At 54.9% G+C, this 85944-nt stretch carries 64 protein-coding genes and 1 pseudogene (1 of these 65 cut by a window edge); 58 read left to right on the forward strand and 7 right to left on the reverse strand.

Going from position 1 to position 85944, the window contains the following annotated elements; all coding sequences use genetic code 11:
* From JW937_01350 to JW937_01410, 13 genes and pseudogenes are all read left to right on the forward strand, one after another.
* A protein-coding gene (locus tag JW937_01350; protein MBN1586056.1) for an ATP-grasp domain-containing protein crosses the window boundary here: on the forward strand, nt 1-1140 show its 3' portion. It extends 177 nt beyond the left edge of the window; only the last 1140 of its 1317 coding nucleotides appear in the window; its start codon lies beyond the left edge, outside the window; it ends in the stop codon at nt 1138-1140.
* Nucleotides 1127-2491, forward strand: a complete 1365-nt coding sequence (locus tag JW937_01355; protein ID MBN1586057.1) for an ATP-grasp domain-containing protein — start codon at nt 1127-1129, stop codon at nt 2489-2491. Before JW937_01350 ends, JW937_01355 begins: the two co-directional genes overlap by 14 nt.
* Nucleotides 2488-3804 carry an ATP-grasp domain-containing protein gene (locus tag JW937_01360; protein MBN1586058.1) on the forward strand — a complete coding sequence of 439 codons (1317 nt, stop codon included), beginning with the start codon at nt 2488-2490 and terminating at the stop codon, nt 3802-3804. The genes JW937_01355 and JW937_01360 overlap by 4 nt, the downstream gene beginning before the upstream one ends.
* A complete protein-coding gene (locus tag JW937_01365; GenBank protein MBN1586059.1) occupies nt 3801-5186 on the forward strand; it encodes an alanine racemase in 1386 nt (461 codons plus the stop codon). Before JW937_01360 ends, JW937_01365 begins: the two co-directional genes overlap by 4 nt.
* Before the next feature lie 49 nt (nt 5187-5235).
* Nucleotides 5236-5835, forward strand: coding sequence for a LemA family protein (locus JW937_01370; protein ID MBN1586060.1), 600 nt, complete (start codon nt 5236-5238; stop codon nt 5833-5835).
* A 755-nt stretch (nt 5836-6590) separates the two neighbouring features.
* Nucleotides 6591-6674 (forward strand): annotated as a pseudogene (locus JW937_01375) (methanol dehydrogenase).
* A gap of 31 nt (nt 6675-6705) precedes the next feature.
* Complete coding sequence (locus tag JW937_01380) at nt 6706-7143, forward strand: TPM domain-containing protein (GenBank protein ID MBN1586061.1); 438 nt, start codon at nt 6706-6708, stop codon at nt 7141-7143.
* Between the two features lie 17 nt (nt 7144-7160).
* Entirely contained in the window at nt 7161-8519 is a 1359-nt protein-coding gene (gene rsxC / locus JW937_01385) for an electron transport complex subunit RsxC (GenBank protein MBN1586062.1), read from the forward strand.
* A gap of 20 nt (nt 8520-8539) precedes the next feature.
* Nucleotides 8540-9526, forward strand: a complete 987-nt coding sequence (locus JW937_01390) for an RnfABCDGE type electron transport complex subunit D (protein MBN1586063.1) — start codon at nt 8540-8542, stop codon at nt 9524-9526.
* 28 nt (nt 9527-9554) lie between these two features.
* Nucleotides 9555-10187, forward strand: coding sequence for an FMN-binding protein (locus JW937_01395; protein ID MBN1586064.1), 633 nt, complete (start codon nt 9555-9557; stop codon nt 10185-10187).
* A 2-nt stretch (nt 10188-10189) separates the two neighbouring features.
* Complete coding sequence (locus JW937_01400; protein MBN1586065.1) at nt 10190-10828, forward strand: electron transport complex subunit RsxE; 639 nt, start codon at nt 10190-10192, stop codon at nt 10826-10828.
* A 17-nt stretch (nt 10829-10845) separates the two neighbouring features.
* Nucleotides 10846-11592 carry an RnfA-Nqr electron transport subunit gene (locus tag JW937_01405; protein MBN1586066.1) on the forward strand — a complete coding sequence of 249 codons (747 nt, stop codon included), beginning with the start codon at nt 10846-10848 and terminating at the stop codon, nt 11590-11592.
* Nucleotides 11577-12485, forward strand: a complete 909-nt coding sequence (locus JW937_01410; protein MBN1586067.1) for an RnfABCDGE type electron transport complex subunit B — start codon at nt 11577-11579, stop codon at nt 12483-12485. The genes JW937_01405 and JW937_01410 overlap by 16 nt, the downstream gene beginning before the upstream one ends.
* 27 nt (nt 12486-12512) lie before the next feature.
* On the opposite strand, the gene JW937_01415 is transcribed toward JW937_01410, so the two are convergent.
* The gene (locus JW937_01415) at nt 12513-13577 is read right to left on the reverse strand and encodes an FAD:protein FMN transferase (GenBank protein MBN1586068.1); all 1065 of its coding nucleotides are present in this window, start codon (nt 13575-13577) and stop codon (nt 12513-12515) included.
* 88 nt (nt 13578-13665) lie between these two features.
* Between JW937_01415 and JW937_01420 the strand changes: the two genes are divergently transcribed.
* Both JW937_01420 and JW937_01425 read left to right on the forward strand, forming a co-directional pair.
* The gene (locus tag JW937_01420) at nt 13666-14589 is read left to right on the forward strand and encodes an ABC transporter ATP-binding protein (protein MBN1586069.1); all 924 of its coding nucleotides are present in this window, start codon (nt 13666-13668) and stop codon (nt 14587-14589) included.
* On the forward strand, nt 14586-15347 hold the full coding sequence (locus JW937_01425) for an ABC transporter permease (protein ID MBN1586070.1): 762 nt from the start codon (nt 14586-14588) through the stop codon (nt 15345-15347). The genes JW937_01420 and JW937_01425 overlap by 4 nt, the downstream gene beginning before the upstream one ends.
* Here the strand turns inward: JW937_01425 and JW937_01430 are convergent.
* The gene (locus JW937_01430) at nt 15344-16966 is read right to left on the reverse strand and encodes an ATP-binding cassette domain-containing protein (protein MBN1586071.1); all 1623 of its coding nucleotides are present in this window, start codon (nt 16964-16966) and stop codon (nt 15344-15346) included. The genes JW937_01425 and JW937_01430 overlap by 4 nt on opposite strands.
* A gap of 171 nt (nt 16967-17137) precedes the next feature.
* On the opposite strand from JW937_01430, the gene typA reads away from it, so the two are divergent.
* Both typA and JW937_01440 read left to right on the forward strand, forming a co-directional pair.
* Nucleotides 17138-18976: a translational GTPase TypA gene (gene typA / locus JW937_01435; GenBank protein MBN1586072.1), complete on the forward strand. Its 1839-nt coding sequence runs from the start codon at nt 17138-17140 to the stop codon at nt 18974-18976.
* A gap of 164 nt (nt 18977-19140) precedes the next feature.
* Nucleotides 19141-19896, forward strand: coding sequence for a hypothetical protein (locus JW937_01440; protein MBN1586073.1), 756 nt, complete (start codon nt 19141-19143; stop codon nt 19894-19896).
* A gap of 10 nt (nt 19897-19906) precedes the next feature.
* On the opposite strand, the gene JW937_01445 is transcribed toward JW937_01440, so the two are convergent.
* Genes JW937_01445 through JW937_01455 form a run of 3 tightly spaced genes read right to left on the reverse strand, consistent with a single transcriptional unit; the run spans nt 19907 to nt 22499 of the window.
* A complete protein-coding gene (locus JW937_01445; GenBank protein ID MBN1586074.1) occupies nt 19907-20299 on the reverse strand; it encodes a response regulator in 393 nt (130 codons plus the stop codon).
* Between the two features lie 3 nt (nt 20300-20302).
* Complete coding sequence (locus JW937_01450; GenBank protein ID MBN1586075.1) at nt 20303-21919, reverse strand: GHKL domain-containing protein; 1617 nt, start codon at nt 21917-21919, stop codon at nt 20303-20305.
* A gap of 19 nt (nt 21920-21938) precedes the next feature.
* Nucleotides 21939-22499 carry a cupin domain-containing protein gene (locus tag JW937_01455; GenBank protein MBN1586076.1) on the reverse strand — a complete coding sequence of 187 codons (561 nt, stop codon included), beginning with the start codon at nt 22497-22499 and terminating at the stop codon, nt 21939-21941.
* A gap of 239 nt (nt 22500-22738) precedes the next feature.
* Between JW937_01455 and JW937_01460 the strand changes: the two genes are divergently transcribed.
* The 23 genes from JW937_01460 to JW937_01570 all read left to right on the forward strand — a co-directional run bounded on the left by JW937_01460 (nt 22739) and on the right by JW937_01570 (nt 66143).
* Complete coding sequence (locus JW937_01460) at nt 22739-23119, forward strand: hypothetical protein (GenBank protein ID MBN1586077.1); 381 nt, start codon at nt 22739-22741, stop codon at nt 23117-23119.
* 290 nt (nt 23120-23409) lie between these two features.
* Nucleotides 23410-36981, forward strand: a complete 13572-nt coding sequence (locus JW937_01465) for a leukotoxin LktA family filamentous adhesin (protein ID MBN1586078.1) — start codon at nt 23410-23412, stop codon at nt 36979-36981.
* Nucleotides 36971-38512 (forward strand): ShlB/FhaC/HecB family hemolysin secretion/activation protein, encoded by a 1542-nt coding sequence (locus JW937_01470; protein ID MBN1586079.1) that lies wholly within the window; start codon nt 36971-36973, stop codon nt 38510-38512. Before JW937_01465 ends, JW937_01470 begins: the two co-directional genes overlap by 11 nt.
* 190 nt (nt 38513-38702) lie before the next feature.
* On the forward strand, nt 38703-39293 hold the full coding sequence (locus JW937_01475; GenBank protein MBN1586080.1) for a hypothetical protein: 591 nt from the start codon (nt 38703-38705) through the stop codon (nt 39291-39293).
* The gene (locus tag JW937_01480; protein ID MBN1586081.1) at nt 39277-39855 is read left to right on the forward strand and encodes a HAMP domain-containing protein; all 579 of its coding nucleotides are present in this window, start codon (nt 39277-39279) and stop codon (nt 39853-39855) included. The genes JW937_01475 and JW937_01480 overlap by 17 nt, the downstream gene beginning before the upstream one ends.
* Nucleotides 39839-40387: a hypothetical protein gene (locus JW937_01485; GenBank protein MBN1586082.1), complete on the forward strand. Its 549-nt coding sequence runs from the start codon at nt 39839-39841 to the stop codon at nt 40385-40387. The genes JW937_01480 and JW937_01485 overlap by 17 nt, the downstream gene beginning before the upstream one ends.
* Nucleotides 40388-40550: 163 nt before the next feature.
* Nucleotides 40551-40844, forward strand: a complete 294-nt coding sequence (locus JW937_01490) for an RNA-binding protein (GenBank protein MBN1586083.1) — start codon at nt 40551-40553, stop codon at nt 40842-40844.
* Nucleotides 40845-40950: 106 nt separating this feature from the next.
* Entirely contained in the window at nt 40951-42699 is a 1749-nt protein-coding gene (locus JW937_01495) for a DEAD/DEAH box helicase (GenBank protein ID MBN1586084.1), read from the forward strand.
* Between the two features lie 122 nt (nt 42700-42821).
* Nucleotides 42822-43091, forward strand: coding sequence for a hypothetical protein (locus JW937_01500; GenBank protein ID MBN1586085.1), 270 nt, complete (start codon nt 42822-42824; stop codon nt 43089-43091).
* A 267-nt stretch (nt 43092-43358) separates the two neighbouring features.
* Nucleotides 43359-44999: a hypothetical protein gene (locus JW937_01505; protein ID MBN1586086.1), complete on the forward strand. Its 1641-nt coding sequence runs from the start codon at nt 43359-43361 to the stop codon at nt 44997-44999.
* Nucleotides 45000-45089: 90 nt separating this feature from the next.
* Nucleotides 45090-46436, forward strand: a complete 1347-nt coding sequence (locus JW937_01510) for a hypothetical protein (GenBank protein MBN1586087.1) — start codon at nt 45090-45092, stop codon at nt 46434-46436.
* A 15-nt stretch (nt 46437-46451) separates the two neighbouring features.
* Entirely contained in the window at nt 46452-46973 is a 522-nt protein-coding gene (locus tag JW937_01515; protein ID MBN1586088.1) for a hypothetical protein, read from the forward strand.
* On the forward strand, nt 46970-47410 hold the full coding sequence (locus tag JW937_01520; GenBank protein ID MBN1586089.1) for a hypothetical protein: 441 nt from the start codon (nt 46970-46972) through the stop codon (nt 47408-47410). Before JW937_01515 ends, JW937_01520 begins: the two co-directional genes overlap by 4 nt.
* 48 nt (nt 47411-47458) lie before the next feature.
* Entirely contained in the window at nt 47459-48445 is a 987-nt protein-coding gene (locus tag JW937_01525; GenBank protein ID MBN1586090.1) for a class I SAM-dependent methyltransferase, read from the forward strand.
* A gap of 61 nt (nt 48446-48506) precedes the next feature.
* A complete protein-coding gene (locus tag JW937_01530) occupies nt 48507-49148 on the forward strand; it encodes a CerR family C-terminal domain-containing protein (GenBank protein ID MBN1586091.1) in 642 nt (213 codons plus the stop codon).
* Nucleotides 49149-49246: 98 nt separating this feature from the next.
* Nucleotides 49247-50296: an efflux RND transporter periplasmic adaptor subunit gene (locus tag JW937_01535; protein ID MBN1586092.1), complete on the forward strand. Its 1050-nt coding sequence runs from the start codon at nt 49247-49249 to the stop codon at nt 50294-50296.
* 6 nt (nt 50297-50302) lie between these two features.
* A complete protein-coding gene (locus JW937_01540; GenBank protein MBN1586093.1) occupies nt 50303-54898 on the forward strand; it encodes an efflux transporter outer membrane subunit in 4596 nt (1531 codons plus the stop codon).
* A 147-nt stretch (nt 54899-55045) separates the two neighbouring features.
* Nucleotides 55046-55504 (forward strand): thioredoxin family protein, encoded by a 459-nt coding sequence (locus tag JW937_01545; GenBank protein MBN1586094.1) that lies wholly within the window; start codon nt 55046-55048, stop codon nt 55502-55504.
* Nucleotides 55501-56610 carry an SGNH/GDSL hydrolase family protein gene (locus tag JW937_01550; GenBank protein MBN1586095.1) on the forward strand — a complete coding sequence of 370 codons (1110 nt, stop codon included), beginning with the start codon at nt 55501-55503 and terminating at the stop codon, nt 56608-56610. Before JW937_01545 ends, JW937_01550 begins: the two co-directional genes overlap by 4 nt.
* Before the next feature lie 95 nt (nt 56611-56705).
* Nucleotides 56706-56909, forward strand: coding sequence for a hypothetical protein (locus JW937_01555; protein MBN1586096.1), 204 nt, complete (start codon nt 56706-56708; stop codon nt 56907-56909).
* Nucleotides 56910-57023: 114 nt separating this feature from the next.
* Nucleotides 57024-57530, forward strand: a complete 507-nt coding sequence (locus JW937_01560) for a zf-TFIIB domain-containing protein (GenBank protein MBN1586097.1) — start codon at nt 57024-57026, stop codon at nt 57528-57530.
* Nucleotides 57531-57692: 162 nt separating this feature from the next.
* Nucleotides 57693-58619: an aldolase catalytic domain-containing protein gene (locus JW937_01565; GenBank protein MBN1586098.1), complete on the forward strand. Its 927-nt coding sequence runs from the start codon at nt 57693-57695 to the stop codon at nt 58617-58619.
* Nucleotides 58620-58844: 225 nt separating this feature from the next.
* Complete coding sequence (locus JW937_01570) at nt 58845-66143, forward strand: hypothetical protein (GenBank protein ID MBN1586099.1); 7299 nt, start codon at nt 58845-58847, stop codon at nt 66141-66143.
* A 19-nt stretch (nt 66144-66162) separates the two neighbouring features.
* On the opposite strand, the gene JW937_01575 is transcribed toward JW937_01570, so the two are convergent.
* Nucleotides 66163-67830 carry an FMN-binding glutamate synthase family protein gene (locus tag JW937_01575; GenBank protein MBN1586100.1) on the reverse strand — a complete coding sequence of 556 codons (1668 nt, stop codon included), beginning with the start codon at nt 67828-67830 and terminating at the stop codon, nt 66163-66165.
* A gap of 278 nt (nt 67831-68108) precedes the next feature.
* Between JW937_01575 and JW937_01580 the strand changes: the two genes are divergently transcribed.
* The 16 genes from JW937_01580 to JW937_01655 all read left to right on the forward strand — a co-directional run bounded on the left by JW937_01580 (nt 68109) and on the right by JW937_01655 (nt 82491).
* Nucleotides 68109-69134: a DUF128 domain-containing protein gene (locus JW937_01580; protein ID MBN1586101.1), complete on the forward strand. Its 1026-nt coding sequence runs from the start codon at nt 68109-68111 to the stop codon at nt 69132-69134.
* Between the two features lie 81 nt (nt 69135-69215).
* Entirely contained in the window at nt 69216-69770 is a 555-nt protein-coding gene (locus JW937_01585; GenBank protein MBN1586102.1) for a paraquat-inducible protein A, read from the forward strand.
* On the forward strand, nt 69767-71269 hold the full coding sequence (gene glpK, locus JW937_01590) for a glycerol kinase GlpK (GenBank protein MBN1586103.1): 1503 nt from the start codon (nt 69767-69769) through the stop codon (nt 71267-71269). Before JW937_01585 ends, glpK begins: the two co-directional genes overlap by 4 nt.
* Before the next feature lie 86 nt (nt 71270-71355).
* Nucleotides 71356-71994 carry a hypothetical protein gene (locus JW937_01595; GenBank protein MBN1586104.1) on the forward strand — a complete coding sequence of 213 codons (639 nt, stop codon included), beginning with the start codon at nt 71356-71358 and terminating at the stop codon, nt 71992-71994.
* Between the two features lie 64 nt (nt 71995-72058).
* Nucleotides 72059-72553 carry a hypothetical protein gene (locus JW937_01600; GenBank protein MBN1586105.1) on the forward strand — a complete coding sequence of 165 codons (495 nt, stop codon included), beginning with the start codon at nt 72059-72061 and terminating at the stop codon, nt 72551-72553.
* A gap of 23 nt (nt 72554-72576) precedes the next feature.
* A complete protein-coding gene (locus JW937_01605) occupies nt 72577-72915 on the forward strand; it encodes a hypothetical protein (protein ID MBN1586106.1) in 339 nt (112 codons plus the stop codon).
* A complete protein-coding gene (locus JW937_01610) occupies nt 72912-73085 on the forward strand; it encodes a hypothetical protein (GenBank protein ID MBN1586107.1) in 174 nt (57 codons plus the stop codon). The genes JW937_01605 and JW937_01610 overlap by 4 nt, the downstream gene beginning before the upstream one ends.
* A 12-nt stretch (nt 73086-73097) precedes the next feature.
* Nucleotides 73098-73580, forward strand: coding sequence for a hypothetical protein (locus tag JW937_01615; protein ID MBN1586108.1), 483 nt, complete (start codon nt 73098-73100; stop codon nt 73578-73580).
* Between the two features lie 210 nt (nt 73581-73790).
* The gene (fabA, locus tag JW937_01620; protein MBN1586109.1) at nt 73791-74303 is read left to right on the forward strand and encodes a bifunctional 3-hydroxydecanoyl-ACP dehydratase/trans-2-decenoyl-ACP isomerase; all 513 of its coding nucleotides are present in this window, start codon (nt 73791-73793) and stop codon (nt 74301-74303) included.
* Between the two features lie 9 nt (nt 74304-74312).
* Nucleotides 74313-75530 carry a beta-ketoacyl-ACP synthase I gene (gene fabB / locus JW937_01625; GenBank protein MBN1586110.1) on the forward strand — a complete coding sequence of 406 codons (1218 nt, stop codon included), beginning with the start codon at nt 74313-74315 and terminating at the stop codon, nt 75528-75530.
* A gap of 26 nt (nt 75531-75556) precedes the next feature.
* Nucleotides 75557-76102, forward strand: coding sequence for a peptidylprolyl isomerase (locus JW937_01630; GenBank protein ID MBN1586111.1), 546 nt, complete (start codon nt 75557-75559; stop codon nt 76100-76102).
* A 115-nt stretch (nt 76103-76217) separates the two neighbouring features.
* The gene (gene lhgO / locus JW937_01635; protein ID MBN1586112.1) at nt 76218-77405 is read left to right on the forward strand and encodes an L-2-hydroxyglutarate oxidase; all 1188 of its coding nucleotides are present in this window, start codon (nt 76218-76220) and stop codon (nt 77403-77405) included.
* Nucleotides 77406-77450: 45 nt separating this feature from the next.
* Nucleotides 77451-78146: a lipid-binding SYLF domain-containing protein gene (locus JW937_01640; protein ID MBN1586113.1), complete on the forward strand. Its 696-nt coding sequence runs from the start codon at nt 77451-77453 to the stop codon at nt 78144-78146.
* The gene (locus JW937_01645) at nt 78143-79783 is read left to right on the forward strand and encodes an acetolactate synthase large subunit (protein ID MBN1586114.1); all 1641 of its coding nucleotides are present in this window, start codon (nt 78143-78145) and stop codon (nt 79781-79783) included. The genes JW937_01640 and JW937_01645 overlap by 4 nt, the downstream gene beginning before the upstream one ends.
* Before the next feature lie 36 nt (nt 79784-79819).
* The gene (locus tag JW937_01650; protein ID MBN1586115.1) at nt 79820-81190 is read left to right on the forward strand and encodes an NAD-dependent succinate-semialdehyde dehydrogenase; all 1371 of its coding nucleotides are present in this window, start codon (nt 79820-79822) and stop codon (nt 81188-81190) included.
* A 50-nt stretch (nt 81191-81240) separates the two neighbouring features.
* The gene (locus JW937_01655) at nt 81241-82491 is read left to right on the forward strand and encodes an aminotransferase class I/II-fold pyridoxal phosphate-dependent enzyme (GenBank protein ID MBN1586116.1); all 1251 of its coding nucleotides are present in this window, start codon (nt 81241-81243) and stop codon (nt 82489-82491) included.
* Nucleotides 82492-82557: 66 nt separating this feature from the next.
* Here JW937_01655 and JW937_01660 read toward each other — a convergent pair whose 3' ends face one another.
* Nucleotides 82558-83667 carry a hypothetical protein gene (locus JW937_01660; GenBank protein ID MBN1586117.1) on the reverse strand — a complete coding sequence of 370 codons (1110 nt, stop codon included), beginning with the start codon at nt 83665-83667 and terminating at the stop codon, nt 82558-82560.
* Between the two features lie 277 nt (nt 83668-83944).
* On the opposite strand from JW937_01660, the gene JW937_01665 reads away from it, so the two are divergent.
* Both JW937_01665 and JW937_01670 read left to right on the forward strand, forming a co-directional pair.
* Nucleotides 83945-84871 (forward strand): dihydroorotate dehydrogenase, encoded by a 927-nt coding sequence (locus JW937_01665; GenBank protein ID MBN1586118.1) that lies wholly within the window; start codon nt 83945-83947, stop codon nt 84869-84871.
* Complete coding sequence (locus JW937_01670) at nt 84861-85622, forward strand: dihydroorotate dehydrogenase electron transfer subunit (GenBank protein MBN1586119.1); 762 nt, start codon at nt 84861-84863, stop codon at nt 85620-85622. Before JW937_01665 ends, JW937_01670 begins: the two co-directional genes overlap by 11 nt.
* Nucleotides 85623-85944: the final 322 nt, after the last annotated feature.

The raw sequence follows: 85944 nt of genomic DNA on the forward strand, positions 1-85944 counted from the left end.
GACCGTGTCCGCAGCATTCATGCGAAAGACCCGGTGGATGGTGTGCTCACCTTTTGGGAAGAAGACGTCCCCACTGTGGCTCTATGTGCCCAGAGGCTGGGGCTGCGCGGCCTAAGTCCGGATTCGGCTTGGGCCAGCCGGAGCAAATTGGTCATGCGCCGGCGTATGGCCCAGATGGGGCTGCCTGTGCCCGCCTTTCAAGAAGTTGAAACCTGGGAAGACGCGGCCCAATTTGTGCGCGAACACGGCGCTCCGGCCGTTCTCAAGCCCGAGTTCGGCGCGGACAGCGAATGTGTGGTGAAAGTCGAAGACGAGTCCCAAGCACAGTGGGTTTTTGACTCTGTTCTGGGCCGGGCCAGAATCCAGAGTGCGGTATACCCCTACCAAAGACAGAAATTCCTGATCGAATCGTATATTGCCGGTCCTGAAGTCAGCGTAGAGGGAGTTGTGCAAGGCGGGACGCCGGTCTTCTACGCAGTGATCGACAAGTCGCCGATGACGGAGCCGTTTTTCATTGAAAGAGGAGAGGTCACTCCTTCACGTTTGCCAAAGACGGCACAGGCTGGAATTCTCGAGATGGTGGGATCGGCCGTGCGCGCGCTGGGATTGCGGGATTGCGGTCTGCATGCGGAAGTCAAACTGTCGGCCCAGGGTCCGCAAATTGTGGAGATCGGCGCGCGGATGGGCGGAGACTGTATTCACGGGTTGGTTAAAGCAGTTTACGGGGTGGATCTTGTGGAGGAAAACTTCAAGGTCTGTCTAGGGGCAATAGCCACTCCCACCCAGCCGGCCCGTTGTGTCGCGGTTTCCGAGACTCTTGTGCCTGAGCAAAGCGGAAGGGTTGTCTCCGTGCCGGACCTGAACCAGTGGTCCGGACATGACGAACTGATCGAAGTGGTTCTCACCGCAAAGTCCAAGAGTATGGTCAGAATTCCTCCTTTGGGGTACGACAACCTTGCGTGGGTAAGTGTCAAGGGCCGCAGCTACCGCGAAGCCAATCAGGCATTGTCGCGCTGGGTTCAAGTTCTTCAAGAGTCGATTCAAATTGAAACGGTTCACCGGCAGCGGGTTTGCGCCCAGCACAAAGCGAAACACCTGCCGCACTCAACCGTGCCTACGCTGGCTCATGCTGCCTGCTGATCCGGCTTCGGTGCATCTGTTGGTGGTGCACACCCACGCAGATCCGCGCAGCTACCTGCCCGCGCTTCAAGCCCAAGGGTATCGGTTCACCCTGCTCAAGAAAAATCCTTCCAAGGAGGATTGGGAGTGCTTTGACCGGGTTATCCGGATAGACTTCCAGGATTCCTGGGAGGAGGTCTTGAGTCAAGCCGGGAAGCTGCACAGCCAGGATCCGCTTTCCGGGACTCTAAGCTTTTCGGAAAGCGGCGTGCTGGTGGCAAGTCTCCTGGCAGCGGCTCTCGGTCTGGGGGGAAATGACCCTCATGCGGTCTTGTGCACCCGGAACAAGTACTTGATGCGAAAGACTCTTGAGAGCGCCGGACTGCGAATGCCCCCCTACCGATTGGTTTCTTCCGCCAAAGCGATATTCGAGGCCTTGCGCGGGCACGGCCAACCCATGGTGCTTAAGCCCATCAGCGGGTCCTCCAGCTATGGAGTGGTGCGGCTCAATCCGGATATCACGCTTCAAGAGGCCACGGAAGTATGGGAGGAAGTCAGTTCCTATATTCGGACTTATCCTGCTAAGTATGCGGAATACCCGTATGAATTTTGGCTGCCCCCCCGCCTGGAGGGTTTGCTCGAATGGGAGGCCATGGATCCGGCAGAGCATCTCATGCTTGAGGGCTTTGTGGAGGGTGCCCAGGTGAGTGTGGACGGATTTGTGGTGGACCAGGACGTAAAGATTTTCGCAGTGGTGGATGTGGAAAGACAAGCCCACGAGAAATGGTTTTTGGAATACCAGGAGTGGACGCCCAGCCGTCTGCCCCGGCCGGTTCAAGATCAAATTCTCCAATGCGTCGAGAATACAGTGCGCAGCTTGGGTTTGACCCGGTCCATGTTTCATTGCGAGCTCAAGGTGGATTCTCAAGGACCTGTGGTTCTTGAAATTGCGGGCAGGCAAGGGGCCGACAATATTTCGCGGTTCATTTCGCATACGTGCGGCATCAATCCGTACTTAATCGGGGCGGAGCTGGCTCAAGGACTGAAACCCCAAAATCAGATCAGGCCCCGGGGCGCCATGAAAATGCGGTATTTCCTGCCCGAACAGACAGGGGTGCTGCGCGGCATTAGCGGACAGAAAAAAGTCTCGGAACACCCCAATGTGGACGAGTTGTATTTTGAATTCAATACCGGAGAAAAAATCCAAAGTCCTCCGGAGAGCTATGAGTTTTTGGGATATATTTCCGTGAAGGGGGATTCGGCCGAACAGGTGGACCGGGTTTTGGACGAGTTGTACCCCCAAATTCAGTTTCAGGTCGAAGCCGAAGAGCCTGTCGAGGCCCTCAGCAATTCAAGAACAATCAACCCATGAAGCCGTTTTCGTCTGTCCGGGGGCCTGTTCTAGTTGTTCATCCCAGCCGGGACTATTTTGAAAGAGTGCTGCAAGTGGCCCCGAATGCCGTTGCTTTGGCCGGTCCCTCCCGGGCGGAGTCTTTGCCCGCTGCTTCCGTGATCCCCGCGGATCTGGAAGACGCAGACCGCTGCCTGCGTTTGATTCAAGCGTGGGAGGCGCAAAACGGCGTCCGGATCGCGGGCATTGTGACCTTTCTGTGCGATCATCTGGCGCTTACCTCGGAATTGGCCCGGGTTCTCAAGCTTCCTTTCCACGACCAATCGACCATTCATCGATCCCGCTATAAGCACCAGACCAAAACCTGTTGGCAGGAAGCCGGAATTTCCACGCCCCGGGGGGTGGAGGTGCGTTCCTCAAAGGAAATGGAAACCGTATTGAGCTGTCTTCCCGCAGGCCCCTGGCTATTAAAGCCTGTTTCCGCATCGGGAAGCGAATGGGTGCGCCTTGCCTGGGAACCCGCGGAACTGGAAGAGCAAATAGCGGCCGTTGCCGCGGGCCTGGCCCATAAAGCCCGGGATGCCGGTGATCCTGCAGGCCTGATTCTGGTGGAGGAGTATATCCGGGGCGAAGAAGGAAGCATGGACCTCTTCATTCACGGATCCACTGCAAAAATCATGCGGCTTAACCGCAAATGGATGCAGGAGCGCAAGGAGACTGCCGGAACCGTTCTGGGTTATTGCGCTTCGAGATGGACTCCCGCTGAAGAAGAAGAACTCAGGCAGCAGGCCGCAAAGGCGCTGCAGGCCTTGGGAGTCCGAAGAGGTTTGTGCATGCTGGACTTTATTGATTCCGGAGCCAAGGATGGCCGGACTCCGGACCGGTTTTGCTTTCTGGAAGCCGGCTTGCGTCCCGGAGGAGATTGCCTGCCCGAATGGTCCCGGTATGCCGGGGGATATGACCCGGTCCGGGCCGCAGTCCTGGTGAGCCTGGGGTGTCCGGTAGAGCTGGAGCCTGTTTCCACAAGGCACAACCGGGAGATCGTGGCTTTTCATCTGATGGCGCCGCATGCCGGCGAATTAACGCAGGCCCGCTGGGAGAGCCTTCTCGATCATCCGGCGGTTCTTTCGGTGGAACCCTATTTTTCTCAAGGGGATGTGTTGCGGACCGAAAGCGGGGGATATCAGGACTTGCTTTTAGGCGCGGTCGTGGCCCGGCTCGAACCCGGAATGTCTCTTCGGAAGTTTTACAGGCAGCTCTATGAAGCGGGGGAATTTGCCATTGTCTCTTCGCGGACTTTCCCGCTTGCCCATGCCCAAAGGAGCGCGGTATGAGTCGTGTCAAGGACAGTCTTGTCCGGGGGGATTTGGGGGCACAGGTACGAGCGTTGAGTCCGCGGCATCCGGCTTGGCTCGAGATTGCACGGCGTTACGGAACGCCCTTGTACCTTGTGGAGGAAGAAATACTGCGGACGCGGGCCCGGAAATTTGTGGCCGCGTTTTCTACCGCGCTCGAAGGAGCAAAAGTCCATTATGCGCTTAAGGCCAATCCTTTTCCCGCGATTGCCCGGTGTTTTGTGGAAGAAGGCCTGGGATTGGATGCCTCGAGCGGCCTGGAGCTGGAGCTGGCTCTGCGTCTGGGATGCAGCCGTATTTTGCTCAGCGGCCCCGGAAAAACCGATCCGGAACTCGAACTGGCGCTGGCCCATCCCGGGAGAGTGACGGTTTTAGCCGATAGCGTGAGAGAATTGGAGCGCATCCACAGCCTGAGCAAAGCAAAGGGCCGGAGCTCCCGCGTGGGGCTTCGCATTTCCACCACTTCACAGGGACAGTGGAATAAGTTCGGTGTGGCCCTGGAAACGCTGCCCGGAATAATGGCCTTGGCCAGGGACCGTTGGCCGGATGTCCGGATCCGGGGCCTTCAGTTTCATCAGAGCTGGGTCCGGGATGCCCAAGCGCACACGCACACGCTCAAACAGGTGGGGGCGGTTTTGAGAGACCTGCCTGCGCAGGATCGGGAATCGCTGGAATTCTTGGACATGGGGGGAGGGTATTATCCCGCGAATGAAGAGGGGATTTATCCCTGGCTTGCGGATGCGCAGGATCTGGTGTTGCCTTCGGCGTTTCCGGATTTTGACCAATGGTGGGGCCAGGGCCAGCCCTTCTATTTTTTCCGCCCGTGCCTGCCCATTGAGGAAATGGCCTCACGCCTCGGACAGGTATTCAAAGAGGAAATTAGCTCCCAAGTCCCCCTGGAGCCTTGGCTGGAGCCCGGGCGCTGGTTGGTTAACGGTGCGGTACAAATTTTGCTTCAGGTGCGGGACTGCAAGACTGAGCAAGCCGTAATTGCGGATGCCGGAACCCATTTGCTAGGGTGGGAGCGACTTGAAATGGAATACGCGCCCTTGGTGAACCTGAGCCGTCCTGGAGAGGATCAGCAGCGCTGCACTGTGTACGGCTCGCTCTGTACGCCTCATGATGTGTGGGGATACTCCTACTACGGGACCGGAATTCAAGAGGGGGATATTCTTGCATTGCTGTACCAGGGTGCGTATGTGCAGACCTTGCAGCAAAGATTCATCAAACCCGTGGCCGCAGCGGCGATGCTCTGTTCAGACGGTTCTTATGAGTTGCTCAGCAGCCGGGAATCTTTTGAAGACAGATTCGCCGGACTGGGTGCGCCTGCCGCCCTTGACCCTCCGATCTGCCAAGCGTAAAATTCAGCTTTGACACAGGCCGGTAATGTCTACTAGGAAGGGGAGAAATATGAAAAAGACGCTTCTGATCACGCTGGGTGTCATCCTGGCGCTGGTTGTATTATTTTTCATGATTTTTGGCGGGGTTTACAACAAGCTGGTAGCCGCGGAGGAGGGCGTGAGCAGCGCCTGGGCCCAGGTCGAAAACGTGTACCAGCGCCGCGCGGATTTGGTGCCGAACTTGGTCAACACGGTCAAAGGTTTTGCCGCCCAGGAGAAGGATGTGTTGCAGGGGGTGGTGGAGGCCCGCTCCAAGGTCTCCCAAATGAACATCAATGCTTCGGATATCCTCAATGACCCGGCAGCTCTGCAACAATTCCAGGCAGTGCAGGGACAGTTGTCCTCGGCCCTGAGCAGGCTCCTGGTGACAGTGGTGCGCTATCCGGAGCTCAAGTCCAGCCAGAATTTTCTGACCCTGCAAACCCAGCTGGAGGGGACTGAAAACCGCATTACTGTGGAGCGCCGCCGTTTTAATGACGCGGCCAAGGGTTTCAATACCTTCCGGAGACAATTCCCGAATAATCTGATTGCGGGAATGATGGGATTCAAGTCCAAGGAATATTTCCAGGCAGATCAAGGCGCTGACAAAGCGCCGGTTGTCCAGTTTTGATGAAATTCCGTACGTTTGTTTCTGCGGGGCTTCTGCTTTGTCTGATCTTTGGGGGCGGGGCCTTCTCCCATGCCTTGGAGATTCCCGTCCGTCCGGAAGACTATGTCACTGACCGGGCCGCAATGCTTTCCCCCTCTGCCCGGGCTGAACTTAACCGCGCGTTGAAGCAGTTTGAGGCCCAGACCTCCAACCAAGTGGCCGTGGTCACCTTTGCGTCGGCGGAGGAGGAGTCCCTCGAGGATTTTTCCATTCGTCTGGCTGAAAAATGGAAACTGGGTCAAAAAGGCAAAGACAACGGCGTCATACTCCTCATTTTTAAACAAGAGCGCTTGATCCGGATCGAAGTGGGCTATGGCTTGGAAGGCTCCTTACCCGATGCTTTGGCAGGGCTCATTATCAGCCGGGAAATGGCCCCGTTGTTCCGTGAAGGGGACTATGAGACGGGTATTGCAAGGGGTGTGCAAGCCATCCTTCAAGCGGTGCAAGGCGAGTACAAGGTTCAAGCCTCTGGCCTGGACGGGCAAGGCGCGCATCCGGATATGGGGGCGCAATACCGGGCACTTTTCTTGCTAATCATGTTAGTGGTTCTGGTTCTGTTCCTGACGGACCTGTTTCGATACCGCACCTACCTTAATAACCATCGTGTCTACGCGAGTCGCTACAGTTTTTGGGAGTGGTTTTTTCGTTTCGCTTTGCTGTTGGCTGTTCTGTCCATCTTGTTCAGGATTGCTTTTTATACGGCCCTGATGTCCCGGGGCGGCTATAGCGGAGGCCGGGGAGGGGGTTTTTCCGGCGGCGGAGGGTCTTTTGGCGGGGGCGGCGCCAGCGGAGGCTGGTAAGAAAGGTTTGGCTATGAAGATTGAACGCGACATGAATCCTGCGCTTTTTTTCTCCCAAACGGAAAAGCAGGCCATCCGCCGGGCAGTGCGGGGGGCTGAAATGAAAACCTCGGGTGAGATCCGGGTGCATTTGGAACGAAAGGCGAGAGAGCCTTTTTTGGAGAATGCCGAAGAGGTTTTTGAGAAAACCGGAATGACCCGGACGGCCGAGCGCAACGGGGTGCTTATCTTTATTGGTCTGGCCAGCCGGCGCTATGCTATTCTCGGTGACAAAGGCATCCATGAGAAGGTTCCGGAAGGTTTTTGGGATAAAATCGCCCAACAGATGGGGGAGGAGTTCCGTCAAGACCGTTTTGCCGACGGCGTGGTGGCCGCTGTGGAGCAAATCGGAGAACGACTACAGGAATACTTTCCGTACCAGCGCGATGATGTCAACGAATTGCCGGACGAGATTTCGTATTCTTTGTGAGTGAGGTTCGCAATAGTATGAGCGTTGCTTTAAATCCCGTCCGTTCCGGGCGTCTGACATTTCCGTTCGGTGTTTACCCCCCGGAAAACAAAGAACTGTCTGTCAATGCGCCTATTGAAGTGCTTCCCACTCCAAAGCGGGTGGACATCCCGCTGTTGCAGCACACCGGGGCTCCCAATGAGCCTATTCACATCAAACCGAATACTCCTGTGGCCTTAGGGGATCTTGTGGGTCAGTGTGATGCGCATGTCACCGCTCCCATCCACGCCAGCATTGCCGGCACAACCACTCTGGGAGCCGTTACCACCCTTCCCAATGGCCGCCACGTGCGGTGCATCTCTCTCAAGGCGGAGGGCGAACAGCTCGAGGGCCGGGCCTTGTGGGAGGACCAGTTTGGCGGTGACTGGCCTGTGTCCGGGCTGGAGCCTTACGCCCCGGTGGAAATCGTGCAGGCGATACGCAGGGCGGGAATTGTGGGGCAAGGGGGAGCGGCCTTTCCCTCCCATATTAAAATAGCGGCGCCAAAAGAAAAGCCTGTTGAAACCGTTCTCATCAATGGATGCGAATGCGAGCCTTATCTGACTGCGGATGAGCGGCTGATGATCGAGGCGCCGGAGCCGGTGATCAGCGGTGCTTTACTGGTGCAGATCGCGACCGGCGCCAAGAACGTAATCATCGGAATTGAAGACCACATGCCGCAAGCATTCGAGGCCCTAAGGCGGGCGGCCCAAGGCACGGCTGTGGAAGTGCGGACGCTGAAGACCAAATACCCTCAGGGCGGGGAAAAACAGCTGGTTCTCGGCGTTTTAAACCGCGTGGTGCCTACCGGGGGCTTGCCCCTGGATGTGGGGGTGGTGGTGGTGAACGTGGGCACAGCAGCGGCCATTGCGCGCGCAGTGCTTCGACGCAAGCCTTTGACCCACCGGGTGGTCAGCGTGACCGGAAAAGGCATCCGCAACCCTAAGAACCTTTTGGTCCCGGTGGGCGTCAGCTATCGCAATTTGGTGGATTATTGCGGCGGATTGACTGGGGACGCGGCGCGTTTGGTTGCCGGGGGGCCGATGATGGGCTTTACTCTGGGGTCGCTGGACTCTCCGGTGACCAAGGGCACCAGCGGCCTCACTGTGCTGACTCACGGAGACTTGATTAAAAGCCAGGAGACATCCTGCATCCGCTGCGGGCGCTGTGTGGACGTGTGCCCCCTCAACCTGGTGCCGACCAAGATCGCGTTGGCTGTCCGGGCCAAGGACTGGGAATGGGCCGGCCGGTTCCATATCAAAGCCTGTATGGAATGCGGTTGTTGCGCCTATATCTGTCCGGCCCGAATTCCGCTGGTGCAGCTCATACGCACGGGCAAGGCTCTGCTGCCCAAGTGAAACATCGATAGAGACCAAAGATGATGAACGAAAATAATCCGAACCGGCTGCCTTCCATTCACGTGGCTCCGTCCCCTCATGTGGGAGCTGCCGGACTGAGCACCCAGCGTATGATGATCGATGTGCTGGTGGCCCTGATTCCGGTGATAGCGGCTTCGCTGTACGTATTCGGATGGTACGCGGTCCATCAAATCGGAATTTGCGTTTTGAGCTGCCTGATTTTTGAGGTTTTGTTCACCGCAATACGCGGGCGGCGGCCGAGCCTGGAAGATTGCTCTGCAGCCGTGACCGGTTTGATCCTGGCCTTGTCCATGCCTTGGAGCGTTCCTTGGTATGTGGGTGTGGTGGCCTCAGGGGTGGCGGTCGGCTTGGGTAAGGTGGTATTCGGGGGACTGGGCCAAAACATCTTCAACCCCGCGATGGTGGGCCGCGCTTTTGTGATGATCTCGTTCCCGGCCGCAATGGGGGTAGCGGCCTACACGCGCGGCGGGCATGCCTTGCAGATTCTGACTCAAGCCACTCCATTGACCTTGGCGGCGGAAGGCCACTCTGTGGGATTGATGTCTTTGTTTCTGGGGAACGTCAACGGGTCTTTGGGTGAAACCAGCGCGCTGGCCTGTTTGCTGGGGGGGACTTACTTGTGTGTGCGGCGCTCGGCTTCCTGGGAGATACCGGCCGGATGCTTGGGCGCAGTGGCCGTATTCGCGGGAATCGGAGAACTGCTGCACCCGGGCGGAAGCTTTACTTTTCTGCACCACTTGTTGGCGGGATCGCTGCTTTTTGGTGCTTTCTTTATTGCCACTGATCCGGTTACCAGCCCCTTGACTCCCAAAGGCAAGTGGTTGTTCGGCGCAGGGGTAGGGACTTTGGTCTTGATACTACGGGTATTTAGCAGTTACCCCGAGGGGGTGACTTTTGGGGTGTTGCTGATGAATGCAGGGGTTCCTCTGATTAACCGCTGGAGCATTCCGACTCCTTTAGGGGGCCCCGTGCCTCCGGCAAAATGACGGGCTTGTAAGGATGGGCATTCCGGTGATGAAAAAATTGAATACCGGCCTGGGTTACCTGAAGCAGGCGTGGCTGGTCTTGGTACTGGCCTTGGTCTTTGGCATGGCTCTGGCCAATGTGCAGGCGGCCCTGGGACCCCGGATTGAACAAAACAAGCTGGACGAGGCCCTTGAGCAAGTGCCTTTGCTGGTGCGTGGTGCGATTGCCGGGGTGCCGGTTGGACTCGGGGACAGCCGCGTCTACGGGGCCTTGGGAGCGGAGGGGGAGCTCCTTGGCTGGGTTGTGATGGGAAACGGGCAGGGATTTGCCGGCCGCATCGAACTGCTGATCGGCCTGGACAGGAGCTTGGATACGGTTACCGGGGTTTACGTGCTGGACCAGCGCGAAACACCGGGATTGGGAAACCACATCACGGACGAAAAGTGGCGCCTTCAGTTCTTGGGTAAGAAGACACATCTGCCTCTGGAAGTGATCAAGGAAGGGGTGCCGGCTGCTCACCAGATCGTGGCGGTTACAGGGGCGACCATTAGCTCAAAGAGTGTGGCCCAGGCCGTGAACAAGGCAGTGAATCTTGTGAGGAGCCGGAAGGATGTTTTGCAGCAAGAGACCCGGCGCCTCGAGCAGATGCAGCCTGCATCAAAACCAAGAGCAGGGGAATAGACATGGCCAAAGAAATGCCCACGGCTTTGGAACGCTTCCTCAACGGGATTCTGCCGGAAAATCCGGTTTACCGCCAGCTCTTGGGTCTGTGCCCGACCTTGGCCGTGACCAGCGGGGTTGCCAGCGCTATGACCATGGCAGGCGCAACTGCCTTTGTGTTGATTTGCTCCAATGTGATGACCAGCTTGATCCGGGGTTTTCTCAAACCGCATCTGCGTATCCTAATCTATACCCTGACGATTGCGACCTTTGTCACCATTGCCGACCGCTTTTTGGCCGCGTATATGTGGTCTATGAGCAAGCAGCTCGGGCCCTATGTGCCTTTAATTATCGTTAACTGCGTCATTGTTTGCCGCTGCGAAGTGTGCAGCAGCAAACAGCCGGTGTTTGTGGCCGCCTCGGATGCGCTTGGCCAGAGCCTGGGCTTTGGCCTGGCGCTGCTGAGTATTGCGTCGGTGCGCGAGGTCCTCGCAACCGGGGCCTGGGCCGGTCTGAGGGTTCTTCCCGACACCTGGCCCAACTGCGGGGCCATGGGATTACCGCCCGGCGCTTTTATCACCATGGGTTTATTGCTGGGATTAGTGAATTGGGTGTCCGCGCGCCGAAAGACCCTTAAAAGCAGCGCGGGAAGCGCCAAGTAAGCACGGAGTATCAGAGCATGGAATATTTGGGCACCATCGTGATGATTGCGGTAAGCACCGCGCTCATCAACAATTTTGTGCTGCATTATTTTGTCGGCATCTGTCCCTTTATCGGCGTATCGAGGCGGGTCGATATGGCCTTTGGGATGGGCTGCGCAGTGACTTTTGTTATGACCGTGGCCGCGGCCTTGAGTTGGGCCTTTACTTTCTTTCTTCTTCAGCCGGGCGCGCCGGTGACTGCCTGGGTGTGGCACGCAATCAATCCCGGGGCGGCGGAGACCGTGGATTTGAGCGTGCTCAATTATATTGTGTACATTTTTGTGATTGCCTCCTCGGTGCAACTGGTGGAGATGTACGTGCGCAAGTTTTTCCCCAAGCTTTACCGCTCTTTTGGGGTTTTCCTGCCGCTGATCACCACCAACTGCGCCATCCTGTTCGCCTGCCTCGAGATCATGAAGCACATTTCAGGAGTGACAGAGGGAGTCCACGCTTGGGGCCTGGACAAGGCCCTTATTTTTGCGCTTTTCGGAGGGCTTGGATTCACGTTAGCCATTGTGATCATGGCCGGGATTCGTGAGGAACTCGACTACTGCGATGTGCCGGTGTCGCTCAAAGGCCCGGGCATTACCTTGATTATTGCCGGGATTCTGGCTTTAGCCTTCATGGGATTTGCGGGAGTGGACGCGGGCCTCAGGAAAGGCCTGTCCCCGAAGCCTGAGGCAGTATCTCAAGTGGTAAAGGAGACCGCATGGCCACGTGGATAACGGTGGGCCTGGCCGGGGCGATTCTGTTGTTGTTGGCGGTTGCCATGGCCTATGTGCTGGGCTGGGCGAACCAGGCGCTTGCCGTGCAGGTTGATGCCAAAGTCATTGCTGTTGAATCGGCTCTTCCGGGGGCAAACTGCGGCGCCTGCGGTTATGTGGGATGCCGTGAATACGCCCAAGCCGTGCCCAAGGGAGAATCGATCACCAAATGCACGGTGGGCGGAATGGGCTGCGTCGCCGACCTGGCTAAAATCATGGGGGTGGAGGTCGAACAGACTTGGCCTTACCGGCCGGTTGTGCACTGCGGGGCGACCTCAGATCAGCGCTTGCAGAAGACCGAATACCTGGGCGAGCCCACTTGTGCTTCCGCCAATTTGGTGGCGGGGGTGCAAGGTTGCACCTACGGCTGCTTAGGCCTCAGCGACTGCGTGGTGGTCTGTGACTACGATGCGATCCATATTATCGATGGCCTGGCCGTGGTGGATTACGGCAAATGCACGGGGTGCGCCGCCTGTGCCAAGGCGTGCCCGCGGAATATTATCAGCATGGTGCCCTTTAAGTCCGAACGAATCTTTGCAGTCAAATGCTCCAATCAGGATTTTGGAAAGGAAGTCAAAGCGGTTTGCGAAGTGGGCTGTATCGGTTGCAAGGGTTGCGCCAAGACCTGCGATCTGTTCGAAATGGCGGGGAATCTTCCCAAGATCAACTATGAAGCCTACGATCCGGATCAGGTGGATTTCGGACCTGTGCTGGAAAAGTGCCCGATGAACAGCTTGGTGTGGGTGGGCAAGCCCAGCGAAAAGGATTTGGCCGCGGTTAAGGACCAGGAAGTCCCTGACGAGATCAAGGCGGATTTCAAAACCAGCGTCGACGACGCTGAATGGCGGGGTTAGCCTTCTCTTCCTTGCGGAAGATATCCTCTAAAGTTTTGGGCCCTTGATCAGCCGGGCCTTGAATCCCTTTGTCATGCGGATCTCAGGTTCACCCCCTTCGCCGCTGACGACCATGGCTTCAATACCCATATTCCGAGGCAGTGCATCCAGTCCGGGGATTCCGGCCACGCTCAGAGCCGTGGCCCAGGCATCGGCAGCAAGGGCAGTCGGGGCCAGCACAGTGACCGAAACTGCGTTGTGTGCCGGCATGCCGGTGCGCGGATCAATGATGTGGCTGTAACGCCGGCCCTGAATCTCGAAAAATCGGGCGTAGTCCCCGCTGGTGCACACGGCTCCTTCTTGGATGGACAGGCGGGCAAGGACCTTGCCGGGTTCGGCAGGATGCCGGATCCCGATTTGCCAGGCACCTCCATCGGGGCCCTGGCCGAAACACCGTAGATCGCCGCCCACATCGACCATGCCTCCCCGGCATCCGGCGGATTCCAATTCCTCAACGGCGCGGTCGATTCCGTAGCCTTTGGCAATACCGCCCAGATCCAACTGAACGGTGGAAAGGAGCTTGATTGCGGCGTCTTCGGTTAAGCTTATCGCGCTCCACCCGGATTGAACCCGCGCTTCTTGCAACCGGCCGGGGGAGGGCAGGGAGTTTTCGCGATCCGCTTGTCTCCACAATTGAATGAGAGGTCTGCAGGTCACATCAAAGCAACCGCCGGTCAACCGGTAATAGTGCTGAGCGGCATTCAGTACCTGCAGAGTTGAAGAGGAAAGGGGATATTGGCCGGGTCCTGAGGCATTCCAGCGGGCGAGTTCCGAGTAGTCGATGTAGCTGCTCATCCTGACTTCGGTTTCCCTGAGCCGGGCCTCGGCGCGTCCCAGCACGATATCGACCTGTGCCCGGGTGGTGGAGGCCGGCATGATTGCCACCAAGCGGCATTCGGTACTCATCACATCAGCCAGGTCTTGCGTGTAGGGGATTAGATTTTGCGAGGGTCCGGTCTTAAAGAAAGAAATGACTGTTATAACGCACAGGGCGGCCAAAAGGATGGGGCCGAGAAGCCTCCGGGTGTTTGTTTTCGCGATTGGGTAGTTCATTGCTTCGTAAGAATAGTAGGCTCTATCGGAGAAGTCAATGCGCGGTATAATGCTCCATGCTTTGTCCAAATTCCGGGAGTGAGGCTGAATGAGCGCGATACTTTCTGTTTCCAATCTTACCAAAGTCTATGCCGGGGGATTTCATGCGCTGAAGGGTGTCGACTTAGAAATCCGCAAAGGGGAGATCTTTGCCCTGCTCGGGCCCAACGGCGCCGGGAAAACCACGCTGATCAACACTATTTGCGGCATTGTGAAACCTACCGGAGGGGAAATCCGGGTGGCCGGGTTTGATGTCATCAAAGATTTCCGTGAGACTCGCTCCTTGATCGGAATGGTCCCCCAGGAGCTGACTAACGAGATGTTTGAAACCGTTTGGAATACGGTTAACTTTAGCCGGGGGGTTTTCGGTAAGCCAGCCAACAAAGCTCTGGTGGAAGAAATTCTCAAACAGTTGAGTTTGTGGGATAAGAAGGACAGCAAGACAATGACCCTGTCCGGCGGCATGAAGCGGCGCGTGATGATTGCCAAGGCCTTGTCGCATGAACCTCAGTTGTTGTTTCTGGACGAGCCTACTGCAGGGGTCGATGTAAATCTGAGGAAGGATATGTGGGAGCAAGTGCGAAATCTTCAGAAAACCGGGGTCACGATCATATTGACAACCCACTACATTGATGAAGCCGAGGAGATGGCCGACCGGATCGGAGTAATCAATCACGGCCAAATCATTGTCACGGATAATAAAATCGACCTGATGAAAAAGCTGGGGCGGAAACAACTGATTCTGGATTTGAGAGATCCGATCGCCGGGCTGCCTGCCCAATTATCGCGTTGGACTCTTGCGTCGAACGCCGAAGGAACGCGCCTGACTTACACCTATGATTCCAACAAGGACGATAACGGAATCTCGGAGCTTTTGGCCGGTTTGGGAGCCGCAGGCATCTATTACAAAGACATTCATACGGACCAGAGCTCTCTGGAAGATATCTTTATCGAATTGGTGAAGCCCTCATGAATTTTTACGCAATTAACGCGATCTATCGATTTGAAATGGCCCGCTGGCTGCGCACGATCGCCCAGAGTATTGCTTCGCCGGTAATTTCTACCACCCTCTATTTTGTCGTGTTCGGCTCGGCTCTCGGTTCCCGCATCCATGAAATCGACGGGGTGAGTTACGGGTCTTTTATTGTGCCCGGGCTGATAATGCTGGCGGTGCTTACGGAAAGCCTTGCCAATGCTTCCTTCGGCATCTATTTCCCGAGGTTTACCGGAAATATCTATGAGATTCTTTCCGCGCCGCTGGATTATGCCGAGATTTTGATCGGGTACGTGGGGGCCGCGTCGAGCAAATCCATTGTTCTGGGCTTGCTGATCTTGGCTACAGCCGCTTTCTTTGTGCCGCTGCAGATTGTACATCCTTGGGTGATGCTCTTCTTTCTGCTGCTGACTTCACTGACCTTCAGCCTGTTTGGTTTTATCATCGGGATCTGGGCGGACGGATTTGAAAAACTGCAGATTATCCCGCGTCTGATTATTACTCCCTTGGCGTTTTTGGGGGGCAGCTTCTATACCATCGAGATGCTTCCGCCCTTTTGGCAGAAGGTTTCCATGTTTAATCCCGTGGTCTATCTGATCAGCGGATTCCGCTGGAGTTTTTATGAAACCGCAGATGTCAGCCTGGGGCTGAGCCTGCTGATGATCGGCGGTTTTCTGGCCGCCTCTATTGTTTTGGTGAGGTGGATTTTTGCAACGGGGTACAGGCTGAAAAATTAGCGGGTGGAGCCTTGATGGCGGAGTGCTTTGAGTTTGGGGTCGGCCAGGTACTCGTCCAGGGTGAGATCAGGTTGATCGATATAGGTGCCGTTTGGCAGAAACTCGATGATCCGGTTTGCCACGGTTTGAACAAATTCGTGGTCATGGGAAGCGAAAATGAGGCTTCCCTTATACTTGATCAGTCCCTGGTTGAGCGCGGTGATGGATTCCAGGTCCAAATGGTTGGTGGGTTCATCGAGTAATAAGACATTGGCTCCGCTCAGCATCATCTTGGCCAACATGCACCGGACTTTTTCACCGCCTGAAAGCACGTTGACGGACTTTTGGGATTCCTCCCCGGAGAACAGCACTCTCCCGAGAAAGCCCCGGATGTAGGTTTCGTGGGGATCTTTAGAGTATTGCCGCAGCCATTCCACCAGATTCTGATCCGAATTAAAGTAAGTGGTGTTGTCTTTAGGATAGTAAGCCTGTGTGGTTGAGATGCCCCAGCGGTACTCCCCGGCAGTGGGTTCCAACTCACCCATCAAAATGCGCAGCAAAGAAGTCTTCAGGAGGTCGTTGGCGCCCAGGAGAGCAATCTTGTCTCCCCGGTTGAGCATCAAATTGAAGTCCGCAAACATGGTTTGGCCTTCAGCTTCATAACTGAGTCCTTCGACGGTGAGAAGATGGTTCCCGGCTTCCCGGTCCTGGGTGAAGTCGATCCAAGGATATTTTCGGCTGGAAGGCTTGATATCTTCCAGTGTCAGGGAATCCAGGAGCTTTTTTCTGGAAGTCGCTTGCTTCGACTTGGAAGCGTTGGCGCTAAACCGGGCGATAAATTCTTGAAGCTCCTTGCGTTTAGCCGCGTCCTTTTTGTTGGCGTCCCGTTTTTGCTTGAGAGCGAGTTCGCTGGACTCCCGCCAGAAATCGTAGTTTCCGGTGAAAAGCTGGATCTTTCCGAAATCGATGTCCGCGATATGGGTGCACACCCTGTTGAGAAAGTGACGGTCGTGGGAGACAACGATGGCGGTGTTCTTGAATTCAAGCAAGAACTCTTCCAAGGTCAGGGCGGTTTCCATGTCGAGCTGGTTGGTAGGCTCGTCCAGAAGCAAGATATCGGGGTTGCCGAACAGGGCCTGTGCCAGCATGACCCGGACTTTCTGTCCGCCTTCCAGCTGTTTCATCTGAAGCTGGTGCAAATTCTGGTCTACCCCCAAATCCGCCAGCAGCTTGGCCGCTTCGGGCTCGGCATTCCAACCGTCCAAATCGGCGAACTCGGTTTCCAGATCTGCGATGCGCATTCCGTCTTCGTTGCTGTGCTCACTCTTCGCGTAGATTGCGTCCTTTTCCTGCATGATTTCGTACAGGCGCTGATGGCCCATGATAACTACCGTAAGAACGGAAAACTCATCGTAGGCAAAGTGGTCCTGCTTGAGCAGGGATATGCGCTCATTGGGCGGGACCATGATATGCCCGCGAGTGGGCTCCAACTGGCCGGCAAGTATCTTGAGGAAGGTGGATTTTCCCGAACCGTTGGCGCCGATCAGTCCGTAACAGCGGCCGGCGGAGAAGTCGATATCCACCTTCTCGAACAGAGTTCGCTGGCCAAATTGCAGGGAAATGCTTCTTGCTGAAATCACGCTAGTGCTTTCTGTAATATGGATTAGATTCGAAAAAGCGGGTGCTGCAGCGGAGTGCCGGTACAAGTATTGCAGTATGATAACACAGAAACCCCTAAATTCTTAAATCCAGCAACATTCGACAAAGTCTGATAAAGTAGCTGATCTCCGCGAAAGGGAAAAGACAGTCCGATGCCAAATCAAAAACGAAGAAAAGATGTCCGGAATGTGGCGATCATTGCCCATGTCGATCATGGAAAAACGACGCTTGTGGACGCATTGCTAAAGCAGACCGGAGCCCATAAATTTTTGGAGGGCGAAAGCACGATCATGGACTCCAATGACTTGGAAAGAGAACGGGGCATCACGATCTTCTCCAAGAATGCCTCGCTCCAGTATAAGGACACGCTGCTCAACATCGTGGATACCCCCGGCCACGCGGATTTTGGCAGTGAGGTGGAGCGGATACTCCGGATGGTGGACGGAGTGTTGCTGTTGGTGGATGCCTTTGAAGGCCCCATGCCCCAAACCAAGTTTGTTCTAAAGAAATCATTGGAGCTGCATCTGAAACCGATTTTGGTCGTCAATAAAGTGGACCGGCCCAATGCCCGCCCTGAGGCAGTCCAAGACATGACGTTTGACTTGTTTTGTGAACTCAATGCTACGGACGAGCAGATGGATTTTGCCATTGTGTACGCCTCGGGAAAGGAAGGATGGGCCAAGATTGAGTTGGATGACGAAAACACCGATATGCAACCGCTGCTGGATACCATTCTGCACCGGGTATTGCCTCCGGTAGCTGACCCGGACTTGACCTTCAGGATGCTTGTGACCATGTTGGACTACAACTCTTACGTGGGACGTATTGCTATAGGCCGGGTTTCTGAAGGCAAGGTGACGGTGGGGGATCCGTTAGTGGTGCTTAAACATGATGGTTCTCAGGCCAAGGGTAAAGTGACGCGGATTATGAAATACCGGGGCCTGGTGAGATACGAAACGGACACGGCGGAAGCGGGAGATATTATTTGCCTGGCCGGGGTGGAGGATATCAGTGTGGGGGAAACGCTGGCCTCCCCGGCAAATCCAAGCGCCCTGCCTACCATCAAGATCGACGAGCCGACCATTTCCATGAACTTTTCCCACAATACCAGTCCTTTGGCTGGCAAAGACGGCGGGCGTTTTCTGACTTCGCGTCATGTCCGGGAACGTCTTCAGCATGAGGCTATGATGAATGTGGGGATCCGGATTGACGAGGTGGACGGGGGAGAGCGCTTTAAGGTTTCGGGCAGGGGCGAGTTGCATTTGTCCATCCTAATCGAAACCATGCGGCGTGAAGGTTACGAACTGGAAGTCTCGAGGCCGAGGGTCATCCTCAAGGAAGCTGCCGGAGTGCTTTTGGAGCCTGTGGAAGAGCTGGTCATTGACGTGGACGAAGAATACCAGGGGGCTGTGATCGAGAAGCTGGGCAATCGCAGGGCGGAATTGAGGAAGCTTGAGCAGAGCGCCGTGGGAACGGTGCGATTGGAATTTCTGATTACTTCACGGGCCTTGATTGGATTCCGGAGTGAATTTCTCATGATGACCCGCGGTTCAGGGATTATGTATCAAAATTTTCATGAATACCAAGAATTCAAAGGAGAAATTCCCGGCCGGGGTGTGGGGGTGCAGGTTTCACAAACGAACGGGAATGCGGTTGCTTTTGCGCTCAACGGCCTGCAGGAACGCGGTGAGATTTTTGTCCACCCGGGGGACCGGCTTTACGAAGGAATGATCGTCGGTGCCTGTAATAAGGGGAATGATATGGTGGTCAACGCGACCAAAGAGAAAAATTTGACCAATATGCGGGCGGCCGGTTCCGATGACGCGATCCGTCTAACCCCTCCGCGGGAGATGACTTTGGAGTTCGCCCTTGAGTTCATCGACGACGGGGAACTGGTGGAAGTCACCCCGAAGAATATCCGCTTGAGAAAGCAGCACCTCACCGAAGTCGGGCGCAGGCGGGCAGCCAAGAAAGCGGCCCGGGCTTGCTAGCAGCGATAGGACCTATTACTCCAAGTGTTTTACTCGATCACGCAGCATAAGGGGAGGACGCGCATTGGGAGGAAGACCGACGGGCGTGCCCGGGGCGCCACACGTGGCCGCCACCGGTCCTTGTTAAGTTACGTAATCTATAGACCAACACGCAGGTGGCAGGCATGCTTGATTTAAGCCAAGTCTACGATCAGGGGTTCTATTCCGGGCATCTGGAAGGTTCCCTGAGTTCGGCGAAGGTGATTCTGGGTCTGCTCTTTGACTTCTACCACCCAAAATCGGTCATTGATATTGGATGTGGCTACGGCGCTTGGTTAGCAGTCGCAAAGAGCCTTGGGAGTATTACTTTGAGGGGCCTGGATGGAGATTGGATCGGGGAGGATAATCTGATAGACAGCTCGATCGAGTTTACATCAGTGAACTTCGAACGCGATATTGAAATTCAGCAGAGATTTGATTTATGCCTCTGTCTTGAAGTTGCAGAACATATTTCCGAGGGGCAAGCCGGGGCTTTTGTTAATCTTCTGTGTAGAGTTTCCGATGTTATTGTGTTTAGTGCCGCCGTCAAGGGGCAGGGGGGGACTAACCATATCAATGAGCAATGGCCCAGCTACTGGATCGAACGATTTCGTTCCGGAGGCTACGAGTGTTTCGACATATTTAGAGGAAGAATCTGGAATGATGAAAGGGTTGTGTGGTGGTACAGGCAGAATGTGCTGCTTTTTGTGAATACCCAGGTCCTTGGAAGTCTGTTTGATCCGGGCGATCTAAGGGACTTGGAGAGAAAAGTTTTCGATATGGTGCACCCTGCCCACTATGAATGCCGGAGCAAGGAGTATAGGAACACACTGGAGGCCCCCACCCTTAGGTCCTGCATCAGGATGTTCGGACGCTATTTGCTCAAAAAAATTAAAGAATGAACAGTGGTTTTTAGCGAACTCCTAGGTGTTGGGCGGTATAGGACTTCTCCACCCCGGCATTGACTGCTTTGAGCAAGTGATCTTGCTCAAAGGGCTTGGGTATGTAATCGTAGGCGCCTAAGCGGATTGCCTCTTGTGCGATCTCCATGCTGTGGTAGGCGGTCAGCACAAGAATGGGCAGCTTCTTGTCTGTTTGACGGATCTTGCGAAGCGTCTCAATACCGCTCATCCGGGGCAGTTTTAGATCCAGAATGAGCAAATCAGGCTGCTTCTGCTTGAGATAGTTCAACACAGCTTCGCCGTCTTCGGCCATTACCACGTCATACTCGTCCTCCAAAACCAGAGCCACAGAGCGCCGGACTCCTTCTTCGTCATCGCAAACCAAGACGCGTGCCCTTGCCATTGATTACCTCCCTAATGCCTCTGTTAGGGGAATTCCGGGCAGTTCCAGCTCCACGGAAGTCCCCGCGCCGGGAGAACTGCGGAATCGCACCTTCCCCCGGTGTTCTTCAACGATTGTTTTCACAATAGCCAGTCCCAGTCCCGTGCCACCGGACTTGTTTGTAAAAAATGGCTGGCCCAATTTCGCGAGAATATAATCCGACATGCCTTCACCGCTATCCTGGATACAAAGAGATTGCTTTCCGTCGTTGGAGCTGGTCATGACGGTGATTCTGCCTCCCCGGGGAACTGCCTCGATGGCGTTGAGGAGGAGGTTGACCAGTACCTGTCTGAACTGGATAGGGTCCACTTCGCAGGGATCTGTTGTCTGGTACCAGCGCCTAAGCTGGATTTCCTTATCCACTAACTGAGGGTTGAGCATCTGCAAGACCTCGTCCATAAGAGTGCTCAATTGGAGGGACTCAAATGAGAGTGGTATGGGGCGCGCAAAGGTCAGCACCTGCCGCACAATACGATCGATTTTGGTCACCTCTTGGGGCACCAGGCGCGAGAATTCATCCCGGAATAAGGGGTCTTCATAGCGAGTCTGCAATTTCTCGGCAAGAATCTTGATTGTGGTAAGCGGATTCTTAATTTCGTGAGCCATGCCGGCCGCAAAGATCCCTACAGAACGCTCCTGGTCGGCGTGCAAGAGATGCGATTCCAATACCTGGCGTTCCTCGGCCAACTGCGGCAAGGAGCCCCGGAAAAAACGTTGGTCCAGCCGGGTCTGTATGTGTTGCAGCAGGGGAATGAAGGTGAGCGCCAAGAGCAGGGTGGCCCCGGCTGTGACGAGCAAAGAATGGTAGCCGAGGAAGTAGCGCGCACAGTTTTCTATACCAAGCACGAACATGAGATATCCGACCGTGAGCAACGCGGTAATCAAGGAATAGAGTACCGCGCGGACAATTACGATTCCCGTGTTCATAAGCTGGTGTCTGAAAATCGCGTAAGTCAAAGGAATGACAAACAAGAAGATCAAATCGCCGAGAGGGCAGAAGGGAATATCGTAGGAAAGAGGGATTGTGGTAGCCCCCAAACCAAATCCCACTATACTGGCGATCAGTGTAAGGACAAGAGGCCTGAGTGCAGTCTCGGAAGCATGGTGAAATCGAGCAATGAGCACCGCATGCCCGAGCATGACATTTGCCGTGAAGGTTAATAGGAACAGCCAGGACAAGGGGCCATATGTGGGGTAATAGGCATACCACAGGCGCGGCTTCACGCCTTCAACCACCCATGGGGTTAATAGGGTCATCAAGGCAACTCCGGTTGCCAATAGGTAGAGGATTCGGGTCAGAACGGGGTTGGAAGGGTGCCTGGTCAGCGACGACACGGTCTGTTGGAACAGAACCGGGATAAAGCAGGCGAGTGCGACGGCCAGCCGTGAAGTCCACAGGACCCAGTGTTCGCTAGGCACAACAGCCAAAAGATAAAAGACGCTCCACAGAGAGACTGAAACACTGATGGCAAACCAGAGCCGGCTGGCAGGTTCTTTGGGATTGTGGCGGAGCGTGAAGATTCCCAGAGCAAGGATGCTCAAGGCACTCAGGGTCGATCCTATGACATGTATGAGAACCATTGCTTTAGCTCTTCAACTATTAAAGTGCGGGAGGGCTCGTCACACAAACACAGCGCGCGCGTTTCTTGCCTATATTCCGGAAGTGGTGTTTTAGAGAAGCATCAAAGTAGATGGTCTGCTGAGGTCCCAAAACATAAGCAGTTCCGTTGACAAACACTTCCATGTTCCCCTCAAGCTGCAAGACAAATTTCTCGGTGCCGGAACCGGTTTGTTCCCATTGAGTTTCTCCTCCGGGATCAATGGTGATGAACACGGGCATCATTTGCTTTTTGAGAATATCTGTGGTGAGCACGGTCATGCTGGATTTGCCCGCAGTGTGCAAATAAACATCCTGCCGAGACTCCGGCGATTGAACAGTGACCGCATCGCGCTCCTTGCCGTTCCCCAGATCCCCGTAAAGTTCCGACATGTTGACATCCATGGCGCGGGTGAGATCCACGTGGGACTTCAGCGTGCCGGTCATCTTACCGGTTTCAATGCGGCTGATTGTGCCGGGGTCAACGCCCGAAAGCTGGGAGAGTTTCTTGAGAGTGAGGGACTTGGAACGCCGGAGTTCGCGAAGCCTCGGGCCTATTTGCATGCACGGCTCCTTGGGGTATTGGCCGAAGGGGTCAATTTGCCAGCCCCGGCAGCTTAGCAAGAAATTGAAGAAAATTCAAACTCTTCGCGCAGATGGGGGGCATTTTAAAAGAGAAGCGCGTCCGTAAGGGTGGTACAAAAGGCATCCTTTTGGGTATACTACCGCTAGGGTTCTGGACAAGTTCCAGAGATTGTTGGGGAAAAAGTACCGGAGCAACTCGCTATACATGGAGGTGATCAGTGAAAGCAAGGGTTTGGATGAGCGTTGTTTTTGGTTTGGCTTTTGTCCTGTCTCAAGCCGGGCCGGTATTTGCCGGGGATGTGGCCACTGTGTCGTTTAGCAAGGATAGCCCGGCCAGTGAGTGGGTCCAAGGAATGGACTACGGAGACCAGGCCTGGGGGAAGCTGGGCTTTGGAATAAAGAATCTCTTTTTGGGCTGGACCTCGATTATCCGGGATACCGAGGCTGCCGGGGATGCCGGCGATAACCGCGCTTGGGGATTTACCAAGGGTGTGGGGAACGGAATTCTGACCATGGTGGGCGGTTTGGCCCATGCGGTGACTTTCCCGATCACCAAATTGGACGTGAGCTTGCCGCACGGCGGTGTTCTAACGGATTAGTAGTTCAGGGCTCAGCTAGGAATTTGAGACTAAGTCCCTACCCTGAAAGGGGTAGGGACTTTTTTGTCTCGAGCTGGATACGAGGAGTGGGGTACTTTTGTAAAGTTCTGTCAGGCAATAAGTTGCGTATGATTTCTATCAGAGTCAACATTTTTGTTTTGGGAGAAAATATAAGACTTTATCCAAAGGGATATTTTTCAATCCAACCGGAATACTTTGTGGGGATTTTGGAGCGGTTGTATTGCCGGTGACACCTTAATTGACGACTGTTGTTCCGGGAGGACATTCCGATGCAATTCCACGCGCCTTGCAGGCCGCTCGCCTATTTTCTCTCCATCGTGTTGTGTCTCAATACTTCTCCTGTCCAAGCCGGACAAATCATTCCAGACAGAAATACGGCCACTTCCTTAGAGACAGAAGGAAGAGTGACCGATGTCCGGACATCCACGATCCAAGGAGAGAACGCATTCAACTCTTTCCGCAAGTTTGACGTGTACCAAGACAACGTGGTCAACCTGCATCTTCCTGACGGGACTTCCAATCTTCTCAACCTGGTGCATTCCTATGCCACGCATATTGACGGCGCTCTCAACTCCATCCAAGACGGTGCAATCGGTGGGAACGTGTTCTTTGCCAACCCGCATGGGATGGTGGTGGGAGAAACCGGGTCCATCAATGTTGGTGCTTTAACAGCGATGACGCCCACGCCCCAATATATGCGGGACTTTTTTGATTCCCCGGGTAATCCCTCGGCAGCCGCAGTCAGCAGCCTGCTCAACAGTACGGTCCCAATCAATGAAAATGCCTTAATTTCAGTGCAAGGTCAAATCCATGCAATCGGCGATATTGCGCTGCACGCCGGGAAGATCGCGAATACGGGACTGATCCAATCCGCGGTCAACATGAGAGATATTCCCGAGGCGCCTGCACTTGCTATCCGGAACGGGGAAATCATCCTCTCAGCAGAGCAGGATGTGGTGAATGCCGGGATCATCCGGTCGGAGGGCGCAAATGAGGTGGACGGCGGCAAGATCCATATTCGCGCGGGCCGGGACATAAAGCTGGAGGATGCTTCCGCAGTTTCGGCAAGAGGCCGCGGCGGGAATTCAGACGGGGGGGAGGTCATCATCCTGGCTGACCGGGATGCAGAAATCCTCGGCACGGCACTTGTGGACGTGAGTGGCGGAGAGATCTCGGGGGATGGGGGCTTTGCCGAGTTCAGCGCTGAGGAGGTGGTCAATCTCAACGGGGGCATATTCCAGGCCGGGGCAACGGATGGCGAAGGCGGCAATTTTTTGATTGATCCGGACATCCTCAATATCAACCAAATGCTTCTCAATAGTTCAGACGCCACGTACTTCAGCGGCGGGAACGGTTATTTTGAGGCGGACGAGGTGATTAACATTGGCGCCAACACGACGATCTCCAGCCGGCAGATCGAGTGGATGAATCTCCGCAGCCGCCATTTGAGCGACCCGTCGATTGGGGATTCGGGCAATCTGACCTTTGCCGCGCCCGTGATCAATGTGGGCCGCGGGGCAAGAATTCTGGCCCATGTTTTGGAAGGGGACACCGAACACGCTGCCGGCGATATTGCGTTTCTGGCCACGGACACGGATCGCCTTGGATTTGAGAAGAATGCTTACGCGGGCATCAGCATGGAGGACGCGGTTCTCAAGGGCAAAAATGTTGTTATATCAGCGCTGGCAGATACCTCCTTGCTCCCGGACATGCCGGATGACTCCCCATTGTCCTCTCCTGAAGCGATCGTGGACGCCATCTTTGATTTCACAGGAGATGCGGTGGTGACTCTCTCCGATGCCACGGCCCTGGTGGCCCTTTCCGGGGACACTCAAGTGGAGGCCAGCGGGAACGTGGCCATCAAGGCGGAAGCCATTTCGCGGGCCAACCCGCTGATGCCGGGCTATTTGCTGGGCTTTGCCTGGGGCGAATCGCATGCCACTGCCGAAGCCCTGCTGCAAGACGAGGTTGAAGTCAAGGCCGGCAATGCGGTGGAGTTAAGCGCGGCCACTGAGAATATGGTGAAGGTGACGGCGCGTTCTCATGCCAAAAACAAACCCGTGGATGTCACTTTTGTGAAAGCCGAAACCACTGCCGAGACCACGGCGTCCATCGCCGAAGGAGTGACGGTGGAGGCCGGTTTGGGAGGAGTGAAGGTGGTGGCGACCACGATGAATGATGTGACTGCTACAGCCGAGGCAGTTGAAGTGGGGGCGAGCTCGGCCGGCATTGCCGTGGCGGTTAATGAACTCACCACCCATACCAATGCCTTGGTGGCGGGACAGGTGTTTTCCGAAGGAAATATTGAAATCCGCGCGGATGCCGAAACTAAAAATAACCTGACCGAGGCTCACGCATCCTCGCTCGGCGATACGGAATCCATCGGCACGCAGTTGAACAATGTCATTAGCGGTGCCAAGAACAAGGTTGCCTCTAAAGTTATCGGTAAGCGAGGGGCTGATTTCTTCTTTCCCGGCATCAAATCAGGCAAACTCAACTTTGCCGGATCGGTCGCCTATTGTGACAGTACCAACAACGCCAATGCCTCTATTCAGGGGACCCCTTCCGATCCTGCCCAGGTGGAAGCCCGGGGGAACCTTCTTCTCCAAGCAGCGATTGAAGACAATATGAATATCCACTCTACAGCCAAGACCAGCTCCGACAAGGTGGCTTTGGGCGGGGCCGTGGTCTTCGGGGGCTATGAAAACAATGCGAATGCGTTTATCGGCCCGGACTCCAAAGTGAATGTGCGGGGGTTGTTGGCTCTGGATGCCCAGACTGAGGTGCCGTATCCCTGGGAGGTGGATTTCAGCTCTTTTGATGAAGTGATCGAGCATCTTGCGGGGGGTCTGGAAAATCTTTTGCTGACTTCTTATGCATTCAATTCCAGTAAAGGGAAGGAATACAGCCTGGCAGGGGCAGTCAATCTCTTTGACTTGGACAACACCTCCAATGCCTATATTGATGCAGGGGCTTTGGTCAATTCCGACCCCGGCTATGCCGGTAGCGAACAAGCGGTTTCCCTCTATGCGCATAACGACATCAATAGCCTGAATTTGGTGGGAATGTGGTCCAGCAAAGTTTTGTTTGGGAGCACGCCCAAAGCGGCTTTGGGAGGATCGTACAATCAGCTCAATACCACCGCCTCAGCCAATGCCTATATCAATGAAGACGCCGAAGTGAGCGCGAGCGGGGATATTGTCGTGGGCGCAGACTCTCAGCAGAATACGGTTACCGTCACCATGGCCGGGGGAACTGCGGCTAAGGTGGGTGTGGAAGGGGCTCTTTCCAACTGTGATGTGAAGAACACGGCGACTGCCGTCATTGACGATGATGCCGCGATTTCTGCCGGCCACGATCTCCTGATCAGCGCCGACGGAGATGTGGATCACCTGAATATAACCGGGGGAGTGGTTAAGGCGCAGAACGTGGGTATCGGGGCCTCTGTCTCGATCAATGATGTCACCAGTACGGTGATGGCCGGTATTTCGGATCGAAACACTGAGGCGGTTCCTTTTACAGACAATACCCTGAGCGCCGGCAACCGGGTGACTGTGACCGCTACTGCGGACAATCAGATCGGGGCGTATTCCTTGGCCGGGACTCTGGCCACAGGGGGCTCCTCAGAGCCGCCGGCCGACGGCGAGGAAAACAAAGACTCAGGTAAGGGAAAGTACGGCATTGCGGTTTCCGGGGATGTGTCCCTTAATGCGGTGGACGCCGACACTTTGGCTTTTGTCAAAGACGGGGCGGGGCTTTCTTCGGGTTCCGATACGGGGCTCAGCTCCACGAGCACCTCGGGTATTAGTGCTATTGCCGGATCGGTTGCCATTGCCACGGCCTCGGGCAAATCCTTGGGCATTGCCGGCTCTTATGCCCAGAACGACTTGACGAACGACACGATGTCCTTTGCAGAAAACGCGACTCTGGACGTGACCGGGGATCTGGGTTTGAGTGCCACCTCCAGCGGGCAGGTCAAGGCAATCACTGCGGGCGGCGCCGGAGCAGGTAAAGCCGCGGTTGCGGGGGCCGTATCCATGAACGAGATCTCCAATCGCACGCTTAGCTTTCTAAATGACTCCGCGGTGAATCAGGCGGGCCGACTCGTCCTGAACTCCTTCGACAATTCCCTCACTCATGTCATTGCCGGCGCGCTCAGTTATGGAGGCAAGGCCGGGATCGGCGCCTCCGTTACTCTCAACGATATGGACAATGTCACTCAATCCTATCTCAAGGACTCTGATGTGGAAGCGGAAGAAGACATCAGTTTAGAGGCCGCCAATGACAACGAAATCAAGTCAGTGGCCGCGGCCCTGGGCGCAAGCCAGGAAATTGCCGCGTCCGCCTCGGTTTCGACCAATGAGATCGCCAATGAGGCAGCAGCCTATATCAGCGGCAACAAGAGTAGCGAAGGCATCCGGGCATCCAAAAATATTGCATTATCAGCCAAGGATAGCTCCGACATTCTGGTGGTGACAGGTGAACTGAGCGGTTCTACGGGTGCGGCCGGCATCGGTGGTTCGGTTTCGCTCAATGATATTGACAACAAGCTCAAGGCCTACGTCGAGAACGCGCGGGTGGAGGCCAAAGTCAGTGACCCGGCTACTGCGGATCCGGCGCTATCCGGCAATCTCTTATTGGCTGCGGTGTCTGATGCTAAGATCCTGGCCATTGCCGCGGGCGGAACCGGGGCCTCCAAGGTGGGGCTGGCCGGCACCGTGACTTTGAACGAAATCGCCAACACGGTAGATACGCACATTTCGGGAGGCTCGGATATTGATGCGGCCAATGGCGTGGCTGTGAATGCATCAGATCTTTCGGAAATCCAGTCCTTGGCCGGGGCGGTTGTGGGCGCGGGCAAAGTTTCGGCCGGAGCCGCAGTAGCCACCAATGATATCGGAAACACGCTTAGCTCTTATATAGCAGGTTCGCAGGTCAGCACTTCGGTGGGCGATATTGCCCTTTTGGCTCTCTCAAACGCCAAACTCAAAACGATCTCTGCTGCCGGGGCAGGTGCGGGTACCGCCTCGTTGGCCGGCGCGGTCACGCTCAACGATATTGAGAACCAAGTGATTACAGGCATCGTGGACGAGACGGGAGTCCGTTCCGATGTGGACGCAGGGGGCAAAGTCGTTTTGGCATCCACAGACAGCTCGAGCCTGGACTCTTTGGCCGGTGTGGTGTCCGGGGCCGGGACTGCGAGCGCCGGAGCTTCGGTGGCCACGAACGACATCGGCAATACCCTGGAAACCTTGATTCAAAATTCAGATGTGACTTCGAGTTCCGGTAGCGTGGAATTATCAGCCACCTCTTCGGTTTCTCTGAACTCCATTACTGCCGGGGCGACCGGAGCCGGGTCCTATAGCTTGGGCGGTTCGGTTTCGCTCAATGACATCCGGAACAAAGTCAAAGCCCATATTTCCAGCCAAGCGGATGTGAAGGCCCAGAAAGAACTGAAGTTGTCCGCAGGCGAGAGCTCGGTGATCAAATCGCTGGCCGGCACGGTTTCCGGGGCGGGCACAGCTTCTATCGGGGCGGCCGTGGCTACCAATGACATCGGCAGCGAAATTCAATCGTATATCGACAACGCCGGTGCCGCTTCGCTGAGCGATAAGGTGGAACTGTCGGCCACCACGTCGTCTTTGATCAAGACCTTATCCGCGGGTATTTCCGGGGCCGGTACGGCAACCATTACGGGGGCGGTTTCCCTAAATGACATCAGCAATAAAGTGAGTGCCTACATTGCCAATACACCGGGTGCAGGGCAGACCCCCACAGTCACGGCCCAAAAGAACGTGAACCTGACGGTTCAAGATACGTCGACTATTCAGTCTTTCTCCGGGCAGATCGGGGGAGCGGGGACCGCTGCCATCGGGGGTTCAGCCAGTTATAACGACATTAGCAACGAGCTTTTCGCCTACACAGAAAATGCCCACGTTCTCTCTAATGAAGACAATGTGGCGCTGCTGTCTGATTCGGATTCGAGTATTACGGCGATCTCCGTTGGCGGGTCCGGAGGGGGCACCTTTGCAGCGGCCGGATCCGTGGCGATCAATGAGGTGGAGAACAATGCGCAGGCCTTTCACAAGGGCTCGACTGTTGCGGCCGGGGACAACGTGACCGTGATTGCCCAGTCGGATATCGAAACAGGCATCTACGGGGGCACCATATCGGGTGGAGGTGCGGCCGGCATCGGCGGTTCTGCAGCGGTGAATCTCATCGGCAATACCACCAAAGCCTTCATTAGCCAATCTTCGGACATATCCGCTAAGGGCATGGAGTCTGTGTTGGTGCCCAAGGCCGACAGCACTCAAGCTCAAGAAGCGGTTCAGGGCGTGGCCGTGGTTGCGCTGAACCAGGAAGAGATCGATGCCTTTACCGCGAATCTATCCGGCGGGGGCACGGCCGGGTTAGCGGCCACTGTGTCGGTCACTCTGGTGGAGGATGACACGCAGGCCTTTGTGGACAATTCTTCCGTCAATTCAGACAACTCAGGGGCTGCGGACGATCAGAAAGTCCTGGTGCTTGCCTCAAATGTCACCAATACGGATGTGAAAGGCGGGGGAGTCGCTCTGGGAGGTGCCGCGGGTATCGGGGCCACTGCGGATATCACCCTCATCGACAACAACACCAAGGCCTATATCCGGAATTCCCCTGGGGTGCAGGCCAAGAAAGCAGTCGAGGTGAAATCCTATTCCCAGGAAGACGTCAACTCCGCTGTGGTGAGCGGTAGCGGAGCGGGAACTGCGGCAGTGGCCGGGTCTGTGGCAGTCATTGATGTGGATAGCGTGAACGAGGCTTTCATTAATAACTCCCAGGTGGAATCCGAAGGGGATCTCCGGGTGCTGGCCGAGAACGAAGTGGAGCTGGATGTCACTGCGGGGAGCGTGTCCATTGGAGGCGTGGCCGGCGTGGGCGGCTCGGTGGTCGTGAGCAGCGTGGGCAACCGCACCACTGCGTACATTGCGGATTCCCAGACCGATGCCTTGGGAAGCACCGAGGTCCTGGCCAGGTCGGATGAGGATGTGACGACCTACGCAGCCAGCGGAAATTTGGGGGGCTACTTGGGTGCGGGCGGTTCGGTGATGGTCACGGGGATCGAGACCACGACTCAGGCTTATATCCATGAAGGCTCCGGGCAGACTCAGATCAATCAGTCTTCGGACGATGATGAACAGGATCTGAAGGTGAATGCGCTCAATACCTCCAAGGTCAACGACAACGCGGGCGTGGTTGCGGTCGGGGGATTGGCCGGGGTGGGCGCCTCGATTGATGTCACAACCCTCAAGAATACCGCAACCGCCTCCATCGGATCCGGCGCAAGTGTGCATGCGGGCCGCGATGTGGAAGTGAAGGCGGCATCCGTCAAGAATGTGGATACAGAAGTTCTGGCCTTTGGGGGCGGGGCCGTGGGAGTGCAAGGCGCAGTCGCCATCATCAATGTGGGCAGTGCCATCTCGTCTGAGGGAACGGACGCAGCGGAGAACACGAGTTCGGCGGTGGACGATCAGATTGGCGGCTCTGCGGTGGAGGATCAGCTCGGGAGTTCTGATCTGGCCGCCTCGTCCCGCACCCGGGTGGATGCCCGGACCACCGCCCTTTCCGTTTCAGATCAATTCGATCCCAGCGCGGCAATGAATCAATCCACCACAGCCGCTATTGACGGGGCTGCGGTAAGCAGCCGCGGAAATATTTCAGTCGAGGCTTACGATGCGACCCGGGTGGATACCACCTCCGGCGCCGGAGCCCTGGGTATTGCCGGGATTGGCGGGGCGGTCGGTGTGGTGAGTTTGGAAAATCGCACAAACGCCTATGTGCAAGACGCAAATCTGAGTGCGGGCGACACGGGCAATGTACGTGTGCAGGCGAGCACAATGATTGTGGATTCCGATGTGGAAACAGGCGCCGGGGCCGCAGGCGCGGTGGGCTTGGGCGCGGCGGTTTCCTACATTGATTCTGAAAATCAAACCCTGGCTTATATCGGACCGAATACGGAGATCGATCATGCCGGGGATGTGCAAGTACTCTCCCAGACATCCTCGGATATCAATGCCGAGGCCTTTGGCGCGGCAGTGGGCGCCTTGGCCGCTGGGGTGGTTATTTCCGATGCGTCAGAGGCAAGCCAGACAAAGGCCTACTTGGACAGCAGTGCGCGGATTGGAGATGCTGCCGATTCCTCCAAGGCGGTTCAGAATTTGAACATTCAGGCAAAAGGCGTTCATGGGGTACGAGCCCACTCGCAGGCAGCGGCGGGCGGCTTGTTGGCCGGAAACGGGGCCGATGCCACTGCCGAAGCCAAACCTGTGGTGCAAGCCTACATCACGGATGCTGCGGCAGGTAGCAGGACCTCACCCAATATCGAACTGGATCAAGATATCCGAATCGGGGCCTATGAGATATCCGATGCCAAAGCCTATGCCGAGGGCGTTACCGTAGCCGCATTGGGAGCGGGAGTTTCGACTGCCGACGCGACTGTGGCTCCCTCTGTTTCCGCTTTCATCGGCAAGAACAATGTAATACAGGCCGGGGGCGATCTGCTTGTGGAGTCTTCCAATAACTACGATGAGGAGGGGAATCTGGCGCAGTGGAGAGCCTATGCAGATGCCACGGCTTCTGCGGGCGCGCTCATTGGTGTGGCTTCTTCTGACGCCGAGGCCAAAGCCGTTCCGGTGGTACAGGCCTATGTGGGCGAAAACGCGAGTATCCAAGCGGGCGGAATGCTCGGAGTGTTAGCCAAGTCTTATGGAATAGCTGCTTCCCGGGTGAGCGGTTTCTGCGGCGGCCTGGCCGCCTATGGGTCCAATACCGGCTCCTCCTCGATAGCGAGCTCGGTCAATGCCCATTTGGCCAAGAACATATCCGTAGAAGCCGGGAACGTACGGGTGGACGCTGCCAATGTGAATGATACCTATACCAATGCCCGGGCCGGCGCGGGGGGCTTGGTGGCCGGCGCCGCAGTGAAAGCACTGACTTTGCAGTCGAATACCACCCTAGCCTATATCGATACGAGCGATGAGGATAATGAGCAAAAGATACAAGCGCAGGAGGACGTGAAAGTAAATGCACAAGGGACTTCTATCTTAAATGCTAAAGCAGACTCCACTTCGGCCGGTGTGGTGGGTATGAGCGGAGGGACCATCCTCAACAGGGCTCAGTCCACCGTGAATTCGTTTATTGGGGCAAATAACTCCGTAAACGCGGGCCGGGACTTGCGGGTTCAGGCTATCAACTGGACCCGAAAAGACTATATAGGCAATAACATTACAGCCGGGGCGGGTGGAGTATTCGGTGGTGCAGCAGGTACCAGCACTTCTTATCTGGACAATTTCACCTACGCGCACGTTAACGGAAATACTTCAGCGGGTTCAGCTCGGACTCTCAGTGCAGGAAGGGATTTGACCGTGTCCTCCGAAAACAATGTGTTGGCCTTTGACATGGGTAAATTTTCCTCAGGCGGCTTGGTTGCAGTTGCCGATGTGCATTCGAATATCTTCAACACCAATCTTGCCGAGACTTCTGTGGGAGAAAACTCAGACCTTCAGGCAGGGAATGATGTGAATGTAACCTCGCGTGCCATTGCCAACGTGGGCACCGTGACCAACACAAGCACCTGGGGTCTGGCCTCTTCGGGCGATGGCAAGGCCGAAGTCAAAGTCAAGATTGATAACAACACAAATATAGGGAAGAACGCCCGGATTCATGGGCATCAGGACGTGCACATCGGTGCCGGGGAGGGGCCGGATAATATCCAGAACTATCTGATTGCCAAATCCGAGGCGCGCTCTTGGGTTTCCGGCGGTATTCCTCTCAGTGATGTGGTGGGTTATGCGACTCTGGAAGACTACAACGATATTGACCTGGCAGAAGGATCCTATGTGAAGGCGAACCGGGATGTCACGCTCAATTCGCTGAGTGGTTTTACGTATGTACAGGGCTATGCCAGGGCCAAGAAGAAGACCTATTTGCTCTTTGGAATTCCCATCACTATTTACAGCAACGGAACGCGCGGCACCTGGTATGAGCCCAAGGACAAAGATTACTCAGTCACAGTCAACGGCACGGTGGAAAGCGGCTTGGACCGGGAGAAGACGGTCTTCATTGATGAGAACGAGCAAATCACGGGAAATATCGGCTACAGCACGAGCATGATTAATCTGCTGGAAAGGCTGAATGCGAAGATTGATTTACTGGACGGGAAGATTCTGGAGATCGATCCGGAGAACAAGTACCCGAATCATCCGGAATCCGACCTCCTGGCAGCTCTGTATACGGAAAGAGATCACTTGGTGACCAAGCGGGCCGACTACGAAGGCTTGCCGGATGTCAGACTCATCACGATCGAGGACGCGGCCACTAGTGGGGGGCAGATCCTCATTAACGGCAACCTCAAGGGGAGCGGGAAGCTCATTGCTCCGGGCAATAACTTCAGAATCGGCATCATGAATGACTCCTTTGCCCATTTGCAGGTCAATAACCTCGAAATCCCTGAAGACAGTTCCGGCGAAATATTTCTCAATGGCCGCAGCATTATCAGCCACCCTACTGTGGAAATTGATTTCGGAGAGAACCTGGGCCGCCGCATTGAGATTTTCAATTACGTGGACTTGGACGACCCGGATCGCGTGCCGGATCCGGATGCCGTGATTCCCTCGGATATTGTCATTGACGGCGATCTCACGGCCTATGGCGGAAAAATTGAGATTATCAACAATTCGGGAAGCATTGCCACGGCCGGGGACATCAGTGCGGACGAGATCGTAGTCAAGGCCAAACACGGCAGCTTCACCCATGAATACACCCCAGGCCTCTACCACGCGGGAACCGTGATGGTGGGCAACACCATCTATATCAGTGCCGAAATTCTGGACATCAACGGCACAATCCAGAGCGGGTTCCCGCATCGCTATATCACCATCCCGGCATTCAATCCGGACACGGACCTTATTACCCGCTATGGAGTGGAGAATGTGATTCCCACAATTGGGGATGAAAACACAGTGGCTGTGTGGGACGCAGAGAATGAGCGCATCAAACTCTTCCGCATTGGCTTTAGCGCGGGCACGATTGAGCTCTTTGGGGAAATCGTCAGTACGACGGGTGAAGGCCGGATCAAGTCCATGGACGGCTATGGGCAGATTGACATTGTGAATGACTCTGCCAGGGACCTGGTGGTCCATACGCTGGATTTGAGCGAGAGACTCACCGGAAAAGTAAAGATTACCGACACCGGAAAAAAGACACCGGAGAACTACCCCTTGACCACGATTTACACCACGGAAGACAACAATGTGTATGTGGAAACAGGCTATAAAGAGCGTTTTCCGGACGGCGCCTGGGAATGGCATCAAGTGGGCACGGACACCCTGACAGGCACTAGAAATGCGGAATATGAGCCCTACGAGAACGCTGTGGTGGCTGAGTTCGACGACTGGGCTCTCTCTTACAAGGATGTGCAGGATAGCTGGACCCACTGGTGGGATGCCATCAAGATCAATGAGGACCGGGATGTGGTCTTCACCCTGGCCGTGGATGCAGTGACCAAGACCCAACTCTTGAATAAGTACGGGGTCAAGGCCGATTACCCCATTGCCATTGAATTCACAGGTAATCCGGATCAAGGCGTCGTCAATATCACCAATACCGGAGCCTCGGATATTTGGATTAATGGCTCCATTGAGAACCCCAGCGGACCTGTGAATATTTCAAACCAAGGAGGGAGTATCCTGGGTCTGAATTCGACTTTTGTAGTGCAAGGCGGAGATCTTGATTTCAGTGCGCCTTTGGGCTCGGTGGGTTCTGATGAGCAGGAGATTGTGATCGATACCACGGGAGGATCTCTTTCTGTGCTTGCGGACGGCATGGTTCGACTTCATGAGGAATCCGGGGATCTCCACATCAATTCCCTAATTACCAACGGAGATGTAGAGGTAGTGGCTGAAGGGTCGATTTGGGATAAGCCGGACCAGGTGGCGGGTGTGGTGGGCAAAGCCATTTCCTTGACTTCCCAAAACGGCGGAATCGGTACGTCCTCCAATGCTTTACTCATGGACTCGGACGGAGTGGTAGGCGCCGAGGCCCAAGACAGTATTTATTTAGTGGAGCAACAGGGGGATCTCTTGCTTGAACAAATTATCTCCCACGAGGGCGACGTTGTTCTGGGGGTTGACGGCGGGGTGGAAGACTATCACTGGAACGAGGCCCTGGACGATGATACGGCCGAAGAATTGGGCGCCACTTGGGACGATTTGGAGTTGCAAGACGAGAACCGGGTCGAGGAATCCATTCAGGATTACAAGGACGAGAAGAAGGAGGAATATCAGGAAGAGCATCTAGTCGATGATGGCGGCACACCCACGGATTCGAGTGATGATGTTTATGACAACACCTATGATCCAAATTGGGAATATGTGTTGACCGCGGAGGAAGAATCCAACTTCCGCGAAGGCGTTTGGACCGAAGAGGAATTGGTCAATGCCAAGAATGTGGCCTCGGTGCCCAGGAGCGGTGTGGCCGAACTTCTGCTGGAGAGGCCGAATATCTCAGGCCGTAACATCACGGTTATGGCCGGCGGAGGGGTGGGGAGTGTTCTGGCTGACGAGACTATTTCTCAGGCCGACATTGATTCGGGCAATGTCACAGACGATCAGAAGATCTTGTTGGCCTTGGCTGAGAAAGATGACCTCACCCATGTAGACGCGGATGTGATTGTGCAACTCAAGAATGATGTGGACATGGAAGCCGCTGGAAGCATTGATATCCGGGCGGTCGACCATATTTACCTGGGCGCCGAGACCGACGTCAATATTGATACGCTCAGTTCTAACGGAGAACTCCGGCTCAAAATCGATGGAGACATTATGAACGGGGATCCGTCGGGTAGCAGTATCAACCTGATTGGCAACCGCTTGATTATTGAGTCCACAACAGGCGACGTGGGTGCAGCACAGCTACCCATCGTCATGGACCTGAGTCCGGACGCACTGACTACAGGTCGCGCCTTGGGAGACATCAACCTGGAAGAGCGTTTGGGAAACTTTAGTGCCGACAGCCTCACCAGTCAGGAGGGTTCAGTTCGTATCTGGGTGAGCAATGGAGACGCGGACATTACTAAGGTGACCGCTCCAGATGAGGTCCAGGTGGCGGTGAATCGGGGAGACCTTAACATCGAAAACCTCGATCCGGCTTTCGTGAATTTGCATGCAAATAACGTCAATGTTGAGAACCTCAATCACGAGGGCGCTGCAGGGCCTTTGCACTTAGACGTGGGCGGAAGCTCCGGCTCTATGGCCGATACCGTCAACATGCACATTGCTTCAAGCCGGCCTGTTGTGTTTGATCATCTATCTGCCGAATTTGCCTCCATTGACGCCCAGACTGCGGACCTTTCGCTCCTGGACACCTTAATCGGCAGTTATGCGGAATTCAACAACAGTATCTTCGATGTGTTCATGGACAATGTAACTCCCGGATTGCTCAATTGCGCGGTTCAGATTTGGTCGCCGGGCTCGCCTTTTTCCTTGGTCTTTTCCGGAGACAAAAGGCCGCTTACCAGCGCGCACATCGTGCACTACATCGGCTATGAGTACATCGTCAACAAGTTCAGTACCGAGAATAGCGTGACCCGGCTGGTGGACAAGTTCTTGAGTACCTCGGGATACAGCCGTTACCAATTCGCCGAAGAAACGGTGCAACGATCGCAGAATGTGAATCTTTTCTGGTCTCCGCTTTTATATCATGAGATCGACCTCGCGGACGAGGTTCTTTATGAATGGCTGAGCAATGAGCTCGAGGATTACTACAATTCGCTGGGGAAGGAAGAGGATGATGAAAATGGCGCATAGGAGATCGCACTGGATCCCGCTGATTGTGCTTGTTATTTGGAGTATTGCCTCCGCAGGCTGGGCCCAGGGCACCGCAGATACTGAAACAGACAAGGATGAAGAACTAGTTGTCCAAAAGATTGTGACCGACCATTCGGAAATTCTGCCCGAGGAAGAACTCCAAGCAGTGCTGAGAAGCTACGAAGGGAAACAACTGAGTATCTACGACTTGCACGAGGTCGTGGATGAGATTAATGCTCTCTACCGGGCCAGGAACTATGTGACGGCCCGGGCTATGCTGCTGCCCCAAAAGGTGGAAGACGGAGTCGTTAAAATCAAGCTGGTGGAGGGGCGCTTGGGCAGGATCGAAGTGGAGGGAAATAAATATACGCGGGATTCCTTTTTCAAAAGGCGGATCTCTATGCGCAACGGGGATGTCATGGATTTGAAGAGCCTGGAAAAGGATCTGGAGTTTTTCAACAGCACCAATGATTGCAAGATGCGCGCAGAGCTGAGAGCCGGAGAGGAGCCGGGCACCAGCGATTGCATCCTCAAGGTGGAAGAACCCAAAAGATGGCAGGCCTCCACCTTTGTGGACAACGCGGGCCGGGACGATGTGGGTCTGTACAGAATCGGTGCTCTGCTATCGGTTAACAGTCTCCTGGGTTTCAGAGACCGTCTTTCTTTGGCCACTTATTATGCGGACGGGACCACTTCAGGGTCTGTGGCCTATGACATTCCGATCACCCGCAAGGGAACGCGGATTGGGGCCAGCTATGACCAGAACCAAATCGAGGTGATTGGCGGTGACTTTAGTGTTTTGGATATTGATGGAGACTCCTCGGATATCAGCGCGTATATCAGCCATCCCCTCATCGGGAGGCCACGGTTGGTGTCAACCGGCTTTGCGGAGTGGCACGAAAAACAGACCACCACCCGCTTTGCAGGCGTGCCGCTTGTGGAGTCCGGTGTGAGCACAGTAAGCGGCGGATTTGACTTGCAGGCCTACGACGACCACGGCATGTGGTATTTTCGTAATGAGCTCAGCTTCGGGTCTTCTGACCTTGAGAATACTGAGGACTTTTTTAGATGGACAGGGGACCTGAGCCGCTTCCATTTATTCAAGGATGACCGGACTCTCATCCTGAGAGCAAGCGCTCAGTGGGCTAATGAGGATTTGCTGCCTTCTTCCGAACAATTTCAAATCGGCGGGCTCTCCACAGTGCGGGGATTTGATCAAGGACTCTTGATCGGAGACAAAGGCTACCTCATGTCCGCCGAACTCAACTGGCCCTTGTTCCGCAAAGAAAGTAAACTGAGAAACAAACTCAAGGGGGCTGTGTTTATCGATCACGGCGGAGCGTTCCCTTTTAAGCCCGGAGGCGAGGGGATTGACAGCGAGGACTTTCTAACCAGTGTGGGCGCGGGTTTGGTCTTCAATCTCTCGAAATACTTCAATGGACGCATCAGTTACGGGTTTCCTCTCAGCGATCAGGAATCGGACAAGGGAGAGGGACAACTCCATTTCTATATCCAGTCGAATTTGTTCTAGACTAGCTAAAACCCAGAGCAGGTTCCTGAGGACCGGCTATTTGATCTTTACACCAGGGACGGTTCTTAGCTGCCCCTTGTGACTCAACAAGTTATGCGAGAACCGTCCCTATTGGGAAGTACGGGGCCGTTTTGGACCCCTTCAGAACCTCTCTGGGTTTAATTTGTGTTGTCAAAAATCGGAGGCAGTTATGACTAGATACATACTGGGCATCACAGGAGTGCTGCTGACGCTTGTTGGCTGCGGCACCGGAAAGCCGGATGCCTCTGCAGCGATATCTATTAACGGAATCGAGTTCACTGCCTCGGAATTTGAGCAGGCCTATGAGACATCTTCCTACGCTCAATCCAAATTGCCGGACTCAAGGGCGGAGTTTCTCGACACCTTTGTCAAGAGCAAGCTGCTTTTGAGCGCGGCCCTCCAGCAAGGACTGGACAAGGATCCGGACTTTCTTGAGGATGTGGAATCCTTTTGGAATCAGTCCCTTTTGAAACTTGCACTGGACCAACAGATGAAGCAAGTATCTGCGGGCCTTGTGGTCTCAGACGCCGAAATTCAAGGCTTCTATGAAGCTCGAAAGGCTGAGTATTTTGCGGGCGTCACTCTGGAGCAATCCCAGGAGGCAATTAAGACGGTGCTTTTGAGGGAAAAACGCCAGCAAGCCCTGGAGTCTTGGATCAATTCCTTGGAAAGAAGGGCACAGATAGAAATCGATTACGGATTGCTGAAGATTCCCGCAGGGTCCATGTTGGAGGAGCCGAGCAATGAAACCCAGAATTAAACGCAGAAACTACTTTATTGATAGGAGCTTCCAGGCTAAATTTGCGATTAAGTTTTGTGTCGTAGTCCTGCTTTCCTCGATCCTTGCCGGGGCTGCGATTGTGGCCCTTTCCGGCAATTCAACCACCGTGGCCATTGAGAATACCAAGGTTGTGGTCAAAGGGACCACGGATTTTCTTCTGCCCTTGATGATACAAACTTTGATCATTGTGACGATTTTTGCCTCAGTCTCTGTGATTGCCCTGAGCCTTTTGGTGTCGCATAAGATCTCTGGGCCGCTGTTTAGCCTGAGGCGAACCGTGGATTCCATCAAGAACGGGAATCTGAACGCACAGTTTCACATTAGACGGGATGATCAGATTCAGGCACTGGCAGATTCCTTAAACGGCATGGCGGAAACTCTCAGCGATCGATGGATGCTTGCCAAGGAAAAAGTGATTACCTTAAATACCTTGGTGGAGGATCCCAATCCAGACAAACAGAGGATTCAAGCCGTCTTGAATGAATTGGACGAGTCCCTCAACTATTTCCAACTCCAGGAAGGCAATGCAAATCATTCGTAAGAGCCTGCTCGCTCTTAGCGTAATAGCCTTTCTTTGTGCCGATGTGTGCGCTCAGGATTTGGAAACGCGTTACTTTGATGTAACCGTGCACGAAGACGTTGACATTGTCCAGCTCTATTCACAAATTCATGTCAATGAATTCGAACACCTCGATATCTTGGTTGGGGGGGATCTCAGCGACCCCACTCAAGGTCTTAAGGAATGCCTGGATGCGCTTTACTTGGAAGTCTCGGATATCCTGGACATCCACCTGAGGACTGTGCGGTATAAAATCGAAATCTATTCCTCCAAGCTGGATTTGGCCGAGGTATCTGTGCGAAATTACGGTTACCATAAGCACGGTTCGGCCTACTACTCGTTTGAGCGGAATACACTCTATTTTTGTGCCGAGGAGCTGCGTACGGGAATTCTGGGCCACGAGATGGCCCATGCGATCGTGTGCAGTTATTTTGTGGTTCCGCCCCCGGAAAAGGCCCAGGAAATCCTCTGTGGCTATGTGGAATTCCAACTCAACAAAAAGCTTGCATTGTGAATTCCAATGAGCTAAACTACAGTTCAATGTAACCGTTGAATCGGACTGAGTAGTTCTCTTGGTAAGTGTTTCCTAACTGCCGCATAGCTTGTCTCTTGCCTCCGTATGGCGACTCCCTAAAAGCTCTCATCTCCCTTCAACCCAAACTAAGGAGTGACAAGTTATGTCATTTAAACTCTATGTAGGAAATCTGGCCTACTCAACCACAGATGCCGATCTTAACGAGCTGTTTGCCTCATTTGGAACGGTGGAGAGCGCACAAGTGCTCAAGGACAAATACACAGGCGATTCCAAGGGCTTCGGTTTTGTCGAATTAGCCTCGGCTGATGAGGGGAATCAGGCAATTCAGGCTCTGGACGGCAAGGACTTCCAGGGACGTCAACTGAAGGTCAACGAAGCTCGGCCGCGTACTGAAAAAACGGGACAGCGCAGCTACGGTTCCAGAAATAGCTACTAAAGAAAACTCTTAAGTCGCGTAACAACGAAAATAGCGGAGCTTTGAGGCTCCGCTATTTTCCTGTACGCCGGGAACAGAGTTTATGGTTCTTGGGGAAGTTGAATTGATGAGAACAGAAAATACATCCAATTTTGATGAATTCGGACTCAGCGCATCCGTGTCCATAGCGCTGAGAGATTCCGGTTATAAAACGCCCACGCCTATCCAGTCTGCAACCATACCGCTTTTGTTGGAGGGTAAGGATGTGGTGGCGCAGGCTCAGACCGGGACGGGAAAAACCGCCGCCTTTGCCTTGCCTTTACTCACGAGAATTGATTTCAATGGTAAGCTGCCGCAAGTCCTTGTCCTGGCCCCCACTCGAGAGCTAGCCATTCAAGTCTCAGAAGCCTTCAGGCGCTATTCCAAGCATATGCACGGTCTCAGTGTGACTTCAATCTACGGCGGCCAGCCTTATGGGGTTCAACTTCGGGAACTCAAGCGAGGCGTCAATATAGTGGTAGGAACTCCGGGTCGCGTGATGGATCACATGCGCAGAGGCACCCTGAAACTGGATGCGCTGGAGTGTCTGGTTTTGGATGAGGCCGATGAGATGTTACGTATGGGATTCATCGAGGATGTGGAATGGATCCTTAGCGAAATACCCACAGAACATCAAACAGCGCTGTTTTCAGCGACAATTCCTCCGGCGATTCGTGATATCGCGGAAAAGCACCTAAAGAAGCCTGAACAAATCCAAATCAAGCAGAAGACCTCGACTGCCGAAACCGTCAATCAAAGGTATTGGCTGGTCAGAGGAATGCAAAAGGTAGATGCCCTGTGCCGTATGCTGGAGGCGGAAGACAATGACGGTGTGATCGTCTTTGTGCGGACGAAGTCGGCAACCGTGGAATTGGCTGAAATGCTGGAGAGCAGGGGCTATGCTTGTGCGGCTCTAAACGGCGACATCCCCCAGGCGAAGAGAGAGCGGACAATCAAGCGGATTAAGGCCAAAGATATCAATATTTTGGTCGCCACGGATGTGGCTGCACGGGGTTTGGATATTGAGCGAATCAGTCATGTGATCAATTACGATATTCCACACGATGCGGAAGCTTATGTGCATCGAATCGGACGCACGGGCCGCGCAGGCCGCACAGGTGAGGCAATTTTATTTGTGACCCCTGCTCAAAGGCGCTCGCTGGGATTTATTGAAAGAGCCACAAAGCAGAAGATTACACAGATGGAGTTGCCTGCAGCTGACGCAATTAACAGCAAAAGAGTCGCACAGTTTAGTGCACGGATTACGAAAGCACTTGAGTCTGCAGATATCGAAAGCTTCTATGAAATTATCCGCAAATATCAAAAAGAGCATAAGGTGGACGCTGGGAGAATTGCTGCTGCGCTGGCAAAGATGATTCAGGGGGATCAGCCTTTGCTTTTGCCCAAAGAGCGTATTCCTCAAGTTCAGTTTGATCGAAGGGATGCGGTGCGCAAGAAGGAAAAAACAGCAAGGCCCGTGTTGGAACGGCCTAAGGCAAAGCTGCGGCATGAATCGGTGCCTCCGGATGTGGGAATGGAGCGGTTCCGGGTGGAGGTGGGGCTGGAGCATGGAGTGAAACCAAGCCGGATTGCGGCGGCTATTGCAAAGGCCGCAGGGATCGGACGCGAGTACATAGAGGGTGTCGACAGTTATGACCGGTACAGCACTGTGGATCTTCCCAAAGGCATGCCCGTCGCGGTCTTCCATGATTTGCAGAGAGTCATTGTTTCTGGGTTTCCTCTGAAAATTTCCAGAATGGAACCAGTCCAAACCAGACCTCAACGCCCGGACAGAAATCCTCCGGCAAAACGGAAGAAAAAGAAGTCTTACGCCTAGCCGGGTCCTTTTACTCGAAGCTTATTTCTCATTTTTCCTGCTGTGAAGGTATAATGTTTTGTCGGCAATACAATTTAGCCTGGGGTCTGTCCGGTTAGTTGCTCTAACAAAGGAGATAATATTTGAAGAAGATAGTCATGCTGCTGATGCTTGTGTCTGTCATGATGCTGGGATTCGGAGTCGTCTACGCAGGAGACGGCCCCGGAGCCGGGCCTGCGCCGAATTCCGGAGATGGTATTCCGGACGGGAGCGGATTTGAGGTGCCTCCGGGTCCGAGCGGGAGCGGTGCTGCAAGTGCTGCGAGTGGACAGGTGGGTCCGGCGCCGAATTCCGGTGATGGGATACCGGATGGAAGCGGATTGCCCTCTCCGAATGGCCCGGCACGTAACTGATTAGTCTGGATTTCGGGGTCAGCTCTTGAGCAATGATGGTGCCTAGTAAGCACTCAAGAGCTGGCCCCGAAATCATTTTTAGTGCCAAATGACGTGAGGACTCGGGAAGTCCAGATGAGTGCTTTGTTCGCCCAAACTGTGTCATGCAGTGTTTTATGGTTCCGCGTTTTACTGGACTTCCGGTCTGGTGTGTGATTCATGGGATATACTTTAACTTGTGCTTGTGCACTCGTTTGGGCGACGTTTCGGGGACGAGGGGGCAATGTCATGAGAATATCTTTAGTTGTGTGTGGCGTGCTGTTTGTGGGGGCATCCTTTCTCAGTGCGGTCAACGTTTATGCAGGAAACGCGCCGGAAGGCAAGAAGGTTTCCGTTGTCGGCCAAAAGCCGGATATTGCTGGCGTGAATTTTGGCGCCGTTACCTATATTAGCCGCACGGGTGAAAGTGCCTATTCGCTCTCGGTCACAGGAGACGCCGCAGCACCCAGTGATGTGGTGCTGGTGGGTGAAAACCACGATTCCAGCGGTAATCTCACCGGTGTTGATGACAGTGCGGGTGTGGCTACGGACCTAAACACTTCAGTCATTACGATCACGAATGCCGTTGTGAGCGGAAGCACCGCCACCCAGGGCGGCATTACTGCGCCCGACCTCTCCCTTTGGATAAGCTACTTCAGACAAGTCGCCGACGTGACCCTCACTATGGACACGACGTACGCAAGCACGACCATCGGCAGTGCCGCCAACTACCAAATAGTCTATGTGGATGATGCGCAGATTACGTTGCAGAGTGGTTTTGAGGGGTTCGGGGTACTCGCGATCGAGGACAAGAATCCGGGCCCTGCGCGTGCCCCGCGTTTGGTAATGGAAGGGGATGCCAAATGGACCGGCCTGGTCTTTATCTTTCAGGAAGATGTTTCAGGGAGCGCGAATGATGTCTCCAGGATCAAGATGCTGGGGACACCGGGCAATCTGTACGATCTTGCGGATTTTGTTTTCTTGGCTAAGAACGGAATCTCCATTGATAAAGAACTCACGGTGGTGGCCGGTTTCTTGGGTGTGAACAATCCCGGGGGTACCTTTGTAAGCGACAAGACCAGCACGGTCAACGGGGATGTGATCGCGGATTCCGTGACTCTCGGCAAGGACTGCGTCATCAACGGGGATCTTCACTACAACTCCGCCTCTCTTGGCAGCGGAGTGGTGGTGACCGGGACGACATACACAAGTATGACCACCCCGTTCGTGCATCTCCCGGTTTTTCCGAGTTTTTCGGCTGGCGTATCGGATGTGAATATCGGAGCGAGTGCTACCTTGGACTTGGCGCCGGGCTCTTATAAGGATGTCAACGGCGGCATGTACTCCACTCTTCGTTTGACGGGAGGAGTTTACTACTTTGAGGACATCTACATGGCCAAGGAATCCTATATCTACTACGAAGCTCCTGCTGAAGTCCATATCAAGGGGAATCTGGATACCGATAAAACTTTGTATGTGGGGCCCGCTCCTGCGAGCGGCCTGGGGACAGATGATGTGGTGTTGTATGTCGAAGGCAGTGTGCCCGCCTTCAGCAAAGCTTCGACTTTTCTCGGGACCTTGTACGCGCCCAATGCGAATCTTTCCATTGATAAGGATGGTGTCTTCCAGGGCCAGGTGATCTCCAATACCATCAATATGGACAAAGGGGCGACGGTAGTCCTGGACAATACCTGGTTCACGGGGGCAGTCGGATCCGGCGGATTGCGCCCCCAGGTTTTGGGAGGCCTGCTTCTCGTTGGCCGGGAATTCTTTGTGCCCGACGGGAACACCTACTGCGATATTCTTTATTCCTCCGAGGTACTCGATAACGTGGAGACTGCGATCGAGAGCAGACCTCACCGCTGGATGGACTGGAGAGAAGCCGAATAGACTCCCGGCCACTCCGAAAGCCACTCGTTGTATAATCCTTCTATTGACTCAAACTCCGATTCAACCAATATTTGACAGGGAGATGCAGGATTGCTGAACAGAAGCTTTGTGTGGACTCTGGCGGGCTTGATTTTGGCCATGCCCCTTTTCTTAAGTACAAGTCTTTTGGCGGCTCAGGAAGATTCCGGCCCGGAGCTGGACGCGCTAAAGAAGGAAAATGCTCAACTCAACGAGCGGGTTGCAACGCTTGAGGCTGCTGTCAAGGCCATTCAGCAGCAGCTCCGCGAGCAGAATGAAATGCCGGAGATGCGTGTTGCCGAAGTCAGCGAGGCCGGCACGAAAGACAAACCTGGGGTTCGTTCAAAACTGCCTTTAACTCTATACGGTTTTGCGAAGTTGGATGCAGCCTATGATTCCTCCCGGACCGATGACGGGAACTATGCACGCTGGGTCGAATCCGAAACGGCAAATAGAGGTGACTCCCAATTCAACATGACCGCTCGCCAGACACGGCTGGGAATGAACTTCGAAGACTATGATTTGGGCCGGAGCCTGAAGACCGGGGGAAAGGTTGAAGTGGATTTTTACGGAGGCGGGGCGGAGAACAAGAACGCTCTCCAGATGAGGCACGCCTACATGAACCTGAAGTGGGAGGATCAGGGCACGGAGCTCTTGGGCGGCCAAACCTGGGATCTGATCTCTCCATTGAATCCCTCCACGCTCAATTACACAGTAGCCTGGTGGGCCGGCAATCTGGGCTACCGCAGACCCCAGGTGCGCCTGACCCGGAATATGGATGTGGGCGAAAGCTCCCAGCTGACCCTTGCAGGCGCTTTGACTCGCACCATCGGAGAGGATTGGGGGTTTGACCCGGGCGATACAGGGGAGGATTCCGGGTTTCCGACTCTTCAGGGCCGGGCCGGTGTTTCCTTCCCCTTCATGGATAAAACAGCCGGGTTGGGTCTTTCCGGCCACTGGGGTGAGGAAGAGTACGACAGCGCCAATGACGGCACCCATCAGAACTTTGACACATGGTCCGGAAATCTGGACCTTTCCCTGCCCCTTTGGAAAGGTGTAACATTGAAAGGCGAGCTTTGGTCCGGCGAAAATCTGGACGCGTACTTGGGAGGTATCGGTCAGGGCGTGAATCAAACCCTGCTTCAGGAGATTTCCTCAAAGGGCGGATGGGCAGCCTTGAACTTCCCAATCTGTGAGAAATGGCAAATCAATTTGGGGGCGGCTATCGACGATCCGGACAATGACGATCTCAACAACGGGGACCGCTCGGAGAACAGGGCGCTCTGGGGCAATGCGATTTACAATATGACGGATTTCACGCAGGTCGGCTTAGAACTCTCCTCGTGGGAGACCAAGTACAAGAACCAGGGGGATGGGTCCAGCACACGTGTGCAGTCCTCTGTAATTCACAAATTCTAATCACAGGAAAAGGAAATGAAAAAACTTCTCATCGGCACTTTGGCGGTGCTCTTGTGTTGCACGGGTTGTTCCGGGTCGTCTGCTTACAAGCGGGTCTACAAAGGGCACAAGGATGCCCTCAACTCGCGGCACTATGCGCAACCCCTGGAAATTTGCTGGTCTGCCACAAAACGGATGCTCCTGGATCACAACTTTACCATTGAAGAAGAATCCGGAGACATGCATCGCATTCTTGCAAAGAGGCATTTCAAAGATGGCAAAAGAACCGTGACCTTGAGTTCGGAAGTGTTGTTGGAACCGGATCCAAAGGGTGGGACCACAATTTTCATTAATGCCATAGAGACCAAAGAAAAATATTTCGTACGCAGCCATTCCCGCTTCTTCCTGTGGGTTATTCCTTTGCCCGGCGGTGGCGGCAAGTCGGCCAGCGAAGTTCAGGAGTCCAAGCGCACCATCGTGGAGAAGAAGTTCTTTAAGAGATCCTTTGAGGCGATTTCCGATCAAATCGACCAATTGGTCAAGACGCCTGAAAAGTGAAGTACCTTGGCTTGGTCTTGACAACCCTGGTATTGCTCACCGCTTGTTCTGCCCAGCAGCTCCGGGATCACCGCATTACCCGCTCTCACGAGCTTTTTAGTTCCTACGACCTTGACATCCAGGATAAGATCCGTCAGGGAATCATCGAGATTGGTTTCAGCCCGGATATGGTGATGCTGGCTTGGGGCAGGCCTGATGAAGAAAAAGTGCGATGGACTTCGGAAGGCGAGCTCATCGTTTGGACATACACGCGCTCCCGCACGGAAAGAGAAACTCGGGACATGAACATCCCCGTGGAAGTCACGGATTCCCAAGGCAGAAAAAGCATCGAATACCACGATGTGGAGGTGGACTGGGACCGGGAGGAAGAATATCCCGTGGCCCGGGTGGAGTTCGAAGACGGGGAGGTCACTGCTTTTGAGCGCTTCAGACGCTGAGCCAACGGGCAGGGAGGTTCATGCTCAATGCGACGGAACTAAACGATCTTGTCTCTCCCCAAACATTTTGTGACCCCGGAAAAGGCTGAACACCACGCGCAGATCCTCTCCAACCGGATCCGGAACCGGTATCGTCACTTGTCGCGCCGGTTTCGCAAGCAGGGAATCGAGTGCTTCCGGCTCTATGACTGGGATATTCCCGAAGTGCGGGCTGTGGTGGACTGGTATGCCGGCCATGTCGTGATCGCGGAGTACGAACGCCTGCAAACCGGACCGTGGTGGTTGCCCCGGATGGCCCTGGCCGTGGCCGAGACGCTCAAATTGTCCATGGACCAGGTCTATGTGAAGCGCCGTCGAACCGGGCCGGGTAAAGAGGATAGGCCCCGGTACAGCCGCCTCGACTCCAGAGGAGAGCGCTTCCCCGCAACGGAACGCGACTTGAAGTTCTGGATCAATCTAAATGATTTCCTGGACACCGGATTGTATTCCGATCACCGGAATACGCGTGTTTTGATCCGCGAAATTGCGCAAGGAAAGGATTTTTTGAACCTCTTTGCCTATACCGGAGCTTTTACTTGTGCGGCAGCCGCGGGCGGAGCCAAGACAACGGTCACAGTGGACCGCTCCGAGACCTATCTGCAATGGGCCCAAGACAATCTCAAACTCAATGAGCTTTGGGGGACGGACCACGAGCTCATTCAGTCCGATGTGCCCCGCTTCCTCTCACAGGCGCAGAAGGAGGGGAGGCGCTTTGACTTGGCCTTTGTGGACCCTCCTTCATTCTATAAGGAGCAGAGCCGGGATCTGTGCTTTGACATCAACGAGGACCACCCTGGCTTGCTCAAGTCTGTGCTCCGGTTGATGAAGCCCGGATCTACGGTATTTTTTTCCACCAACCACCAGCGTTTTGAGCCGCGTTTTGAGGGCCTGCCTGTTCAAGAATTGAAAGAGCTGACCCCCCGCACCATCCCTGAGGATTATCGCAACCGCAAGATCCACCGGTGCTGGCGGATGATTTCTCCGGCAAGGCCTTGACATCCCCCCAAAAAACATTAAACTTGTGATTTAAACAAGCGTTTGATTTTGCGGAGACAAAATGACTGATCTCGCTCATACAGACAAGACCCGGGAGAGACTCATTGGAGCAGCGGGCCAAGTCTTTGCCGAACAAGGGTTTAGGCGTGCGACAATCCGGGAGATCTGCCGCCGGGCCCGGGCCAATGTGGCATCCGTGAACTACTATTTTGGGGACAAAGAAAAACTCTATTCCGAGGTTTTGCGCTACGGAATGGACGCAACGGCCGCTGCCTACCCCACCATTTCCGGCTTGCCGCGGGGGGCGACCGCCGAACAGCGGCTTTTTTCCTTTGTGCATTCCATGCTTTTGCGTATGCTGGGCTGTTCTGAAAAGCCGGACTGGCACGGCCAGCTCATGGCCCGTGAAATGGCTGATCCGAGCACCGCGTTCCGGGGATTTATCGGGGAGTTTGCCAGGCCTCTGACAGAAGAGCTGGAGGGTATTCTTCGTGAAATCCTGGGCAAGAGGGCCAAAGAGGAGACAGTCCGCCGTTGCCGTTGGAGTGTCTTTGGTCAATGCATGGTGTATCAGCACTGCCGCGGGGTGGTTGAGGAACTGGACCCCAGACAGTCCTATGACATAGCGGAAATTGAGCGCATTGCCCGGCACATTACGGAGTTTTCCTTGAAGGCCATGAAGCCGGACACGGAGATTGGATAGGTTGTCATCCCGAGCACAGCGAAGGGATCTGTGCGGAACAAAGATCACTGCGTTGCTTGGCTCCTCGTGATGATGATGCCAAAGAAAGAGGAACTGAAATGAGGAATTTTGGAATTGTGACATTGGGTGCGCTGTTTATTCTGGCTGCGGCCGGATGCGGAAAGCCTGCAGAGGGCCAGAGCGGGCCTGGGGGCATGTGGGCCGTGGGTGTGGTGAGTTCTCCGGCAGGACTCGAAATTGTGGAAGACAAGCTTTCGCTGGTGGGATCTTTGGAGGCGAATGAGACCATTGAGGTGCAGAGCGAGTTGGAGGGCACTGTGGAGGCCATCGATTTCAGCGAAGGCCAGTCCGTTCAAAAAGGCGCAATCCTGATACGGATCAACGAAAAGAAGCTGCAGGCTTCCTTGGACCAAGCCCAGGCCAATCTGAAGCTGGCCCAAGCCACGGAGAAGCGTTACAAGGCACTGGTTTCCAGCAATGCAGTTTCGCACCAGGAATACGACCAGACCATCGCAACTCTGGCCGCAGCCGAGGCAACCGTGGAACTTGCCAAGGAACTGCTCGAGGATGCGACCATTGCCGCTCCTTTTTCCGGAGTCCTGGGGTCCCGAATGGTGAGCGAAGGCCAGTTTGTTTCCAAGGGGACGAAGCTCACATCGCTGAGCAGCCAGGATCCTATCAAGGCTGAATTCGAAGTGCCGGAGCGCTATTTGAGCCAGGTGAAGATCGGGCAGCCTGTGAAGATTTCTGTGGCTGCGTATCCCAACGAGGTGTTTGAGGGCGAGGTGTATTTCATCGCACCCCAGGTTAGCCAGACCACGCGCACGGCTTTGGTGAAAGCGCGTATTCCGAATCCGCACAGCAAATTGATGCGCGGGATGTTTGCGAATTTGGACCTTGTGCTGGAAGTCCGGAAAGATGCAGTGGTGGTCCCTGAGACGGCTGTGGTTCTGCGGGGTGATGACAGCTTTGTGTATGTGGTTGACGAGAAGAGCGCGGCACAGATCCGGCCTGTGCGTTTGGGATTGAGATTGGAAGGCCGCGTGGAAGTTCTGGAAGGCGTTCAGGCAGGGGAAGTCGTGGTGGCCGAAGGATGGCAAAAAATCGGACCCGGATCCCCTGTGAAGTTGGCCGAAGAGCAGAGGTAAATAAGAATGGGCCTTCCGGAAATCAGTATTAGACGTCCTATTTTGGCCACCATGATGAGCCTGACCTTGGTGCTCTTTGGCGCGATCGGGATACGGCAGTTACCGGTTCGGGAGTTGCCGGATGTCGACCCTCCGATCGTCAATGTGACGAGCGTGTATCCCGGCGCCAGTGCGCAGATCGTCGAAACCCAGGTGACCGAGCCCCTGGAAGAGGCGATCACCACGATCGAAGGTATCAAAACCCTCACCAGCCAAAGCCGTGAGCAAGCCAGCCTCATTACCATCGAATTTGATCTCTCCCGCGATGTGGAGTTAGCTGCCCAGGATGTGCGCGACCGTATTTCCAGGGTGCGCGGGAAATTGCCTGATGACCTGGATGAGCCTGTGGTTGCCAAACAGGACGCGGATGCCCAACCTTCCATGTGGGTGGCGCTCAACAGCGATCGCTACAGCACCCTGGAGCTTACCAAACTGGCAGAGGATCTCTTTAAGGACCCTATACAAGTGGTTCCCGGAGTGAGTTCCGTGATTATCGGCGGTGCCAAGCGCTTTGCCATCCGGATCTGGCTGGATTCAAAAAAGATGGCGGCGCATGGCGTCACGGTCCAGGATTTGGAACAAGCCCTGCGGGAGCAAAGCGTGGAGCGCCCCAGTGGGTTGCTGGAAGGCCGTCAACGCGAGCTCTCCATTGAAATGCGCGGAGAGCTTAAGACGCCGGAGGAATACAACCGTTTAGTTCTCAAACAGCAGGGCTCCGTCTTTGTGCGCCTGATGGATGTGGGCAAAGCCGAGGTGGGTGTGGAAGACGAACGCTCTGTGGCCCGGTACAATTCCCATCCGGCGGTTGGCCTGGGAATCGTCAAACAATCCAAAGCCAATCTCATTGAAGTGACCAAGGGCGTCAAGGCCGAACTGAAGCGCCTGGCTCCTCTGGTGCCGGACGGAGTCAATGTGGCCATTGCCTACGACGAATCCGTTTTTGTGGAAAAGGCCATCAAGGAAGTCTGGGTTACCTTGGGAATTGCCTTTATTTTGGTGATTCTCTCAATCTATGTGTTTCTCCAGAACTTGCGCGCCGTGCTCATTCCCGCAGTCACGATTCCGGTTTCGATCATCTCCGCTTTTGCCGCCCTTAATCTGATGGGCTATTCCATCAATATTGTCACGATGCTGGCATTGATCCTGGCTATCGGCCTGGTGGTGGATGACACCATTGTGGTTCTGGAAAATGTGTACCGCCATGTGGAGGAGGGAATGACGCCCATGGAGGCGGCGTTCTCGGGCATGAAAGAGATCACCTTTGCCGTCATTGCCACAACCACGGCACTGGTTGCCGTGTTTTTGCCCTTGGCCTTTCAAACCAGTCTGACCGGAAGGCTCTTTATTGAGTTTGCTGTCGCGATTTCCTTTTCTGTGGTTATCTCCACCTTTGTGGCGCTCACTTTGGCCTCTACGATGGCGGCGCGCGTGTTGCGTCCGGTGCCCAAGGTGCGGGAGCACAAGATACTGGATTATTTTGAAGACCGGTTCAGCGCTTTGACTCGCGTGTACACGCGCCAGCTCGGTTGGTCCATGCGCCATCCCTATGTGATCGGTTTTATTGCAGCGGCTGCCGTTGCGGCATCGGTTTTCATGTTTATGCGTCTTGAACGGGAATTTCTCCCCGACGAAGACAAGGGTTGGCTTTTCTGCATGGTACTTTCTCCGGAGGGGGCGACCAGCGAATACACGGATCGCATGGTTAAACGCATGGAGACTATTATCGGAGAAACCCCTGAAGTGGAAGGGTATTTCTCCGCGGTTGCGATAGCCATGGGAGGACCCGGCCAGTCCAAGCAAGGAGTGGCCTTTATCCGGCTGAAAGAAAAACACGAGCGCCACGTGCGCAATTTGGTGGGAGACCCCAACGGGTTGCAAGGGCGTTTCTTTAACGAGGTCCAGGGGGCCATCGCGATCCCCATTGTGCCCAAGTCCATCGGCCGCGCTTTTGGCCAGCCTTTTCAACTGGTACTTCAAAACCAGGACTTGAAAGAGCTCAACCGCTATGCCGACGAGTTGGCGAACAAGTTGCGCGGCATGGGCTTTTTGATCAATGTGCGCTCCACATTTGAAATCAACAAGCCGGAACTTCGTTTGGAAATTGACCGGGATCGGGCCAATGCTTTAGGGGTTTCCGTGGAGGATATCTCGCGCACGCTGCAGATCCTTTTCGGAGGTTCGGATCTTGCCAATCTGACTGTCTCCGGCAAAGAGTATGATGTGATCGCCCAGCTTCAGCGAGAGTCCCGGCTCACACCCCAGGATTTGGACCAATTGTATGTCCGGAGTAATCTTGGGGATCTGGTGCAATTGAGTAATATTGTGACTTCCGATACAGGCGCAGGTCCGAGCGGGATCAACCACTACAACCGCCTGCGGTCTGCCACGATTGAGGCGACTCCTGTGGGGGTACCCTTGGGCCGGGCCATGGATCAGGCAAAAGCTCTGTTAGAGAAAGACTTGCCCCCGGGATTTCGATACGAATGGTCCGGTGAGTCCGGGAATTTGGAGGATACGGGCTCGGACATTCTCATAGTATTCATTCTGGCAATTATTATCATCTATATGGTTTTGGCTGCGCAGTTCGAAAGCTTGAGCCATCCGCTCGTGGTGATGCTGACTTTGCCGCTGGCCGGCTTCGGGGCCTTCGGTTCCTTGTGGCTTCTGAATTGGATTTCTCAAATGGGCCAAGGTTTGTACTTTGCCGCGAACTTTAGTCCCGATCCCTCCGCATTAGTCAAGACTCTGTCGGGCTTTGTGCCGGTGATGTCGGGGATGAATATCAATCTCTACAGCCAGATCGGGATGGTGCTGCTGGTCGGTCTTGTGAGCAAGAACGCAATTCTTCTGGTGGATTTCGCAAATCAGCGCGTGGCCCGGGGCATGGATGCGAGGGAGGCCATGATGGAAGCCGGTCGGGTGCGTTTGCGTCCCATCATGATGACTGCGGTCTCCACCATTGTCGGTATTTTGCCCATTGCTATCGGGTTCGGAGCCGGGGGTGAGAGCCGCCGGCCTTTGGGCGTGGTCGCGGTCGGGGGCATGGCAACAAGCACCTTTCTGACGCTCTTCATTATTCCTGTTTTCTATGTGGCGATTAGCCGCATCTCACGCCGGGTGCGGCCTCCGAAGGCGGCGGCCGGATTCATGGCACTCCTTTTGGTTACCTCCTCTTTGATGAGCTGTGCCACGGTAGGACCCCGGTACGAGACTCCGGCAATGGAGCTTCCCCAGGAATGGAAGACGCGTTTGGAGTCCGGGGAATGGAAAGAAGCCTCACCCCAGGATGAAGCCGACAAGGGGGCGTGGTGGGAGATCTTCGGGGACCCGGAGCTCAACCGCCTGGAAGAACTGGCTCTGCAGGAAAACCTGACTCTGGAACAAGCCTTGGCAAGAGTTGAACAGGCACGCGCCTTGGCGCGGGTCCAAAAATCGGAACTTTTTCCCGACTTGAGATTCAACCCTGCGGCCATGCGCTCGCGCCGGACTCTGAGTAGCTTTGGATCCGGTTTCGGCGGGGCTGGCGGAGGCTTTACGCAGAATTTTTATTCCACCCCTCTGGATTTGAGTTATGAAATCGACTTGTGGGGGCGAGTTCGCAACTCTTTTGAAGCCAGGCGCGCAGAGCTCGATATCAGTGTGGCTGAGTACCGCAGCCTGCACCTGACACTGAGCGCGGATGTGGCCCAGAACTACTTTTTGATCCGTGAATTGGATGCTGAGTCCGCTATTCTAAAAGAAACAGTTGAGCTTAGGCGGGAAGCCTTGGAGCTTGTGAAAAATCGCGTGGATGCGGGAGTGGCAGGAGAACTCGATCTTTCGCGCGCAAGTACCGAACTGGCTGCAGTGGAAACCGAGGCCTTTGATTTGCACAGACGCCGGGCTGAAATCGAGAACGCCTTGGCCGTGCTTTGCGGCAAGGCCGCTTCCAGCTTTAATCTGGAAACCGGAACACTGAACACGGAGTTGCCCTCGATTCCGCCGGGCTTGCCCTCTGCGCTTCTGGAACGCCGGCCGGACGTGGCCCAGGCTGAACGCCGGATGGCTGCGGCCAATGCCGAGGTGGGTGTGGCCGTAGGAGCTTTTTTCCCGGCCATTGCTCTGACGGGCTCTGCGGGATTTGAAAGCGCCAAGACCTCCAATCTATTTGAGACCGATAGCCGCGTCTGGTCTTTAGGTCCCAGTCTGTCTTTGCCGGTCTTCCAAGGGGGGCGCAACCGGGCGGGCTTGGATGCAGCCAAGGCGCGCTACGAAGAAAGCGTGGCTGCCTACCGGCAGCAGGTGCTTACCGCCATTGCCGAAGTTGAAAATGCGCTGGTTGCATTGAGGCTTTTAAGCGATCAAGCTCAGGCTCAGGATAAGGTGCTCAGCTCCGCGCGACGGACTGCTGAAATTTCCGAGTCGCGATATCAAGAGGGTCTTGTGGGCTATCTCGAAGTGGTGGATGCGGAACGCTCCCGCCTGGACGCTGAACTTTCCTCAGCCCGAATCCTCCGCCAGCGCCTGATCTCAACGGTTCTTCTTATCAAGTCTTTGGGCGGGGCTCCTCAATCCTCCGAATGACCCGTCTCTTCATATCTGGGGCTATAATATCCGCACAAGCGAGGAGGAATCATGAGAAGACTTGTTCTGGCTCTGCCGGTGTTGTTTCTTCTTGGATGCAGTGAAGCGGTCGAGGTTGGAGGGGTGGAATGCCCTTATTGTCACGTGATGAATCCGCCCGGACGCACCTATTGCCAGGATTGCGGCCGCCGTGTGGCCAAGTATCCGTCCCGCCAATCCCCAAGCTCCGGGACTACAGCTGCCCAAACCGCAACTTCCGGGCCCACAGTGCAAGGGGCCAAGGTCAAAACCATTTGCTTCGGGGGAGAGTCGATTAATCTGACCAGCCATCTGGTGAGCGGGGGAATCACGGTCTTTGACTTTTATGCGGATTGGTGCGGGCCCTGCAAGTCCCTTGGTCCTGTTCTGGAGAAATACGTCCAAAGCACTCCGGATGTGTTCCTGAGAAAAATCAATATCAAAGAGTGGGGCTCGCCTGTGGCCGAAAAATACGGCATTCGCTCCGTTCCCTCCATTTGGATTTACGGGCGTAAAGGCCAGGTAGTGGCCCAGGGCATCAATGGGATGGGGAGTGTCCAGCAGGCCCTGCAGCAGGCTCTTCAGTGAAACAGAATCCATCTAAAGCCGTGCTCTCAATTCTGCTCGGGATTTTACTGGGCCTTGTGTTTGCCGAGACCGGACTGCGCGTTTTGTGGGGCGAAAGCCTTCGCTTTAATTTTTTCCGTGAGGGCATCTGCCAACGTCACTCCGTGCTCGGCTGGGTCGGGAAACCGGGGCAGGAGCTGAATGTCCAATTTGATCCCGTGGACATGGCCGACGCCCGGATCCGGATCAACCAGGACGGCTTCCAAGATCAAGAACACTCAGCAGAGCCTCAGCCTGGTGTGAAGCGCGTGGCGTTTTTGGGGGACTCCTTTACGATGGGTTACGGAGTACTCGAGGAGGAGCGCTTTACGGATCGAATACAGCGTTCTCTCGGGCCGGACTGGGAAGTCCTCAATTTCGGCATGTGGGGTTACAGCACGGACCAATCCCTCCTCAGCTTGCGCGAAAAGGTTCTGCGCTACCAACCGGACTATGTGATTCTCTGTTTCTTTTCCAATGATATTCTCGGCAATTTGTTGAGCGCCCAGGAAAATGGGCTGTATCTCAAACCCCGGTTCGCATTTTCCAAAGGGAATGAACTGGTGCTGAAGAATGTGCCGGTTCCCTCCAATCGTACGCCCAGCGCGCTGTGGAATTTGGGCCTGAGCCGTTGGCATGCGCTCGGCACGCGCCTGCGTTTGGGGAAAAAGGTCTTTGAACGGGGCTGGATGTCCTGCTTTGACCTGGATTTTCTGGAAACCGGGCATTATGACATGACGCTCCGGCTTTTGCAGGAGATGGCACAAAACACCCGGGCGTTGGGAATCAGACTGGGGATTGTGGTGATTCCGAGCCTGGAGCAGGCCTTGGAGGAGCCTACAAAAGCGCTGCTGAGCCTGCAGCTGGACATTCCTGCTTCGCGCTTGGCCCTGAGTCTGCCGAGCCGTGCAGTGCTAAGCGCAGGGGAGGCGACGCAGACACCGGTCTTGGACCTCTTGCCGTTCTTTCAGGCTCAAAGGAATCCCCAGGACCTGTATCTGCGGGAAGACCCGCATTGGAATGCGCGAGGCCACGGTTTGGCAGCCGGACAGATCAGTGCCTTCTTGTTACAAATATCTGAACTTTGACCGGCCCGGATCTTCTCTTTTTATTGTTGAAAATAGGACCGAACTGGTTCTATATTAAAGGCACGAAAATGTGAGGAATCGACTGGAGGTATCGCATGAATATCGTGGTCCTTTTAACGGGCATGGTGGCTGCCATGCAAGGGGTTTCTCCTGGAATGACGGGGGCCTCCGGGGATCCGGGGGTGTTGCGAGCCGCTTCCGCGTGGGCGGAAGAAGCCACCCATCCGGTCCTTGAACCGGCATTAGCCGTGTTAGATCAGCAACTGCGCGCCGCAGCTCTCCTGAACCGGGCAGCCTAAGTCCTCATCAAGGGCTGCGGTCTGTGCTAAAATGGCCCGGGTTTTGCGACTGATTAGACCAGGAGGCCAAAGATGCCAGAAGATGCTTTAAAATGCCCCCGCACTGGGGTTCCAATGAAGGAAATCGAGGTGGGTGGACTCCGGGTGCACCTCTCAGAGGGATGCGGGGGAATCTGGTTTGACAAATGGGAGCTCGAGAAGTTTGACGAGCCCCACGAAGAGGCAGGGCAAGAGCTGCTCGAGCTGATGGCCAAGTATCAGAAACAGGATATTGACTTGGAGCAGCGCTTGCGGAGTCCGCGGGATCCCAATGTCACCATGATGCGGCGCTTCTGGAGCGTGAAGCAGCAGGTGGAGATTGACGAGTGTCCGGCGACCGGCGGCATTTGGCTGGATGCGGGTGAGCTGGCCCGGATACGGGAAATGTTCTCCACAGAAGACGAGCGCCGCTCGGCAGGCAAGGCTTTTATCAAAGGGATGTTGGAAAACAGCGCGGCGGTTGCCGAAGCGCGCGGGCAAAGCGAAGAAGCCGGGCAAAAGGCGCGCCGTTTTGCAAATATGTTTAAATTTATATGCCCCAGCTATTACATTCCTGGAGATCAGGACTGGGGAGCCTTTTAAGTGTGAACTTGTTCCGGGGCTGCGTGGTTTTTTCAACTGCGCGGCCCCTTTGCCATTAATATCAATCGAGATAGACCGAAAGGGAGCATCGTGATAAAGAAGAACCATGCAGAGGGAAATCCCGCTGCCAAGTGGGTTTCATACAGTCCGGATATCAAGATCATGGACTGTACCATTCGCGACGGCGGCTTGATGAACAACCATGCCTTTGATGACGAGGTAGTGAAAGCTGTTTACAAGGCCTGCGCCGAGGGCGGGATCGATTATATGGAGATCGGGTATAAGAACTCCAAGCGACTTTTTTCTGCGGATGAGCACGGGGCTTGGAAATTCTGCGCTGAGGAAGATATGCGCCGTGTCCTGGGCGAAAACGATACGGATCTCAAGATTTCAGCCATGGCAGATGCGGAAAAATGCGATTACAAGGAAGACATCTTGCCGCGGAAAGACAGTGTGCTGGATATGATCCGGGTGGCCTGCTATGTGCACCAAATTCCGCTGGCTCTGGACATGATCAAGGATGCCCACGACAAGGGCTATGAAACGACGATCAATATGATGGCGGTGTCGATTGTTCCGGAACGGGAAATTGATGAAGCGCTGGAGCTTTTGGCGAAGTCCGAGGTGGAAACATTTTATGTGGTTGATAGTTTTGGCGCTTTGTACAGCGAGCAGGCCCATTTTCTTTTGGACAAGTACATGAAGTATGCCAAGCCTGCCGGCAAACAGGTGGGTATGCACGCGCACAATAACCAGCAGCTCGCCTTTGCGAATACCGTGGAAGCGGTCATCAAGGGAGCGACGATGTTGGATGCCAGCATGGCGGGCCTTGGCCGCGGAGCAGGGAATTGCTTAACCGAGCTCCTGATGGGCTTTCTGCATAACCCCAAATACCGTCTCCGGCCGGTTCTCAAATGCATCCAGGAGACGATCGAGCCCATGCGCCAAGACCTGATGTGGGGCTTCGATATTCCGTATATGCTGACGGGTCAAATGAATCAGCATCCGCGTACAGCCATCAAGTTTAACGCCGGCGAGGAAAGGGGCAATTATGTCCGCTTCCTCGACATGATGAGCGACGAGGAATAGGCAGTACGGTTTTCTGCAGGGAGTTGGAAAGGGCTACCCAAAGCGGTAGCCCTTTTTGCATGCGGAGGCGATATGTTAATAACTTTATAAATACTTGATATGTATGCTCCTATATGGTAAGCTTTTCCCACCGATGTCTATCCAACCCGTGACCCGGAATCCTCCGGAAGCCCTTTACCTAGGAAGAAGATGTTAAAACGCTGCAAGCACCCCCTAGTAATTAGGATGTCCCGAATAAGCCTCTGCTTGGCCATGAGCCTTGCTTTTGCCTTGACACCGGCTCTGGCAAGGAGCTCCGGGTTCGGAGAGGATCTCGCCATTGTGGCCAGCCTCGATACAGGCATTCGTGAAGTCTGGGATGACTGGGCCCGCCGTGAGGGGATCCAGCAGGTGGCGGGCCGCGCAGGGCAATCGCTAGAGGCTTTGTCGAGGATTCTCAGAAACGAGGAGCCTTCTCTGAGGCTGGAGCTTCTGGTGCTTCTAGCAGCAAGGGATTCTCTGCAGAGCGGAAAGCTTCCTGTTCCTGAATCTTGGCTTCTGGAGCTCCGCGATCCGGTTCATCAAATCACCCGGTTCGACCGTCTGATAGCAGCGCTCTCCCGGCCTGGGGTTCGGAATCTTCTGGGGGCAGGAAGCGCGGAGCTTATGGAATTTCTTCAGCGTTTTCAGCAAGCACAGAGACAACCTGAAGAAGCTTACCGGGACTACGCAGCCATGCGTAATGCAGCTATTTCCCTTTGGCAGCAAGGTGTTCGAGAGCTGGATGTTGCCGCAATGGGCCAGAAAGGCAAGCTTGGAACGCAAAGACTTCGAGAGATCATCGAGGAAATGTCGGAGCGGAGGTACATCCCCCGGGGAATCCTGGATAGTTCCGGAGATGTTTTTGTCGTTGAGGATATGGAGACACAGGAGAGATATGTCCTTGTAGCCTTAGATCCGAAGCGGACCGGTGATTCCCGGCTGATTCGGTCCGTGCAAGATGAGCTGCAGCACCCGAATATTGTCGATGTTATATCTGTAGATTCGTCAAATCGTTATTACATACTTCCCTATGTGGAGGGCATGTCGTTAGCCACTGCTCTGAGCGAAAAAAGACTTGATCGTGTACAGACTCTTGTGGCGCTCAGGCGCGTGGTGAGTGTTGCCCGCGCAATCTGGAAGCACTCTCCCGGTTTTTGGGCATTTGATCCCAGCGAAATCATCTTGCAAGCAGAGGGCGATGGATCCGGACTCATGTTTGTGGGGATCCGCCCGCAAGCATTGACTTCTCTGGCTCCTCCTTTCCAGACTCCGGCTGAGGTGCTGGTGGAGAGGATGATTGCCTGGGCAGGGGAAGTGGACCCAGGGCTTGCTCAACAACTAAGCAGGCGGGCAAAGCATATCACACAGTTCGAAGCAGAACTGGATCGTTTGGCGCCTCCACAACTGAGAGTTGCTGAGACCTTGTCCGGACAAAAGGAGTCGAGCGAGGAGACTCCTGTGGACTGGTATGGCCGAATCAGTTTGCAGCAGATTGACAGGTTTCAGCCGAAGAGTCCCAGCGATTCGTATGAGTTTTCCGTCAGTATTTCTTTGGAGAGTATGAATGCTGAAGAGGTCATGGTTAGCGACGTGCAACGTGACCGGGTGTTGAGGTATTTGCAGTCCCATCTCTGTTTTCGTGCCAGTCCCACCTCAACTTTTCCGGATGGCAAGCGACCAACCATTCATCTTTACCCCCATTCCATAGACGTGGACAGTATGGATCCGCGTGTGTTTGAGATCAAATTCGGATTCCCGGCTGTTCCATCGGAGGGAGAGTCGCCGTTGCTTTTACCGCCCGGTGCGACAACCTGGGTGTTGGAGTTTGGTTGGGTCGGAGAAGTAACGGCCACACAAGAACCTACGTGGTTTCCGTTGCCTATATCCAAGGAGCAACACTGGGTTCCCTTACTTGTGTTCGAGAAGGATTCCGCAGAAGTTGTTCCCAACGCATACCCCACGCGTGTGACAGCTCTGAGTCTGCATGAGCGGCTGGCTTTGCAGTCACAGATGAGCGTTCAGAGGCTTCTGGAGAGCATTACTCGAACCGGTGGTGTCCAGAGTTCCCCCGTGGCAAACCTGGGTTGGGATCAGCCCAGAGATTCGGCATTGGTCCTGAAAGCACTTGTCCATGAGTTAACAGATCTGCCTCCGGACCGCGAGGATGCCAGGAATGAAATCGAATGGAAAATCTTCAGTTATCTGAATTTTATCGACAGAACTCATGCCATTATTAAAAGGGATCCACAGCAATATCCCCATGGTCTGGGCACAAGCCGGTATTACCTGGAGGCCGGCAGTGATCATGAGATCGGGGAGCCGCTGAGTCTCGACGCAGGACAACCGCAGCATGACGGTCTGGCATTAAGGGTCGTTGCTTTGAGTGATTTTGCGTTGGAACTCGCAAACCACGGTCGTTGGGATGAGGCCCGGGCTGTTTATGAAACGATCCAAAAGGACCTTCGCTTTCTTTACACGAGTCAGCCCGACTCGCTTTGGCCGTCGAGGAATTTACAGGCACCTTGGGAAGCAGGGAGTTTTGATGTATGGGAAGAACTCGGGGGTCTTCATTTTTATACGCGTATGGTTCAGCGGCGCGCATTGTTGACCGCAGCAAAGGTGGAAGACGTTCTGGGGATAAGCAACCAAGGCAATGTTGATCTGCGTGCATTGGCATCATTGATCGAGCAAGAGCTTGGAAAACATGTGTGGACCCTGGGGGACTTGCTCGAAGAAGCAGAAATTTCAAGTGAAGAACGGGAGCTGATTGAAAAGCTCGTTGGGTATCTGGGGAAAGATAGGTCTGCCCTGGAGACACCTATTGTGGTCGCCAGCTTGGATTACTACGGGAAAGTACTACGCGTTTTTGATAGCGCCAATTTGGGGGCCTTGATTCACACGTTGGAGGAATCTGAGGTTCAGTGGGGGCTGCAGAATCCGGCCTTAATGAATACGGTGGCTGCCCTGGAATTTGCTTTTTCCGATGCCTTTCCCGTCAATCAGAGATGGGCAGCGTACCGGCCCACAGGGATGGGGATCGGGCGTTATGTGGGGGATTGCTACGATGGCTACGGCCTCAGCCGGGGAAATCCCTGGACGATTTCCACCTTGTGGATGGAGCGCTACTTCACACGTCTTGCGTTGGAATGGATGCAACAAGGGAACCCGGAACTGTCTGCGGATAGGCGGCTCTTTTACAGGCATTTCTTTGAAATAGACCCAAAAAACCGGCGTCTAAAAAAACAACAGCCCCAGCAACTCATTACGCGGGCCCAGGAAATTTCGGAGGGATACTTGGACTGGGTACTCAGCCACCTGCCGCAGGATGGCAGTGTAACCAGTCAGGTGGATGCGGAGACCGGATGGCCGCGGGGAACCCGGAATCTGGCATGGGCCCACCGGGCCCTTGTCCGGTCTTATGTGGATCGGGAGAGACTGGCCGCCCGGATGGGCCGTGCTCCGGAGGAATTGTATCGACTTTATTCTTGGGTCAAGGAGATGAGCGTTGCAGGGCAGCTGCCGGTTGCATTTTTGGATGCGGATCAATTCTTTGGGGACGGCCCTGCAGAAGGCCTGGAGTCCTTGAAGTCCTGCTTAGCCGAAATGCAGCGTGCAGTTCCCACCCTATGTATCCTATCCAGCCGGCCCATTGAACAGGTAGAGCGTCTGTTGCTCAGGGCCTCAGACGGAGAGGCCCTGCCGATTCCATATCTTATTGTGGGCGCGCAACCCAATCGGTCCGGATCTGCTGAGCTCTACTTGTTTAATCAAGAATCCGGCGGCTATCTTCGATACAGCCAATCTCTTGGCAACTGGCAAGAGGCCGTTAAAACCCTGAGTGAGGTCCTGGATCTTCCCATTCATCAACAGGCCTATATAGGCAAGGTGTCTGGACCGGTCCGGTGGATGCGCCGGCGGAAAGCCGGTACGGCGATAGAAAGCCTGGGGTGGGGAGTTGTGATCCCGCTGGTGGATGAGGGAGCTCAATACGAATCTCCTTCGCAAAGAAGTGCGGCGAATCCTATCGTGTACTCCGGCCAGAGCGGTGTCTTAGGGAGTGTAAGAGCAGTCCGAGTTTTTGAAGAAGCAATCCAGGCGCTCCGTGTTTCAGATCCCGATCGGCAATGGAGGAGTATTTCTGCGGCTCATGTGAAAGTCCCCAGCCCCCAGGCAGTGCAGGAAGGACTTGCTGCCTTGCTTGTACGCATCGGACCTAACCAGGTAGGACATTTCACACGTTTGAAAGCCTACCCAGGGCAGCCCCTGACGGTTGTTTCATCTGAACCGGGGATGCTGTACGTTGGTTTGGGTCCGGATCAGGAGCCGTGGAGGGAGATTGGGTGCTGGCCCTTACAGCCCCAGTTGCCTCCGCTTCATGGGTATCAAGCGGAGATCAGGGGTGCTTCTGCTTTGACGGTCAGTTGGCATGTGCCCGGGTCTGATCAGGTTTGGTGGGAGCCCCAAGACATTCTGATCGAAAGGCAGGAGGTAAATGCGCCTGAGCAACTCAGGAGAATTCTGGATCGACGATCCAAAACCAGCCTGATAGTGCTGGCCAGCGAGGGTATGACAAAGAAGGTTGCAGGCCTCACACCTCTCGACCGTATTCTCGGGGCGAGTGGCCTTTTGGGGACTAATGGTCATGTGGTCTTTGCGGGCCTGGATAAGGGACAAGAGCATCCGGATTCCGATGCGCTCCGCGCTTTGCATCAGCTTGAAGTCAACTTTTTGGAAGCTCAGGCGGATCGTCGTGAGGACTTACTGAGAGCCATTGCCTTGGCCCGGGAACGTGGTGCGGAACATCTGTTGGTGCTGGACTCGCGCTGGATCCCCGATATTTCCGCACTGGGCTGGATGACCCACATTCTTGACGGCCGGACAGTCACAATGGCGTGGAGTGTGGACGGACAGCAAGTCCCAGTGGCCTGGTCTCTGTCCGTTGAGGATGCCCTAGAAGACCCGAATCGTTTGACCGATATTCTTCGTGGTGATGTGGGACAGTGGCATCCGTATTACAGCTCAGTGTCTCCGCTAGGCAATTGGAATAATCCTTCCCACCGGTCAATGCTGGAGATATCTTACCCCAAGGCCCTGGGGCGCTATGGGGCCCACACTCAAGGCCTGTACCCCATGGATCTTGCATGGCTTATCTTTGACGCACACGGGCTGCCTCAACCACCCACAGTCTTGCGCGCGTCTCCTCGTTCTTTGGTGGTTGCCACGCCGGAGGGCGACCGGATTCTCAAGATATTTACGCCGCTTCACGATGGATTTAATCGATTTATGCGTGAAAAAGAACACGGTCTGCATAATCCTTTCTCTCAAACCTTGCTCTGGTTTGATCCGCATCTTATGGCTGTGATGTTTGATGCTCAAATAGGCCAAGCCCACCAGACCATGGCTGCGCAGCTGGATACTGTACGCGATATGGAGAGCCTCCGGGCGATTATGAAAGGCGCTGCCAGAGGCTTGGCCTTGTATCATCAAGAGGCATTTTCAGAAGCGGGCTATATGACGGAGGAGGGGCCGTCGCTTCAAATTTGGGGCCATGTACCCTATAGAGATTTTCCTACCGTATCCGGGCCTCAGATTGAAACGATCTTTGATCAGCACCATGGGTTGATGCGGAACTACATGCAACAATTGCCTCGAGACTGGGCCAATATTTCTGATTCACATCTACAGGCCTGGCGTTCGGTTGTGGAGTCGCAGAGACTTACAGCAGTTGTGGATGATCCGAGTCCGTGGAATACCTTTATGGACGAGAATCACGGCGTAGTTCAGATGATTGATGCCGAGTGGATTCAGTCCGCACCTGCCGCGATGGACCTGGCCAATTATGTCATTAACTTGCTTGAGGCAGGATACCAGATGCCGTTTCTAATGGAGCATTATGAGGAAGCAGTGGAAGTTTTTCTCCGGGAATATCTGTACCGGATTGACGACAATGCTGCCCTTGAAGCAATCCCTTTCTTTATCGGAAGTCGTTTGCTGGGCAATGCGTGGTATGAATTGACGGTGAACGGCAATCCGGCCAAAGCGCGCTGGGCTGCACAAATGGCTGAGTTCTTTCTGAAATCCGGCCCAGGCTCCGGATGGACTCACATTCCCACAAGAGAAGTTGAAATTACCTACCGGCCGGATGATGGATGGGGTGGACACCATGTGGGTGTGGTTGCACCATTTACTCATGAGCACTACAGGCCGATGGATTTTGATGAGGAACGCGGAGTCTACAAAACACGCCTCAAGATTCCCTACGGACCCCACGAGTATCATTTTGTTGTGAACGGACAGGCGATCTCTGATCCTCAAGCGCGGCGGCAGCTTGCGCGGGGTGGAATTGGAAGACGCGGAATTCTCAATGTACAGCCCGGGGCAGAGAAGGACCCAGAAGGGGTTTTCAGAGACCCTTCTTTACGCCTGTTTGAAGAGTACCTAAGGTCAGTGTTTGAACGGGGCGAAGTGCCGGTCGTTTTCTTCGATGTGGATCACACGCTTTCACAGGAGTACCGGGGGCCGCTTCGGCAGAGTACCTTGGAGAGCTTGGGACAAGTGGGCGCTCTTGCGGGTCTTAATACAGGGGCGGACTTTCTGCATGCGGGCCAAAGAGTTTTAAGGCCTTTGAGTGGGATGGATTCTGAGGTGCGGCTGCCTTTTCTGGTTTTGGGCAAGGAGCAGGCAGAGGGGATTTCCTTCCTGGTTTATGCGTGGGAGGAGAAACTCAAGGGTTATGTCTTGCTCTTTGAGAGTGCCGATAAGGGCACTGCCATGGATGAGCTCGCGGACTTTTTGGGTTGGCCTCGATCTTCGATGGTTTTTGTGGGGGATTTCCCCCAGACACAGGAAGGGGGGCTTCCTATCGACGATTCTGTTTTGCAATCAGAAGTGGGGATGATTGTTTCTGTGGGGGAAGGCAGGTCTGTGGACACGCTGCGTGTGCGTTCCGAAAGTTCCGCTACATTGATTGCTCCGGAAGAACTCGATGAGCCATGGGTGGGCCCGACTCGATCTGGAGAGTTGATGCAGACTTTTGCGGGGCTTTTAGCCGAATACCCCCAGGAGGTGCAAAAGGCGCAAGCGCATATTCAAAAAAGAATCCAAGAGCATTGCAAATCCCAGCCCTCTCTGGAGCGGGCGAGGCAAGTGGTCGTAAACCGGAAGAACCTGGGGGAAGTGATCCAACTTGAAGCGGAACAAATTCTAGTAATTCGCAGTCAGAGCCCCGGGGCTATCCACGCCGGTGTCGAGACTGACAATGGTTGGGAAAATGTGCAAGAAATTCCGCTGGTGCGTCAGCCGGATGGAACTTATGCGGAGAGAATCCTGGATCCCCGAATCAATATATTTCAAATCATGCAGTGGACTGATCGTCCATCCGGAAAATGGGGATGGGAGGAACAGGTTTGCCGCATCAGCCGTGTTCCTCCCACTGCTGGAAGTCCCATTCCGGCCCCGGGTGGCACAGCCTATCTTGCCGAGCTTCTGAGTCAGTCGCTTTAAGCCGGGGTATATATAGCTTCTAAGCCATAACCATCTTCTCAAAGCTTGGAGCTGTCAAAATTTCCTTGGCTTGCTGGTCTTGCACATCGGTGATGAAGGGAATCCCCGTTTCTCTCTCGGTCTCCCGGTTCGCAGAGAAGATTTCATTCCGGGACAACCCCTCCAGGCTGAACTTGCGGGTTCCGGCCAGGAGTTGCTGGAGACCGGCGCCCAGTTTGTCTGCGAGAGTCCAAACAGCAATGGCCCCGTAGGGGATATTCTTCATTTCCGCTTTGCCGACCTTTTTGCGAACCTCATAGTAGCCGGCAAAAATTTCTTCGACTGTGTTCCCCATATCGGCCACGGACTTAGGCAGCTTGTCCCAATTGCCGTTGACCTTTTCCTTGTTCTGAGGCAGCAGTACGCCTTCGATGTTGGAACCCAGATAACCGGGGATCATGAGCGAACGGCCCATACAGATGAGCTTGGTATAGGGTGCGCCCAGAGCCAAGGCCTTAAAGATATGGTCTTCGCGAACCAGGCCGCCGGCAAAGGCCATATCCACGACCCTGTATCCCGCATTTTCAACGATCCGGCCGTACTCATAGGCCTTTGAGTGCAGAAGGATAGAAGGGACCCCCCAACTTTCCATCATGTTCCAGGGGCTCATTCCTGTGCCGCCGCCCGATCCGTCGATGGTCAAGAGATCCAGACCTGCTTCAGAGGCAAAACGGATGCTCATGGCCAGAGCTTCCATCCCGTAGGAGCCGGTCTTGAGCGTCACACGCTTGTAGCCCAGCTTGCGAAGATAGGCCACGGACTCCATAAAGGCTTCGCGCACGCCTTCGGCAGTGGAAGAGTCGGTATAACCGAGCCGGCTATGACGCGCAATGGAGTGAATGGCCCCTGCCTTGAAAGCCTCGATCACTTCGGGCTTGGTGGGATCCGGGTCGACGATATAGCCCCGGTCTTTGAGGAACTGTGCGTATTCCAGGCTTTTGACCTGGATCTCTCCGCCGATGACTTTAGCTCCTTGGCCCCACTTGAGTTCAATCACCACCTTGTCGCCGTACTTTTCAATCAAGTACTCGGCCACTCCATTGCGTGTGTCTTCCACATTGAGCTGCACAATGATAGCCCCATAGCCGTCGTAGTACCGGAGATAAGTGTCCACACGGCGGTCCAGCTCCGGCGCCTTCTTTATGCGGCCCTTCTCAATCACTGCCTTTTGGTCCACACCGACCACATTTTCTCCCACCACAATGGGGAAGCCCACGAGCGAGGCCCCGATGGCAAAAGAATCCCAGTACTTGGCGGCAATGAATGTGGAACCCAGAGCACCCGTCATAATGGGGATTCGTGCTTTGGTCTTGACCTTGTTGCCGAACTGGGTTTCGATCGAAACATTGGGAAACACACAATCATCCGCATTCGAGGTGAGCTGTCCGGGCAGATTCTCGGCGCCGTAAAGATATCCCTGGATGCGGAGGTTGCTGTAGGAGACCCCCACATGCTGGGTGTTGGAACTGCCGGAGGTGCTGCTTCCAAAATGCCGGGGATAGAGCGTTTTCCGGCCGCGCAAGCTGGAAAGCCAGGTTTCGCAGCGGCCCGTGCAGTCGGAGTCGCAGAGGGTGCATAGGCCGGACTCACAAGGGTTGCCTCGATTGGCAGCGCCTATTGCGTCGATGGATTTGGGCCATTGAGTCATTGAATCCTCACTTTGTTAAGGAGCGGTGGGTTTGAGAGAAAAAACTGGCAATACTTTGCCGATAGTAGAATGCTTATTGAACCGCTGTCAATGAGAAATAGCGTCTAATAAAGGCGTAGGAAGATCTCATTGAATGAGCTGGATCATAATTGGTTTTCATATTTGGCAAATCTGCCAATAGTTGATAGACTGAAAGGCGCCCGCCCAGACACCCATCCTGGGTTTCACACAGTGTCTTGGCAAAGATGCCAGCGTTCTTGTGATCAAGGAGATTTAATTTGAGCCTCCGGGATAGTAGTGAAAAAGTCATTCGCAGAAAGCTTTCCATCTTGCGCGTGTTGAGACGCTCCGGAAAACCCTTGCCCAGCTCGGCCATTGCCGAAGGCCTGCAAGGGTTTGGCCACGACGTGAGCGAGCGCACGGTCCGGCTGTACTTGCAACAACTGGATCAAGAGGGAATGACGGAAAATCTCGGCAAGCAGGGCCGCAGGCTGACCCCTGCAGGCCAGCAAGAGGTCTCCGAGGCCTTTGCGTATGAAAAGGTCGGGTTGCTTGCCTCCAAGATCGACAATATGACCTACAGAATGGATTTTGATCTGGAGACGCAGAACGGCACGGTGGTGGTCAACACGAGTCTGGTTGACCTGCGTGTTTTTAGGGATGCGATCCCGCTGATCAAGCGGGTTTTTGCTTCGGGCTATGCCATGGGGACTCTGATGGCCTTGCATGGCCCGGGAGAGCGCTGCGGAGACAAAAATGTGCCCCCGGGCAAGGTGGGTATCAGCACGGTTTGTTCGATTACGCTTAATGGGGTTCTCTTAGCCCACGGGATTCCGGTTTTTTCCAAGTTCGGGGGCTTGGTGGAGATCCGGGATTTTAAACCGACACGTTTTGTGGAACTCATCCACTATGGCGGCACGACTGTGGATCCTCTGGAGATCTTCATTCGCAGCGGGATGACCAACTATGTCGGCGCGACCGAAACAGGCCAAGGCCGGATAGGCGCGGGCCTGCGCGAGGTTCCTGCCGAAAGCCGCGAGGTGGTCCAAGGCCTTTCACTCAGGCTCAAGCAGGCGGGGTTGGGTGGTATTATGGTGATCGGCAGTCCGGGTCAACCTGTCCTGGAAATTCCCGTGGAGGAAGACCGTGTTGCGGTGGGAGTCATCGGAGGTTTGAACCCCATGGCCATTCTCAGAGAACGCGGATTCGAATTGGAGTTCAGTGCCCTGGACGGTCTGGCGGAGTACAAGAATCTGTTTCACTTCGAAGAACTTGATCTCAGGGCGCGCCCTATCTTGAGTTGATCTGCAATATTGAAGGAGCTTGCCTGGTCTGCACGAATCAAGCGCAGTACAATGGCAAAGGCGCAACCGGGACTGCCATTAATGGATAACACCTCCCAATCACTTGCAGATTGCTACCCCAAGCGTATTGATATTCCACTTCTAATCATCTCGGCAAGCACCTTATTGGCGGTCGGTCTCTCCTTGCCTTTGTTTAAAGTCACGCGCATGGTTTTTTGGAAGAGCTCCTATTCGATTTTGACGGGTGCCTTCAAGCTCTTTGAAGACGGAGAGTATTTCTTGGGAGGGATCATTCTTCTTTTTTCCGTGCTGTTTCCCGTGGCCAAGCTTACGGCCTTGGGCATTATTTGGGTGGTGCGGTTTTCTGAACAAAAACGAACACTCGCCCTCCATTGGCTGGGGTTCTTGGGCAAGTGGTCTATGTTGGATGTCTTGGTCGTGGCCTTGATGATTGTGGTAATCAAGACGAGAGCGGTGGCTCACGTGGAATCCCAGGCAGGGGTGTATGTGTTTTGCACAGCGATTCTAATATCCATGATTGCGGCGGCTAACGTGGAACGGTTGGCTAAAGCGTTGGAAACGCCGCGGGGCGCTGTCCCGGAAATCCCGAATCCGGAAGGGGATGGGCTGTTGTGAAGCGGGCTTATGTTCTGGCCATTGACCAGGGCACCACCAGTTCCCGGGCCCTAATCTTTAGGGAAGACGGCAAGATTGCGGGGCAGGGTTCTGTGGAGCTGCCCCAGATCTTTCCCAAGCCCGGCTGGGTCTCTCATGATCCGGATCAATTGCTGGGTACCACACTGTCGGCGACCAAGCGCGCCTTGGCGTGTGCCGGGATTTCCGGCAAAGAATTAAGCTGTATCGGGGTCACCAATCAGCGCGAAACGACTTTGATATGGGATCGTAAGAGCTCCAAGCCCATTGCCCCGGCAGTGGTATGGCAATGCCGGCGCACCGCGGACCTGTGTGAAGCGCTCAAGAAGCAGGGGCTGGAGAAGACTGTCCGGCGGCGCACCGGGCTTAAGTTGGATGCGTACTTTTCAGGGACAAAGATTCGCTGGCTTTTAGACCATACGCGCGGCGCAGCGGATCGGGCCCGGCAGGGCAAACTCGCATTCGGCACTGTGGATTCTTGGTTGATTTGGTGCTTAACCGGCGCACAGGTGCACGCGACGGATTTTTCCAATGCCTCCCGCACGCTGCTTTTCAATATCCGAAAGCGTCGATGGGATCCGGATCTTCTCAAACAACTCAAAGTTCCCGGCAGCCTGTTGCCTGAAGTCCATGCCTCGGCCGCAGAATACGGCAGGACCGTGCGTTTAGGGCCCCTGCCGGCAGGTATTCCCATTACCGCAGTTGCAGGAGATCAACAAGCAGCGCTCTTTGGCCAGGGTTGTACGCGCCCGGGACAGATGAAGAATACCTATGGAACAGGGTGTTTCCTGGTGCTCCAAACCGGGGATCAATGCATCCAGAGCAGGCACGGTCTGTTGAGCACTTTGGCTTGCGGGCCTAAGGGCGAACCTACCTATGCCTTGGAAGGGAGCGTGTTTGTGTCCGGCGCTGCAGTCCAGTGGTTGCGCGACGGACTGAATCTGATCAAAGAGGCGCAGGAGACCGAGGCCATTGCATCCGGTATTCCGGACACAGGAGGCGTGTACTTAGTTCCTGCCTTTGTGGGATTGGGCGCGCCGTATTGGGATCAAGAAGCGCGTGCGGCTTTGGTCGGGATGACACGCGGGACCGGCCGGGCCGAGATTGTGCGTGCCGCTCTGGAGTCGATGGCTTACCAAACCGTGGATGTGGTCCAGGCCATGGCCCGGGATAGCGGATTGCGTTTTAAAGAATTGCGCGTGGACGGCGGAGCCTCCAGGAACAAGTTTCTCATGCAGTTTCAGGCAGACCTCTTGGGTCTGCCTGTCGTGTGTCCCTCAAGTGTGGAATTTACGGCCAAGGGAGTGGCTTTATTGGCCGGCATTCAGAACGGGATTTGGGAAGCGGGTACTGAGGTGTTTGAGCGCGCGGAGCCAAAGCCACAACGTTTTTTGCCGGGCATGAAACCTGCGGTGCGCTGTGCCCTTTATGCAGGATGGCAGGAGGCTGTGGGAAGGGTCCGAACGTGCGGACAGCCTTGAACTTGGGTTGGTGCGTGGTGCGCATCATGCTAAAATCCACGGTTGTGGGCATGTGACCTCCAACGGGGAAGAGTCGAAAGATACTGATGAAAAACAGCAAACTCATTGTTGTGTTCACATTATTGGGGGCTGGGTTTGCTTTCTTCTTTTGGACCAGCGGGTATTTTCGAATCTGGAAGGATGCTCCGCGCCCCCGATTTGAGGGATTCCTCAATCTGCAATCCAAGGCGATACCGGAATCCTGGGAGAAGACACAACTAGATACAATCTCCGTGATGCTTCCCAATGATTTTACAAAAATGACTTCACCTTCTGATACAGAGGGCATGGGCTCTGCGTATTTTATGAGCAGGAATAGGGGCTTGATTCTGCGCTTCGGGCCTCAGGCTCCGGGAGTACCCTTGGCCTTGACCTTGTCGACTACTTCAGCCGACCCCTTTACCTTCCACGAAGCCATTCTGAGAGCCCGTTGGGAGCCGTGGCTTCTGGAGCACCAAAGTCAGTTGGTGCTTGCTCATGCGCAGGGGAAGATGCTTTACCAAAGGCTCAAGGGAAAGGAGTGGAGGGGGCTCAAGGTCTGGAGTTCTTTGGGCGAGGGTTCTTTGCGTTATTCGATTTACAGCACCAAAAACACCCGCCGAAGCGCGGATGTGGAATGCGTTTCCTCTAATTGGAGTGCGCACACGGAATTATTGGATCAGATCGTCAGCACGATTCAATTGTAGTTGATCTGATCATCCGGATTGCGCGCGGTTCAGAGTCCGTGCAGTAGGAGCCAAGGAGGGGCCCATGGAAAAGGTCAGTATCCAGGGATATCTGAAGGAGCTGAATAAAGTCGCCGGCCGTAAACAGCGTTTGGGCCTCGTGGGCCCCAGGCTCGGGATGTTGATGATTCTCTGTTTTATGATTGTTCTGGTTCCTCTCTATGTTTTTGCCTGGTTCTTCAATAAATCCTATTTTTGGATCCGAAACCAGCCTTTTATCAATCCCAAACCTTTCTTCGCGTTTGACCGGCACAAGCTCGTTCATCTTACCCTGGTGGACAAACTTTGGTGTGAATACTGTGAGTGGGCCAATGGCACCTTGCACTGGAGTCTGGCCATTGCCAATGAACTCGAGAGACGATACTGCCCTATCCAGAACAAGTCGCCTGAAGAGTGCGAACGGGACAAGCTCTGGCGGCACCGGTTTCTGCATTATGACCACTCACCCCAGGATTTGAGGGACTATTACACGGAAAGATATCTGAACGAAGGCCCTGGTTCAGAACCAGATTCTCAATAACTCATTAAATCCGGAGGAGATCTATGTACGGCGCCTTTTCCGTTGTGATTGCAGTGCTCATGGTTCTTCTTGTCATCCTGCTAATTTTTCGTGAATTGGCCTGTTGGTATTGGAAGATCAACGAGAGTGTTTCTTTGCTGAGAAGTATTGACGCCAAATTGTCTGTACTATCGCCGGGCGCAGCCGCCGGGATACTCAAACCCGCTTCGGTCAACGCGATCCCGACGCAGACAGACAAAGCCGGGACCTTGGCAAAACCGGTGGTTCCGGACAGGCCGGCCGAGAGGGTGACCTGTCCCTTCTGTAAAGAACTCACCGCAAAGAACAAGGCGACTTGTGAGAACTGCGGGAATGTCCGATGAGCCAGGCTGCCCCGGTCCTGCTGATTATCGGGTTTGCCGTTTTAGTCTGGATCACTATCAAGGGATTGGGACGCAGCACCTTAGGCCCTCTCATGAAACTGGGTCTGGCGCTCATCGCAGCCTTGGTCTTCTTGGGTCTGTGTCTGTTTTCCTGCGCGAGCCAATATTGACAGGGGGTGTCCATGATTTGTCCGGTATGTAAAGGAGAGATCATTGAAGGGGCGATCGTGTGCAAGCACTGTGGCGCCAATCTGGGCCGGCTATCTGTACCCAAGAGATTCGTGATTCTTTCTCTGTGCCTGTTTCTTTTGGCGCCCCTGAGCCTGGCTTATTTTTTCTTGGGGTACCTCGATCGTGGATATTTGGCTTTGGTAGTCCCTTATCCCGTGGAGTGGAGTTTCCATGCAGCAGTGTTTGTCGTGCTTCCGGTGATCGTAGGTATGGCCCTTCTGAGGCTCAAGCGTTGGGTGTGGGGCCTGGGCATGACCTGGGTCATTTTGGCGGCTCTTGGAAATGTCCTGGCAATCCATATCATTCTGAAGACGCCTCCCTGGTACCCCACTCCGGAGAAATGGGGAATGATCCTTCCGTTGATGGGATATTTAGCCTTTCTCATTTTGTTTTCAACCCAGCTGAGGAGGAAACGCAGCTATTTGCGTTACTAGGGGCTGCTGGCTGGGCCGGAGCAGCTTGGAAATGATGAAACTCTGCGCAAAATAGTGCTTGGTGCCGAAGGTCATGTGTTTTATCATGTTTGGGAGATTGCCGACCAACCGGGGCCCGGACCTGGGCCGGCGCGCCGCTGAAGCACCGGTGGTTCAGCGGTCATTTTCTATCTTAAGTTGCGGGATGAAGTTGCGGGATAAGCGGAGGCTATGAAACGGGATTCCTTTGATTACGAGCAGGTCCTGGAATGCGCGGAAGGCCGCATGTTCGGCAAGGATTTTACGACCCTGCCTCTTCCTGGGATGTTACTCATCGACCGGATTCCGGAGGTGAACGATACAGGCGGCAAGTATAAGAAGGGGGAGGTCCGGGCCGAGCTGGATATGAAGCCTGATATGTGGTTTTTCAAGTGCCATTTTAAAGGAGATCCGGTGATGCCCGGGAGTCTGGGCTTGGATGCTCTGTGGCAATTGGTGGGTTTTTACCTGGCCTGGGTCGGGCATCGCGGCCGGGGCAGGGCTTTGGGTGTGAAAGGCGTCAAGTTCAGAGGGCAGATTTTGCCCTCAGCCCGTTTGGTGAGTTATCATGTGCACATTAAGCGGGTCATTGCCGGCAAGCTGACAATGGGTATTGCCGATGGGATCCTTTCCGTGGACGGCAGGGAAATTTACGCTGCCGAGGGAATGACCGTGGGACTCTTCACTTCAACCGAAGGTTTTTGAGGACAGATTATGAGACGAGTGGTGATTACAGGGATGGGCATCGTTTCTTGCCTGGGCAACAGCAAGGAGGCGGTCACTCAATCCCTGAAAGAGGGGAAATCGGGTATCCGGTTTGAGGAAGAATACAACAAGATGGGTTTGCGAAGCCAGGTGGCCGGCTGGCCGGATATTGACCTGGATGCATTGGTGGATCGAAAGCTCAAGAGATTTATGGGGGATGCCGCTGCTTACGCTTATGTGGCTATGCAGCAGGCAATCGAGGACTCGAGACTCTCTGAAGAGGAAGTCACGAGTCCGTCGGCAGGTGTGGTTGCCGGGTCCGGGGGCGCGAGCTCCGAGAATGTGGTTTGGGCTGCGGATACCTTGCGCGAAAAAGGGATCCGGCGCTTGGGCCCCTATGTGGTGCCCCGCACAATGAGCAGCACGGTTGCTGCGTGTCTTTCCACCTCCTTTAAGACCAAGGGTGTGGGCTTCAGCCTTTCTTCCGCTTGTGCCACGAGTGCGCACTGTATTGGCGTGGGCATGGAACAAATCCAATTGGGCAAACAGGAGATTGTCTTTGCCGGGGGAGCGGAAGAGGAACACTGGACCTTGGCCATGATGTTCGACAGCATGGGGGCATTGAGCACAAAATACAATGACACACCGGAGCGCGCCTCGCGTCCCTTTGATGCGGACCGGGATGGATTTATTATTGCCGGCGGCGCTGGGATCCTGGTTTTGGAAGAAAGAGAACGCGCGATCCGGCGCGGGGCCAAAATTTACGCTGAGCTGGTGGGTTACGGCGCTACATCGGACGGTTCTGATATGGTTCAGCCTTCGGGCGAAGGCGCGATTCGCTGCATGCGGCAGGCGATCGCGACAGTCAAGGGACCGATCGACTATATCAATGCGCACGGCACCTCCACTCCGGTCGGGGACATGAAAGAGATCGAGGCGCTAAGAGAAGTTTTCGGGGCCGAGGTTCCGCCTGTGAGCAGCACCAAGTCTTTAAACGGGCATTCCCTGGGGGCTGCCGGAGTTCATGAAGCCATCCATTCCCTCCTGATGATGGAGGAGAACTTTATTTCGGGTACGGCCAATGTGGAGAATCTGGATCCCCGGGCCGAAGGGGTTCCGATCGTGACACAGAGAAGAGATAACGTAAAGCTTACTCGCGTGCTGTCAAACAGCTTTGGATTTGGCGGCACCAATGCCTCCTTGGTGTTTGAACGCCCGTCCGAATAAGCCGGGGAGAATATGTGGACAATCGGTTGAAGTCTCGTAGTGTCTTTGGGATGGCTTTTGGATTTTTGCTGTTGAGCTTTTGCGTCATCGGCTTTTCCACTGCCAGTGCGGATCAGGGAGTAAACACGGAGGAAACACCGATGGCTGTCGCGGACGGTTCGGAAGTATCGATTGAGTACACCCTCAAGGTGGAAGGCCGGGTGATGGATACCTCAGTGGGTGCCGAGCCTCTCACCTATGTGCATGGCCGCGGAGAACTCATCCCCGGGCTGGAGCGGGAATTGCTGGGCATGCAGGAAGGGGAGAGCAAGCAGGTCCAAGTCTCTCCGGACGAGGGGTATGGCCAGGTGGACCCTGGGGCTTTTTTGGAGATCCAAAAGGACCAACTCGAACCGGGTTTGGAGGCGGAAGTGGGGATGTTGCTTTCGGGACAGGACGACAGCGGTCGGCCGTTTCATGCCCAGATTGCGGAAATAAGTGATGAGGCTCTGAAGCTGGATTTGAATCACCCGCTGGCGGGGAAGACGTTGGAATTCGAAGTCAAGGTCCTGAGTGTGACTCCGGGCGAATAAAGCGCCGAAGGCAAAGTCTTGGACGTAAGGTTTTATGAGGTCTTTGCGGAGGAGGAAGATACCCTAACACGGTGTCTTCCGAATTCCGTGAAGGCCTTTTTTTTTCCGTATCATTATGATTTATGACGTAGCTATTATCGGCGGGGGCATTGTGGGGCTTGCCGCAGCTCGCGCGCTTCTTCAACAAAAACCCTCCCTAAGACTTCTTCTGCTCGAAAAGGAATCCGCCTTAGCTCTGCACCAAAGCGGCCGCAACAGCGGGGTCCTGCATTCGGGCGTCTACTATAAGGAAGGGTCTTTGAAGGCACAGCTCTGTGTGAGCGGAGTGCGCCTGATGGAGAACTTCTGCGAGAAACATGGGTTGCAAATGGAACGCTGCGGAAAAGTCGTTGTCGCCACTTCGGCAGAAGAAATCCCGCGATTGGAAGCGCTGTACCAACGGGGCCGGGCCAACGGAATTGGCGAAATAGAGCTTATCGGCCCTGAGCGTTTGGCTGAAATCGAGCCCGAGGCGCGGGGAATCCGGGCCATCCACTTGCCGCGGGTGGGAGTTGTCAGTTTTTCCCAAATCGCGGAGGCTTTGGCTTCGGAGATTCAAAAGGCAGGGGGGGAGATCTCTCTTAACACCAAAGTGGAAACCTTGACCCGGCGAAGCCACGCATGGGTGATCTCCAGTGGGGAGCGGTCCATTGAGGCCCGGACTCTGGTTAATTGCGCAGGTCTTCACGCCAATCGTATGGGGAAATTCTCAGGAGACATGCCGCCGGTTTCAAGCATTCCTTTTAGAGGAGAGTACTACGAACTTCCGGTCACGCGCCGGGACCTTGTGCGCGGGCTCATCTATCCCGTGCCCGATCCCGCACTGCCTTTTCTGGGGGTGCACCTGACACGGACGGTGGACGGGAGGGTGCTTTTGGGGCCTAACGCCGTATTGGCCTGGAAGCGTGAAGGCTATCAGCGCTCCGATATCTCAGCCAAAGATCTGGCGCAGATGCTTGGGGACCGGACCTTCTGGAAAATGGCGGGCAAATACTGGAAAACGGGATTCACGGAAATGAAACGCTCCTGGAGCAAACGGGCGTTTTTGCGCGAGGCAAATAAGCTTGTGCCCGCTTTAGTCCTGGGAGATCTTCAGGCTTCTCCAGCCGGGGTGAGGGCCCAAGCCGTGGCTCCGGACGGCTCTTTGGTTCAGGATTTTGTCATCTCCCAGAGGAATAGGGCTTTGCAAGTGTACAATGCCCCTTCTCCCGCAGCGACAGCTTCTTTGGCCATTGCACAGGAGATCGCGCGCAAAGTGCTATAATCGGGGCGCGTCAAGAACGGCGGTCTTAAGTTGCGGAGGATCTCCATGAACTGTGCTTCCAGGTTGGTCCGGCTGGTCGTCATTCTTTCTGTGGTTGTGTTTTGTATTCCCGGTCTTGCCCCGGCCGAAGGAGAAGGGGATGAAAAGGTGCGTGAGTGCGCGGAAGTCTTGCGTGAAAGCCTGGAGATGCCCGAGGAAGGGATTCCCAGAGGGATTTTGTCCAACGCTTATGGGGTGGTGATCTTCCCTCAGCTTATCAAGGCCGGGTTTATGGTGGGCTTGAGGCACGGGAGCGGGGTCCTGTGCGTGCGGCGGGCGGAGGATCTCTGGAGCCCGCCGGTTTTTGTGTACCTCTCGGGCGGGAGTTTCGGCTGGCAAGCCGGGGTGGAAGCTGCGGATATTGTGTTGGTGCTCAAGAGCCCCAGCAGTGTGGCCCGCATGGCTGAGGAAAAACTGACTCTGGGAGCGGATGCTTCGGTGGCTGCCGGGCCTGTGGGAAGGCATGCGGAGGTGGGCGCGGATGTCCTGCTTCAGTCGGAGATTTTCGCCTATTCGCGTACCAAAGGACTTTTTGCCGGGGCAGCCTTGGAAGGGGCGGTGCTCCACCACAACGATGAGGCCAATGCGGTTTTTTACGGCCTGGATCCGGTCAGCGCTGAGGCGATTTTTGGGGGAGAGATCAAAGTGGTTCCGGAGTCTGCCCAGGAACTTATGCGCTTACTGGAGGAATACACGGAATGAAAGCTTCCGACCTTTTTGTCAAATGCCTGGAGGCCGAAGGCGTGAAGTATGTCTTTGGTGTACCGGGGGAAGAAAATCTGGATTTTCTGGAGTCTTTGCGCAGCTCTTCCATCCAACTTATTCTCTGCCGCCATGAGCAGGCGGGCGGGTTCATGGCTGCAACCCTCGGACGGCTCACAGGCCATGCCGGGGTTTGTCTGTCGACCTTAGGCCCTGGAGCAACCAACTTGGTGACCGCGGCCGCTTATGCCCAGCTCGGAGGCATGCCCATGGTCATGCTCACAGGGCAGAAGCCTGTCAAGACCTCCAAGCAAGGGCAGTTTCAGATTGTGGATGTGGTGGGCATGATGAAGCCTTTGACCAAATACACCCGTTCGATTGTCTCTGCCCACAATATTCCGTCCCGCGTCCGAGAGGTCTTTAGATTGGCTGAAGAGGAACGGCCCGGGGCCACGCATTTGGAGTTGCCCGAAGACATTGCCGCTGAAGAGAGCGATGAACCTGTGATCGAACCCCGTCGCATCCGCCGCCCGGTTGCGGAAGCAAAAGCAGTGGTCCAGGCCGCGTACCTGATTCAATCAGCCCGGTACCCTTTGCTGGTCATCGGCGCGGGCGCGAATCGTAAAATGACGTCCAAGACCCTGCGCCAACTGGTGGACAAAACCGGGTTCTATTTTTGTACGACTCAAATGGGCAAAGGGGTAATCGACGAACGGCATCCGCTTTTCCTGGGCACTTGCGCGCTTTCCGACGGAGACTACCTCCACTGTGCCTTGGACCGCGCGGACATGATTATCAATGTGGGACACGATGTGGTGGAAAAGCCGCCGTTCTTCATGAAGCCCGGAGGAACCCAGGTAGTCCACATCAATTTTTCCTCTGCGGAAGTCGACCCCGTGTATTTCCCCCAGTGTGAGGTGGTCGGCGATGTGGCCAACAGCCTGTGGCAATTATGCGAGGCGTTAACACCGCAGAAGCACTGGGACTTCAGCTATTACAAGAAAGTCAAAAAAGAGGTGGAGATCCATGTGGCGGAGGGAAGCGTTGACGAACGGTTTCCGTTGCTGCCGCAACGATTGGTTGCGGATGTGCGCGCAGTCATGCCGGATGACGGAATCCTCGCCTTGGATAACGGGATGTACAAAATTTGGTTTGCCCGCAATTACAAAGCTCATGAACCCAACACGGTTCTTCTGGACAATGCCTTGGCCAGTATGGGAGCGGGATTGCCCTCGGCCATGGCTGCGAAATTAGTCTATCCCGGACGCAAGGTGGTGGCGGTGTGCGGGGATGGCGGTTTTATGATGAACTCTCAGGAACTTGAGACAGCGGTCCGGCTGAATTTGGATTTGACCATTTTGATTCTCAACGACAACGGCTACGGCATGATCCAGTGGAAGCAATCGGGTCTGGGTTATACCGAGTGGGGGCTCGATTTCGGGAATCCGGATTTTGTGAAATACGCCCAAGCCTATGGGGCCAAAGGACAGCGACTCCACTCCGCCGAAGAGTTGAAGCCAAGCTTGCAGAAACTCCTGGACTCCAGGGGTGTGAGTATTTTGGAAGTGCCTGTGGACTATTCGGAGAATGTGCATACTTTGACCACGGTGCTTAAGGAACGAACGTGTTCTCTATAAGGGACACAGGACTGTCATTCCCGCGAAGGAGGCGAAATGCCGCTTGAAGTTCTGAATCCAGCCACCGGGGAGAAGCTCGAGAGCTTTGAAGAAATCAGCCCGGAAAAAGTGAGGGCGGCCATTGAGACCGCGGATGCGGCATTTCAGTCCTGGAGGCGGGTGCCTTTTGAACAGCGGGCCATCCCCATGCGCAAGGCGGCGGCGGTTCTCCGGGCGCGGGCTGAAGACTTGGCGCAAATGGCGGCCGTGGAAATGGGCAAACCCGTTGTCCAGGGACGCAGCGAGGTCGAAAAGTGCGCCTGGGTCTGCGAGTACTATGCGGAGCGGGCCGAGAGTTTTTTGGAGGACGAACCCGTAGCCAGTGATGCGGCCAGGAGTTTTGTCGCCTATGAGCCCCTGGGTGTGGTCTTGGCTGTCATGCCCTGGAATTTTCCGTTCTGGCAGGTCTTCCGTTTTGCCGCGCCTGCGCTCATGGCGGGCAATGCCGGAGTGCTCAAACACGCCTCCAATGTGCCCGGTTGCGGACAGGCAATAGAAGAGATTTTCCTGGAGGCCGGTTTTCCCAAGGGCCTGTTCAAGAACCTTATGATCGGGAGTTCCAAGGTCGAGGCCGCGATTCAGCACCCTTTGGTGCGGGCGGTCACTCTGACGGGCAGCACGCCTGCAGGGCGGGCTGTGGCCTCCAGCGCAGGCAGAGCGCTCAAGAAGACTGTGCTGGAACTCGGGGGTTCGGATCCGTACCTCGTCCTTGAAGACGCGGACCTTGAAAAGGCGGCTGCGGCTTGTTCGGCCTCCCGTCTGATCAACGGCGGCCAGAGCTGTGTTGCTGCCAAGCGCTTTATTGTGGTGGAGCCGGTCAAAGAGCGTTTTGAAAAGCTGCTGGTGCGGAATATGGGAGCCTCGGTGATGGGCTCTCCCCTGGAGGAGGAGACCACTCTGGGACCCCAGGCGCGTGTGGACCTGCGCAACGAACTGCATGACCAAGTGGTGCGCAGCCTGGCCCAAGGAGCCCGCCTGTTATTGGGTGGAACCCTTCCCGAAGGCCCGGGCGCTTTTTACCCGGCCACGGTCGTGACCGATGTGAAAAAGGGCATGTCCCTTTACGCAGAGGAGACCTTCGGGCCTGTGGCCGCCGTTATCGGGGTCACGGGCACGGAGGAGGCCATCGAAGTGGCCAATGACTCGGTCTTTGGCCTGGGGGCTGCGGTTTTCACTGCAGACCCCGGGAAAGGGGAAGAGATTGCCGCGCGACGGCTCGAGGCCGGATGCTGCTTCGTCAATTCCTACGTCAAATCCGATCCCCGCCTGCCTTTTGGGGGAATCAAGGAATCCGGCTATGGCCGGGAGCTCTCCAGCTTCGGCATCCGGGAATTTGTCAACATCAAGACCGTCTATATCGCCGCTTGACCCGCCCCTGGGCAAGCCTTAAACTACTCCAACTACGGGAAATAGCGAATATGACGGATTCAGACCCAGACATTGTGAATTTCACCCCTTCAGCGGAATCTCTGCTGGCTGTGGATTTGCCGGCCATGGCGTCCGCGCGCATGCACCGGTTGCCGCCCTATCTATTCGGGAAGATCAATGCGCTCAAGGCCAAATTGCGGCGGGACGGGGTGGATATCATTGACCTGGGAATGGGCAACCCCAATGACCCGACACCCCAGGTTATTGTGGACAAGCTCTGCGAGGCGGCTGCCCTGAAGCGCAACCAGCGCTATTCTGTGTCCCAAGGGATTTTCAATCTTCGCCGGGACCTGGCCCAGTTTTACGAGAGGCATTGGGGTGTGGGCCTGAATCCCGAGTCTGAAGTCATTGCCACCATCGGCTCCAAAGAGGGCTTCAGCCATTTATGTTTGGCCACCTTGGGCCCGGGGGATGTGGCGCTCACGCCGACCCCGACCTTTCCCATCCATATTTATTGCCCGGTCATTGCCGGAGCCAATGTGATTGGCGTAACCATGAACGGCGGTGAAGAGGCCCTGCTAAAAAGTATCTCAGACACCTGCCGCACGGTTTCGCCCAAACCCAAAATCGTGATTCTCAACTTCCCTCACAATCCAACTGCCCGCACCGTAGAGCTCGGTTTTTTTGAGGAGATCGTCAAGCTGGCCAAACAGCACAAGTTTTACGTGGTGCAGGACTTTGCTTATGGGCTGACGACCTTTGACGGCTACCAGGCGCCCAGCTTTTTGCAGGCCAAAGGCGCCAAGGACGTCGGGGTCGAGTGCATGACGCTTTCCAAGGGCTTTAATATGGCGGGCTGGCGAATTGGTTTTGTGGTGGGCAACCCGGATATGGTCAAGCTGCTGGGCGCGATCAAGGGCTACTACGATTACGGAATTTTCCAGGCCATTCAGATTGCTTCAGTCATTGCCCTGCGGCATTGCGACGAAGATATGAGAAAGCAAGCCAAGATTTATGAGAACCGCCGGGATTGCCTGCTCGAAGGTCTGATCCGCGCGGGCTGGCGCGTGGAAAAGCCGCGCGCGAGTATGTTTGTCTGGGCCCGGATTCCGGAGCCCTATCGCGAGATGGGCTCGATTGAGTTTGCCATGCAGTGCCTGGCCAAAGCCGAAGTGGCTACAGCGCCGGGCAGGGGATTTGGCGAAGACGGGGAAGGCTACCTCCGCATTGCCCTCACTGAAAACGAGGCTCGCCTGCGCCAGGCTGTGCGCCAGATCCGGCGCGCCTTTCCCACCGAATAAAAAAAACGCATCCGGTGTGGATGCGTTTTTTTCTCCTCCTAAGGGGCTACCCCCGTCAAAAGCGGACTACTTCAGAATTTCAAAAGGATTGTCCTGGTTGTGTACAAAGATATACCAGGCAGTCGGAGCCACGGCTTGCCAAGGTTGAAAAGTATCTCCAAACCCGGACGTGCCCGTATTACTGGCTTGCCGCAGAGCCCCGGAGCCTTGAAAGAGCTTTTCTGCTTCTGACCTGAAAGCATTGGACTTGGGGAGGTCTCCTGCCAGAAGATAGGCCAGAGACTGCTGCAATGTGCCTTCAGTCCAAACCGTGTCCTTATCTGTGTTCATGTCAAAACCGGTAATGCTCTTCCTGCGGTCATAACGCCGTGTGGTCAGCGTGTGAGGTTGGATCCAATAGGAACCGTTGGAATAGTCTGCTCCCAGGATCAATGTGCCTAGAGCCTGTACATCGGTAACAATCATGGTGTCATTTTCACCTGTAAGGAAACGGGAGCCATCCCAACATTCGGTAATGAGAAAGTTTTTGATCAATGCGGCGCTGCTCTTGTAGGCGCTGATCCCCAGGTTGACACCGAGATTATTTAGGGCACAGTAGCCGGCTAAATTATTTTCCGCACTTTTCCACGAAACACTAGGCCTTCCGAACAAGCCCCCATCGGAATCCTGATAAGAAAGGATGTGGGCGGCCAGAGTCGAGGCCAGGTTGTTATAACGAGGGTCGTGTGTTTCAAGATAGTAAAGGTTAACTGCTTGGAGCAGGTAAGCATTGTGCCCTACGCCGGCAATTCCTTCTACGGGTTGACCGTCAATGCTATTGTAACGATGTACAAATCCACCGTTGTAATCAGGACCGATGCGTGCAAAGGCATCGAGAATTGTCCGGGCGGAATCCAAATCACCGGCGGAAATAAAGGCCATCGCAGCTAAGGCATTGTCATAGGTGTAGGAATAGTCGGCGTTATCCTCAACATAGCTGTCCAGGAGTCCCACGGGTCCAATCTGAGTCCGTAGAAAATCTGTGGCTGCCTCCACGTAAGAGACCGGTTCTGGAGGCGGCGGCGTGGGCTTTCGCTTGGCCAAGGCGTGGTTTGGATGTAACCCGGATAGACATAATAAAAGCGCCGTGCCCGCCAAAATTACGGCGGCAGATCTAAATGATAATTTGTGACTCATCGATCCCCCCTTTGAATAGGTTGTAACCTCAACGGATGCATAAAACTAATAGTCTTATAAATACTAATAACATGTTTATACACGTCAGTCAAGCCCCATCTATTTTGCTTGAGCAGATACCAGGGACGGTTCTCGCCTACTTATTTGGGCTCAGCGTGTTACGCGAGAACCGTCCCCACCATCTGAAAAGGCTTGTGGCGAATCTGGTTTTGACCTGCCAGGGCCGATGCCCTAGAATACTTTCTCAATACTCACTTTCACTCTCCGAAGGAGCCCTGTGAGCACCCAACCCAGTCTTTGCACTGAAATTTTCGGCTGTACCCTGAAAAACCCGTTGATCCTCGCTTCGGGGATACTCGGGACTACGCGGGATATTTTGAAGCGCGTATTTTCCGAGGGCGCCGGGGCTGCCACCATCAAATCCATCAGCGTGAATCCGCGCAAGGGCCATAACAATCCCACGGTTCTCAATTTCGGTCCGGGTTGTATTAATGCGGTGGGCTATTCCAATCCCGGCGTGAAGAAGGCCGTGGAGGAATACAGTGATTTGAGCGGGGTCGGCGGTCCGGTGATCGGTTCTCTGATCGGCTCCAATATCGAGGAGTTTGCGCAGATGGCCGCAGCCTTTGATCCGCTCGGCTTTGCCGCCTTGGAGATTCCGGTCTCGTGTCCTCACACCCCCGGTTTCGGCAAAATGGCCAGACAGGATGACCCGGATACGATCCGGGAAATCGTGAAGGCTGTTTGCGCACACACTTCCAAGCCGGTTTTTATCAAACTCCCGGCTGCAGCCAACAACATGGTGGAATTGGCCCTGGCAGCCAAAGAGGCGGGAGCCTATGGACTCACCGCCGTCAACACCGTGGGCCCGGGAATGTTGATCAATATCGAGACCGGGCGTCCGTATCTGGGCTTTGGCATTGGCGGGATCAGCGGGCCGGCGCTGAAGCCCTTGGCCATTGCCGCGACCTACCAGCTTTCCAAGGAGGTGGGACTTCCCATCATCGGCACCGGGGGCGTGAGTACGGGCGCGGATGCCATCGAGATGATTATGGCCGGAGCAACCGCTGTGGGCGTGGGGACGGCAGTGCTGTCCGGAGGGCCTTCGGCCTTTGCGCAGATTGCCGGAGAAATGACTCAAATTTTGGCCGAAAAGGGAGTTTCTTCACTAAAGGATGTCAGAGGGCTGGCGCATGGGGAATGATCTGCCGAAGATAGTGAAGGTACGGCGTGCCTTTGCCGAGAACGCCGACACCACGACGCTCCATTTGGATTACCGGAAGGAATATGTGCCGGGCCAGTTCCTGATGATTTGGCTGCCCGGAATCAACGAAAAACCCTTTACTGTGGCCGGCCACGATAAAGAGGGACTCCTGATCACGGTGCGCAAGCGCGGGGAGTTTACCCAACGCCTCGCAGGCCTTCAAGCCGGGGAGCTTGTGGGAGTGCGCGGGCCCTACGGGCAGGGCTTCAGCTTGGAGCCCGAGAGCGTGATTGTGGCGGGCGGAGTGGGCTTTGCCGACGTGGCCCCCTTGGCAGACCGTTTTCCCGATGCCCCCGTGCTTTACGGCGAGAACACCGCACAGAGCCGTCTCTATACAGAGCGTTTTCCCCAGGTCAATTTTTACACAGTGGACGGCACGGCAGGCGTGAAAGGCTTCCCCACGGACGGGTTGGAGGCTGCGGTCAAGAAGACGCGCGCCAAGCTCATCTGCGCGTGCGGCCCGGAGAAGTTCCTTGTCTTAGTCGCGAAAGCGGCGCGGGCGCTTGGGGTGGAATGCGAATTAGCCATGGAACGCTATATGAAGTGCGGCATGGGGATCTGCGGCCAGTGCGCTTGCGGCACAGTCCGCGTTTGTGCGGAAGGCCCGGTGTTCAATGCAAGAGAACTGCTGCAGAATCCCGACTTCGGCAAGCGGCGTCTGATGTCCTCAGGTGAATGGGAGAACGCTTAGTCCCTCCAAAGCTTCACGCAAACTTACCTTCTCTTGCTTTCGCAAACATTTCTATACTGCCATCCCGTCTTTTTTCTATGTTTTCCGCAGGTATACTTCGATTGGAAACTGACTGTCGACGGCTCCCGGGGTCATCCTGAGACGGGGAGTGCGGGGCGCAAAGCAAAGTTCAAAACGCAGCCTCACACCATAAGGAGGATCCCATGGCAGGCATCTACATTGTGAACAGAGTCGAAGACACCGGAGTGTCCTTGACCCGACCCCCAAAAATGAAGCCGGTTGAAGGGAGAGTCTCGTGGTGGTAGAAAACAGGAACCAGGAG

The sequence above is a fragment of the Candidatus Omnitrophota bacterium genome (assembly GCA_016929445.1).
Lineage (GTDB): Bacteria > Omnitrophota > Gorgyraeia > JAFGIU01 > JAFGIU01 > JAFGIU01.

Excerpts from the sequence above, each read along its gene's own strand:
- JW937_01400 (MBN1586065.1), top strand. The coding sequence starts at position 10,190 with ATGGCCAAAGAAATGCCCACGGCTTTGGAACGCTTCCTCAACGGGATT.
- JW937_01415 (MBN1586068.1), bottom strand. The coding sequence starts at position 13,577 with ATGAACTACCCAATCGCGAAAACAAACACCCGGAGGCTTCTCGGCCCC.
- JW937_01445 (MBN1586074.1), bottom strand. The coding sequence starts at position 20,299 with ATGGCAAGGGCACGCGTCTTGGTTTGCGATGACGAAGAAGGAGTCCGG.
- JW937_01600 (MBN1586105.1), top strand. The coding sequence starts at position 72,059 with ATGGAAAAGGTCAGTATCCAGGGATATCTGAAGGAGCTGAATAAAGTC.
- JW937_01650 (MBN1586115.1), top strand. The coding sequence starts at position 79,820 with ATGCCGCTTGAAGTTCTGAATCCAGCCACCGGGGAGAAGCTCGAGAGC.
- JW937_01420 (MBN1586069.1), top strand. The coding sequence starts at position 13,666 with ATGAGCGCGATACTTTCTGTTTCCAATCTTACCAAAGTCTATGCCGGG.
- JW937_01545 (MBN1586094.1), top strand. The coding sequence starts at position 55,046 with ATGAATCCGCCCGGACGCACCTATTGCCAGGATTGCGGCCGCCGTGTG.
- JW937_01505 (MBN1586086.1), top strand. The coding sequence starts at position 43,359 with ATGAGAATATCTTTAGTTGTGTGTGGCGTGCTGTTTGTGGGGGCATCC.
- JW937_01605 (MBN1586106.1), top strand. The coding sequence starts at position 72,577 with ATGTACGGCGCCTTTTCCGTTGTGATTGCAGTGCTCATGGTTCTTCTT.
- JW937_01425 (MBN1586070.1), top strand. The coding sequence starts at position 14,586 with ATGAATTTTTACGCAATTAACGCGATCTATCGATTTGAAATGGCCCGC.
- JW937_01560 (MBN1586097.1), top strand. The coding sequence starts at position 57,024 with ATGAAGGAAATCGAGGTGGGTGGACTCCGGGTGCACCTCTCAGAGGGA.
- JW937_01555 (MBN1586096.1), top strand. The coding sequence starts at position 56,706 with ATGAATATCGTGGTCCTTTTAACGGGCATGGTGGCTGCCATGCAAGGG.
- JW937_01440 (MBN1586073.1), top strand. The coding sequence starts at position 19,141 with ATGCTTGATTTAAGCCAAGTCTACGATCAGGGGTTCTATTCCGGGCAT.
- JW937_01490 (MBN1586083.1), top strand. The coding sequence starts at position 40,551 with ATGTCATTTAAACTCTATGTAGGAAATCTGGCCTACTCAACCACAGAT.
- JW937_01610 (MBN1586107.1), top strand. The coding sequence starts at position 72,912 with ATGAGCCAGGCTGCCCCGGTCCTGCTGATTATCGGGTTTGCCGTTTTA.
- typA (MBN1586072.1), top strand. The coding sequence starts at position 17,138 with ATGCCAAATCAAAAACGAAGAAAAGATGTCCGGAATGTGGCGATCATT.
- JW937_01660 (MBN1586117.1), bottom strand. The coding sequence starts at position 83,667 with ATGAGTCACAAATTATCATTTAGATCTGCCGCCGTAATTTTGGCGGGC.
- JW937_01495 (MBN1586084.1), top strand. The coding sequence starts at position 40,951 with ATGAGAACAGAAAATACATCCAATTTTGATGAATTCGGACTCAGCGCA.
- JW937_01645 (MBN1586114.1), top strand. The coding sequence starts at position 78,143 with ATGAAAGCTTCCGACCTTTTTGTCAAATGCCTGGAGGCCGAAGGCGTG.
- JW937_01655 (MBN1586116.1), top strand. The coding sequence starts at position 81,241 with ATGACGGATTCAGACCCAGACATTGTGAATTTCACCCCTTCAGCGGAA.
- JW937_01395 (MBN1586064.1), top strand. The coding sequence starts at position 9,555 with ATGAAAAAATTGAATACCGGCCTGGGTTACCTGAAGCAGGCGTGGCTG.
- JW937_01470 (MBN1586079.1), top strand. The coding sequence starts at position 36,971 with ATGGCGCATAGGAGATCGCACTGGATCCCGCTGATTGTGCTTGTTATT.
- rsxC (MBN1586062.1), top strand. The coding sequence starts at position 7,161 with ATGAGCGTTGCTTTAAATCCCGTCCGTTCCGGGCGTCTGACATTTCCG.
- JW937_01360 (MBN1586058.1), top strand. The coding sequence starts at position 2,488 with ATGAAGCCGTTTTCGTCTGTCCGGGGGCCTGTTCTAGTTGTTCATCCC.
- JW937_01595 (MBN1586104.1), top strand. The coding sequence starts at position 71,356 with ATGAAAAACAGCAAACTCATTGTTGTGTTCACATTATTGGGGGCTGGG.
- fabA (MBN1586109.1), top strand. The coding sequence starts at position 73,791 with ATGAAACGGGATTCCTTTGATTACGAGCAGGTCCTGGAATGCGCGGAA.
- JW937_01530 (MBN1586091.1), top strand. The coding sequence starts at position 48,507 with ATGACTGATCTCGCTCATACAGACAAGACCCGGGAGAGACTCATTGGA.
- JW937_01570 (MBN1586099.1), top strand. The coding sequence starts at position 58,845 with ATGTCCCGAATAAGCCTCTGCTTGGCCATGAGCCTTGCTTTTGCCTTG.
- JW937_01390 (MBN1586063.1), top strand. The coding sequence starts at position 8,540 with ATGATGAACGAAAATAATCCGAACCGGCTGCCTTCCATTCACGTGGCT.
- JW937_01480 (MBN1586081.1), top strand. The coding sequence starts at position 39,277 with ATGAAACCCAGAATTAAACGCAGAAACTACTTTATTGATAGGAGCTTC.
- JW937_01565 (MBN1586098.1), top strand. The coding sequence starts at position 57,693 with ATGGACTGTACCATTCGCGACGGCGGCTTGATGAACAACCATGCCTTT.
- JW937_01405 (MBN1586066.1), top strand. The coding sequence starts at position 10,846 with ATGGAATATTTGGGCACCATCGTGATGATTGCGGTAAGCACCGCGCTC.
- JW937_01670 (MBN1586119.1), top strand. The coding sequence starts at position 84,861 with ATGGGGAATGATCTGCCGAAGATAGTGAAGGTACGGCGTGCCTTTGCC.
- JW937_01575 (MBN1586100.1), bottom strand. The coding sequence starts at position 67,830 with ATGACTCAATGGCCCAAATCCATCGACGCAATAGGCGCTGCCAATCGA.
- JW937_01515 (MBN1586088.1), top strand. The coding sequence starts at position 46,452 with ATGAAAAAACTTCTCATCGGCACTTTGGCGGTGCTCTTGTGTTGCACG.
- JW937_01540 (MBN1586093.1), top strand. The coding sequence starts at position 50,303 with ATGGGCCTTCCGGAAATCAGTATTAGACGTCCTATTTTGGCCACCATG.
- JW937_01465 (MBN1586078.1), top strand. The coding sequence starts at position 23,410 with ATGCAATTCCACGCGCCTTGCAGGCCGCTCGCCTATTTTCTCTCCATC.
- JW937_01370 (MBN1586060.1), top strand. The coding sequence starts at position 5,236 with ATGAAAAAGACGCTTCTGATCACGCTGGGTGTCATCCTGGCGCTGGTT.
- JW937_01455 (MBN1586076.1), bottom strand. The coding sequence starts at position 22,499 with ATGCAAATAGGCCCGAGGCTTCGCGAACTCCGGCGTTCCAAGTCCCTC.
- JW937_01450 (MBN1586075.1), bottom strand. The coding sequence starts at position 21,919 with ATGGTTCTCATACATGTCATAGGATCGACCCTGAGTGCCTTGAGCATC.
- JW937_01410 (MBN1586067.1), top strand. The coding sequence starts at position 11,577 with ATGGCCACGTGGATAACGGTGGGCCTGGCCGGGGCGATTCTGTTGTTG.
- JW937_01355 (MBN1586057.1), top strand. The coding sequence starts at position 1,127 with ATGCTGCCTGCTGATCCGGCTTCGGTGCATCTGTTGGTGGTGCACACC.
- fabB (MBN1586110.1), top strand. The coding sequence starts at position 74,313 with ATGAGACGAGTGGTGATTACAGGGATGGGCATCGTTTCTTGCCTGGGC.
- JW937_01640 (MBN1586113.1), top strand. The coding sequence starts at position 77,451 with ATGAACTGTGCTTCCAGGTTGGTCCGGCTGGTCGTCATTCTTTCTGTG.
- JW937_01475 (MBN1586080.1), top strand. The coding sequence starts at position 38,703 with ATGACTAGATACATACTGGGCATCACAGGAGTGCTGCTGACGCTTGTT.
- JW937_01365 (MBN1586059.1), top strand. The coding sequence starts at position 3,801 with ATGAGTCGTGTCAAGGACAGTCTTGTCCGGGGGGATTTGGGGGCACAG.
- JW937_01615 (MBN1586108.1), top strand. The coding sequence starts at position 73,098 with ATGATTTGTCCGGTATGTAAAGGAGAGATCATTGAAGGGGCGATCGTG.
- JW937_01535 (MBN1586092.1), top strand. The coding sequence starts at position 49,247 with ATGAGGAATTTTGGAATTGTGACATTGGGTGCGCTGTTTATTCTGGCT.
- JW937_01380 (MBN1586061.1), top strand. The coding sequence starts at position 6,706 with ATGAATCCTGCGCTTTTTTTCTCCCAAACGGAAAAGCAGGCCATCCGC.
- lhgO (MBN1586112.1), top strand. The coding sequence starts at position 76,218 with ATGATTTATGACGTAGCTATTATCGGCGGGGGCATTGTGGGGCTTGCC.
- JW937_01585 (MBN1586102.1), top strand. The coding sequence starts at position 69,216 with ATGGATAACACCTCCCAATCACTTGCAGATTGCTACCCCAAGCGTATT.
- JW937_01485 (MBN1586082.1), top strand. The coding sequence starts at position 39,839 with ATGCAAATCATTCGTAAGAGCCTGCTCGCTCTTAGCGTAATAGCCTTT.